Annotated in this window: 112 protein-coding genes, 1 tRNA gene, 7 pseudogenes and 1 riboswitch (1 of these 121 running past the window's edge); of the genes and pseudogenes, 70 read left to right on the plus strand and 50 right to left on the minus strand. The window is 56.3% G+C overall.

Features of this window, described 5'->3' with window-relative positions; translation table 11 throughout:
- The 27 genes from QCL65_RS07745 to QCL65_RS07875 form a co-directional block, all read left to right on the plus strand.
- Positions 1–23: the final stretch of a prephenate dehydrogenase/arogenate dehydrogenase family protein gene (locus QCL65_RS07745; protein ID WP_407315682.1), read on the plus strand. The gene continues 1576 nt to the left of window position 1, outside the view; the window shows 23 of its 1599 coding nt (coding positions 1577–1599); its start codon lies beyond the left edge, outside the window; its stop codon occupies positions 21–23.
- Positions 20–706: a (d)CMP kinase gene (gene cmk / locus QCL65_RS07750; RefSeq protein WP_407315683.1), complete on the plus strand. Its 687-nt coding sequence runs from the start codon at positions 20–22 to the stop codon at positions 704–706. Before QCL65_RS07745 ends, cmk begins: the two co-directional genes overlap by 4 nt.
- Before the next feature lie 120 nt (positions 707–826).
- Positions 827–2515, plus strand: coding sequence for a 30S ribosomal protein S1 (rpsA, locus tag QCL65_RS07755; RefSeq protein WP_407315684.1), 1689 nt, complete (start codon positions 827–829; stop codon positions 2513–2515).
- A 199-nt stretch (positions 2516–2714) separates the two neighbouring features.
- Complete coding sequence (locus QCL65_RS07760) at positions 2715–3452, plus strand: metallophosphoesterase (RefSeq protein WP_407316731.1); 738 nt, start codon at positions 2715–2717, stop codon at positions 3450–3452.
- 118 nt (positions 3453–3570) lie between these two features.
- On the plus strand, positions 3571–3864 hold the full coding sequence (gene ihfB / locus QCL65_RS07765) for an integration host factor subunit beta (protein ID WP_043187734.1): 294 nt from the start codon (positions 3571–3573) through the stop codon (positions 3862–3864).
- Between the two features lie 24 nt (positions 3865–3888).
- Positions 3889–4131, plus strand: a complete 243-nt coding sequence (locus QCL65_RS07770; RefSeq protein ID WP_407315685.1) for a LapA family protein — start codon at positions 3889–3891, stop codon at positions 4129–4131.
- 370 nt (positions 4132–4501) lie between these two features.
- Complete coding sequence (katB, locus tag QCL65_RS07775; RefSeq protein WP_407316733.1) at positions 4502–6007, plus strand: catalase KatB; 1506 nt, start codon at positions 4502–4504, stop codon at positions 6005–6007.
- A gap of 80 nt (positions 6008–6087) precedes the next feature.
- Positions 6088–6642, plus strand: coding sequence for an ankyrin repeat domain-containing protein (locus tag QCL65_RS07780; RefSeq protein ID WP_407315686.1), 555 nt, complete (start codon positions 6088–6090; stop codon positions 6640–6642).
- A gap of 247 nt (positions 6643–6889) precedes the next feature.
- Positions 6890–8242: a chain-length determining protein gene (locus QCL65_RS07785; RefSeq protein ID WP_407315687.1), complete on the plus strand. Its 1353-nt coding sequence runs from the start codon at positions 6890–6892 to the stop codon at positions 8240–8242.
- Positions 8243–8586: 344 nt separating this feature from the next.
- Entirely contained in the window at positions 8587–9483 is an 897-nt protein-coding gene (locus QCL65_RS07790; protein WP_407315688.1) for a phytanoyl-CoA dioxygenase family protein, read from the plus strand.
- On the plus strand, positions 9455–10669 hold the full coding sequence (locus QCL65_RS07795; protein WP_407315689.1) for a hypothetical protein: 1215 nt from the start codon (positions 9455–9457) through the stop codon (positions 10667–10669). Before QCL65_RS07790 ends, QCL65_RS07795 begins: the two co-directional genes overlap by 29 nt.
- Positions 10662–11297, plus strand: coding sequence for an acyltransferase (locus QCL65_RS07800; RefSeq protein WP_407315690.1), 636 nt, complete (start codon positions 10662–10664; stop codon positions 11295–11297). Before QCL65_RS07795 ends, QCL65_RS07800 begins: the two co-directional genes overlap by 8 nt.
- Positions 11287–12285 carry a UDP-N-acetylglucosamine 4,6-dehydratase (inverting) gene (gene pseB / locus QCL65_RS07805; RefSeq protein WP_407315691.1) on the plus strand — a complete coding sequence of 333 codons (999 nt, stop codon included), beginning with the start codon at positions 11287–11289 and terminating at the stop codon, positions 12283–12285. Before QCL65_RS07800 ends, pseB begins: the two co-directional genes overlap by 11 nt.
- Before the next feature lie 4 nt (positions 12286–12289).
- Entirely contained in the window at positions 12290–13450 is a 1161-nt protein-coding gene (gene pseC / locus QCL65_RS07810; protein WP_407315692.1) for a UDP-4-amino-4,6-dideoxy-N-acetyl-beta-L-altrosamine transaminase, read from the plus strand.
- Positions 13447–14148: a pseudaminic acid cytidylyltransferase gene (pseF, locus tag QCL65_RS07815; RefSeq protein WP_407315693.1), complete on the plus strand. Its 702-nt coding sequence runs from the start codon at positions 13447–13449 to the stop codon at positions 14146–14148. Before pseC ends, pseF begins: the two co-directional genes overlap by 4 nt.
- Positions 14145–15251, plus strand: coding sequence for a UDP-2,4-diacetamido-2,4,6-trideoxy-beta-L-altropyranose hydrolase (gene pseG, locus QCL65_RS07820; RefSeq protein ID WP_407315694.1), 1107 nt, complete (start codon positions 14145–14147; stop codon positions 15249–15251). The genes pseF and pseG overlap by 4 nt, the downstream gene beginning before the upstream one ends.
- A complete protein-coding gene (gene pseH, locus QCL65_RS07825; protein WP_407315695.1) occupies positions 15238–15774 on the plus strand; it encodes a UDP-4-amino-4,6-dideoxy-N-acetyl-beta-L-altrosamine N-acetyltransferase in 537 nt (178 codons plus the stop codon). The genes pseG and pseH overlap by 14 nt, the downstream gene beginning before the upstream one ends.
- Positions 15771–16823 (plus strand): pseudaminic acid synthase, encoded by a 1053-nt coding sequence (gene pseI / locus QCL65_RS07830; RefSeq protein WP_407315696.1) that lies wholly within the window; start codon positions 15771–15773, stop codon positions 16821–16823. The genes pseH and pseI overlap by 4 nt, the downstream gene beginning before the upstream one ends.
- A 77-nt stretch (positions 16824–16900) precedes the next feature.
- Complete coding sequence (locus QCL65_RS07835; protein WP_407315697.1) at positions 16901–18178, plus strand: hypothetical protein; 1278 nt, start codon at positions 16901–16903, stop codon at positions 18176–18178.
- Complete coding sequence (locus tag QCL65_RS07840) at positions 18175–19728, plus strand: capsule biosynthesis protein (RefSeq protein ID WP_407315698.1); 1554 nt, start codon at positions 18175–18177, stop codon at positions 19726–19728. Before QCL65_RS07835 ends, QCL65_RS07840 begins: the two co-directional genes overlap by 4 nt.
- Positions 19725–20519 (plus strand): glycosyltransferase family 2 protein, encoded by a 795-nt coding sequence (locus QCL65_RS07845; RefSeq protein WP_407315699.1) that lies wholly within the window; start codon positions 19725–19727, stop codon positions 20517–20519. Before QCL65_RS07840 ends, QCL65_RS07845 begins: the two co-directional genes overlap by 4 nt.
- Positions 20516–21472: a UDP-glucuronic acid decarboxylase family protein gene (locus QCL65_RS07850; RefSeq protein WP_407315700.1), complete on the plus strand. Its 957-nt coding sequence runs from the start codon at positions 20516–20518 to the stop codon at positions 21470–21472. Before QCL65_RS07845 ends, QCL65_RS07850 begins: the two co-directional genes overlap by 4 nt.
- A gap of 6 nt (positions 21473–21478) precedes the next feature.
- Entirely contained in the window at positions 21479–22819 is a 1341-nt protein-coding gene (locus tag QCL65_RS07855; protein WP_407315701.1) for a UDP-glucose dehydrogenase family protein, read from the plus strand.
- A gap of 7 nt (positions 22820–22826) precedes the next feature.
- Positions 22827–23777 (plus strand): SDR family NAD(P)-dependent oxidoreductase, encoded by a 951-nt coding sequence (locus QCL65_RS07860; protein WP_407315702.1) that lies wholly within the window; start codon positions 22827–22829, stop codon positions 23775–23777.
- Positions 23778–23810: 33 nt separating this feature from the next.
- Positions 23811–24818: an MraY family glycosyltransferase gene (locus QCL65_RS07865; protein ID WP_407315703.1), complete on the plus strand. Its 1008-nt coding sequence runs from the start codon at positions 23811–23813 to the stop codon at positions 24816–24818.
- Between the two features lie 149 nt (positions 24819–24967).
- Positions 24968–26938, plus strand: a complete 1971-nt coding sequence (locus QCL65_RS07870; protein WP_407316734.1) for a polysaccharide biosynthesis protein — start codon at positions 24968–24970, stop codon at positions 26936–26938.
- A 109-nt stretch (positions 26939–27047) separates the two neighbouring features.
- A complete protein-coding gene (locus tag QCL65_RS07875) occupies positions 27048–27365 on the plus strand; it encodes a ComEA family DNA-binding protein (RefSeq protein WP_407315704.1) in 318 nt (105 codons plus the stop codon).
- A 103-nt stretch (positions 27366–27468) separates the two neighbouring features.
- Here the strand turns inward: QCL65_RS07875 and QCL65_RS07880 are convergent, their stop codons facing one another.
- Both QCL65_RS07880 and QCL65_RS07885 read right to left on the minus strand, forming a co-directional pair.
- Positions 27469–28032: a TetR/AcrR family transcriptional regulator gene (locus tag QCL65_RS07880; protein WP_407315705.1), complete on the minus strand. Its 564-nt coding sequence runs from the start codon at positions 28030–28032 to the stop codon at positions 27469–27471.
- A gap of 106 nt (positions 28033–28138) precedes the next feature.
- Positions 28139–28306, minus strand: coding sequence for a DUF2897 family protein (locus QCL65_RS07885; protein ID WP_054076408.1), 168 nt, complete (start codon positions 28304–28306; stop codon positions 28139–28141).
- 316 nt (positions 28307–28622) lie between these two features.
- On the opposite strand from QCL65_RS07885, the gene pyrF reads away from it, so the two are divergent.
- Positions 28623–29333 (plus strand): orotidine-5'-phosphate decarboxylase, encoded by a 711-nt coding sequence (gene pyrF, locus QCL65_RS07890; RefSeq protein WP_407315706.1) that lies wholly within the window; start codon positions 28623–28625, stop codon positions 29331–29333.
- A gap of 30 nt (positions 29334–29363) precedes the next feature.
- Here the strand turns inward: pyrF and QCL65_RS07895 are convergent, their stop codons facing one another.
- Positions 29364–30554 (minus strand): benzoate/H(+) symporter BenE family transporter, encoded by a 1191-nt coding sequence (locus tag QCL65_RS07895; protein WP_407315707.1) that lies wholly within the window; start codon positions 30552–30554, stop codon positions 29364–29366.
- Between the two features lie 212 nt (positions 30555–30766).
- Here QCL65_RS07895 and QCL65_RS07900 point away from each other — a divergent pair, with 212 nt between their 5' ends.
- The gene (locus QCL65_RS07900) at positions 30767–31366 is read left to right on the plus strand and encodes a glutathione S-transferase family protein (protein ID WP_407315708.1); all 600 of its coding nucleotides are present in this window, start codon (positions 30767–30769) and stop codon (positions 31364–31366) included.
- A 47-nt stretch (positions 31367–31413) separates the two neighbouring features.
- Here QCL65_RS07900 and QCL65_RS07905 read toward each other — a convergent pair whose 3' ends face one another.
- The 5 genes from QCL65_RS07905 to QCL65_RS07925 all read right to left on the minus strand — a co-directional run bounded on the left by QCL65_RS07905 (position 31414) and on the right by QCL65_RS07925 (position 34038).
- Positions 31414–31779 (minus strand): glutaredoxin domain-containing protein, encoded by a 366-nt coding sequence (locus QCL65_RS07905; protein WP_407315709.1) that lies wholly within the window; start codon positions 31777–31779, stop codon positions 31414–31416.
- 13 nt (positions 31780–31792) lie between these two features.
- Complete coding sequence (gene folE / locus QCL65_RS07910) at positions 31793–32338, minus strand: GTP cyclohydrolase I FolE (RefSeq protein ID WP_407315710.1); 546 nt, start codon at positions 32336–32338, stop codon at positions 31793–31795.
- A gap of 72 nt (positions 32339–32410) precedes the next feature.
- Complete coding sequence (locus QCL65_RS07915; protein WP_407315711.1) at positions 32411–32968, minus strand: Smr/MutS family protein; 558 nt, start codon at positions 32966–32968, stop codon at positions 32411–32413.
- 36 nt (positions 32969–33004) lie between these two features.
- The gene (locus tag QCL65_RS07920) at positions 33005–33325 is read right to left on the minus strand and encodes a hypothetical protein (protein ID WP_407315712.1); all 321 of its coding nucleotides are present in this window, start codon (positions 33323–33325) and stop codon (positions 33005–33007) included.
- Between the two features lie 122 nt (positions 33326–33447).
- Positions 33448–34038, minus strand: a complete 591-nt coding sequence (locus tag QCL65_RS07925) for a cysteine hydrolase family protein (protein WP_407315713.1) — start codon at positions 34036–34038, stop codon at positions 33448–33450.
- Positions 34039–34187: 149 nt separating this feature from the next.
- Here QCL65_RS07925 and prmB point away from each other — a divergent pair, with 149 nt between their 5' ends.
- Entirely contained in the window at positions 34188–35096 is a 909-nt protein-coding gene (gene prmB / locus QCL65_RS07930) for a 50S ribosomal protein L3 N(5)-glutamine methyltransferase (protein WP_407315714.1), read from the plus strand.
- Between the two features lie 20 nt (positions 35097–35116).
- On the opposite strand, the gene QCL65_RS07935 is transcribed toward prmB, so the two are convergent.
- Both QCL65_RS07935 and QCL65_RS07940 read right to left on the minus strand, forming a co-directional pair.
- Entirely contained in the window at positions 35117–35911 is a 795-nt protein-coding gene (locus QCL65_RS07935) for a hypothetical protein (RefSeq protein WP_407315715.1), read from the minus strand.
- A gap of 55 nt (positions 35912–35966) precedes the next feature.
- Complete coding sequence (locus QCL65_RS07940) at positions 35967–36920, minus strand: alpha/beta hydrolase (RefSeq protein WP_407315716.1); 954 nt, start codon at positions 36918–36920, stop codon at positions 35967–35969.
- A 151-nt stretch (positions 36921–37071) separates the two neighbouring features.
- On the opposite strand from QCL65_RS07940, the gene aroC reads away from it, so the two are divergent.
- Genes aroC through mtnC form a run of 5 tightly spaced genes read left to right on the plus strand, consistent with a single transcriptional unit; the run spans position 37072 to position 41220 of the window.
- Entirely contained in the window at positions 37072–38163 is a 1092-nt protein-coding gene (aroC, locus tag QCL65_RS07945; RefSeq protein ID WP_407315717.1) for a chorismate synthase, read from the plus strand.
- A gap of 25 nt (positions 38164–38188) precedes the next feature.
- A complete protein-coding gene (locus QCL65_RS07950) occupies positions 38189–39337 on the plus strand; it encodes an MFS transporter (RefSeq protein ID WP_407316736.1) in 1149 nt (382 codons plus the stop codon).
- Positions 39334–39957 (plus strand): methylthioribulose 1-phosphate dehydratase, encoded by a 624-nt coding sequence (locus tag QCL65_RS07955; RefSeq protein WP_407315718.1) that lies wholly within the window; start codon positions 39334–39336, stop codon positions 39955–39957. Before QCL65_RS07950 ends, QCL65_RS07955 begins: the two co-directional genes overlap by 4 nt.
- Positions 39958–39972: 15 nt before the next feature.
- The gene (locus QCL65_RS07960; protein ID WP_407315719.1) at positions 39973–40518 is read left to right on the plus strand and encodes a 1,2-dihydroxy-3-keto-5-methylthiopentene dioxygenase; all 546 of its coding nucleotides are present in this window, start codon (positions 39973–39975) and stop codon (positions 40516–40518) included.
- 12 nt (positions 40519–40530) lie between these two features.
- A complete protein-coding gene (mtnC, locus tag QCL65_RS07965) occupies positions 40531–41220 on the plus strand; it encodes an acireductone synthase (protein WP_407315720.1) in 690 nt (229 codons plus the stop codon).
- Between the two features lie 103 nt (positions 41221–41323).
- On the opposite strand, the gene QCL65_RS07970 is transcribed toward mtnC, so the two are convergent.
- Complete coding sequence (locus tag QCL65_RS07970; RefSeq protein WP_407315721.1) at positions 41324–41602, minus strand: DUF3509 domain-containing protein; 279 nt, start codon at positions 41600–41602, stop codon at positions 41324–41326.
- Between the two features lie 349 nt (positions 41603–41951).
- Here QCL65_RS07970 and QCL65_RS07975 point away from each other — a divergent pair, with 349 nt between their 5' ends.
- From QCL65_RS07975 to QCL65_RS08025, 11 genes are all read left to right on the plus strand, one after another.
- Positions 41952–42476: an ankyrin repeat domain-containing protein gene (locus tag QCL65_RS07975; protein ID WP_407315722.1), complete on the plus strand. Its 525-nt coding sequence runs from the start codon at positions 41952–41954 to the stop codon at positions 42474–42476.
- Positions 42477–42540: 64 nt separating this feature from the next.
- Positions 42541–43071 (plus strand): hypothetical protein, encoded by a 531-nt coding sequence (locus QCL65_RS07980; protein ID WP_407315723.1) that lies wholly within the window; start codon positions 42541–42543, stop codon positions 43069–43071.
- Between the two features lie 67 nt (positions 43072–43138).
- On the plus strand, positions 43139–43330 hold the full coding sequence (locus tag QCL65_RS07985; RefSeq protein ID WP_407315724.1) for a PLDc N-terminal domain-containing protein: 192 nt from the start codon (positions 43139–43141) through the stop codon (positions 43328–43330).
- Positions 43331–43421: 91 nt separating this feature from the next.
- Complete coding sequence (gene speE, locus QCL65_RS07990; RefSeq protein WP_407315725.1) at positions 43422–44282, plus strand: polyamine aminopropyltransferase; 861 nt, start codon at positions 43422–43424, stop codon at positions 44280–44282.
- 186 nt (positions 44283–44468) lie between these two features.
- Positions 44469–46559, plus strand: coding sequence for an LTA synthase family protein (locus tag QCL65_RS07995; RefSeq protein ID WP_407315726.1), 2091 nt, complete (start codon positions 44469–44471; stop codon positions 46557–46559).
- Between the two features lie 137 nt (positions 46560–46696).
- A complete protein-coding gene (locus QCL65_RS08000; protein ID WP_407315727.1) occupies positions 46697–46933 on the plus strand; it encodes a hypothetical protein in 237 nt (78 codons plus the stop codon).
- A 206-nt stretch (positions 46934–47139) separates the two neighbouring features.
- Positions 47140–47481 (plus strand): ribonuclease E inhibitor RraB, encoded by a 342-nt coding sequence (locus tag QCL65_RS08005; protein WP_407315729.1) that lies wholly within the window; start codon positions 47140–47142, stop codon positions 47479–47481.
- 409 nt (positions 47482–47890) lie between these two features.
- The gene (locus QCL65_RS08010; RefSeq protein WP_407315730.1) at positions 47891–49300 is read left to right on the plus strand and encodes a circularly permuted type 2 ATP-grasp protein; all 1410 of its coding nucleotides are present in this window, start codon (positions 47891–47893) and stop codon (positions 49298–49300) included.
- A 13-nt stretch (positions 49301–49313) separates the two neighbouring features.
- Positions 49314–50264 (plus strand): alpha-E domain-containing protein, encoded by a 951-nt coding sequence (locus tag QCL65_RS08015; protein ID WP_407315731.1) that lies wholly within the window; start codon positions 49314–49316, stop codon positions 50262–50264.
- Positions 50261–51091, plus strand: a complete 831-nt coding sequence (locus QCL65_RS08020; RefSeq protein WP_407315732.1) for a transglutaminase domain-containing protein — start codon at positions 50261–50263, stop codon at positions 51089–51091. The genes QCL65_RS08015 and QCL65_RS08020 overlap by 4 nt, the downstream gene beginning before the upstream one ends.
- 556 nt (positions 51092–51647) lie before the next feature.
- Positions 51648–52376 carry an amidotransferase gene (locus QCL65_RS08025; RefSeq protein ID WP_407315733.1) on the plus strand — a complete coding sequence of 243 codons (729 nt, stop codon included), beginning with the start codon at positions 51648–51650 and terminating at the stop codon, positions 52374–52376.
- Here the strand turns inward: QCL65_RS08025 and QCL65_RS08030 are convergent.
- The 3 genes from QCL65_RS08030 to QCL65_RS08040 form a co-directional block, all read right to left on the minus strand.
- On the minus strand, positions 52354–53325 hold the full coding sequence (locus tag QCL65_RS08030) for a magnesium and cobalt transport protein CorA (protein WP_407315734.1): 972 nt from the start codon (positions 53323–53325) through the stop codon (positions 52354–52356). The genes QCL65_RS08025 and QCL65_RS08030 overlap by 23 nt on opposite strands.
- 97 nt (positions 53326–53422) lie before the next feature.
- A complete protein-coding gene (locus QCL65_RS08035; protein ID WP_407315735.1) occupies positions 53423–54145 on the minus strand; it encodes a lysophospholipid acyltransferase family protein in 723 nt (240 codons plus the stop codon).
- 55 nt (positions 54146–54200) lie between these two features.
- The gene (locus QCL65_RS08040) at positions 54201–54899 is read right to left on the minus strand and encodes a crotonase/enoyl-CoA hydratase family protein (protein ID WP_407315736.1); all 699 of its coding nucleotides are present in this window, start codon (positions 54897–54899) and stop codon (positions 54201–54203) included.
- Positions 54900–55098: 199 nt separating this feature from the next.
- Between QCL65_RS08040 and QCL65_RS08045 the strand changes: the two genes are divergently transcribed.
- Positions 55099–55188 (plus strand) — tRNA-Ser (locus QCL65_RS08045).
- Positions 55189–55595: 407 nt separating this feature from the next.
- Here QCL65_RS08045 and QCL65_RS08050 read toward each other — a convergent pair.
- Both QCL65_RS08050 and QCL65_RS08055 read right to left on the minus strand, forming a co-directional pair.
- Complete coding sequence (locus QCL65_RS08050) at positions 55596–56564, minus strand: DUF932 domain-containing protein (protein ID WP_122743646.1); 969 nt, start codon at positions 56562–56564, stop codon at positions 55596–55598.
- A gap of 2 nt (positions 56565–56566) precedes the next feature.
- Entirely contained in the window at positions 56567–56962 is a 396-nt protein-coding gene (locus QCL65_RS08055; protein ID WP_192052977.1) for a hypothetical protein, read from the minus strand.
- 363 nt (positions 56963–57325) lie between these two features.
- Between QCL65_RS08055 and QCL65_RS08060 the strand changes: the two genes are divergently transcribed.
- A complete protein-coding gene (locus QCL65_RS08060) occupies positions 57326–57565 on the plus strand; it encodes an AlpA family transcriptional regulator (RefSeq protein WP_122743645.1) in 240 nt (79 codons plus the stop codon).
- The gene (locus tag QCL65_RS08065; RefSeq protein ID WP_122743644.1) at positions 57562–59043 is read left to right on the plus strand and encodes a YfjI family protein; all 1482 of its coding nucleotides are present in this window, start codon (positions 57562–57564) and stop codon (positions 59041–59043) included. The genes QCL65_RS08060 and QCL65_RS08065 overlap by 4 nt, the downstream gene beginning before the upstream one ends.
- Positions 59044–59050: 7 nt before the next feature.
- Here QCL65_RS08065 and QCL65_RS08070 read toward each other — a convergent pair whose 3' ends face one another.
- Positions 59051–59782 carry a hypothetical protein gene (locus QCL65_RS08070; RefSeq protein WP_122743643.1) on the minus strand — a complete coding sequence of 244 codons (732 nt, stop codon included), beginning with the start codon at positions 59780–59782 and terminating at the stop codon, positions 59051–59053.
- A gap of 346 nt (positions 59783–60128) precedes the next feature.
- Here QCL65_RS08070 and QCL65_RS08075 point away from each other — a divergent pair, with 346 nt between their 5' ends.
- Both QCL65_RS08075 and QCL65_RS08080 read left to right on the plus strand, forming a co-directional pair.
- Positions 60129–61271 carry a hypothetical protein gene (locus QCL65_RS08075; protein ID WP_407315737.1) on the plus strand — a complete coding sequence of 381 codons (1143 nt, stop codon included), beginning with the start codon at positions 60129–60131 and terminating at the stop codon, positions 61269–61271.
- A gap of 186 nt (positions 61272–61457) precedes the next feature.
- Positions 61458–61583: pseudogene (locus QCL65_RS08080) on the plus strand (IS3 family transposase); the annotation flags it as partial.
- A 22-nt stretch (positions 61584–61605) separates the two neighbouring features.
- Here QCL65_RS08080 and QCL65_RS08085 read toward each other — a convergent pair.
- Positions 61606–62586 carry a toxin-antitoxin system YwqK family antitoxin gene (locus tag QCL65_RS08085; protein ID WP_407315738.1) on the minus strand — a complete coding sequence of 327 codons (981 nt, stop codon included), beginning with the start codon at positions 62584–62586 and terminating at the stop codon, positions 61606–61608.
- A 118-nt stretch (positions 62587–62704) separates the two neighbouring features.
- Here QCL65_RS08085 and QCL65_RS08090 point away from each other — a divergent pair, with 118 nt between their 5' ends.
- Positions 62705–63055, plus strand: a complete 351-nt coding sequence (locus QCL65_RS08090) for a helix-turn-helix domain-containing protein (protein ID WP_407315739.1) — start codon at positions 62705–62707, stop codon at positions 63053–63055.
- 460 nt (positions 63056–63515) lie between these two features.
- Here the strand turns inward: QCL65_RS08090 and QCL65_RS08095 are convergent, their stop codons facing one another.
- Positions 63516–63803 carry a hypothetical protein gene (locus QCL65_RS08095; protein ID WP_310792667.1) on the minus strand — a complete coding sequence of 96 codons (288 nt, stop codon included), beginning with the start codon at positions 63801–63803 and terminating at the stop codon, positions 63516–63518.
- Between the two features lie 558 nt (positions 63804–64361).
- Here QCL65_RS08095 and QCL65_RS08100 point away from each other — a divergent pair.
- Entirely contained in the window at positions 64362–64637 is a 276-nt protein-coding gene (locus tag QCL65_RS08100; RefSeq protein ID WP_407315740.1) for a hypothetical protein, read from the plus strand.
- Positions 64638–64808: 171 nt separating this feature from the next.
- Here the strand turns inward: QCL65_RS08100 and QCL65_RS08105 are convergent, their stop codons facing one another.
- From QCL65_RS08105 to QCL65_RS08120, 4 genes are read right to left on the minus strand one after another with little or no spacing between them, the layout of a single operon-like run.
- Positions 64809–65426 (minus strand): UbiX family flavin prenyltransferase, encoded by a 618-nt coding sequence (locus QCL65_RS08105; RefSeq protein ID WP_134723329.1) that lies wholly within the window; start codon positions 65424–65426, stop codon positions 64809–64811.
- Positions 65416–66363, minus strand: a complete 948-nt coding sequence (locus QCL65_RS08110) for a LysR family transcriptional regulator (protein WP_134723328.1) — start codon at positions 66361–66363, stop codon at positions 65416–65418. The genes QCL65_RS08105 and QCL65_RS08110 overlap by 11 nt, the downstream gene beginning before the upstream one ends.
- A 24-nt stretch (positions 66364–66387) precedes the next feature.
- Complete coding sequence (locus tag QCL65_RS08115; RefSeq protein WP_134723327.1) at positions 66388–67830, minus strand: aldehyde dehydrogenase family protein; 1443 nt, start codon at positions 67828–67830, stop codon at positions 66388–66390.
- A 20-nt stretch (positions 67831–67850) separates the two neighbouring features.
- Complete coding sequence (locus tag QCL65_RS08120; protein ID WP_192102432.1) at positions 67851–68609, minus strand: SDR family NAD(P)-dependent oxidoreductase; 759 nt, start codon at positions 68607–68609, stop codon at positions 67851–67853.
- Positions 68610–68945: 336 nt separating this feature from the next.
- Between QCL65_RS08120 and QCL65_RS08125 the strand changes: the two genes are divergently transcribed.
- Genes QCL65_RS08125 through QCL65_RS08140 form a run of 4 tightly spaced genes read left to right on the plus strand, consistent with a single transcriptional unit; the run spans position 68946 to position 74726 of the window.
- A complete protein-coding gene (locus tag QCL65_RS08125) occupies positions 68946–70364 on the plus strand; it encodes a sodium:solute symporter family protein (protein ID WP_134723325.1) in 1419 nt (472 codons plus the stop codon).
- Complete coding sequence (locus QCL65_RS08130) at positions 70361–72013, plus strand: thiamine pyrophosphate-dependent enzyme (protein WP_407315741.1); 1653 nt, start codon at positions 70361–70363, stop codon at positions 72011–72013. The genes QCL65_RS08125 and QCL65_RS08130 overlap by 4 nt, the downstream gene beginning before the upstream one ends.
- A 14-nt stretch (positions 72014–72027) precedes the next feature.
- Entirely contained in the window at positions 72028–73260 is a 1233-nt protein-coding gene (locus QCL65_RS08135) for an alpha-hydroxy-acid oxidizing protein (RefSeq protein WP_407315742.1), read from the plus strand.
- 56 nt (positions 73261–73316) lie between these two features.
- The gene (locus QCL65_RS08140) at positions 73317–74726 is read left to right on the plus strand and encodes a UbiD family decarboxylase (RefSeq protein ID WP_134723322.1); all 1410 of its coding nucleotides are present in this window, start codon (positions 73317–73319) and stop codon (positions 74724–74726) included.
- 92 nt (positions 74727–74818) lie between these two features.
- Here QCL65_RS08140 and QCL65_RS08145 read toward each other — a convergent pair whose 3' ends face one another.
- Positions 74819–75673 (minus strand): AraC family transcriptional regulator, encoded by an 855-nt coding sequence (locus QCL65_RS08145; RefSeq protein WP_134723321.1) that lies wholly within the window; start codon positions 75671–75673, stop codon positions 74819–74821.
- Between the two features lie 219 nt (positions 75674–75892).
- Entirely contained in the window at positions 75893–76864 is a 972-nt protein-coding gene (locus QCL65_RS08150; protein WP_134723320.1) for an XdhC family protein, read from the minus strand.
- 66 nt (positions 76865–76930) lie between these two features.
- On the opposite strand from QCL65_RS08150, the gene QCL65_RS08155 reads away from it, so the two are divergent.
- Positions 76931–77758: an alpha/beta fold hydrolase gene (locus tag QCL65_RS08155; RefSeq protein ID WP_134723319.1), complete on the plus strand. Its 828-nt coding sequence runs from the start codon at positions 76931–76933 to the stop codon at positions 77756–77758.
- Here the strand turns inward: QCL65_RS08155 and QCL65_RS08160 are convergent.
- The 6 genes from QCL65_RS08160 to QCL65_RS08185 form a co-directional block, all read right to left on the minus strand.
- Positions 77751–79136, minus strand: coding sequence for an MFS transporter (locus tag QCL65_RS08160; protein WP_240050141.1), 1386 nt, complete (start codon positions 79134–79136; stop codon positions 77751–77753). The two genes, QCL65_RS08155 and QCL65_RS08160, sit on opposite strands and share 8 nt — an antisense overlap.
- A gap of 122 nt (positions 79137–79258) precedes the next feature.
- Positions 79259–80062, minus strand: coding sequence for an enoyl-CoA hydratase/isomerase family protein (locus tag QCL65_RS08165; protein WP_134723318.1), 804 nt, complete (start codon positions 80060–80062; stop codon positions 79259–79261).
- Positions 80063–80081: 19 nt separating this feature from the next.
- A complete protein-coding gene (locus QCL65_RS08170; protein WP_407315743.1) occupies positions 80082–81620 on the minus strand; it encodes an AMP-binding protein in 1539 nt (512 codons plus the stop codon).
- A gap of 5 nt (positions 81621–81625) precedes the next feature.
- Complete coding sequence (locus QCL65_RS08175; protein ID WP_134723316.1) at positions 81626–82126, minus strand: (2Fe-2S)-binding protein; 501 nt, start codon at positions 82124–82126, stop codon at positions 81626–81628.
- Between the two features lie 2 nt (positions 82127–82128).
- Entirely contained in the window at positions 82129–82935 is an 807-nt protein-coding gene (locus QCL65_RS08180) for a xanthine dehydrogenase family protein subunit M (protein ID WP_134723315.1), read from the minus strand.
- Positions 82932–85928 carry a molybdopterin cofactor-binding domain-containing protein gene (locus QCL65_RS08185; RefSeq protein WP_134723314.1) on the minus strand — a complete coding sequence of 999 codons (2997 nt, stop codon included), beginning with the start codon at positions 85926–85928 and terminating at the stop codon, positions 82932–82934. The genes QCL65_RS08180 and QCL65_RS08185 overlap by 4 nt, the downstream gene beginning before the upstream one ends.
- 1446 nt (positions 85929–87374) lie before the next feature.
- Between QCL65_RS08185 and QCL65_RS08190 the strand changes: the two genes are divergently transcribed.
- Positions 87375–88016: a demethoxyubiquinone hydroxylase family protein gene (locus QCL65_RS08190; protein ID WP_407315744.1), complete on the plus strand. Its 642-nt coding sequence runs from the start codon at positions 87375–87377 to the stop codon at positions 88014–88016.
- Between the two features lie 244 nt (positions 88017–88260).
- Here the strand turns inward: QCL65_RS08190 and QCL65_RS08195 are convergent.
- A pseudogene (locus QCL65_RS08195) lies at positions 88261–88971 on the minus strand (aldehyde dehydrogenase family protein); the annotation flags it as partial.
- Between QCL65_RS08195 and QCL65_RS08200 the strand changes: the two are divergent.
- Positions 88910–89392 carry an inovirus-type Gp2 protein gene (locus QCL65_RS08200; protein ID WP_134723313.1) on the plus strand — a complete coding sequence of 161 codons (483 nt, stop codon included), beginning with the start codon at positions 88910–88912 and terminating at the stop codon, positions 89390–89392. The pseudogene QCL65_RS08195 and the gene QCL65_RS08200 overlap by 62 nt on opposite strands.
- 146 nt (positions 89393–89538) lie before the next feature.
- On the opposite strand, the pseudogene QCL65_RS08205 reads toward QCL65_RS08200, so the two are convergent.
- Positions 89539–89727 (minus strand): annotated as a pseudogene (locus QCL65_RS08205) (IS3 family transposase); the annotation flags it as partial.
- 101 nt (positions 89728–89828) lie between these two features.
- On the opposite strand from QCL65_RS08205, the gene tnpA reads away from it, so the two are divergent.
- From tnpA to QCL65_RS08235, 6 genes and pseudogenes are all read left to right on the plus strand, one after another.
- On the plus strand, positions 89829–90161 hold the full coding sequence (gene tnpA / locus QCL65_RS08210; protein ID WP_003317539.1) for an IS66-like element accessory protein TnpA: 333 nt from the start codon (positions 89829–89831) through the stop codon (positions 90159–90161).
- Entirely contained in the window at positions 90158–90493 is a 336-nt protein-coding gene (gene tnpB, locus QCL65_RS08215; protein WP_004409766.1) for an IS66 family insertion sequence element accessory protein TnpB, read from the plus strand. Before tnpA ends, tnpB begins: the two co-directional genes overlap by 4 nt.
- An 83-nt stretch (positions 90494–90576) precedes the next feature.
- Positions 90577–92103 (plus strand): IS66-like element ISPsy43 family transposase, encoded by a 1527-nt coding sequence (locus tag QCL65_RS08220; protein ID WP_407315745.1) that lies wholly within the window; start codon positions 90577–90579, stop codon positions 92101–92103.
- A gap of 1192 nt (positions 92104–93295) precedes the next feature.
- A pseudogene (locus QCL65_RS08225) lies at positions 93296–93550 on the plus strand (HAMP domain-containing protein); the annotation flags it as partial.
- Positions 93551–93709: 159 nt separating this feature from the next.
- Positions 93710–94426 (plus strand): methyl-accepting chemotaxis protein, encoded by a 717-nt coding sequence (locus QCL65_RS08230; protein WP_407316739.1) that lies wholly within the window; start codon positions 93710–93712, stop codon positions 94424–94426.
- A 175-nt stretch (positions 94427–94601) separates the two neighbouring features.
- Positions 94602–95396: pseudogene (locus tag QCL65_RS08235) on the plus strand (arsenic resistance protein); the annotation flags it as partial.
- Between the two features lie 86 nt (positions 95397–95482).
- Here QCL65_RS08235 and arsH read toward each other — a convergent pair.
- The 4 genes from arsH to QCL65_RS08255 are packed head-to-tail and all read right to left on the minus strand — an operon-like array spanning position 95483 to position 98357.
- On the minus strand, positions 95483–96217 hold the full coding sequence (gene arsH / locus QCL65_RS08240) for an arsenical resistance protein ArsH (RefSeq protein WP_122743641.1): 735 nt from the start codon (positions 96215–96217) through the stop codon (positions 95483–95485).
- Positions 96217–96687 carry an arsenate reductase ArsC gene (locus QCL65_RS08245; protein ID WP_122743640.1) on the minus strand — a complete coding sequence of 157 codons (471 nt, stop codon included), beginning with the start codon at positions 96685–96687 and terminating at the stop codon, positions 96217–96219. The genes arsH and QCL65_RS08245 overlap by 1 nt, the downstream gene beginning before the upstream one ends.
- Before the next feature lie 9 nt (positions 96688–96696).
- Positions 96697–97986 carry an arsenic transporter gene (locus QCL65_RS08250; RefSeq protein ID WP_122743639.1) on the minus strand — a complete coding sequence of 430 codons (1290 nt, stop codon included), beginning with the start codon at positions 97984–97986 and terminating at the stop codon, positions 96697–96699.
- A 20-nt stretch (positions 97987–98006) separates the two neighbouring features.
- Complete coding sequence (locus tag QCL65_RS08255) at positions 98007–98357, minus strand: metalloregulator ArsR/SmtB family transcription factor (protein ID WP_109514200.1); 351 nt, start codon at positions 98355–98357, stop codon at positions 98007–98009.
- 294 nt (positions 98358–98651) lie between these two features.
- Here QCL65_RS08255 and QCL65_RS08260 point away from each other — a divergent pair, with 294 nt between their 5' ends.
- Positions 98652–99614 carry a tyrosine-type recombinase/integrase gene (locus QCL65_RS08260; protein ID WP_407315746.1) on the plus strand — a complete coding sequence of 321 codons (963 nt, stop codon included), beginning with the start codon at positions 98652–98654 and terminating at the stop codon, positions 99612–99614.
- A gap of 714 nt (positions 99615–100328) precedes the next feature.
- Here QCL65_RS08260 and QCL65_RS08265 read toward each other — a convergent pair.
- The 3 genes from QCL65_RS08265 to QCL65_RS08275 form a co-directional block, all read right to left on the minus strand.
- Positions 100329–100709 carry a hypothetical protein gene (locus QCL65_RS08265; RefSeq protein ID WP_003317528.1) on the minus strand — a complete coding sequence of 127 codons (381 nt, stop codon included), beginning with the start codon at positions 100707–100709 and terminating at the stop codon, positions 100329–100331.
- 329 nt (positions 100710–101038) lie between these two features.
- Positions 101039–102031 carry a beta-propeller fold lactonase family protein gene (locus QCL65_RS08270; RefSeq protein WP_003317529.1) on the minus strand — a complete coding sequence of 331 codons (993 nt, stop codon included), beginning with the start codon at positions 102029–102031 and terminating at the stop codon, positions 101039–101041.
- Positions 102032–102188: 157 nt separating this feature from the next.
- Entirely contained in the window at positions 102189–103085 is an 897-nt protein-coding gene (locus tag QCL65_RS08275) for a LysR family transcriptional regulator (protein ID WP_003317531.1), read from the minus strand.
- A gap of 144 nt (positions 103086–103229) precedes the next feature.
- On the opposite strand from QCL65_RS08275, the gene QCL65_RS08280 reads away from it, so the two are divergent.
- On the plus strand, positions 103230–104372 hold the full coding sequence (locus tag QCL65_RS08280) for a TDT family transporter (protein WP_003425063.1): 1143 nt from the start codon (positions 103230–103232) through the stop codon (positions 104370–104372).
- An 8-nt stretch (positions 104373–104380) separates the two neighbouring features.
- On the opposite strand, the gene QCL65_RS08285 is transcribed toward QCL65_RS08280, so the two are convergent.
- From QCL65_RS08285 to QCL65_RS08330, 10 genes and pseudogenes are all read right to left on the minus strand, one after another.
- On the minus strand, positions 104381–104983 hold the full coding sequence (locus tag QCL65_RS08285) for a uracil-DNA glycosylase (protein ID WP_003317532.1): 603 nt from the start codon (positions 104981–104983) through the stop codon (positions 104381–104383).
- Positions 104983–105528, minus strand: coding sequence for an inorganic diphosphatase (gene ppa, locus QCL65_RS08290; protein ID WP_003317533.1), 546 nt, complete (start codon positions 105526–105528; stop codon positions 104983–104985). The genes QCL65_RS08285 and ppa overlap by 1 nt, the downstream gene beginning before the upstream one ends.
- 115 nt (positions 105529–105643) lie before the next feature.
- Positions 105644–106927 carry a phosphopyruvate hydratase gene (gene eno, locus QCL65_RS08295; protein WP_003317534.1) on the minus strand — a complete coding sequence of 428 codons (1284 nt, stop codon included), beginning with the start codon at positions 106925–106927 and terminating at the stop codon, positions 105644–105646.
- Positions 106928–107000: 73 nt separating this feature from the next.
- The gene (locus QCL65_RS08300) at positions 107001–107342 is read right to left on the minus strand and encodes a hypothetical protein (RefSeq protein ID WP_003317535.1); all 342 of its coding nucleotides are present in this window, start codon (positions 107340–107342) and stop codon (positions 107001–107003) included.
- Positions 107343–107436: 94 nt separating this feature from the next.
- Entirely contained in the window at positions 107437–107703 is a 267-nt protein-coding gene (locus QCL65_RS08305) for a hypothetical protein (RefSeq protein WP_003317536.1), read from the minus strand.
- Between the two features lie 42 nt (positions 107704–107745).
- Positions 107746–108069 carry a DUF190 domain-containing protein gene (locus QCL65_RS08310; protein WP_003425060.1) on the minus strand — a complete coding sequence of 108 codons (324 nt, stop codon included), beginning with the start codon at positions 108067–108069 and terminating at the stop codon, positions 107746–107748.
- A gap of 80 nt (positions 108070–108149) precedes the next feature.
- Positions 108150–108515 carry a hypothetical protein gene (locus QCL65_RS08315; RefSeq protein WP_003317538.1) on the minus strand — a complete coding sequence of 122 codons (366 nt, stop codon included), beginning with the start codon at positions 108513–108515 and terminating at the stop codon, positions 108150–108152.
- Positions 108512–109858, minus strand: a complete 1347-nt coding sequence (locus QCL65_RS08320) for a voltage-gated chloride channel family protein (RefSeq protein WP_011267047.1) — start codon at positions 109856–109858, stop codon at positions 108512–108514. The genes QCL65_RS08315 and QCL65_RS08320 overlap by 4 nt, the downstream gene beginning before the upstream one ends.
- A gap of 80 nt (positions 109859–109938) precedes the next feature.
- A riboswitch (Fluoride riboswitch) is annotated at positions 109939–110011 on the minus strand.
- 95 nt (positions 110012–110106) lie between these two features.
- Entirely contained in the window at positions 110107–110430 is a 324-nt protein-coding gene (locus QCL65_RS08325) for a DUF190 domain-containing protein (protein WP_003425054.1), read from the minus strand.
- Positions 110431–110545: 115 nt separating this feature from the next.
- A pseudogene (locus QCL65_RS08330) lies at positions 110546–111184 on the minus strand (arsenic resistance protein); the annotation flags it as partial.
- 91 nt (positions 111185–111275) lie between these two features.
- Here QCL65_RS08330 and QCL65_RS08335 point away from each other — a divergent pair.
- Positions 111276–111710: a helix-turn-helix domain-containing protein gene (locus QCL65_RS08335; RefSeq protein ID WP_003425026.1), complete on the plus strand. Its 435-nt coding sequence runs from the start codon at positions 111276–111278 to the stop codon at positions 111708–111710.
- A gap of 137 nt (positions 111711–111847) precedes the next feature.
- Positions 111848–112056 (plus strand): annotated as a pseudogene (locus QCL65_RS08340) (hybrid sensor histidine kinase/response regulator); the annotation flags it as partial.
- Positions 112057–112122 lie beyond the last annotated feature (66 nt).

The following is a 112122-nucleotide window of genomic DNA, read 5'->3' on the forward strand; positions in this document are numbered from 1 at the left end:
TGATAGAAGAGGGTAAGTCGTGAACCTTGCAGCGGTCATAACTATTGATGGGCCAAGCGGCTCAGGTAAAGGCACCATTGCCGGAATCCTGGCCAAGCGCCTTGGCTGGAACCTTCTGGATTCCGGCGCGCTGTATCGGCTGCTGGCTTTCGCCGCGGCCAACCATGGTGTGGCACTGGACAATGAAGAATTGCTGAAAGTCCTGGCGGCACATCTGGATGTGCAATTTATCGCGGCAACCGAGGGGCAGCCGCAACGCATCGTTCTGGAAGGCGACCTGGTAACCGACGCGATTCGCAACGAGAAGGTCGGCGCTGGCGCGTCGCAGGTGGCGGCACTGCCTGCAGTGCGCGATGCGCTGTTGCAGCGTCAACGCGCGTTTCTCGAGGCGCCAGGGCTGGTCGCGGATGGCCGAGACATGGGCACCGTGGTGTTTCCCGAGGCGCCGCTGAAGATTTTTCTCACCGCCAGTGCCGAGGAGCGTGCGCGTCGCCGTTACTTGCAGTTGAAGGGCAAGGGCGATGATGTTAGTCTGTCGAGTCTGCTAGATGAGATACGTGCACGCGATGAGCGTGACACCCAGCGCGCAGTGGCCCCGCTCAAGCCGGCGGCCGATGCCATACAGTTGGACTCTACCGAGTTGTCCATCGAGCAGGTGCTAGAACGCATCATGAGTGAGATCGCACTCCGCGACCTCGCCGGGTGACCAAGAAGCTTGCGGGCCCCCAGTCAATGCCCCGCAGGCTTTCTTTTACTTGAACGAAACCCACGTTGGCTGGAGCGTGGCAGATGGGCGTATGTTTCGCCCAAATCTACAGGAATTAAAATGAGCGAAAGCTTTGCAGAACTCTTTGAAGAAAGCCTGAAAACTCTCAATCTTCAGCCAGGCGCAATCATCACCGGTATCGTTGTCGATATCGACGGTGACTGGGTTACCGTTCACGCCGGTCTGAAGTCCGAGGGTGTGATCCCGCTCGAGCAGTTCTACAACGACGCTGGCGAACTGACCATCAAGGTCGGTGACGAAGTTCACGTTGCGCTGGACGCGGTAGAAGACGGCTTTGGCGAAACCAAGCTGTCCCGTGAAAAAGCCAAGCGCGCCGAGTGCTGGATCGTTCTGGAAGCAGCTTTCGCCGCAGAGGAAGTGGTCAAGGGCGTTATCAACGGTAAGGTTAAAGGCGGCTTCACTGTCGACGTTAACGGCATCCGTGCGTTCCTGCCTGGTTCCCTGGTTGACGTCCGCCCAGTGCGCGACACCACCCACCTGGAAGGTAAAGAGCTCGAATTCAAGGTCATCAAGCTGGACCAGAAGCGCAACAACGTTGTCGTTTCCCGTCGCAGCGTCCTCGAAGCCGAGAACTCCGCCGAGCGTGAAGCTCTGCTGGAATCCCTGCAGGAAGGTCAGCAAGTTACCGGTATCGTCAAAAACCTCACCGATTACGGCGCATTCGTCGATCTGGGTGGCGTCGATGGCTTGCTGCACATCACCGACATGGCCTGGAAGCGTATCAAGCATCCATCGGACACCGTCAATGTCGGCGACGAAATCCAAGTACGCGTTCTGAAGTACGATCGCGAGCGCAACCGCGTTTCCCTGGGTCTGAAGCAACTGCTGGAAGATCCATGGATCGCCATCAAGGCTCGTTACCCAGAGCACACCCGCGTGAAAGCGCGTGTGACCAACCTGACCGACTACGGCTGCTTCGCAGAGCTGGAAGAAGGCGTGGAAGGCCTGGTGCACGTTTCCGAAATGGACTGGACCAACAAAAACATCCACCCTTCGAAAGTCGTACAAGTCGGCGACGAAGTGGAAGTTATGGTTCTGGACATCGACGAAGAGCGTCGTCGTATCTCCCTGGGCATCAAGCAGTGCAAGTCGAACCCATGGGAAGACTTCTCTGGCCAGTTCAACAAGGGCGATAAGATCTCCGGTACCATCAAGTCGATCACCGATTTCGGTATCTTCATTGGTCTGGACGGCGGCATCGACGGCCTGGTTCACCTGTCCGACATCTCCTGGAACGAAGTGGGCGAAGAAGCCGTACGTCGCTTCAAGAAGGGCGACGAGCTGGACACGGTCATCCTCTCGGTTGATCCAGAGCGCGAGCGCATCTCCCTGGGTATCAAGCAACTGGAAGACGATCCGTTCTCCAACTACGTCTCTATCAACGACAAAGGCGCTATCGTTCGCGGTACCGTCAAAGAAGTTGACGCCAAGGGCGCTGTAATCACCCTGGCCGACGACGTTGAAGCGACTCTGAAAGCTTCTGAAATCAGCCGTGACCGCGTTGAAGACGCGCGCAACGTGCTGAAAGAAGGCGAAGAAGTTGAAGCTAAGATCATCAGCGTCGACCGCAAGTCGCGCGTGATCCAGCTGTCGGTCAAGTCGAAAGACGTGGAAGACGAGAAAGAAGCGATCCAGAGCCTGCGCGACAAGCCAGCCGCCTCTGACATCGCTGCAGGCCCGACCACCCTGGGCGACCTGCTGCGTGCACAAATGGAAAAACAGAACTAAGTTCTGCTGACCATTTAGAAAAAGGGCAACTTCGGTTGCCCTTTTTTTTGCCATAAAATTACTGCTGCGTAGCGACGGGGCTCGCCCCCGATCCCTTGCGGCGCAATCAATATGCCATTATCCCCTCCGATACAACGACCTCGAACTGGGTTATCCTCACACCTATCCTCATAAAGACCGCTCTAGCATGACTATCCCGATGCCACTCCAGCCTTGTCGCCGATTCGAAGCCAATATCGCAGGCCGCGATTTCGTGGTGGGCGACGTTCATGGCCACTTTGAATTGCTAGAGCGGTTTATGCTCAAGGTCAATTTCGATACGGCGGTGGACCGGCTATTTGCCGTGGGCGATCTGGTCGACCGAGGCCCTGATTCCAATCAGGTCATCGAGTGGTTACTTCACCCCTGGTTCGCCTCCGTGCGCGGTAATCACGAGCAAATGATCATTGATTGCCTGGACGGTACGGGCGACATCCCCCGCCATTGCAAAAACGGCGGTGCTTGGTTCCAGGAGCTCGATGAGGCAGAGCAAGCCCGCATAGCAGTCGCTTTGCGTTCTTTGCCTTTTGCCATCGAGATAGCACAGCCTCAGGGTGGTTCTATTGGCTTAGTCCACGCCGAGCCGCCCGTATTGGAAGGTCAGCCAGTTAGTTGGGCGCAGGTATGGGCTAACCTGCTGGGCCGTGAAGGCGACGAGGTGCAGCAGCAGGCGGCGCGCTTGGCCCTGTATTCGCGGCGCAGAATAGAGGCCCGAGATACCACGCCAGTAGCAGGCGTGGAGGCTATATACCTGGGGCACACGTCAGTCGCCGACGTTCATACTTTAGGGAACGTGGTCTATCTGGACACCGGTTGCTCCTGGTCGGATGGTCGATTGACCGGGTTGCAGATCCTAAACCATCAGCCTTTAAGCATTGAGTACCTGCGGGCTCCGTGATTTTCTGCGCGGTGTATTGTTTTTTCATTTAACTGAATTTATACCCTGTTCAAACCGCCCCCGTCATGCTAAAACCTTCCAAGCGCTGATCTAGCTGCTTGATAAAGAAGGGAAAAATATGACGAAGTCGGAGCTGATCGAACGTATTGTCACCCATCAAGGGCTGCTCTCGTCCAAAGACGTGGAGCTGGCCATCAAGACCATGCTTGAACAAATGTCCCAGTGCCTGGCCACCGGCGACCGCATCGAAATCCGCGGTTTCGGTAGTTTTTCCCTGCATTACAGGGCGCCTCGAGTAGGCCGTAACCCCAAAACCGGGCAATCGGTCAGCCTGGATGGAAAGTTCGTGCCACATTTCAAGCCGGGCAAAGAGCTGCGCGATCGCGTCAACGAAGACGAAGAGCTCGCTTGACCGGGCCAGTGAGAGGAGAGGGCAGTGCGTAATTTGAAACAACTGTTACTGGGGCTGATACTGCTGGCCGTTATCGCAGTCACCTTGCTGTTCGTGCTGGAAAACCAGCAATCGGTAGCTCTGGTTATTCTGGGCTGGGCTGGTCCCTCGCTGCCAGTCTCGGTATTGGTGCTGATCGCACTATTGATTGGCATGGCCATTGGGCCTTTGCTCGGTTGGTATGTCGCGCTCAGAAGCAAACGCAAGCTTCGCAAGGCGCTGGTCTGAAGTGAGCCGGGCTTAGCTGCTCAATCCATAAATGTCTCTGTCTGCAGGCGTTGGCTTATATCTGCCGTCACTTACAATAGGATCCGAAATATATTAGGATCCGAAACTTAGTGGCAATGCCTTAGTGCGATAGCAAAACAATCATAAACGCCACTATTCACAATCAATACCGCTTATTTTCGCCCTAAACCTTAGTTGATATCATTTTGATACTGTCTGTGTTTGGCATACCCTATTGCTTCATTGCAAATTACTATCGCAGTGAGACAGACAATCTATTTATAAAAAAATAGTTAATCTTCCAAACTCGGTATGGGCTACATCCTAACCGTGTTTCGAGGACAATATAATGAGAACAAGCAAGTTGATAATGCCCGCGGGGCTACTAGGCTTGAGCCTCTCTTGGCTGAACCCGGCGCTGGCAGACACGCTGACCCGCGACAATGGCGCCCACGTAGGCGACAACCAAAATTCGCAAACCGCCGGCTCCGTGGGGCCTGCACTTCTGCAAGATGTGCAACTGATCCAAAAACTGCAGCGCTTCGATCGTGAGCGCATTCCCGAGCGCGTCGTCCACGCCCGCGGCACTGGGGTCCATGGCGAATTCGTGGCATCGGCCGATATTTCTGAACTCAGTAAGGCTAAAGTTTTTTCCTCCGGCGAGCGCACCCCGGTATTCGTGCGTTTCTCATCGGTAGTGCATGGCAACCACTCGCCTGAAACCCTGCGTGACCCGCGCGGTTTCGCCACCAAGTTCTACACGGCCGACGGTAACTGGGATTTGGTGGGCAATAACTTCCCCACTTTCTTTATTCGTGACGCCATCAAGTTTCCCGATATGGTCCATGCCTTCAAACCGGATCCACGCACCAACTTGGATGACGATTCCCGTCGCTTTGACTTCTTCTCCCATGTTCCAGAGTCAACCCGTACCTTGACCTTGCTGTACTCCAACGAGGGGACGCCGGCCAGCTATCGCTTTATGGACGGCAACGGCGTGCACGCTTATAAACTGGTGAATGCCAAGGGTGAAGTGCACTACGTGAAGTTCCACTGGAAGAGCCTGCAAGGCTTGAAGAACCTTGACCCTGCCGAGGCCGAGAAGGTCCAGGGTAAAGACTACAGCCACTTGGGCAACGACTTGGTCAAAGCCATCAACCAAGGCGATTATCCTAAGTGGGACCTGTACATTCAGGTGCTCAAGCCTGAGGATCTGGCCAAGTTCGACTTCGACCCGCTCGACGCAACCAAGATCTGGCCCGACGTACCTGAGCGCAAGATCGGCCAGATGGTCTTGAACAAGAACGTCGATAACTACTTCCAGGAAACCGAACAGGTGGCCATGGCCCCCGCCAACGTCGTACCGGGTATCGAGCCTTCGGAAGATCGCCTGCTGCAGGGCCGCGTATTCTCCTACGCGGATACCCAACTGTATCGCGTCGGTACCAACGTTCTCAGCCTGCCGATCAACCGCCCTCGTGTGGCCGTCAACAATGGCAACCAAGACGGTACTTTGAACCACGGCAATACCACCAGTGGCACCAACTACGAGCCCAGCCGCCGCGAACCGCGTCCGGCCGACCCGCAGGCCAAGTACAGCCAGCTGAAACTGGTAGGCAATACTCAGCAAGCGCCCATTCAGCGCCAGCAGAACTTCAAGCAGGCCGGTGATCTCTACCGTTCCTACTCGAAAAAAGAGCGTGATGACTTGATCAACAGCCTGGGCGGTTCTTTGGCCGCTGCCGATCCTGAAGCGAAAGACATCATGGCTTCGTTCTTCTACAAAGCCGACCCAGAGTACGGCACCGGTGTCGCCAAAGTCGCTAATGCCGACCTCGCCAAGGTCAAAGACTTGGCAAGCAAGCTGGAAGACTAGGTTCTGTAAGTAGCGCTTACCCATTGGGGCCGCCACGCGTAGCCCCAATGGGCCCACTTGCAGCTTCGGAGGCCTGAATCATGCGCATCCTGTTATTGCTGAGCATCATGCTCAGCCCAACCCTTCTCTGGGCCGCTGAGCCCAACCCAGCGCCGGCAGACGCCGCCGCTGTCCAATCCCAACTACGCGACTACTACTTCGACGCTGCCCGCAATGGCCGCCAAGATATGCTCAAAGAGTTCATCGACGCCGGATATAGCCTCGACACCCGCGACAGCAGCGGTTTCACTGCCCTCATACTCGCGGCCTACCATGGCCACCGCGAAGCCGTGCAGCAACTCATCAGCGCCGGCGCCGACCCTTGCGCCCAGGACAAGCGCGGCAACACCGCCCTGATGGGTGCAATCTTCAAAGGCGAACTAAGCATCGCCAAAGACCTGATGAACGCCAACTGCTCGCCGGACCAGCGTAACAACGCTGGGCAGACCGCTGCTATGTATGCGGCGTTGTTTCAGCGTAAGGACGTCCTGGATGAGCTTGCCGCCAAGGGGGCAGACCTGGGGGCCAGGGATGCGGTGGGCAATGGGGTGGATAATTTGCAGCGGGGGGAGTTTGAGGGGGCTCCGGTGCGGTGAGGGTAGCAGAAGTGGCGACTTGCCGGCCCTAGTTGGTTTGACAGCTAGGCCGGATGACAACGACAGGCAATGCTGGCGCATAGGATTCGCTGCCGCCTGGGAAAATTCCTACACACCTAAGGGAATTGACTGGCTTTAATGTTCTCGCGGATAGCGAAAAATGCGACGGCTTCTGGCAGGTGGCGCCCATGTAGCGCTGATGATATTGAAGCCGCCAACCCCGCTCCTTTTTCGCTAGGTTACCGTTTTGACAGCCAACTCTCGTCCGTCTGGACAAGCTCTTCCGTTCATTCATCCTACCTCTACAGATCTCGGCGGCGTCTTTGAAATTATCTGGGGGCAGAAAGGCTTCGTCTCGCTGGTGGCTATAGGCGTCGCTTTTTGTTTTCTGGCCTACGCATTTATAGCCACCCCGCTGTTTCAGACAAAGTTGGTATTGCGCCCACCACCCTTGCACGACCTAGACGAACTCAATCGTTCTGGCCTCTATTCACTAAGCCCTGATGAAGCGTTGGCCCGGGTGGCTCTCGCATTGGACTCCTATGCGCATCGCGCGGAATTTTTCGAAAACAACCGAGAACTATTCGGTAAGCCACAAGTAGAGGATGAACAGTGGGAACAGCTTTTTCAGGCATTCGAAAGTCGTGACCTCTATTTGCGCAGGCCTAGCTCAAAAGCGATATCAGACACCCCTACGCAGGTCGTTGCCACACTCAATTACCATGGGGGGCAGCGCGGGGTCGACGTGCTCAATCGTTTCGTCGAATTCACGGTTGAGCAAGAGCGAGCCTCTATCAAAAGCGACCTGGATGTAATTATCGCGAATCGGATTGCCGAGCTCGAACGCAGGGTGTCCGGGGCTCGAGTGGTCTATGAATCGGGTAAGGCTCTTACCGTTGCGATGCTCACTGAAGAGGATGAGATGAAGCGCAAGCAACTGCTTGATGAGTTGGAGGCGTTGCGGTCTGAGCTGAAGGCTACACGAGCAGCGCGAGTTCAGCAGTTGGACGAGGCGATAACTATCGCCAGGAGTCTCAAGCTCGTACATCCAGCCACGCGCTCCACGCTAGCGACTCGCGCTGCGGAGCTTGCGAGTGGCTCCATTCGCACTGACATCAGTAATGAAACTCTACCTCTTTATTTCTTGGGATCGGATGCCTTGGAAGCGGAGCGCGCCGTGTTGCTCAAGAGACGCTCAGATGATTTCACCAGTCCGCGTATCCAAGCAATTCACAAAGAACTCCAAATGCTGCTGAATAACCGGAAGGTAGAGGCGCTGAATGCTAGGAAGGGTGAAGATATTTTTCTAGCCGGGATAGATGACATGAGGGCTGAAATCAATCGCCTACAAGGTTTGAAGATGGACTCTGCTCAACTGAGGCTGATTCAGGTGGACCGCCCTGCTACCGAGCCATCCGCTCCTTTAAGGCCGCGTAAGCTAATGCTGCTGAGCTTTGGCTTATTGCTGGGTGTCCTGGTCGGGGCGGTCGCAGCGTTGCTGCGCAACATGCTGCGTTTCAACGCGCGGAGCACTCCGTTGCTTGTTCACGAGGGCGCGCCGTTAACCACCGCAGCGACACTGGTCGAAAAGCGGGCTTAGCGCCCGGCTGTTACGAGATGGATTTTCATTCGCGCAATGCGCGGCCTGGAACAAAGGTCCGGTTTCTTAAAGCGCTTTTACGCGCAGTCTGAAGGTTTGTTGGCATGACCGCCGTAGGGCTTCGGGAACGTGACGGCCCTATTCAAGGTATGGGACATGCACGACAATTCCCGGCGTCCTATGAGAGAATGCCTCGCTCGAAAGTGGGTGGGTATTTACCTAACCTGCTGTGGGGCTGGGTGTGCATCAAGGTCTACGCTTAGTCGAATCGAGATTTTTCTGCCTTGGGTACCTCGGAATGCGTACCTTGGGCCTAACACGGATCGCTAGGGTTGAGGGCAGCCATGCTGAGCAAATATAGAGTCATGCGCGGCCTATTCAAGCGCCGCTTACCTAGAGTTATGGCGTGGAAATGCCTGGCGTTCGTGAATCGCAACCGCATGGCGGTTTTCATCGACAGGCAGATGAGCCGGGCTTCAGAGTCTTACACTGCTTTTGATCGGCAGGCTATCGAGCATGTCGTTGCCGAGCTGGAGCAGGATGGTGCCGTAACAGGGCCTTTTCTGCCGGCCCCACAGGTCAAGTACTTACGGCAATACGCTGAATCAAACCCTTGTTTCGCGGATCGAGATCAGGGTAAAGGTTTTTTCCTCAAAGACCGAGAAAAGGCTGAAGCCCTTTTAGGCAAAAATTTATTACTGGCTCAATATTTCAATGTGGATGCTGATCCGGAAATACATCGTTTGGCCAATGACCCCTTTTTACTCGCCGTAGCGGCGCGCTATTTAGGAGTCGAACCCAAGCTCATGAGCATCAATATGTGGTGGACCTTCCCTGTGTTGGCAAGTGAGGCCGATCGTGAAAAACATGCGCATGTATATCACTTTGATCTGGATGATTTGAAGTTTGTAAAATTTTTTTTCTACCTGACTGACGTGGGCGCGGAAGATGGGCCGCATGTGTATGTAAAAAGCTCCAATCGAATCATCAAATACGAAAATAATTTTTTCAAATCCAAGCGTTTTACTGATAAAGAGATTGAAGACGCTTATGGTGAGGAAAATATTATCAGCGTTATCGGGCCTGCCGGGTCTTGTTTGATTGAGGACACCATTACCGTTCACAAAGGCCTGACTCCCGTAGGTCAGCCAAGGCTGATTTTACAGTTTGAGTACGCTATCAATACCTATCCTGAAATAAGTTGCGTTGCTGATGTTGCTGATCAAAAAATTATCGTATAAGTTGTCAGCATGGTCTTATGTAGTGTATGCGGGATCCGCCTCTTTTATTGTGGCGCTCAAAGGGTTTCTCTATGCTCATTTATTGTCCAGTGCAGAATACGCGCTTTTCAACTATTATTTATTGGTGCTGGGTTTCGGTGTATTGGCTGTTGGCTCTGGAGTCATCATCAGGTGTCATATTGAGCTGCCATTAATTGTTGAGAATGATGCTAAGTTGCGTCCTTTCGTGGAGGGTGTCAAGCGAGTGGGGGCCCTTTCGTGGGGGCTATTGTCGGTGGGCGTTATTGCTTATAGTCTTGCTGTGGGTGTGACTGCCTTCATATGGCTGCCTGCTTTGATTCAAGTTATTGTCTATTTTCTGTTTACCGTCGACCTGTTGGTCACTAAAAGTCGCGCACAATTTTTAGAGTATGCGCGGCAGCTTTTTTTCAGAAATGCTCTTATTGCATTGGCCGGGTTGGTCGGTGGCTTGGTCACAGCCAAAGCCGAATGGGCGATTATGTGTGAAGCCTTCATGGGGGTCGTGCTATACAGAAAAGGGCTGTATTGTTTTATAGGCATGTTTGGACTGCCCTCTTGGTCTTTCGTCAGTGCTTGTATGAAGTACGTGCCTGTGACATTGGTCGGGGCCAGTATTCAGTACGCTGATCGACTTCTGGCAGCCTATGTTATGCCTATTGCAGATTTTTCAAGGTTTTCATATCTGTCATTGTGCGCGATGGTTGGCCTAGCGCTACAGCAGTTGATAAACACTCGAGTCATTACACTGTTGCCGGCCGTTTGTGAACGTGACCCCAGGCAAGGTTTTCTATATGTTTTGAGAGTATCAGGGGCCGTCTTTTTTGTCCTACTGCCGTGTTTGTCTTTTGGGTTATGGATACTGCAAAATCCATGGTTTTCCGCGAGTTGGATAAGCGCTGGCCCTTTGTTAAGTGCTTTTTTTTTACTGGCGGCGCTATTTCGTTCATCCGACTTCTTCAGTACCTATTTGTTGGTCATGGGTAAAAAAAATTCGGTCGTCGCTGTGCAGTCATTGACCGTGCTGCTGTTTACCTGTTATGGGCTAATCTATGCCCAGGCAGGGGGCGCGCCGGATCTCACCACCTTTATGTCATTCGTAGCGGTTGGGTTTTTTGCCTCGTGGCTGGGTTTGGTAATGTTATCTTGGAGAGCAAGTCTTGGCTAAGCGATTATGGCGGCTCCTGTTCTCACGCTGGCGTGCGTGGTCTCTGTTTTTCAAAGCGCTGACTAGGCACTCACTGTTCTATCCTTTGGCTAAGGTTTCCGTTGGGGGCACTATCACTATCGGTCGTCGAGCGACGCTCAAAAAAGTTTTGCTCGATGCCGGTACCGGGCTCATTACTGTGGGTGATGGCGTTTGGGCTAATGACGGCGTCGAGCTGTCTGCCTCACGGAAAATAGTCCTGGGTCCAGGGACTACGCTGCAGCGGAATGTCACCATCAATGGGGACGTTGTCGTCGGGGCAGGGTGTCTCTTCGGCCCGAATGTATTTGTTTCGTCCTCGTCCCATGTCCATGACCAGTACCCGGGAATCACTATCAGAGAGCAGGAGCGCCGTATTTCACGTGATGATTTTCTTGCCCTCTACGATAAGCCTATTATCATTGGGGATGATGTGTGGTTAGGCGTGAATTCTGTATTAATGCCGGGGATTTCCGTAGGTTCTCACGCCATAATTGGTGCTAACGCGGTGGTTACTCGAAGCGTTCCGCAAGGGGCCATTGTCGCAGGGAGCCCTGCAAAATTGATTAAATTTCGTTTAGGTTTTGAGGGTGTGCAACATGTTGAGTGATAAAACGATCTTGATTACAGGGGGGACCGGGTCGTTCGGTAATACGTTCGTGCCTATGACGCTGGCTAAATACAACCCCAAAAAGATCATCATTTTTTCCCGCGATGAAATGAAACAGTGGGACATGGCGAAGAAATTCGAAGGCGATCCGCGGGTGCGTTTTTTCATTGGTGATGTGCGCGACAAAGACAGGCTCTACCGTGCACTGGACGGCGTAGATTACGTGGTGCATGCCGCCGCGACCAAGATCGTCCCCACTGCTGAATACAATCCATTCGAGTGCATAAAAACCAATATCAATGGTGCCATGAATCTTATTGATGCTTGCATCGATAAAGGCGTGAAGCGAGTGGTAGCGCTTTCAACCGACAAGGCCAGTAGCCCAATCAACCTCTACGGTGCTACCAAGTTAGCCTCCGACAAGCTCTTTGTGGCCGGCAACTCCTATGCAGGCGGTCATGACACACGCATGGCCGTCGTGCGCTACGGCAATGTGATGGGGTCACGGGGTTCAGTCATTCCATTCTTCATGTCGATCAAGGATAAAGGCGAATTGCCCATTACCGATGAGCGCATGACTCGTTTCATGATCTCATTGGAAGAGGGCGTTGAGCTGGTCTGGCATGCCTTCGACGACATGGAAGGCGGTGAAATCTACGTTAAGAAGATTCCCTCGATGAAGGTCACTGACCTCGCGCGCGTTGTGGCACCCGACGCGAGCCAAAAAGTGGTCGGCATTCGTCCAGGGGAAAAGCTGCACGAGCAGATGATCAGTGCCGAGGATGCTTACTACACCTACGAATACCCAGAACACTTCAAAATATTGCCGGTGATTCATGACTGGGCCACATGCCCAACGCGTATCAAGGATGGGGTGAAGGTCCCAGAGGGTTTCGTTTACTCCAGCGACACCAACAGCCAGTGGATGAGCGATGACGATCTCTTAGACTGGATTCGAGTGAATCAGGACAAGATAGGGAGTATTTGAACGCATGATCCCCTACGGTCGCCAGGACATCACCCAAGCGGATATCGATGCTGTGGTCGCAGTCTTGCAGTCGGATTTTCTGACGCAAGGTCCCCAGGTTCCAGAATTCGAAAAGCGGGTGGCCCATCATGTCGGTGCCAATCACGCGATAGCTGTGAATAGTGCGACGTCCGCGTTGCATATTGCGTGTCTTGCATTGGGGCTCGGCCCTGGCGATTATCTTTGGACCACGCCCATTACGTTCGTTGCTTCGGCTAACTGCGGTTTGTACTGCGGGGCTCAGGTAGATTTCGTCGATATCGATCCCAAAACTTACACCCTGTGCCCTTTAGCCCTCGCGCGAAAACTGGAGTTGGCGGAGCGTGAAGGCCGCTTGCCGAAGGTACTCGTACCCGTACACATGTGCGGCCAGCCGTGTGATATGCAGGCGATTCATGAGTTAGCGTTGCGCTATGGCTTTAAAGTCATAGAAGACGCTTCTCACGCTATTGGTGGCAAATACAACAATCACCCCATCGGCAGTGGCCGGTACAGCGATATCACCGTCTTCAGCTTTCATCCTGTAAAGATAATCACTACGGCCGAAGGCGGTATGGCGCTCACCAATGACGCGGACCTGGCCGCACGTATGTCATTGTTACGCAGCCACGGTATTACGCGTGACCCTCAGGCCATGACCCACGCCGCAGACGGTCCCTGGTATTACCAGCAGGTCGACCTGGGCTTCAACTATCGGATGACTGAGTTGCAGGCCGCATTGGGTGTCAGCCAAATGAATCGGTTGGACGACTATGTCGCTCGTCGCCATGAATTGGCGGTGCGCTACGATCAGTTGCTAGCGGACCTGCCTGTTAAAACTCCCTGGCAACACGCCGACGGTTATTCAGGCTGGCACCTTTACGTCATCCGTCTGCAACTGGACAAAATCGCTCCATCCCATCGGCAAGTCTTTGACTCGCTCCGCGAACAAGGGATCGGTGTGAATCTGCATTACATTCCTGTTCACACTCAGCCCTACTACGCCCGTCTTGGCTTTCAGCCTGAGGCCTATCCAGAATCGCAACGGTTTTACGCCGAAGCGATCAGCTTGCCTTTGTTCCACACAATGACGGAGGCTCAGCAGGACCAAGTAGTGGTCGCGTTGGCTCGGGCATTGAAAGTATGAAAATCGCCGTCATCCCTGCCCGCGGGGGGAGCAAGCGTATCCCACGCAAAAACATAAAAATGTTTGGTGGGAGGCCGATGATCGCCTGGTCAATTGAGGCAGCGCTTAACAGTGGCAGCTTCGATCAAGTGCTGGTGTCTACCGATGATATGGAAATCGCGGAAGTGGCTAGAGATCACGGTGCCCAAGTGCCTTTCATGCGGCCTCTCGAGTTGGCCGATGATTACACCGGTACGATTCCAGTCGTCCGCCACGCCGTCCAATGGATTTGCGACAACGTCGGGTCAGTGGATAAAGCTTGCTGTATATACGCCACCGCCCCTTTCATTGACGGAAATGACATCAGAAAGGGCCTGGATTCACTACAGCAGGGCGCGACTGACTATGCCTTTTCCGTTACGCGTTATGCATTTCCCATTCAACGGGCCTTGAAGCTTACCGGCAATGGGCGAGTGCAGATGTTCGAGCCACAATACTTCCATACCCGCTCTCAAGATCTGGACGAGGCCTACCACGACGCCGGACAATTTTATTGGGGGACCGCAAGAGCCTGGCTCGACAGTCGGCCTATCTTCACGCCCAATGCCGCCGCCGTGATTTTGCCGTCGTATCGAGTTCAGGATATCGACACCCCAGAAGACTGGGTACGTGCAGAACTGATGCACAACATGCTCCTCGCTTCACGGCCTGACTCTTGAAAGGCACGACCGTAGTTTTTCGTTGCGACGCGTCGATCCCCATGGGAACCGGTCATGTCATGCGATGCCTCACACTGGCGGGCGGCCTCCGCGCACGGGGTGCCGAGTGTCATTTCATCTGCCGAGAGCAGCTGGGCGACCTTTGTGCAGAAATAGAAAGGCAGGACTTCCTGGTCCATCGACTTCGTCCTGCGGCTAATGCCGAGCAGGCTTCATCTGGCTATGCGGCCTGGCTAGGCGCAACCCAAGCTGAAGACGTCCGGGACTCGTTACCTATCCTGACCCGAGTAAATGCCCAGTGGCTTATCGTCGACCATTATGCGATTGACCACGGCTGGCACCGCATCGCAAAAAAAATGATGTCAGGTCTTCGTATCTTAGTGATTGATGATCTCGCGAATCGCACACACTGTTGCGACTTGCTGCTCGATCAAAACCTCGGTCGACAGCCGCTCGATTACGCCCATCTTGTTCCCGATGCTTGCGAGACATTGTTAGGCAGCAGGTTTGCTCTGATCCGTTCGGAATTTACGGAAAAAAGGGCCGAAAGCCTAAGGCGGCGTCAGCATGAGCGCCCACATAGAGTTTTGATTTCGATGGGCGGTACCGATCCTGGAAATGTGACCGGCGCTCTTCTCGAAGCCTTGAAAGAGCTGAAGTCAGACCAGCCTCTGGCGTTTGACGTGATACTTGGCGCCCACTCGCCTTGGCAGGCAGAAGTACGCGCATCAGTGGAGTCAATGCCGTGGCCGACGACTCTATCCATAGGTGTCAGTGACATGGCAAATTGGATGATGAGGGCTGATCTCGCTATCGGCGCGGCCGGTGGGACGTCCTGGGAGCGCTGCTGCATGGGTCTACCTGTGGTACTGCTGATCCTGGCTGACAACCAATCCAGAGGTGCGCTTGCCTTGGAAGCCGCAGGCTGTGCAGCGCTGTTGGAAAATAATGACGATTTGTTTCGAACCCTGCCCTTGTTGATCAAGCAACTGTTGTCGGGTTCGAAGTTGGCATCGATGAGTCTGAGTGCCAGTTCTGTTTGCGATGGCCAAGGTGTTAAGACCGTGATCGCCAGAATGGAGGCGCTTAATGGCGCACGATAAGACCTCCGGCCCTAGGCTGAGACCAATGGTTCAAGCCGATCTCGAGACCGTGTGGGCCTGGCGCAATCATTGGGAGGTTCGTCGCTTTATGTACAACCAGCAGATCATAGAGTGGGAGCAGCACTGCCGCTGGTTTGAATCGGCTTCTCAGGATCCGCGACGACACCTAATGGTATTTGAGGTGGATGATAAACGTCAGGGGTTCGCCAGCCTTACTGAGCATATGACCGGAAAGGTCGCCGACTGGGGGTTTTATATGGCTCCTGGTACAGAAAAAGGTCGGGGACAGCAGCTCGGAAAGCTAGCCTTGGCCTACGCGTTTGAGGATTTAAAATTACATAAAGTGTGCGGTCAGGTGCTCGGCTTTAATGAGCCCTCCTTGCGTTTCCACACTCGTCTGGGTTTCCGGCAAGAAGGTGTATTACGTGACCAGCACTTCGACGGCGAATGTTTTCACTCGGTAAGCTGTTTTGGAATTTTGGCTAACGAGTGGGATAACGCGAAATCAGGAATTCAGGTATGAGCATAGCGAGCATCAATATCAATGGGCGGCGCATCGCGGCCGATGCCCCACCTTATGTGATTGCTGAACTGTCGGCAAACCACAACGGCAAGCTGGAAACTGCTTTGGCTATCATTGAGGCCGCCAAACGCGCAGGTGCGGATGCAGTCAAACTACAGACGTACACAGCGGACACCATTACCTTGAACAGTACCGCTGAAGAGTTTCAAATACGCGGCGGTTTATGGGATGGTCGTAGTTTGTATGAGCTGTACCAAGAGGCCCATATGCCCTGGTCTTGGCACGAGCCGCTGTTCGCCCGCGCTCGTGAATTGGGTATCACACTGTTCAGCTCTCCTTTTGACACCACGGCGGTCGACCTGCTGGAGTCTCTCAATACGCCCGCGTACAAAATCGCTTCCTTCGAAGCTGTCGACCTTGCGTTGATAAAGTATGTAGCAAGCACCGGCAAGCCCATGATCATCTCCACCGGCATGGCCGACAGTGATGAAATTCTTGAAGCGGTCGAGGCTGCCCGGGAGGGCGGTTGCAAAGAGCTGGCGATACTTCATTGCGTCAGTGGCTACCCAGCGCCAGCGGCTGATTACAATCTGCGCACCATTACGGACATGATTGGCCGTCATGGTTTGGTTACCGGGCTCTCTGACCATACGCTGGATAACACCACGGCCATTACCAGCGTCGCTTTGGGGGCGTCTATCATTGAAAAGCATTTCACGCTTGATCGCGCCGGAGGAGGGCCTGACGATAGTTTCTCGCTGGAGCCCGCAGAGCTTTCGGCGTTGTGTCGTGACAGCAAAACTGCTTGGGCCGCCTTGGGCGAAGTAAACTACGGACGTAAATCCAGTGAACAGGGCAATGTGCAGTTCCGCCGGTCGCTCTACGCGGTTGAACATATCGCGAAGGGTGAGCTTTTTACCCGGCACAATGTGAGAAGCGTGCGACCCGGCCACGGGTTGCCGCCAAAGCACCTTGAAAGCCTTCTAGGTAAATACGCGGCGGTTGATATACCCATTAACACCGCCCTTGCGCCGGGAATGATTGCTTGAGTCAGCAAGCTTTGGTTGACCCTGCAGAGCATCTGCGGCCTAGGCGAGATACGCGGCGCAGGTTGCTGGCGATGCCCATGGCCGTCGTATTTCTCGCGGCATCTATTTTGCTATTGGACTGGGCATCGCCAGTCATTCCGCGCAGCGGTTCGGTGACGGCGGCCTACGGTATCTACAGTGTCTTTTACTTATTATTCGTTGTGACGCATGGCGTGATAGTCGCATCAATTATACCGTTCAGGGCATCAATGACTTCTGTCACGCCGACGGCATTGCCAGCAGGTATCTATTCGGTGATGGTCATCGCCTGTTGGGCGTCCACAGCAGGTTTGCTGTTTTTGATTGGCGACCGAGTCATCTACCAGAATGTTGACTTTATCAACGACAGTTTTGTCGTTACGCGCGCTCGATTAAACGCATCCCGCTCCGAAGCAGGCGGGGTGTCATCCCTCTTCAGCGTGGCTGGTAACCTACTGCAGTTTTGCTACTTTTTCACCTTGACGATGGGCGTTTACTACTACGAGCTTTTGAGCCAAGCGCAGCGCTTCAGACTGGCGGCATGGATTGCCTTGATCGCCATCGCCGGCTCATACGTGTTAGGTGGTCGTTCGATTTTGAGTTTAGCCGCGTTGGCAGTGTGCGCAACCTGGACGGCGCGTATCGTCGCGGGGAGGGCGAGTTATAGCAGCATGTTGTCACGCCGGGCGGTAATACGATGCGGCATTGGGGTCGGCCTCACGTTAATGGCAATGCTTTACGTGTTTTACGCTCGTGCCAACGCCAGTGCGCTCAGCTCTCAGAAGTACTTGGAGACCTTCATTGCGCACTTAGGAGGCGAGGTAACGCAGACGTACCGCGCGTGCGAAGCCGGTATTCTTTGCGATATTTATAACTATGCACAGCTGACCGTTTTATATATCACGCACGGGCTTTGGGTGCTGGCGGAAAGCTATTATCACCCAGACGCGCTGCCCAGTATGGCGCCGCTATTAGGGGGAGTTCTATCCATTTATAGCAAAATCGACGCGGTGGGTGGGCAGGTGGCGATTTATCAGTTCTCCGGGCTGTTCAATTCTCTACCGGGTTCTATATTTTATATATTCGGCGGCGGCGGGGTGCTGTTTTTCTCGGTGCTGTTGGGCGTGGTCACAGGGTTGTCAGCGCTCTACCTGCATCGAAGTGCTTCGGTTGTAGCGGTGCTTGCGTATGTCCTGGTGTGTGTGACGATGCTGATCTCGCCCGTGCTGTCCGCGTTTAATGCAGTCATGTTCGTTTTCATCGTTCTTTCAATGTTGACGATGGTCGCATTACTTTTCATTGTTCAATATCTCAGGGGCGAGCGGCGAATATCATGAAGATAGGTTTCGCTAATATTTTTTCATTTAGACCGCATGTGGAGCATTTGTTTTATTTGTCCTCGTTGGTAGAGGCTGCTGGACACGAGGTGTATTACCTCACGTGCGACGCTGCGGTCAGTAATTGTTACCCGCGTGCGATAAAGGGAACTGGCAAGTTGAAGGAGTGCGCCAAGTGCATGCTCGGCGGCATCCGGAGTTTTCCTGTACAGGGTATCACCGCCTTGCGGGACCAGCCTGGAAGTCTGGATCAAGCGACGTTGAACAAACTAGCACTTTCCAGTTCGTGCACCGCCAACCGTACGGAGTCCGAAGCCGAATGGAACGAGCCGGAAGTGGTGGCGGTAAGAGAGAGCCTACATCGGCCTATCCAATCAGTATTTGCCAGTACTTTAGAGTGGATAAACGACAATCAGCTGGATTGCGTGGTTTGTTTCAATGGCCGTATGGACCTGACGCGGGCTGTCACTTATGCGTGCGAACAGGCCGGTATCCCATTTGTTACACATGAGCGAACCTGGTTTGGCGACGGCCTACAGCTGATACCCAACGCTAACTGCCTTTCGCTATTGTCGCTTAATAAGATGGTCGAGGAGTATGATGACCGGCCGTTGACAACGGTACAGGCGAACATTGCTGGTAAATTAGCCGGCGAACGCTTCCTCCAGCGCAACTCTATGGAATGGCGGCTGTACAACCAGAATCCCGAACCCGCGCCTTGGCCGTTAAGCGGCCCTGGGCCTCGGGTTCTCGTAGTCCCGAGCAGTAAAAATGAGTTTGCCGGACACGAAGAATGGCTTACCGAGTGGGTGGATAATACCAAAGCGCTAGATGATCTGTTTGAGGCCTTCGATATTGGCGCGGGTCAAGTAGTTGTTCGATGTCATCCTAACTGGTCAGAAAACATAGGCAAAGCCGTCGGTGATCGCTCACTGGCTCTCTACCGTGAGTGGGCTGCTAAAAGAGGTATTCATTGTATTTCAAGTGAGCAACGGGCCAGTACTTACGATTTGATCCAGCAGGCAGATATCGTCGTATTGAATGGCGGATCCTCGTCGGTAGAGGCCGGTGTGTGTGGCAAACAGGTGATTTGCATGGGACCCTCAACGTATCAAAAAGCCGGGTTTGTGCGGACCTTTCTAGATAAAGCTTCGCTGTACCAGGCCGATGCACGGACTCCCCTGGACCCTGATCGGGTACGGCGTAAAACGCTTCGTTATCTCTATTTGCGTTCTCATCGATTTGCCCAGTATGTGAGTTTCGTTAAAGCCGTGGAGACCACCCGCTATGAATACTTTGCGGGCGCAGATCCTGAACGGTTGCTCTCGATGTTGCGGTCCGGCCAGATGACCGCGGACGATGACACCTTCGCTTCTGATTCAGCCGGAGAGGATCCTATCGTTGAGGCCTTGCTGCACAAGCGATGGGGGCAACTGGCCGACTACGAACGAAGTGAGCCAAAGCGTACGCCAATTGAAATCAAACGACGCCTCGGCATGCGCTGGGTCGACGGCTTGCGGGCGAAAATGCCCAGAGGAGACAGGGGTTGAATGTAACAAGCGCAGAACGGGTATCTATCATTACACCCTCCTACAATGCCGAGAAATTGATTGGCCGTACAATTCAGTCCGTACTTGACCAAACGTTCAGCGCTTGGGAAATGATTGTGGTCGACGATTGCTCCACTGACGGGACCCGCGAGGTGGTGCAGGGCTACGCGTCTAAAGACCCGCGCATAAAACTAGTGGCTTTACCGCAAAACAAAGGAGCACCGGCAGCCCCGCGCAATGTGGGTGTCAGCCAGGCCACCGGCGATTGGATAGCATTTCTGGACGCCGACGACATTTGGCACCCGCAAAAACTAGAACTGCAAATGCTTGCATTAAAGCGCGAGGGCGCAGCGTTTAGTTGCTCTCAGATGAAAGACTTTACAGATGATCGTTTGCTTGAGTTTCCGCCGGTGGAAGAAGTGGGGTACGAACGAGTGAGTTTCTGTAAGCAACAGTGGAAAGGACGTATCCCAACGTCCAGTGTCGTGTTAAACCGAGCGCTTATGCTGAAGTTTCCATTCAATGAGGACATTCGCTACAAGGCTGTAGAGGATTACCATTGCTGGCTCAGAATTCTTCAAAGCACGGGCGACAGTATCAAGCTGCGCTACCCGCTGTTGAGTTATCGTCGCATCGTCGGTCAAATATCGGGCTCAAAGAAATATATGCTTGAGCGTATGTATATGGTCCACAGGGAATACCCGGGGACATCACCATTAAAAGCGGTGATTTTTACGCTGACCCATGCGTTGGGCGGATTTTATTATCGTATTCTGAGGAAAGGCTTATGAAGCGCATTATGGTAACGGGCGGTGCCGGATTTTTAGGGTCCCACCTGTGCGAGCGCTTATTGCAAGATGGCAACGAGGTGCTGTGTGTCGATAATTTTTATACCGGCTCGAAACGAAATATTGCACACCTTATGGCCAATCCATATTTTGAACTGATTCGTCACGACGTGACCTTTCCGCTCTACGTCGAGGTGGACGAGATCTTCAATCTGGCGTGCCCAGCTTCACCTGTGCATTACCAATTCGACCCGGTACAAACGCTCAAGACCAACGTACACGGAGCTATTAATATGCTTGGTCTGGCGAAACGTACCAAGGCCAAGATCTTCCAAGCCTCCACCAGCGAAGTCTACGGTGATCCAGAGGTCCATCCGCAACCCGAAGAATACTGGGGCAAGGTGAATCCCATCGGCATCAGATCTTGCTATGACGAAGGCAAACGCTGTGCCGAGACCCTATTTTCCGATTACCACCGCCAGCATGGGTTACGCATCAAGATAGCCCGTATTTTCAATACCTATGGGCCACGCATGCATCCCAACGATGGTCGGGTCGTGAGTAATTTTATCGTGCAGGCCTTGCAAGGCGAGGACATCACTATCTACGGTGACGGTGCCCAGACTCGCAGTTTCTGTTATGTCGATGATTTGGTGGAGGGCTTCACCCGATTGATGAATACGGCGGATGAAATTACCGGCCCTGTCAATTTGGGTAACCCTGGCGAATTCACCATCCGACAATTGGCCGAGCGAGTCATCGCTCATGTTAATTCTTCGTCCAAATTGATATTCAAGCCACTACCGCAGGATGATCCGCGCCAGCGGCAGCCTGACATCGAGATGGCACGCAAACTTTTGGGCTGGGAGCCGCAGGTAATGCTTGATGAAGGCTTGAAGAAAACCATTAGATATTTTGATGATCTGCTGTCGGTGAGCAATGTCAATGTCGGGTAGCGCAAAATGAAAATAACCGTCTTTGGCAGTGGTTATGTTGGGCTGGTGACGAGTGCCTGTCTTGCTGATGTTGGTCACTCGGTCATATGCATTGATATCGACCAAAAAAAGATCGATGGTTTGCTGAATGGGGTGGTGCCCATCTATGAGCCTGGCCTTGAGGAACTGATACTCAACAATATGGCAGCAGGGCGCCTTCAGTTTTCTACCAATGCAGAGCTGGGTGTTACCCATGGTTACCTTCAATTTATCGCGGTCGGTACCCCGCCTGATGAAGATGGCAAGGCTGATCTTCAGTATGTCTTGGCTGTGGCCCGTACGATAGGCCAGTACATGACGACAGATAAATTGATTATCGATAAGTCCACCGTACCTGTCGGGACTGCTGATCGGGTGAGGGAGACTGTGTTACAGGCTCTTAACCAGCGCGGACTTGAGTTACCTTTCGACGTTTGCTCGAATCCTGAGTTTCTCAAGGAAGGTGCGGCCATTGACGATTTCACCAAGGGTGCTCGAATCATTGTGGGTACCGACTCTGACAAAGTCGAAGATGCCATGCGCCATTGTTACGGACCTTATAATCGTAACCATGACAAGCTAATGTTTATGGACGTCCGCTCCGCTGAACTTACGAAGTACGCGGCCAATGCCATGTTGGCCACTAAAATAAGCTTCATGAACGAGATGGCTAACCTCGCGGAGCACCTCAACGCCGATATTGAGAGTGTCAGACTAGGCATCGGTTCAGACCCCCGCATTGGGTATCATTTCATTTACCCCGGCTGCGGCTATGGTGGCTCGTGTTTTCCCAAAGATGTTCAAGCGTTAGCGCGAACAGCCCAGGAGGTGGGCTATCAGGCTGATTTGTTGATCGCGGTGGAAGCGGTCAATAATCGCCAAAAGCAGGTGCTTTTCGAAAAGTTACACCGAGCTTTCGATGGGCAGCTAAATGGAAAAACGGTCGCGGTATGGGGGCTCGCATTCAAGCCCAACACCGATGACATGCGAGATGCGCCGAGCCGGTCATTGATGGAGGCCCTCTGGGAGGCTGGAGCTCAAATTAAGGCGCATGACCCCGAAGCGATGGCCGAGTGTCGCCGTATCTATGGCGATCGGCCGGGCCTGCAATTGTGCGCCTCGCGCGAAGAGGCAGTCACTGGTGCCGATGCCCTAGTGATCTGCACAGAATGGAAGGCATACCGCGCACTGGAGCCGGAATGGCTTAAAGGCGTTCTCAATTTCCCTATCGTGGTAGATGGTCGCAACGTTTTTAACCCATCCGAGATGGCCGCCGCCGGGATCCTTTACTTCACAGTAGGTCGTCCAAAACCGGCGGCAATTAATTGAGAGTCTTATGGCCAAGGTTCTGATTACTGGTGCGGGTGGTTTCATAGGCCAAGCTTTGTGCCAGCGGCTTGCTCAGCAGGGGAATGAAGTCGTAGCGCTGGTCCGTAGGGCGGCTCTTTCTGACAGTGGTATTACCTACAAAGTGGCCGACCTCGAGGACCCAGACAGCATAGCTCTCTCCGATCTGCAGGGCGTCGACTGTATTGTTCATTTGGCTGGGCGTGCCCACGTCATGAAGGACAGTTCGGCCCAGCCTCTGGAGGAATACCGCAAGGTCAACCGCGATGCCACCCTCCGTTTTGCCCAGCAGGCACTGGAGGCGGGAGTCAAACGCTTTGTGTTTGTCAGTTCAATCGGCGTCAATGGTGCTCAAACATTCGGCACTCCGTTTGATGAAACATCACTTGCTCGGCCACACGCGGACTATGCGGTGTCTAAGTGGGAGGCAGAGGAGGGCGTTCGCGCCTTGCTCGGCGCCTCAACCATGGAGTGGGTGATCGTTCGTCCTCCGATGGTCTACGATGCTGCTGCGCCAGGAAATTTTGCCCGTCTTATGCGACTGGCCGCCAGCGGCCTGCCCTTACCTTTGGCAAAGGTCGATAACAAACGTAGCATTATTTCTCTGCGCAATTTAACGGCGTTTCTGTCCCTCTGTACTGCTCACACGAACGCGGCAAACCAGCTTTTTTTAATTGCGGATGACCAGGCTGTATCGACTCCGCGGATGGTAGAACTGCTATGCGAAGGTATGGGCAAGGGCGCGAAGCTGTTTTATTGCCCTTCCAGTTTACTTCTCCTTATTGCCGGTTGGGTAGGTCGGAGCAATATCCATACTCAGTTGTATGGATCGTTGCAGATCGACACGGGCAAAGCCAAGCAATTGCTAGGCTGGAAGGCTGAGGAATCGGTTGATATCGCTATTCGTAATGCCGGGGCCGGCTTCAAAAAAGATGCATGATGTTGTGATATTGACTTAAGGAAAAATTTTCTAATGCTCTTTCTGATAATCCCTTTGCTAGCATTCATGTGCTGGCTACTTACCGGGAGGTTACGCCAGTACGCGATCGCCAAAAGCATCATTGATATCCCCAATTCTCGCAGTTCTCATACCGTACCTACTCCGCGCGGCGGGGGGGGTGCTATTGTAGTTGTTTATTTAGGCAGCTTGCCGCTGTTGACATTGCTCGGCGTGCTCCCTTGGAGTGTCACCTGGGGGATGGTTGGTGCCGGCGGGATGGTCGCAGTATTGGGTTTCCTGGATGACCGAGGGCACATTGCGGCCCGCTGGCGTTTGCTCGGGCATTTCAGCGCCTCCCTGTGGCTTCTGGTTTGGTTAGGAGGGCTGCCGATCTTAGACATAGCAGGGTTCAGTTTAGACTTGGGTTGGTTCGGCCATGCCTTGGCCCTTCTTTACCTCGTATGGCTACTCAACTTATACAACTTCATGGACGGCATCGACGGTATTGCTAGTGTCGAAGCCATTTGCGTGGGTCTTGGTGCTACTGTGCTTTATATCGCGGGCGGGCTTCCATCAATGCTGTTCGCGCCCTTAGCTCTGGCAGTGACTGTAATGGGGTTTCTCTATTGGAATTTTCCTCCCGCACGGATTTTCATGGGCGATGCCGGCAGCGGTTTCCTAGGTATTACCTTGGGCGGGCTGTCGCTTCACGCCGCCTGGGCCGCTCCGCAATTGTTATGGGGCTGGCTAATTCTATTGGGGGTCTTTGTGGTTGATGCGACATTGACCTTGTTGCGGCGGCTGGCGCGGGGCGAGAAAGTCTACGAGGCACATCGCAGCCATGCTTATCAATTCGCAGCCAGGCACTATGGCCGTCATTTACCCGTTACTCTGGCGGTCATGCTAATCAACACCTGCTGGCTGCTGCCGATCGCAATCATTGCAGTCGTCTGGCGAGTTGATGGTCTGACGAGCCTTGCGCTTGCCTATCTGCCTTTGGTAGTGCTGGCCATCAGATTCCGCGCAGGCGGTGCGGAATAACCCTTTGCCTAAGGTCGGATTCGTCGCACCGCACGGGTACGGGGGTTGGAATGGGCAAATGCGTACAATGCCCGACAGGGCAATAGAGTTAGGGGCTGTGTGTGAAGGATAAAAGTTTTAGAAGTTGGATCAAGTCACGCTTACTGGGCATGCCACGTCGATATAAACGGGCGCTCCAAGTTGCCACCGACGTACTCTTGATCTGGGTCGCACTCTGGCTAGCCTTTGTCGTGCGTCTTGGTTTGGACGATACCAACCACCCCTACTGGGCACACTTCTGGCTGTTCGGGTCTGCACCTGTCATCGCCATCCCGATTTTTATACGTTTTGGCATGTACCGCGCGGTGATGCGCTATTTCGGCAACGACGCGTTGATCACTATCTTCAAGGCTGTGACCTTGTCGGCCCTTTTGCTGGCGCTGGTCGTGTACTGGTACAGCAACCACAAAACCGTAGTGCCTCGGTCGATCATTTTTAATTATTGGTGGCTGAGTCTGGTGATGATTGGCGGGTTACGCCTGATCATGCGCCAGTATTTTCTGGGCGACTGGTTCGCTACGACTCAGCATGTTCCCTTCGCGAATCGGGATGATGGCTTACCTCGGGTAGCGATCTACGGTGCTGGCTCTGCGGGTAATCAGCTCGTAGCGGCGCTGCGAATGGGCAAGGCCATGCGGCCGGTGGCTTTTATCGATGACGACCCCGGCATCGCCGATAGAGTTATTTCCGGGCTGCATGTTTTCAAGCCTAGGCATATCGATAAACTGATCGAAGCGACGGGGGCTCAGGAAATTTTGCTCGCCGTACCTTCGGCCACCCGCGCCAGACGTCGCGAGATCCTCAATTACCTCGAGGCCTTCCCTATCCATGTTCGTAGTGTGCCTGGGTTTATGGATTTGGCCAGCGGGCGAGTCAAAGTGGATGACATTCAGGAGGTCGACATTGCCGACCTGTTGGGCCGTGATGCGGTGCCAGCGCAAGACAACCTGTTACAACGCTGTATCACTGGAAAAGTCGTGCTGATTACCGGCGCTGGCGGCTCCATTGGGGCGGAGCTATGTCGGCAGATTCTCGACCAGCGGCCGGCCACGATGATTTTGTTTGAGCACAGCGAGTTCAACCTTTACAACATATCGAGTGAATTGGAGGCGCGGGTAAAACGTCGATCACTTCCTATTAGGCTATTGCCAATCCTGGGTTCCGTGCGGCATGCCGACAAGTTGCTCGAGGTGATGACGACCTGGGCCGTCGAAACGGTTTACCATGCGGCCGCTTACAAACATGTTCCCATTGTCGAGCACAATATCGCCGAAGGCCTATTTAATAACGTGTTAGGCACATTGAACACCGCTCAAGCGGCGCTCCAGGCCGGTGTCGCCAACTTCGTATTGATTTCGACGGATAAAGCCGTCCGCCCCACCAATGTGATGGGCAGTACCAAACGGTTGGCAGAGATGACCTTGCAGGCGTTGAGTAGGGAAACGGCGCCGGTGCTATTTGGTGACCTTAGTAACGTGTCTCAGGTCAACCGGACGCGATTCGTCATGGTCCGATTTGGTAACGTACTTGGCTCGTCCGGGTCCGTCATCCCACTGTTTCACCGTCAAATCAAAAGCGGTGGTCCGCTCACCGTGACCCACCCCAAAATTACCCGTTATTTCATGACTATCCCCGAGGCGGCGCAGCTGGTTATCCAGGCCGGCTCAATGGGGCAGGGCGGGGATGTCTTCGTGCTGGACATGGGAGAGCCAGTAAAGATTGTTGAGTTGGCCGAAAAAATGATTCATCTGTCCGGCTTCAGTGTCAGGTCAGATCGCAATCCTAACGGCGACATCGCAATCGAATTCACCGGGCTTCGGCCGGGAGAAAAGCTGTTCGAGGAGCTGCTGATCGGCGATAACGTCGAAGCGACGTTACACCCGATGATCATGAGTGCTGACGAAGACTATCTGCCCTGGGACCTGCTCAAGCCGCGCTTGAATGGGTTATTGGATGGCCTGCGTCATAACGACTATCCCCTCGTGCGGCAATTACTCCGAGAGACCGTCAGTGGCTACAGCCCTGATGGTGATATCGTCGACTGGGTGCACCTGCAGCAGCGGCTTGACCCGCGTATTTAGGACTATTCCTAGGCTTTTCGCCTGGACAGGCTCCCCTGGTGATCTAAGTTCAAGAGGCGGCTCAAGGAAAGCCGCCATTGAACTTAAATTGCCATGGAGCACGTCCCCAATGCGTACCACCTTTTTCTCCTCGTTACTTGTTGCCCTGCTAAGCCTTACCTCCCATAGCGCGCTCGCGGCCCCTACAGCCAATCCCCAGGCAGAGTCTTCCTCGATGCAATCGGTTGAAGGGAAGGTGTCCTTGAACTCTGCCGATGCGCAGACCCTACAGCGCGTACTGGCGGGAGTGGGGAAAGCTAAAGCTGAGGCGATAGTGGCTCACCGGGACGCCCACGGCGCTTTTGCCTCAATTGATGAGCTGCTCGAAGTCAAAGGGATCGGGAAGGCGCTACTGGATAAGAATCGCGACAAACTGGCGTTGAACTGACTCCCACGAGGCACGGAAGGAGAGGCGAGATTGGCCTCTCACTTCCCGGCCACCAGGCACTCTGCGTCGTCCAGGAAGTCCGGTTTGCAGCAATGATTGATTCTTAAGCCCGTGCCTGTTCTTTCAGCGCACTACGACTCGTCTCCAAAATCAACGCCGACAACCCCGCATCCTCAACACTGCGCGCCAACATCAGTGCGCCGACCAGTGTCGACAATGTCACGATACCTTTCTGTTCGGCCTGTTCACCGCCGCCCATGGCCTCGGCCATCAGTTTACTGATCGTATTGACCACATAGTCGGTCGTTGCGCTGGCCTGCCGGCGCTGGCCGAGTTCGGCTGCGATGGTAGGTAAGGGGCAGCCTGAATCGGCGTTGTCTCGATGGTGTTCGCTAAGGTAAAAATCGATGAATGCTGCTATGGGTTGTTCGCTTGAAAACGCCTTATCAACCGCTATGGAAACCTGTTCCACTGCATCTTGCAACGCAGTTTGCACCAGCTCGTCTTTGGATTTGAAGTGTGCATAGAAACCGCCATGGGTCAGGCCGAGGCCTTTCATCAGAGGTTGAAGGCCTGTCGCACTAACACCATCACGGCGAAAGCGGGCAGAGGCTTCCTTGACGATTCGTTGGTAGGTTTGGGCTTTGCGATCTTGGGGGTAGCGCACGGCGCCTCCAGGGCTCAAGTGCTAAGTGGCGTTTTTAGGTCGTCACAAAGTCAGGCGTTATTGGGGAGTCTCTGGCTATTGAGGGGCTCAATAGCCGAAACCGGACTCATCGATCACGCGCTTCCTTAGCATCCATTTCGGCGTTGCGTTCATGCACGCGTTTAAGTTGCTCCTCGGTGAGGGGTAGTTTCTTCGCCGTATCACGCAACATCATCAGGCCACCGACGATGGAACCGATAGCCACCAGCAGTATTAACCAGGCGTACCAGGGCATGTTTAATCTCCTTAGGCGTGCGCCGACCAGAGGGTTCCGGTAACCGCGGCAGCACCTTTTTTTGATAGTAAACACACCCAGTGGTTCAATTATAAACACGTTAGGCGGGCGTTATCATAGTGCTACTACTGTTGCGCCTATAGATTGACTTGTGTGCAGACAGACGGTCGGAGCGCCCTGGGCCGCGGCCGCTTTCGCCTTTGCAGAGCCGGGCATTGACGGCCATGGTTATGGGCCAAGCCGAAAGGAGCGGCCTTTCCATGATTAAAATCCGCTACAATGCGCGGCGATTTCGACCTGCTTTGAGAGCCTCGCCATGCCCGTTTGCCAGACCCCTATCATCGTCGCTTTGGATTTCCCCAACCGGGAGGCCGCTTTGCAGTTGGCCGATCAGTTAGATCCCAAGCTATGCCGGGTCAAGGTGGGTAAGGAGCTGTTTACCAGCAGCGCTGCAGGCATCGTGGAGACCCTCAACAGTAAAGGCTTCGAGGTATTTCTCGATTTGAAATTCCACGATATCCCCAATACCACGGCGATGGCGGTCAAAGCCGCCGCGGAAATGGGCGTGTGGATGGTTAACGTTCACTGTTCTGGGGGCCAGCGCATGATGGCTGCATGCCGCGAAGTGCTCGACCAGCGCAATGGCGTGCAGCCGCTGCTGATTGGGGTGACCGTGCTGACCAGTATGGAGCGCGAGGACCTGGCCGCGATCGGTCTGGACATCGAACCTCAGGAGCAGGTGCTGCGCTTGGCTGCCTTGGCGCAGAAGTCCGGTATGGACGGCTTGGTCTGTTCGGCTCTGGAAGCGACCGCGCTGAAGGCCGCGCACCCTGGTCTGCAGTTGGTCACGCCGGGCATTCGCCCTGCCGGCAGCGCCCAGGATGACCAGCGCCGCATTCTCACCCCACGCCAGGCGCTCGACGCCGGCTCTGATTACTTGGTGATTGGGCGGCCGATCAGCCAGGCCGCAGACCCTCGCCAAGCATTGGAAGATGTAGTAGCGCAGATCTGCGCACAGGCGCTGTAGAGCTAAGCAGCGTCAAGGGGCCTGCCCAATTCAGCGCCCCTTGCTATTGAGTACCAGCAACGCCAGAACCCCTGCAACGATCCCCCAAAATGCCGACCCTATGGAAAACAGGGTCATGCCCGAAGCCGTCACCATAAAGGTAATCAGGGCCGCCTCGCGTTCTTTGGGTTCGCTCATGGCCTGGGTCAGGCCGTTGATCAACGAGCCGAACAGCGCCAGTGCCGCAATCGACAGCACCAGCTCTTTAGGCAGCGCGGTGAATAGGGCCGCCAGGGTGGCGCCGAAAATGCCGGCGATGGCAAAGAACACCCCACACCATACCGCTGCGGTATAACGCTTGGTTTTATCTTCGTGGGCCTGCGGGCCGGTACAGATGGCGGCGCTGATCGCGGCCAGGTTGAGCCCGTGGGCGCCAAAAGGGGCGAGCAGTAGCGAGGCGAGGCCGGTGGTTGCGATCAAAGGCGAGGCCTGGACCGGGTAGCCGTCTGCCCGCAGCACCGCCATACCCGGCATGTTTTGCGAGGCCATGGCGACTACGAACAGGGGCAGGCCGATGCTGATGGTGGCTGCCAGGGAGAATTGCGGCGTAGTCCAGACCGGCACCGCCAGCTCGAGTTGGAACTGGCTGAAATCCAGTAGCCCCTGCGTGCCTGCCAGCAGGCTACCCACCACCAGTGCCGCGAGGACGGCGTAGCGCGGGAAGGCGCGCTTTGCCAGCAGGTAGGTGAAAAACATGCCGGCGACCAGCCCGGTACGATGCTGCGCGGCGATGAAGATCTCGCTGCCGATTTTGAACAGAATACCGGCCAGCAGCGCTGCCGCCAGAGAGGTGGGCAAGCGCTTGGCGATGCGCTCGAAAGCGCCTGTGAGGCCGCAGAGCATGACCAGCAGTGCGCAGGTTATATAGGCACCTATCGCTTGCCCGTAGCTCACCTGGCCAATACTGGTGATCAACAAGGCGGCGCCCGGGGTTGACCAAGCGACAGTGATCGGCGTGCGGTAGCGCAGGGACAGGCCGATGCTGCATACCGCCATGCCCATGGAAAGCGCCCAGATCCATGACGACACTTGCCCGTTGCTCAAACCGGCCGCTTGGCCGGCCTGGAAGATCAGCACCAGCGAACTGGTGTAGGCCGTCAACATGGCAATAAAGCCTGCGATGATGGCGGTGGGCGAGGTGTCTGCCAAAGGCCGTAAGGTGGCCGTGGGCGCAGGGTGCATAGTCGACTCCGGGGAAACGGGGGGCGCCAGGGTAAACGCTGGCGGTGGTTTAAGGGCGATACAGCCGCCAACACAATTGACCGTACAGTCTTGGCTGGCAGGCGCCTCCAGGTGGGTTATCCTGCGGGCTTAGGTTCAAGCCTTCGGTTACGTTCACCCAGAACGCTTGGATACTGGGTCAGCCCGCTTGGTTGGCCCATTAGGAGGAAACGATGCTCAAGGTTTACGGTGATTACCTTTCCGGCAACTGCTACAAAATCAAGTTGATGCTGCATTTATTGGGGTGGGAGTACCAATGGCACCCTATTGATATCCTCAAGGGCGACACGCAAACAGCCGAGTTTCTGGCGCTCAACCCCAATGGCAAAATCCCGGTGGTGGAGCTTGAAGACGGCACTCATCTATGGGAATCCAACGCCATTCTTAACTACCTGGCCGATGGCAGTGTTTACCTCCCTACCGAGCCGCGTCTGCGCACCCAGGTGCTGCAGTGGCAATTCTTCGAGCAGTACAGCCACGAGCCGTACGTCGCCGTGGCGCGCTTTATCCAGCGCTATCAGGGCATGCCCACTGAGCGCGCGGACGAATACGAAGTCTGTCAGGTCCGTGGGCACAAAGCGCTCAGGGTGATGGAGAAGCAACTGCAGGCCACGTCTTACCTTGTGGGCGAGCAGTTTTCCATTGCCGACATTGCGTTGTATGCCTACACCCACGTGGCCGATGAAGGCGGCTTCGATCTGAGCGCCTACCCGGGGATCCAGGCGTGGCTGCAGCGGGTATCGCAACAAAAGGGTTATGTGGGAATGCTTTGAGGCGTCAAGCGCGGCGCTTTTACCAGCGGCGCGCTAACGAGAGGGGGTCAGGCGAAGCGCTTGTTCAAATAGTCGATGATCACCTTGGACTCGTACATCCAGGTGGTCTGGCCGTTTTCGTCGATACGCAGGCAGGGCACTTTTACCTTGCCGCCGCCTTCGAGTAGCGCCTGGCGCTGTTGGGGGTCGTTTTTGGCGTCGCGAAGGGCTACGGGCACGTTGAGTTTGTGCAAGGTGCGACGGGTCTTGACGCAAAACGGGCACGCGTGAAACTGATACAGGCTCAGGCCCTGAGCCGCGCGTTCCACTTCTGCCTGTTTGGCGCCATCGCGCTTGAGTTTGGCCGGGCGGGTGAGCAAGTCACCTGCGACGATCAGTTGGCCTAGGCCATTGCGCAATACTTTCATCAACATGCCGTTTGCCCCCTTACTTGATCAAGCTGAGGAATTCGCTGCGCGTCGCGGCGTTGTCCCGAAACTCGCCGAGCATTACCGAGGTGATCATCGACGAATTCTGCTTCTCGACGCCGCGCATCATCATGCACATATGTTTGGCTTCGATCACTACCGCCACGCCCAAAGCGCCGGTGACTTGCTGAACGGCCTCGGCAATCTGGCGGCCGAGGTTTTCTTGGATCTGCAGGCGCCGCGCGTACATATCGACGATGCGCGCGACTTTCGACAGGCCCAGCACTTTGCCGTGGGGAATGTACGCCACGTGGGCGCGGCCGATGAAGGGCAGCATGTGGTGTTCGCACAGCGAATACAGCTCGATGTCCTTGACCATCACCATTTCGCTCGCATCTGAGCTGAACAGTGCGCCATTGGTGACCTCTTCCAGCGTTTGCTCGTAACCTTGGCAAAGGTAGCGCATGGCTTTGGCGGCACGCTTGGGCGTGTCTAGCAGACCTTCGCGGGTTACGTCCTCGCCGATTTGGCCGAGAATCGCTGAGTAATTCTGTTCCAGGGACATGGATCTACCTGTGGGTGTTTTTCGCAGAAGCGAAGGTTACGGCGCAGACAGCCGCTGCGCAAGTGAAAGGCTTTATTCGTCGCGGCCTTCGAGCATGGTGCGCTTGAGCATAACGTACACCGCGCCGGCACCGCCGTGGCGTGGTTGGCAGGAGGTGAAACCGAGCACTTGGGTGTGCTGCCGCAACCAGGTATTGACGTGGCTTTTGATCATCGGGCGTTTACCGTCGAGGCGTACCGCCTTGCCATGGGTAACGCGCACGCAGCGGATCTCGAAGCGAGTGGCCTCGGCCAGGAAGGCCCAGAGGTTCTCCCGGGCCTTTTCCACCGTCATGCCGTGCAGGTCGAGGCTGCCTTCGAAAGGGATCTGGCCCACTTTCAATTTGCGCATCTGGCTTTCCTGAACCCCATCGCGGGCCCAGTGCAGTTCATCTTCAGGGCCGACATCGATCACAAACTGATCGGACAAGCCGTCTACGTTGATGGTGTTCTGCCGTACGGTCGCGGCTTGGCGCAAGGTGGCCAGGCGCGCACGATCGGCCTTCGGTTTACCCGTGTCGGCGCGATCATGCTGGATCGGTTTGACCCCACGCATCAGCTCTTTGAACTGGGAAAAATCGTCGTCTTGCATCTCGGCCTCCAACAGGGGAGGGCTAGTCTACGCGAGTCAATCGTGCTTTTTCATCAGGTGTGGCGCCATGTTCAGCTCGCGATTGCGCCGCGCACGCCGGCGGCAACGGCGCCACAAGGCGACACCGATGTACAGCAAGACTAACCCGCTGACCGCCACAACGGCCGCGCCGGTGGTGGTCGTATTCAATTCGCCCAGCCCTGGTGCCTGCCCTAGCAAGCTGGCCACACCGGCCATTACCAGTAATACGCCCAGCGTTGCCAGCACAATCGAAACCGCTGCGCCCAGGCGCAAACGCCAGTTACTCGGCTCCTTGGAACGCAGGCGCCGAGCGTCAAAACCATCGGATAACTTCATTCCGATTTCCTCAGTGGATATCGGGCCTTCGACCCGAAAGGGGGCATCGGGTTCCGAAGCGCGGGTGATTTAGTCAGACCAGAGGCCTGGCGAAGGTGGCGGCCATGACACCGCCAATAGGCTCATATCAGCTTGGCAGTGCGGACCACGGCGGCGAAGTTGTCGGCCATTATGGCCATCTCGGCTTCCTGCACCTTGGCGGCCGCCAGCACACCAGTGCCCTGGGGTAGGTCGCGGGTGGCGCAGGCATCGCTGACCAGCGTGCAGCGGTAGCCGTAGTCTTTGGCGGCGCGCACCGTGGTGCTCACGCTGGAATGGCTCATGAACCCGCAAACGATGATGTCCAGCGGGCCTTTGTTTTGTAACAATTCATGCAGGCCTGTGCCATTGAAAGCGTTAGGCAGGCGCTTTTCCACCACGGCCTCGCCATTCAGCGGGCCGAGGCCGGTGATGAACTCACCGCGCTCGCCCTGCGGATCGAACAAACCGCCCACGGTTCCAAGATGACGAACATGCACGACCGGGCGGCCTGCTGCCCGCGCCGCTGCTACCAGTTTGAGGATGTTGGCGACGGCTTCGTCCATCCCTGCAAGCGCCAGCGGGCCGCTCAGGTACTCTTTTTGGGCATCGATAATGATCAGGCTGGCATGGGCGAGAATGGCCGGTTGATATTCACGGCCACTGAGTTGAAACATCGTCTTTGGAACGGACATCTGGGGCTCCTCTGGCTAGGGCTTTTAGCCATTGTCCTCTGCTTGCGGCGTTCTGTGAATCGCCGTGAACGAAACCGGCGAAAAAGTCTCGCGGCGGAGTGGCTGCCAAAGGCTGATAGACTCAGGGCCTGATTTTGAAGGAGTGCACCGTGATCACTACCCGCTTGCGCACGCTACGCGACCATATCCGTTGGGCGGTCAGCCGTTTCCACGAGGAAGATTTATATTTTGGTCATGGTACCGACAACGCCTGGGATGAAGCCCGGCAGTTGGTTTTGGGAGGGCTGCATCTGCCCTACGAAATGGCCGACGCCTACCTTGACTGCCGGTTGGAAGACGAGGAGCTGGTGCGCGTCCAGCACTTGCTCAAGCGCCGTATCAAGGACCGGGTGCCGGCCGCGTATCTGCTGGGCGAAGCTTGGTTTTGCGGTATGGCGTTCATCGTCGACGAACGTGTGTTGGTGCCTCGCTCGCCCATCGCCGAGCTGATCGAGGAACGCTTCGCGCCCTGGTTGGCCGGCGAGCCGCAACGAATTCTCGACCTGTGCACCGGTTCCGGGTGCATCGGTATCGCCTGTGCCGAGGTTTTCCCTGAGGCTGAGGTGGTGCTGGCCGACCTTTCATTCGAAGCATTGGAAGTGGCCAACCAGAATATCGAGCGGCACCTGCACGATGATCGCGTGTATACCGTGCAAGGCGATGGCTTCGCCGGTTTGCCCGGGCAGCGCTTTGACTTGATCGTATCCAACCCGCCGTATGTCGACGCCCAGGATTTCGCTGACATGCCCCCTGAGTACCAGCATGAACCGGCGCTGGGCCTTGCCTGCGGCGATGACGGCTTGAACCTGGTGCGCCGCCTCTTGGCGGAGTCGGCCGATCATTTGAGCGAAAAAGGGCTACTGATTGTTGAGGTCGGCAACAGCCAGGTGCACGTGGAGGCGCTGTATCCAGAGGTCGACTTTGCTTGGTTGACCTTCCAGAACGGTGGCCACGGCGTATTTATGCTCAGCGCCGAGCAATGCCGGGCGCATCAGGCGCTGTTCGCTTCACGGGTGTGAGGGGCGCGAGCCCCGACGCTTCAACGGTGGGTCGCAATCCAGATCAGCAGGCCCGCCTGAAACACCGCGAAGGCCACTAGGCACGCAATGGTGAAGCGCAGCCCGCTGTCATCCCGGCGGTATTTGTTGACCCGTTCCTCGTGCTGGCGCAGTTTGGCTTCCTGTTCCTGCAGGTTCTGTTCGGCGACCTGAAGCATGTTGGCGCTGTCCAAAATACTGACGATCTGCACTTTTTCGGTGTTCCAGGTTGGCTGCATCGCGCTGATGGCGAGTTCTTTATAGCGCCCCTTGAGGTGCTGGGCATCGGCATACTCGATATCCAACCCCTGGGTGCGTAAGGTATGGTCGCGGCGCAGGCGGGTCTCTTCGTTTAGCCCATCCTTACTCGCCAAAAGGCCGCCTTCAAGACGGTACTGGCCATGTTTACGCTGCGCCCAGAGCGCGGCTTGGGCCAGCATAAAGCGGCCCAGCCCGCGGTTAGCAGGTTCCATCTGCAAGCCACTGGCAGGTTCGAAACTGACCATGCGGGTTTCGTGGTCAAGCCACACATCCAGATGATTCTGCTCTTTGCGCGTACGTTGCCCTGGTAGCTCAATGCCCATGCGTAGCAAACTGCGCGCCTGGTCGTGGCGCTCGGCGTAACCGAACTGGACGAAACGCAACGGCCGCGCACCCGTCGCCCGGTCGGTGGGCAGCGGCAGCAAGCGGAGCATTTTATGATGCTCGGTGGCAACGTCGGCCCACGGCAGGGCCACGGCGGGTTCGGCAGGCGCTTCAGGGGCCTGCGAAGGGTCTTGGGTTGCGGCTTCAGTCATCGGGTGATCCTCGTTCACACCCTGCTATCGGCTGGCCCGCAAACTTCTATAGCGTCTAAACCGACTTGATGAAACCCACCAAGCGCCGAGCTAGCGCGTCGGCCAGCGGCAGTTTGGGGTTTTTGTAAGAGTCCAGCTGCGCCTCGCGGTTGTCGGCGACGATTCGCAATACGTGGTTCATGCCGTCGATCAACGCCAGTTGTGCGTCGGGTTTGGCCTGGTGCAGGGCCTGCGCGTCGGCGATGCCGACCTGCATATCGTTACGGCCCTGCACGATCAGTGCGGGCATCGTCAATTGCCCCATGGCGGCAGCTGGGTCCTGGCGAAATAGCGAGACCAGATAGGGCTGTACGCTGGGGCGGAAGATAACCTGCAAGGGGGGCGGTACCTGCGGGTCGAATTGGCCTGCTTTGAGGCGGTCCAGCAGTTGCTCGGCGCGTGGTAGCAGCGCAGCGGGTAAGTGTTCGCGTAGCTGTTCACGCAACACTTGATCCATCGGCCGACCACTGCCGGACAGCGAAATGACCCCTGCTGCGCCTGCTCGGGGGGCGGCGAGGGTGGCGATCAGCGCGCCCTCGCTGTGGCCGAGAATGACCAACGGGCCAAACCGCGGGTCGCTCTTGAGTTGCTGCGCCCACGCCACCGCATCATCCACGTAGCCTTCGACACTCAGGTCGCGTTCATCAGGGGTGGCCACGCGGCCGCTGGCAACCCCGCGTTTGTCGTAACGCACGCTGGCGATTTGATTACGTGCCAGCAGCAGGGCGAGTTTCTTCAGGCTGTCGTTGCGCCCACCCTCGGGATTATTGCCGTCGCGGTCGGTGGGGCCGGAGCCGGAAATGATCAGCACCACCGGCACTGGCTGCTCGGAACGGGGCAATAACAGGCTGCCGTGCAGTATGCCGTGGCCGGTGTCAAGCTCCACGGGCCGTTGCAAAACACTGGGGGCGGCGGCGTGGGCGAGCCCACAGAACAGGATCAGGGAAGCAACGATTAGCCGTAACATCATCAAGCCATTAGTGGTGGGGTGGGTGTTCGACTCGGCCGCCTGGCGAAGGTTCGCCCCGCCGGTAGTGGGTAAACGGGGGTGAAGTGCCTGGCCTGCGTGAGTATACTGCTCGGCCTTGATTGTTTTTGGTTGATTTCGCGGAGCGTCCTGCATGTCCGGCAATACCTACGGCAAGCTGTTCACTGTTACCACGGCTGGCGAAAGCCATGGCCCAGCCCTGGTGGCGATTGTCGATGGCTGCCCGCCAGGCCTCGCGCTGGACGCCCACGACCTGCAACGCGACCTCGATCGGCGCAAGCCCGGCACTAGCCGGCACACCACCCAGCGCCAAGAGCCCGACGAGGTGGAAATCCTCTCTGGGGTGTTCGAAGGGCGTACCACGGGCACCTCCATTGGTTTGCTGATCCGTAACACCGATCAGAAGTCCAAAGACTATTCGGCCATCAAAGACCTGTTCCGCCCAGCCCATGCCGATTACACCTATCACCACAAATACGGTGAGCGCGACTACCGTGGCGGCGGCCGCAGTTCGGCCCGCGAAACCGCCATGCGGGTGGCGGCCGGGGCCATTGCGAAGAAGTATCTGGCCACCCAAGGCATCGTTATTCGCGGCTACATGAGCCAGCTGGGCCCCATCGAAATCCCCTTCAAAAGTTGGGACTCGGTTGAGCAAAACGCGTTTTTCAGTGCTGACCCCAGCAAAGTGGGGGAGCTGGAAGACTATATGGACCAGTTGCGCCGCGACCAAGACTCGGTCGGGGCAAAAATCACGGTTGTCGCTGAGGGCGTTTTGCCAGGTCTCGGCGAGCCGATCTTCGACCGCCTGGACGCCGACCTGGCTCACGCACTAATGAGCATCAACGCCGTGAAAGGCGTGGAGATCGGCGTAGGTTTCGCCTGTGTCGCCCAACGTGGTACCGAGCACCGCGACGAAATGACCCCCGAGGGTTTTCTCAGCAACAATGCGGGCGGGATTCTGGGTGGCATCTCCTCAGGCCAACCCATCGTGGCACACCTGGCGCTCAAGCCAACGTCGAGCATCACCACACCCGGCCGCTCCATCGATGTCCATGGCCAGGCGATGGATGTCATCACCAAGGGCCGCCATGACCCCTGCGTGGGGATCCGTGCCACGCCGATCGCCGAGGCGATGATGGCCATCGTGTTGCTGGATCACTTGCTGCGCCACCGCGGGCAAAACGCCGATGTGCGGGTGACCACCCCAGTGCTGGGCCAGCTCTGATGCGCTTTGCCTGGGCATGACAGCCGTGGCGGCCATCCCGTACTGGCGCCTGTCCGGGTTCTACCTGTTCTACTTCGCTTTTTTGGGCTCTACCGCACCGTTTTTTGGCCTCTACTTCCACCACCTCGGGTTCGATGCCGCGCGCATCGGCGAGCTGGTGGCCATCCCTCTGCTGATGCGCTGCATTGCCCCTAATCTGTGGGGCTGGTTGGGCGATTACACTGGTCGCCGCCTGGCCATCATCCGCTTCGGGGCGGTGTGTACGTTGCTCAGTTTCGCGTTGATCTTTTACAGCAAGAGTTACGCCTGGCTGGCCTTGGTCATGGCCCTGTACGCGTTTTTTTGGCACGCGGTGTTGCCGCAGTTCGAAACCATTACCCTGGGGCATCTGCAAGGCCAGACGGCGCGCTACAGCCAGATCCGCCTATGGGGCTCGATTGGTTTCATCGCGGCGGTGATGACCCTGGGCTGGCTATTGGAGTGGGTGAGCCTGGACCTTTATCCGTATGGGCTGGTGCTGATCATGGCGGGCATCGCGGTGGCCACGTTCTGGATCCCAGACGCCCCCGTTTCGGCCCACACCGGCGTGCGTCTGGCCGGCGGTTTTATGCAGCAGCTCTTACGTCGGCCGGTATTGGCGTTTTACGCCAGCGTCGGCCTTATGCAATTGAGCCACGGGCCTTACGCCACGTTTTTAACCCTGCACCTTGAGCAGTTGGGCTACAGCCGCGCGGCCATTGGTTCGCTGTGGGCAGTCGGGGTGGTGGCCGAGGTTTTGATGTTCATGGCCATGAGCCGGGTGCTGGCGCGGTTCTCGCTCAAGCGGGTGTTGCTGGCCAGTTTTCTGTTGGCGGCCTTGCGTTGGTCGCTGCTGGGGGCGTTCGCCGAGCACTTGGCCGTATTGGTGTTCGCCCAGGTGCTGCATGCGGCGACCTTCGGTAGCTTTCATGCAGCGGCAGTGCACTTCGTTCAGCGCAGCTTCGACGCGCGTCAGCAGGGCCAAGGGCAGGCTTTGTATGCTGCCTTGGCCGGCATTGGCGGCGCACTGGGGGCACTCTACTCTGGCTATGGCTGGAATGCCCTGGGCCCAGGGGCAACGTTTGCCATCGCCAGCCTGGCGGCTTTGACCGCCGCTTTTATCATTGCCATTGGCGCACAGGAGCAACAAGCATGAGCCTGAACCGTGAACGACTGGCCCAGGAAATCGTCGACGCCGGGCGCTTTCTCTACGGCCGTGGCTGGTCGCCAGCCACCAGCAGCAATTATTCGGCACGTCTTTCGCCCACCGAGGCTCTGCTGACAGTCTCGGGCAAGCATAAAGGGCAACTCGGCACGGACGACGTGCTGGCCACGGACCTTCACGGCAATAGCCTGGAGCCTGGCAAGAAACCGTCGGCCGAAACACTTCTGCACACCCAGTTATACGCGTGGGAACCACGTATCGGCGCGGTGTTGCACACCCATTCGGTCAATGCCACGGTACTGTCCAGGTTAACAGCCGAAACCTGCCTGACGTTCCAGGACTACGAACTGCAAAAGGCGTTTAGTGGCATCAGTACCCATGAGTCGCTGCTTACCGTGCCGATTTTCGACAACGACCAGGACATCGCTCGCTTGGCTGCTAAAGTCCAGCCCTGGCTCGACCGCCACCCCGATTGCGTCGGTTATTTAATCCGCGGTCACGGCCTGTACTCCTGGGGGGCGCGCATGAGTGATGCGCTGCGCCAGGTCGAGGCGTTCGAGTTTCTGTTCGAGTGCGAATTGAAAATGCGATCGTTGAGCGGTCGCTCATAACAAAGGAGGTGCCTGATGAGTAGCCTGAGCGTTTACCACGAGTCTTCGCCGCAAGTCCCCAATAAGGTCTTGACCCACGTTGACGACATCGCCGCCACGCTCGCCGAGCAGGGTGTGCGCTTTGAGCGGTGGCAGGCCAGCACCCCGGTCACGCCAGGCGCGAGCCAGGATGAAGTGATCGATGCCTACCGAGGCCAGATCGACCAACTGATGACCGAATGCGGTTACGTCACCGTCGATGTTATTAGCCTGAACAGTGATCACCCACAAAAAGCTGAACTGCGCGCCAAGTTCCTAGAGGAGCACCGGCATGCCGAGGACGAAGTACGTTTTTTCGTGGCAGGCCGCGGGCTGTTCACCTTGCACATTGATGATTATGTCTACGCCGTTTTGTGCGAAAAGAATGACCTGATCTCAGTACCGGCCGGCACCGCCCATTGGTTCGACATGGGCGAGTTTCCCCATTTTGTCGCCATTCGGTTGTTCAATAACCCCGATGGCTGGGTCGCCAATTTCACCGGCCAAGACATTGCTGGCCGCTTTCCACGCCTAGAAGACTGACCCGGAGCCTGCATGCCCATCAAAGCTATCCTCACCGACATCGAAGGCACCACCAGTGCGGTCAGTTTCGTCTTCGACGTATTGTTCCCTTTCGCCCAGCAGAACCTGCCCCACTATGTTCGCGCACATGCCAGTGAACCGGCGGTGGCAGCGCAGCTGGAGGCAGTGCGGGCAGACGCTGAGGAGCCGCAGGCCGATACCGAACGGGTTATCGCCATTCTATTGGAATGGATCGCCCAGGACCGTAAAGCGACGCCATTGAAGGCTTTGCAGGGTATGGTTTGGGCTGAGGGCTATAAAACCGGCGAGTTGAAAGGCCACGTCTACCCCGACGCCGTGATGGCCTTACAGCAGTGGCACGAGGCAGGTTTTGCCTTGTATGTTTATTCGTCAGGGTCGATTCAGGCGCAGCAGCTCATTTTCGGCTACTCCCAAGCCGGCGACTTGACGCCTCTGTTCAGCGGCTATTTCGATACGACGTCGGGCGGCAAGCGCGAAGCGCAGTCCTATCGCAACATCGCTGAAGCCATAGGCTTGCCGGCCAATGAGGTGGTGTTCTTGTCCGATATCGTCCAGGAATTGGACGCCGCTCAAGAGGCTGGCATGCGCACCTGCGGCGTAGCGCGGGAGGGCGGGAAATTAGCGAACCACTTCACAATTCGCAGTTTTGCGGAAATCAGTGCTGAAACTTTTTATTTATAGCCTGTATCTACCTAGCAACGGGCCAAAAAAAATCGGGGCCAAGCTCCCTCGCACGTTGGCGAGGGGCCTTGGCCCCGATCTCGTAAAAGCTCGCTAAGCGAAATCAGGCCGAATGGTAGGTCGGCAACGCGAAACGGTTTTGGCTCTGCAGCATGTTGATCGCCGGCAATTCGCTGGCGGCGCCCGCCAAGTCACGGCGGATGGCACTGATCACCCAAGACAACTGTTCAGGTGTATTCAGCTGCGCATAAGAGATGGAACGTTTGATCTGTTTGCCTTCTGCGTCACGCAGGGTCAGCAATACGGCGCCGTCTGGACGAGGCAAGGTAGTGACGTCGTACTCAGAAAATACTGAGGCAAATTTCTCGTGAAGAAAGCTCATGTCAGCTCCTTAGCTCAATGGTTGGCACTTGTGAGATAAGGAGTGCAGCGATTGTGCCAGTTTGCTTACTTTTAAAAGTTCTTATAAATCAATAGTTTAAAAATCACTGATTTTTTCCGCCTCGTGCAAATTGCATGAAGGGTGGCCTGGGGCCCTGCATTTTGCGCGGAAGTAAAAGGCGAAGCGGGGAAGGGTACAAACCCAGGGGAATTAATTCGTGGGATCGTCACTCACTATGACCACGTATCTTCAATTGATTTCCCTATGCCCTTCATAGCGACTCGCTGGTTGACCCTGGCGCTGGCGTTGAAGACCATGGGCCACACTATATGAGCTTCAGGAGCTTTCCATGTCGGACCCGCAGACCGCACGTAATATGAACGAACAGGAAGCCGCAGAATTTGCCGAGCAGGTCTTCGACGTTGCACGCAAAGGTGATGCTGTCATGCTCGGGCGCTTGCTGGAAAAAGATCTCCCGCCGAACCTGCGCAACCATAAAGGCGACACCCTGCTTATGCTCGCCAGCTACCACGGCCATCACGACGCAGTCAAAGTGCTCTTATCCCACCGGGCAGATCCGCAGATCGCTAATGATCGCAATCAATTGCCAATCGCTGGCGCGGTGTTCAAGGGCGACCTGGAAATGGTTCGCCTATTGGTCGAAGGCGGCGCCCAAGTAGACGGCGCTGCGGGCGACGGCCGCACAGCGCTGATGATGGCGGCGATGTTCAACCGTATCGAGCTGATCGATTACCTATTGGCTCAGGGGGCTAATGCACACGCAGTCGACGCCGCTGGTATCGATGCCCTGGGTGCCGCGCGAGCAATGGGGGCGAAAGACGCCATCGCCCACTTGGAAAAACTTCGAGCCTGATTCAAAGAGGGCGCAATAGCGGCTATGCTTTGCGCCCTTTTGATCGTTGCCGCAGGCCCCCGTCATGCAAACCGTCCTTACCGAACTTATTACCAAGATCAGCTCCGGCTGCCTTGCTGATGAGGACATCCAGCGCATTGCAGGCGAAGCAGCGCAAGCGTATGCCGACCCCCAGGCGTTTTTGGCGGCTAACCCCGATATCAATTACGACGACACCTTTCCCATTGCGTTGGGTGAGTGGGTGGTGGTCGGGAGCCTGCCGGATACAGTGCTGTTCCAGGCCGATACCTACCCCGACCTACTCGCGGCGATCATGGCGTCGTTCGGGCCTGAGGTTACTTTCAATATCAAACCCAAACAGCTGAACAAGGTCGACGGCCTGACCGCGCTAAACCGAATTCAGGTGCAACTTTCGGCTTTGAGCAAGGATCTGGGCGGCTATGTATTGGTCAATTTCAGCGAACCGCTCGATGACGAATTGCAGATGGTCCTGGTGTACGGGCAAGACCTGGCACGGGTGCTGGAGTTGAGCGAGCAAGCCGGAATCACCGCTGCGCCAGCGCTGCCTGCGCTGCAAGCGCCAGCCCAGGTATGATTCGCTGCGGAACCCTGGAAGGCGCGCGCTATCCTAGTGGTACATAGTCATCATCTAGGAGCAGCACATGGGTTCTACATTCAACGGTCTGGTTGGCCTGATCATTCTCGCCCTGGACATCTGGGCCATCATCAACGTGCTTAAAAGCGGCACTGAAGTCGGCAAGAAGATCCTCTGGGTGCTGTTGATTGTCCTGTTGCCAGTGCTGGGCCTGATCATCTGGGCCATCGCCGGGCCACGCGGCAACGTTCGCGTCTGACCCAACGGCGCCGGTCGAGCCGCAAACAAGGTTCGACCTGTCATCTTCCCCGCCGTAGAATGCGCGCCTTGCAACCCGGGGAAGGTTACCCATGAGCGATTACATCGAAACACTTTACGAAGGCTACGGGCAGCGTTTCCGCATGGAAAAACTGCTGCACGAAGTGCGTACCGAACACCAGCACTTGGTGATCTTTGAGAACCCGCGAATGGGCCGGGTCATGGCGCTGGACGGGGTGATTCAGACCACCGAAGCCGACGAATTCATCTACCACGAAATGCTCACCCATGTTCCGATCCTGGCCCACGGGCGCGTCAAGCGCGTGCTGATCATTGGCGGCGGTGATGGCGGCATGTTGCGTGAAGTCAGCAAGCACCTGGGCATCGAACACATCACCATGGTCGAGATCGACGGAACCGTGGTGGACATGTGCAAAGAGTTTTTGCCTAACCATTCCAAGGGTGCCTACGACGATCCGCGGCTGAACCTGGTGATCGACGACGGCATGCGCTTCGTGGCCACCACCGAAGAAAAGTTCGACGTCATCATCTCTGACTCCACCGACCCGATTGGCCCGGGTGAAGTCTTGTTCTCGGAAAATTTTTACCAGGCCTGCCATCGTTGCCTGAACGAAGGCGGTATTCTGGTGACCCAGAACGGTACTCCCTTCATGCAGTTGGGTGAGGTACAAACCACTGCCGGGCGCATGCGCAACCTCTTCGCTGACTGGCACTTCTACCAGGCTGCCGTGCCGACCTACATCGGTGGCGCCATGACCTTCGCCTGGGGGTCCACCGATACCGACTACCGTAAGCTGCCGCTGGACACACTGCGCCAGCGCTACGTCGGCAGCGGGATTGTTACTCGCTATTACAACCCCGAAGTACACATCGGCGCGTTTGCCCTACCGCAATACGTCCTGCAAGCGGTAAACAAGCCCAGCAACGCTTGACGCTTGCTCGCTCGGAGCTTCGGCTCCGAGCCTGTGCGCCAGTCACGGCCGTAGCAGCCAACGCCTCACGCCCCAGCGCGCATTACGTAATTTTCACAATGGGTCACCGATAATCCGGCGCGCTTTTTTGGCGCTGCTTCGCCTGGCTGCACCTCCTTCAACTGCTTTCTACGGATCTACCATCACATGGCTAAATCGGACGCCTTGGGTCAACAGCGGGCAGCATTGCGCCCGCTGCAGCCGACCGTCAAATCGCACCTTGCCTACACGTTGCTCAGCGGCCTGGCGATCATGCTCATGCTCAGCCTGGTGCGCCTCGCGCTGCTGGTCTACAACCGCGAAATGATCGGCGACACGCCAATCTCGACCCTCGCCGAAGCATTTTTCAACGGCTTGCGCTTTGACCTGCGTCTGGTGGTGTACCTCTGCATTCCGTTGCTGCTGGCAGTGTTGAGCGCGCGTGCGATGACCGCCCGCGGTTTCTTCCGGGTTTGGTTGACGGTGTTCTCCAGCATCACACTGTTTCTCGGCCTGCTGGAGATGGACTTCTACCGGGAATTCCACCAACGTTTGAACGGGCTGGTGTTCCAGTACCTCAAGGAAGACCCGAAGACTGTCCTGAGCATGTTGTGGTACGGCTTCCCCGTGGTGCGTTACCTGTTGGCCTGGGCGTTGGTGACCTGGTTACTGAGCCTGGTGTTCAAAGGCATCGACCGCCTGACCCGGCCTTCGGTTGCCAGCGCCGGGGGCGGTGTGCGCCGTTCGGTAGCGCCGTGGTACATGCGTGTTGGGGTTTTTGTGGTCATTCTGCTGCTCGCCGTGGTGGCTATCCGCGGCACTTTGCGCCAGGGCCCACCGATGCGTTGGGGCGACGCTTACACCACTGACTCCAACTTCGCCAACCAGTTGGGCCTCAACGGCACGCTGACGCTGATCACCGCCGCCAAAAGCAAGCTGTCAGAAGACCGCGACAACATCTGGAAAGCCACCCTGCCAGACGACGTCGCTCTGCAAACCGTGCGGGACATGCTGTTGACGCCCAATGACACGCTGGTAGATGCCGACACTGCTGCGATTCGCCGGCAGTTCGCAGCCCCTGTGGAAAACACCCTGCCAATCAAGAACGTGGTGGTGATTTTGCTGGAAAGTTTTGCCGGGCATTCGGTCGGCGCCTTAGGTGACGAGCACAACATCACCCCGTATTTCGACAAGCTGGCCAAGGAAGGGCTGCTGTTCGACCACTTTTTCTCCAATGGCACCCACACCCATCAGGGCATGTTCGCGACCATGGGGTGCTTCCCCAATTTGCCGGGCTTCGAATACCTGATGCAAACCCCCGAAGGCAGCCACAAGCTTTCCGGTTTGCCAGAGATGCTCAGCACCGCACGCCGCTACGATGACGTCTACGTTTATAACGGTGACTTCGCCTGGGACAACCAGTCCGGTTTCTTTAGCAACCAAGGTATGACCACCTTTATCGGGCGCAATGATTTCGTCAATCCAGTGTTTTCCGACCCGACCTGGGGCGTGTCCGACCAAGACATGTTCAACCGCGGCAATGAAGAGCTAGCCAAGCGTGGTGCCGCCGGTAAGCCGTTCTATGCGTTGCTGCAGAGTTTGTCCAACCATACGCCTTATGCCCTGCCCAAGGATCTGCCGGTCGAGCGGGTCACCGGGCGTGGCTCACTGGATGAGCATTTGACGGCCATGCGTTACTCAGATTGGGCTTTGGGCCAGTTCTTCGAGAAGGCCCGTAAGGAGCCGTACTTCAAGGAAACCTTGTTCGTGGTAGTCGGTGACCACGGTTTTGGCAACAACCAGCAGATCACTGAAATGGACCTGGGCCGGTTCAATGTCCCATTGTTGCTGATCGCCCCTGGCATCCAAGACAAGTTCGGCGAGCGCAACCACACCGTAGGCACTCAGATCGACATCGTGCCGACCGTCATGGGCCGTTTGGGCGGGGAGATCACCCACCAATGCTGGGGCCGTGACCTGCTCAACTTGCCTGAAGGCGATAAAGGCTTCGGCATGATTAAGCCATCCGGTAGCGAACAGATTGTCGGTTTGCTCAGCGGGGACAAATTGCTGGTGGAGTCGGCGGAAATGGAGCCCCGGCTCTATCGTTTCCAGATGGGCCGTGACGCCAAGGGCGAGGTCATTCCCGACACCGGTGAAGTAGCCGGCATGCGGCAGAAACTCGACTCCTTCATCCAGACCGCCACCAAGAGTCTGCTGGACAACACGTCCGGGGCGACGGTCAGCAAGCAGGAGTAAGCCAGAGCTGATCACATAGGGGCCCTTCCGGGCCTCTTCTCGTTTTACCAAGATGAACGATGGCGCAGGGCATGGGTCAAGTTATAAGAGTTGTTTCGCGCAGTCACCGGCCTGTTTTGCTGAGGAGATGCACCGTAATGAAAGAGTGGGAAATCCAGTACCTGGACAAGGACGGCGACATTGAGCGGATGACGTTCGAGTGGCCTAACCAACCCAGCATTGAAGAGGCAGCCGATAAAGTGCGCAAGCTGCTTTTTCCGGTGGCCGCTGAGCTGGACGTGGCCGACTATCAGGGCAAATCCGACGCACCAACGGCCAAGTCGCTGCAAGAACAAAATGCTGTGCATATCATCAAGATCAATGAAGTCCCTTAAACATTTTCCATGATCTAAGCCTTGGCACCTGCCAAAGCTTCGCGTTACTCTGCGGTCGAGGCCTTCGGGCCTTACCTGTTGCAACACCGCTCGATTCCTCGTCTATGGGCGCGCTCAGCGTCTATCAGTTGCTCTTTCCATTGGCATAGGGAGGTCCTGGAAGTACTGAAAGTCTATCCATCATTGTTGATTGAGGAGGACGATTCATGAGCACAGCCTACCAAGAAGACATCAGCAGCAACGTGTTGCGCCGTATGAAAGAAGGCGGCTTCGATTTTGCCCGCATCCACCCCATTGAGTTTTATGCCGTGTTCCCAGACGAGGACCGCGCGCGTACGGCTGCCGGTAAGTTCAAGGGGGAATCGCTGAATGCGCAAGTCAGCGAGCGCGATGACGGCGCATGGCACCTGGAACTGAGCAAGGTGATGTATGCAACTTATGGGGGCATTGGCGATTTCGAACAAGACTTCGAGGCCGTGATTGAACCTTTAGGGGGCGAAATCGAAGGCTGGGGCGTCAAGCATGAGGTCAGAAGGCCTCAGGCTTGAGAGTAGGCCATGGGCGGGCTAACCCGCCCTTGGTTGTTGTATGGTCAGCGGCCGTCTACTCACGAGGTACTGGCAAAAAAAAGCCACCTTGAGCACAGGTGGCGGAAAGGGAAGTCTTGATAAATTTGGCCTGACGTAACCTTGTCTGACAGGCTTTTAGTCCAGCGATGAGCTAATTGTGAATAAAGTCTTGCAGCCAGTGAAATCAAGTCTGTCTATGCTGGTCATAGCCATAAGCCGCTCTTTGACCGCTTCGCAATGAAGCGTGGGTAATTAAGCGTAGGCCCTGGTCGCACACTATTGGTGCGCTGCGTGTATTTAGCATCTGCAACCTATTGAATTACAACAATTTATGCCGATGGCACGGGCCTTGCGAAGGTTCCAGGGTTCGGGTGACAAGGAGTACGGCATGGTCCGCAATTTTTATGATGAGATGTACGATGCCGGCGGCGTGGTTCGCCCGCATTACCGAGAGTTCGCCCGATGGTTGGCCGACACCCCTGACGAGCTGTTGGCCCAGCGCCGGCGTGAGGCGGATCTCCTATTTCACCGCGCCGGCATCACGTTCACCCTTTATGGTGACGAGCAGGGCACCGAGCGGCTGATTCCGTTCGACACCATTCCGCGCAGTATTCCTGCCAGCGAATGGCGTGTCGTCGAGCGTGGGTGCATACAGCGGGTTAAAGCGCTGAACATGTTTCTCGCCGACCTTTACCACGATCAGCGAATCATCAAAGCGGGCATCATTCCTGCCGAGCAAGTCCTGGCCAACGAGCAGTATCAGCTGGCGATGCAGGGCCTTGACCTGCACCGTGAGATCTACTCGCACATTTCCGGTGTCGACCTGGTGCGTGATGGCGACGGCACCTACTACGTGCTCGAAGACAACCTGCGCACCCCGAGCGGCGTGAGCTATATGCTCGAAGACCGCAAGATGATGATGCGCCTGTTTCCCGAGCTGTTCGCCGCGCAACGCATCGCGCCCATCGACCACTACCCGAATCTACTCCTCGATACCCTCAAGAGCTCCAGCCCACTGGACAACCCCAGCGTGGTGGTCCTTACCCCCGGTCGCTTCAATAGTGCGTTCTTCGAGCACGCGTTCCTGGCGCGGGAAATGGGCGTCGAGCTAGTAGAGGGGGCCGACCTGTTCATCCGCGATGACCGGGTGTTCATGCGCACCACCGACGGCCCCAAGGCGGTGGATGTGATCTATCGCCGGCTGGACGATGCCTTCCTTGACCCTCTGGCGTTCAACCCGGAGTCGATGCTGGGGGTGCCGGGGCTGCTCTCGGCCTATCGTTCCGGGAACGTAGTTCTGGCTAACGCTATCGGCACCGGCGTGGCGGATGACAAGTCCGTCTACCCCTTTGTCACGGACATGATCCGCTTTTACCTGGACGAAGAGCCCATTCTGAAAAACGTGCCCACCTGGCAGTGTCGAAACCCGAGTGAGCTGTCCCATGTACTGGCCAACCTGCCTGACTTGGTGGTCAAAGAAACTCAAGGCTCGGGCGGCTACGGCATGCTGGTGGGCCCGGCGGCCAGCGCGGCCGAGATCGAAAACTTTCGCGCGCGCATCAAGGCGCGTCCCCATGCTTATATCGCGCAGCCGACCCTGTCGCTATCGACCTGCCCGACATTCGTTGAAAACGGTATTGCCCCTCGGCACATCGACTTGCGGCCGTTCGTCCTGTCTGGGCGCGAAACTCGCGTGGTCCCTGGAGGCCTAACCCGCGTCGCCTTGCGTGAGGGCTCCCTGGTGGTCAACTCCTCCCAGGGCGGTGGTACCAAAGACACCTGGGTCGTCGAGGATTGAAGGATGCCTGCCAATGTTAAGTAGAACTGCCTCGGATCTTTACTGGATGTCGCGTTACCTGGAGCGAGCGGAGAACCTCGCCCGTATGCTGGACGTGAGCTACTCGTTGTCCTTGATGCCCCAAGACGGTCGAGGTGACGGGCTGGATGAAATTTCCATGCCGTTGCTGATCACCGGCACTCTGGAAGACTACGTCGAACGCCACGGCGAGCTGCACGCAGAGCGGCTGTTGCACTTTTTTGCCCTCGATGCGGCCAACCCGGCCAGTATCTACAGCTGCCTGGGGGCGGCACGCGCCAGCGCCCACGCAGTGCGCGGGCGGATTACCGCCGACATGTGGGAAAACATCAACGCCACCTGGCTGGAGATCCGTGGGATCGCCGCCCAGGGGGTGACACGCTACGGCATGAGCCGGTTCTGCGAATGGGTCAAGGAGCGCTCCCACCTGTTCCGTGGCGCAACCTATGGCACCATTATGCGCAGCGACGCTTTCCGTTTCATTCGCCTGGGTACCTTCATCGAGCGCGCCGACAACACCTTGCGCCTACTCGATGCCCGCTACGAAATGCTCGGCGACGAGGCCGAGCTGGTCGATGACAGCTCGGCCCGTGGTTACTACCAGTGGAGCGCGCTGCTCAGGGCCTTGTCGTCGTTCGAGGCCTACACTGAAATCTACCGTGATGCGCCGGCCGCGCGGCCGGTAGCCGAGTTGCTGCTGCTGCGCGCCGATGTACCCCGTTCATTGCGTGCCTGTACTTACGAACTCAACCGCATCCTCGCGGTTCTCCCCGGCACCAACGGCCGCCCGGCCCAGCGCCTGGCGGCTGAACTGGATGCGCGCTTGCGCTATACCGGTATTGGCGAGATCCTCGATGAAGGCCTGCATGAATGGTTGAATGAGTTCATTCCGCTGGTGCGCCAGCTGGGTAACGCGATTCACAGCTCTTATTTGGAGGCTGTATGAGACTTTCCCTGAGTCACGAAACCGCCTATCACTACGATGATGAAGTGCGTGCGAGCATTCAGTATCTGCGCCTTACGCCCCATGACAGCGAACGTCAGCGGGTATTGAGTTGGCACCTCGACTTACCGCGCCCGGTGCGCGCGCAAATCGACCCCTATGGCAATATTCTCCACGTGCTCACCCTGGACGATCCCCACGACGCCATCATCATTGGCGCCCGCGGGCAGGTGGATATCGATGAGAGCCGCGAAGCCGAGCACGAGTCGCAGTCACCCTTGCCGTTTCTGCGGGCCACCCGGCTTACCGAAGCCGACCTGGCCTTACGCGAGTTTGCCAGCAAGACCTGTGGCGTGCGCAACGACCGTACGGCCTTGATCGATCTGATGCAGGCCTTGCATCAACATATGGTGTTCACCCCCGGTGCTACCGCTGTCGACACTTGTGCGGCGAAGGCATTCGAGGGTAAGGCTGGGGTCTGCCAAGACCATACCCATGCCTTCCTGGCCTGCGCGCGCAGCCTGGGCGTACCGGCTCGCTATGTGTCGGGTTATTTGTACCAAGAGAACAGCGAGCATCTGGCTAGCCATGCCTGGGCGGAAGCTTGGTTGGATGACGCTTGGTACAGTTTCGATGTAACCAACGAGCTGGCCAAGCCTGAGCGCCATTTGAAGCTGGCGGTAGGGCTGGATTACCTGGATGCGTGCCCAGTGCGCGGAATTCGGCGTGGCGGCGGGTTTGAGCAGATGCACGCCAAGGTGCTGGCCGAACCCTTCGCGCCGCTGATGCCCCCGCTCAAACCACTGATCATGGTGCAGCAGCAAGGCTGACGGCTTAGCCCGCAGCTCGCACATTTACTAAGGGCCGGCGCTGTATTGCCGGCCCTTAGCATTCCTGGGTAATGTGATCGAGCTTGTTTAGCCGAACAGCCGGCCCAGATTGGGCACTATCAATAACAGCGCTGTCGCGAACAGAATCAAGCCTGCCTGCCGAATTTTCGAACTCTCGAACATAATCCACCGCCTTCATTGTTTTTATTCCCAAGCGCCCATTGGCTGCCGATCCCCGACGAAGACATGTGGAGCAAGTCCCCCGGTGCCACGAACCTGGCTTTCCAAAGGCTTTTCCTAACCTTAGAGCCCATGTGCAGCGTGCCTTAGAATCAATTACGAGGTGAGACTGGTTAAATCTTCCGAAAAGTGATGAAACTTAAGTGAATGGATTCCGCACAGCCTGTGCTAGACACCTTAGTCATTTCAGCCACGGTTTCAGCAAAAGCTGACCGTTCATCGGCTGTGAAACCGATTTCCCACGCTTGCCAGACTTCTCTATTAAAGGCAGGCTTTGTGACAGGCAGTGTCGCCTGCAATACCACGGGTATCTTGTATGTCGTTACACATCTGCATCCTGGAAACGGACGTCCTGCGCCCCGAGCTGGTCGAGGCATATCAAGGCTACGGCAGGATGTTCGAGCAGCTGTTCGCCAACCAACCCATCGCGGCGAAATTCAGCGTGTATAACGTGATGCAAGGGGAGTACCCGGCTGACGACCTGACGTTCGATGCCTACCTGGTGACCGGGAGCAAAGCTGATTCATTCGGCAGCGACCCCTGGATCGCGACACTCAAAACCTACCTGCTCAAGCGCTACGAACGTGGCGACAAACTGCTGGGTATTTGCTTTGGCCATCAACTGTTGGCACTGTTGCTCGGGGGCCGTGCTGAACGGGCCAGCCAAGGCTGGGGGGTGGGCATCCATGATTACGCGGTGGCTCGCCATGAGCCATGGATGACGCCTGAAGTCGATAGCCTGACGCTGCTAATTAGCCACCAGGACCAGGTCACGGCGCTGCCCAGCGACGCCCAAGTGGTCGCCAGCAGCGAATTCTGCCCGTTCGCCGCCTACCAGATCGGCAACCAAGTGCTGTGTTTCCAGGGGCATCCGGAATTCGTCAGCGAATACTCGCGAGCGCTTCTGGATTTGCGTCAGCAGCAGTTGGGCGAGCCTATCTACCGCAATGCCGTAGCCAGCCTTGAGCGTGAGCACCACGGCCGCGCCGTGGGAGAGTGGATGCTGCGTTTTGTCGCCCAGCCTACAACCAGCCCGAACGCTTGAAACTGGCGAACAGACCACCGCAGCCCAGCGCGATAAACGCCAGCACGCCATAGTAGCCGTAATGCCAGGTCAGCTCGGGCATGTTCTCGAAGTTCATCCCGTAAATGCCTGCTACGGCCGTGGGGAAGGCCAGGATGGCCGCCCAGGCGGCAAACTTGCGCTGCACCAGGCTTTGCCGTGAAGACTCCAGCAACAGGCCGATCTCGATCGTTTGGCTGGCGATGTCGCGCATGGTCGCCAGGTCCTCCATTTGCCGGTTCACGTGGATCTGCACATCGCGAAAGTATGGCCGCATGTTTTTGTCGATGAAGGGGAATTCCAGGCGCTGCAATTCCTCACTGATTTCTACCATCGGTGCCACGTACCGGCGCAGCCGGAGCAGGTCGCGGCGTAAGCTGTGCAGGCGTTGAATGTCGGCTTCTTGGAGGGCTGAGGTCAGCACGTTACGTTCCAGGGCTTCGATTTCGCTGTGGATCGCCTCGCTGACTGGCTGGTAGTTTTCTGTGACGAAATCCAGCAGGGCATACAACACGAAGTCTTCGCCATGCTCCAGCAGGATCGGCCGCGCCTCGCAGCGCAAGCGCACTGACGCGTAAGACTTGGAGTGGCCATTGCGGCAGGTGATCACATAGCCGCGCCCGGCGAAGATATGCGTTTCGATAAACGTCAGCCGCCCGCCATCGCGCACCGGCGAGTAGGTGACGATAAACAGCGCGTCGCCAAAGGTTTCCAGTTTAGGCCGGCTGTGTTTTTCCAGGGCGTCTTCAATGGCCAGTTCGTGCAGGCCGAACTGCTGTTGCAGCGCGCCCAGTTGCCCCTCAGTGGGCTCTTCCAGGCCAATCCAGACAAAGTGCCCCGGCTCTTTTGCCCAGCGCGCACCTTCTTCCAGGCGGATATCGGTGACTTTTTTTCCGGCGCTGTAGACAGCGGCAGCAACAACTCGGCCCATGGTGTGGTTCTTCGCTCGGTAGAGGGTGCCAGGCACGATCGATCTGCAACCCGCAGTGGGCTGGCCTGCAGATCAGAGTCGCTTCAGGCGATCTGGTTCAACCCTGGGCCGCGCGTTGGTCGAGGTGCTCGATGCAGGCTTGCATCTGTGCCTGGCAGGCCTGGCGCAAAGCAGGGATGTCCTCTGGGCCCAAGCCTTCGGTGGGCAAGGGCGGCAACGCCTGGATTTCCACCCGGCCACTGCGCCAGCGGTTAAGGTTCAAGCCCTTTGCGTAGTGGCTGACGCACACAGGCACGATGGGTACACCGGCATCGATGGCCATCTGAAACGCGCCTTTCTTGAAGGGCAGCAGCTCCGGCGCCGGGTTGCGCGTACCTTCAGGGAACACCCAAATCGAGGTGTGCTGCTCGCGTAACGTGCGGGTTGTGGCCTTAAGCGCTTTACGGGCTTGGAACGCATTGCTGCGGTCGACCAGCACATTGCCACTTAGCCAATACAGCTGACCAAACAGCGGCACCCATTTCAGGCTCTTCTTGCCCATGGACACCGTGCGTTCAGGCACGATGCCGCCCAACACGAACAGGTCATGGTTAGACTGATGGTTGGCGACGATCACGTAGCCAGGGGGCAGGGCATGCAGGGTGTCGATGCTGGCCCGAACGTCCAGCCCTAAAATACGCAGCGCAGGTTTTGCATACAGCCGGGCGAATAGCGGACTGTTCGCGGGGTTGAATGGCCGACACACGCCGATCAGCAACCCCAGTAACCCCACGCCCACAAAGTGCAGGGCCAACAACAGCATTCGAATCCCGTAGAGCATCGATATTCACCTGAACAATTGAGCTCGGTTAGAGTACAACTGTTCACTCAGCGACTCAAATCACCGGTTGAAACTGCGCGCGATCCTCTAGGATCGCGGCGTCCAGGCGTTCCAGCAAAGCTTTGCGGACCTTCAGCTTGGTCTGCCGATGGGCGTTCATATTGAGCTTCTTCAGCCGTTGGGCGGCGGCCAGGGTGTGGGCGGCGAGGCTATCGGCGCTGACCACCTGATCGAAGAAACCGGCGTCTACCGCGGCAATGGGGTCGAACATTTCGGCACTGATGACCGCCCGATGGAAAGCCGAGCGCCGTAAGCGATCGCGGGCCAGCTCGATGCCCGCATGGTGCATGGTCATGCCGATCTGCACTTCGTTCAAGCCGATCTGGAAAGGGCCTTCGACGCCGATGCGGTAGTCCACCGCCAGCAACAGAAACGCACCCTTGGCCACCGCATGCCCAGGGCAGGCGACGATCACCGGAAACGGGTGGGCCAGCAGACGCCTGGCCAGGGTTGACCCGGCAGTGACCAATTGGAGCGCGGCTTGGGGGCTGGAAGTCATCACCTTGAGGTCATAGCCCCCGGACAAAATCCCCGGCTGCCCGGTGATGCACACCACGGCGCGGTCTTGCTCGGCGCGGTCTAGCGCGCCATTGAAGGCTTCGATCACAGCGGGTGAAATGGCGTTGACCTTGCCATTGCACAGCGTCAGGGTGGCGATGCCTTCTGCCAGTTGGTACTCGATCAGCTCGCTCATGGGGGGTTCCTTGTTATGAATGAAGCAGACGTTACCCAGCGGCACCGGCCAGGTAAAGCGCCGTGACCGACCGGCCAGTCACGCTTTGCCCAGCGCCAGCGCTTAAGCGCATGAAAAACTTGCAAAAACCCTTTGCCATTCGGCACGCTTTCAACTACATTAGCGCGCCTCGACTGACCGAACAGGTCGGCTGAGATACGGTGAAGTGTCCGAGTGGCTGAAGGAGCACGCCTGGAAAGTGTGTATACAGGAAACTGTATCAAGGGTTCGAATCCCTTCTTCACCGCCATATTGTACCTAGAGAGCCCCGCTATGCGGGGCTTTCTGCATTCTGAGGTTCGTTGTTCCCCCATCCGGTCCCCCACTTCAATGTCGCGTCTCCCCGAACCTCTATCCGCCTACAGCGCTGCAGACGAGCGAAGGTCCTCACAGGTTTCAGGTGGCGTGGACAGAGCGTTGATAAAGCTGCAGAGCAACGCGATCAGCATTGCGCAGCACATCACTGCGAGTGCTAGGTTGATCTTCACCGCTACGACTAGGGTCGCCGAGTACAGTGCGACTGCAAGCGTGAGCAGTGCGCATACGATTTTGAGTTTGTGCATTCTGGTTCTCACGTAATTGAGCTGATGTTCAGTTGCAGCAGCCACATAAAGCCCGCCACATGGCGAGCAGGTATCGGTTGGTGGTCTGCTCTTGCTACGCCGCTAAGCTTAATGCGCTGTGAAGGGCTCTTTGCTTGAGGGCAGCGCCCTGGCCGAACCAGGCGGAGTCCATCCGGTAGTCGGCGGATCGAGCTCGTTTTTCGTGATCAACGAACTCGGTCACCGCATTCAGCAGCCCCCATGCGGTGCCTTTGGCTGATGTCAGGTCTGAGCCTTTGCCTTTACCCTCGAATAAACTGTTTGCTTTCGCAATGGCGTGGCGGTTGTTGTGTTGGCCCTGTGGAGAAGCGCTGGTGCCGGCGACGCTGAGTACCTGATTGAAGAACGCGTCGGCTTCCTTGCGCGAGACTTTTCGCTCACTGAGGATCCGCATCTCGTACATGAATTGCTCCCAGCGTGATACTGCAATACCTAACTGCTTCTTGACGAGGTCAGGGTTGAAACTTGTGCTGTGGGGGACTTTGATAGCGGTCGTACTGCCATTGAGCGATAATGCCAAAGTATTATTGCACACCACGCGGACAGTCGTAGGCGTTGCCGTAGTGGCAAGGGTGCCGTCACAGGAGGTAGCAAGCAACAGATAACCTCCGACATGGTCACCTCCCTTGAGCGCTACCGACTGGCCCGTTCGTGCTAGCGCCCAGAACTTCCGGCCGCCTTTCAATACGCCTGCTGTCTCCAGCTCATACCCCGAGACCTCTGTGAGGTCTCGGTAGAACTCGAGCACTTCGTTTGGCTGAACGACCTGGTAGCGTTGCGACACTACCGAGAGCGGCTCTTGTGTGTCGGAGCGGTACAGAACCTTCTGATCAGGGAAGGTATGGATCGGAGCCAGTAGCCCTGATCCAGTGGATTTGAAATGAACGGCGCTGGATTCAATCCGCCAGTCCATGCCTGCCTCACGCTGCCAGATCTCAAGCGATTGATTCGGCGAGAGACGATTCCCTAAGCCATGCCAAGGTGTTTCGCCGATATACGCCATTTGGTGTACTTCATGAGCCATGATTAATTTCCTTGGGCAGGGTTTGATTGGTTGTGGTTATCGGGACGCTGGGCGGACTGGCTGACTGGATCGAACATGCATCCGCAGCCTAGGCAAACATGCGTATGGAGATCACCGTCTGGTATGTTTCGCAGCTTGAGTTGCACTGATCTAGCGAGTGCTTCAACCAAGTTCTGAGAAAGTTTCTCCAGTGTGTGATAGGCAGCGGACTGTGGTATGGCGGGATAGCACGCTTTCAAACGGCTGAGGATGAGTACATTCACCGCTTCAGCACACAGTGCGAGACGTTGTGTGGCTTTGATTGAAGCAGTCTTTCTTGATTGGCATTGCGGGCATATAGCGGGCATGGCGATTCCAGGGTGGTTGGTCGCCTTGGTGATATAGGTTTCAAAAATCATGCAATCGCCAGTTCTTAGTTAAATGGTAGGCGACGGGCGTCTCTATGGTAAGAGAACTGATCTTCTCACGCTGTGAGAAAAGGGAGGTGATCCAGTGGGTTCAATTCGAGAGGAGCGCTAGTTCTCGTCGGGAACATATTGAAAACCTGCTAATCGGACACGAATTAGCAGGTTTACAGCTAAGCGCCGACATCGCGACGAGCGTGAAATATTCGATCTCATACTTGGGCTATTTTCGGCAAAAAAATGCTGCAGGCCAGACGTGGCATGGCTTAGGGAGTTTCTACTGGAAGCAGAAGCGAGCCTGGGTTCGCGGGTACAGGTAGCTTAAGACTCGTTCTGACCCAGCCCTTGAGGTGATTTATGAATGATAGTCGAGTGAAGTCAGTGCTGTCGCTTCAGCAACTGGTGAAAATTTTGCAGATTAGCCGATCCACGGTATACGGTAGGCTTGATAAAAAATCTTGTCAGTATGACTCCACATTTCCAAGACCGATAAAGCTATATTCTTCCGTTACGAGTAACGGTCGTATTGGGTTTATAGAGGAGGAGGTGATGCACTGGGTGTTCCAGAAAGCGCAGCAGAGGGATGAAGCTGTATGAGTATTCAGGGTGCCCTTGGGGGTAATTATCCTAAGTTAGATTTTCCTTACTTGCAATCTCTAGAACTCTTAGAGTTTAGAGATCTAATAAGCGAACTGCATATATCAACTCAAGCTCCTGTTGGAATTGTAGCCGCGTCGCTCATTTCCGCGCTTTCAACAGTTTTTCAAGGGTTGGTGGATGTAAGAAAGCCACCAGGGCAGGTAAGTCCTGTTTCAATATTAACGCTGACTATTGCCAATGCAGGGGAGAGAAAAGGGACTGTGGAAAAACTTTGCTTTGAACCAGTTATAAAATTTCAGGAAAAACTGCGGAAAGAATATCGAGAAAAAATCTCTGACTGGGAAATCTCTCTCGAATTATGGAAACGAAAAATAAAAAAAGCCCAACAGAGTAATTTTAAATCAAAATTGAAAATGGAGGATGAATTCGATGAACAGATTGCACACTTAATGAGCGTGAAGCCTATCCAGCCCCGAGAGCCCCAGATAGTCTACAACGAGTCGACTCCTATTGCGCTATTTGAGGGAATGAGCAAAAAGACGGAAAATGCCGTACTTCTGTCTAGCGAAGGTAGCAGTATGTTGAATGGACGGGCATTTTCGGATATGACGAAATTCAACAGCGCATGGGATGGTGATGAGATTCCTATAAACAGGATCAGGGGGAGCTTTATTTGGAAAGGAAGGTTATCCGTCGCAATCCAAGTCCAACCAGGACCTTTTATTCGGTTTCTTGAAAAGCGGGGCGTTGAAGCGAGAGACTCGGGTCTGCTAGCTCGATTTCTGGTGTCATATCCGAGAACTACCCAAGGATCGCGTTTTACCACAAATACTGGTTCATTAGGGGATAACTATCAACGGTATCTGTTAGCTATGGCATCGCACTTGGAGTTAGTTAAAGAAAAAGCTGAAGTTTTTAGCGGGCGTGACATAATTGGGTTCGATGCCAAAGCTGTTGAGCTGTGGAATCAGACCTTCAATAACGTTGAGTCTTTAATGCAGGTTGGGGGGTTATTATACGAATCTAAGGATATCGCTAATAGATTGATGGATAATACCAGTAGGTTGGCCGCACTATTCCACTGCTACAGCAGCGGCATTGACGGAAGCATTTCGGTAGAGGTGTTGCGCGATGCAATTAGTGTTGTTAATTGGTATTTGGCCGAAACTATGGATATATTACATCAGCCATCGCAGCAGCAGATTGATGCAGTTGCGTTAGATGGCAAGCTGAATGAGTATCGTCACGCTAATCACCGTTATGTTCGTAAATCAGTTGTAATGCGAGTGGCTCCAGGGGCTGAACTGAGGCGGAAAGACAGATTCAATCGAGCATTGGACGCGCTCATTGACGACAATCGAATTAGAGTTGTTCCTTATCTAGACCATCTGGTGATAGACCTAATTCCATGGTATCCCGATGATCAGGCTGCTTTGAACAATGTAATACTACAATTTAGAAATAGAAATAATTAGTAGAAAATCACTGCTTTAGTGTTTTTCCCGGATTGACAATATTTCTCAACTTTTCATTTGAATTGATCATTTCTGAAAGCTGGTCATAGCATTTCATGGCGCTAGATGAAAGATTTAAACTTTTACTTATTTTACGAGATACGACTACCTCAGCAATCATTGAGGCTGCTTGTGCTTCGCTCGACCATCCGGCAGGAGGTGATTCTTCTTCTAAAAGGCTTGCGATGGCTTCAATTCGTGCTGTGTATTTATCCGATTTGGTTTTGCCTCCTTTGCTGGCGCGAGAAAGCTTAACCGTTGTCATAGGGCCTGAAGTAGAATACTCCATCCCCTCAACTAAGCCAGCGTGATACCAGAAATGTTGCAGTGCCTGGTGGGCTTTGTCAGAATCGAGTTCATTAAAATATATGGCATACGAAAGATGCCATATACCCCTTAGGATTTCGTCCCTAATTGCATTTTGCTTGGTGTTTTTTTTGGGTGTCTCAGCTTTGAGGTATCCTAATTCGTTGAGGAGTTGATCGATTTCAGGTAGCTCTGCCGGGTTGGTTTCGATAAATTTTTCCAATTGTTTTATCGCGGAATCTTTCAACTGGACATGAACTAGGGTACCAAGTTGTTCTATAGCAACCAGTAAAGACCAAGTGACCGATTTTGAGGCGCGATATTTGATGTATAATTCCAGATGAGTCAGGTCTTCATCGCCGGAATAAAATTCTCTTCCTTGTTTGTCTTTCATACGGAAACTCCTTGGTTGTGCGCACCTTGTCAAGGTTAGGGTATGATTTTCGCCCCGTATGTGCAAGCAGTATGCATTCCAGCACGCCGCTAGCGTCAAAGTTTTAATCGCTGCATGCCTGGAAGTCGTTATAGCGCAAAGTACTTTGCAGGGTTCTAGAACCGTGATTATGAAGGCGTTAACTACTGTTGGCGCCTGCTGCTGCGTGGGTTTCAGTAGTTTATAAATATGGATCTTTTCATATACCGTCTTAATGCCGCCTAGATTTATTTGTTGAGGTGTAAAAGTTTAGTGTGTGGGGCGTGGATGTGTTCAATTCTTTTTCATGTATTCCGGGGTATTGTTTATGTCTACTGTCAATGTTAGCTGCGTGCGTCCTGATCCGCTCGCATCTTCAATTAAAGTGCTAAGTGATGCTGCATTATTGTTCGTGAAGCAAAGCATGCCTGAGGTAAAACCTGGAGTAGTGGAGCTCGATGAGGAATATGATGCGAGAAGCTGGTTGGCTTTTAGGTTGTTGCCTTTGTTGCAAGATCTAGTTGCGACCAAGCATCAGTTGTATTCAGTCGGCCATGCTAAAAATGGTGAAGCTAGAATCACCTTTCATTCGTTGGGGCGTAGGTTTATTAACTGCATCAAAAGAGATATTCGAATCTCATTTGAGATGTTTCCAAGTGCTCAATTCAATCCTTACTTTGAAGTATTCTACAACGCGGTATTAAAGCATCACTTGGTGCCATCGGAAACTTCGTTCTCTGGAACCAAAGGGGAACACGTGAATGAAGTAGTCCATAGGTTGAATGCCTGCATCTCTGAATTTCGTGCTGAGGTCAGTACCGTAGAGTTTCGAAGTAGGCTTAAAGCTTTTAGGAGGCCCATTAAAAGGCAATACGATACGCTCATGAGGTACACGGCTGAGCTCTTTGCAAGACATTCGAGAATGTTGATCTTGAGGGTTGATTTATCCTACTTACAAAAATACCGATTGGCCAAACATATCACTGGCACAGATGCGTGTAGACATCGAGATATGCTACTGAAAGATCTGCAAAATGGCGCATTTGGGCCAATGCTAGGTTACGCATGCAAGCTAGAGTTGGGGCGATACAAAGGCTATCACATTCATGGCTTGTTCTTCTTTGATAGCTCAGCAATGTGTAAGGATGTAATTTTGGGGAAGCGTATTGGCCAGCATTGGGATAAAGTTATTACTGGAGGGATGGGCAGTCATTATAATTGCAACGCGCGCAAGGAGCGCTATAAAAAATGCTTTCTGGGCTTGGCACATTGCACAGACCCAATAGCGCGAGAGGGCTTTGAACTATATGCAGCCTATGCGACAAAGCCTGATGAACTATTGCGGCTTGCGTTACCAGGTATACAGGCGTTCATCAGAGGTCGGCTGGCTCCTCGGAAGGAAGGCCCGAGGAGGGGGAGGCCTCGGGCAGCCGAGAAGGGTAGGGATCAATGGTCTGAGTCACTTAGATAACTGCTGTCCAGGTAGCTAATAGGCTTCGTCGAACACGTTGGGCCGGGCCGGGTTTGGTAAGCAAATTCTCAGTACTGGCAGCTCGACCGGTAAGCTCGGGGCAAATAGCGCCAAGGTTGGTCCATTGAGATCAGATCTCTTTTGCTCCGGGAGCGACTGTCTGCGCTCTTCAGGGGAGGTCCTTTAGCGCAACGGGACATCGGTCGGTATCTGATGCAGCAGTACAACTGTCGGCGACCGCATCAGTTCAATGGCGGGTTCGCGCCTGCGGTCGCTGAGGAAAAACTTAATTCAGTGTCCGGAATCAGTTGACCACTACACTTTTGTCAGACGATCAATTCGAATGCTGTCCCTGCGTGCACCATTTTTCCCATTCTCCAAGCTGCTCATTATTGATCGGGACATTCTCGCCGTTGGTAGAATGGAACTTGTCGATGTAGTCACTCACGCAGCTATCAAGCTGCGTGCTGTCCGACGGTCCAGCGGCGGAGGCAGTATAGAACACGTTATCTCTGTACTGCCCAACCTTCATCACTTCGCCATTTTTAGACCATTCCTTGCTAGGGCCGTCCGGAGAGCCATCTCTGAAAGTAGTTTCCTCGATCAATTGTCCGGTGTCAGCATCCCATGCCCTCACAACCCCGTTGACACGACCGGCCTGATACGGCACCTCACCGGTTTTTCTACCATTAGGCCCCCAGCTTTCTGCAACTCCGACATAGAACCCTTTTTCTGCTTTGGCTTGGTACGTGAGCTGACCGGTCTTATCGTCCCATCGCTGGTCAAGCCCATCGATTACGCCAGCGCGAAGCTGGATCTGCTGAATAAGCGTTCCGGTATTCGGGCTGTAGATTTGGACGTCTCCATTAGTTCGGTCTTGTTTGAAGGACGCTTTGCTCAGGACGTTGTTGTGCTTTCCCCACGTAGTGAAGTCGCCGTCCATCGCGCCTTGCTTGTAGTGGGCTTGGTAGCGAAGGGTAGTTGTGCCTGGCTCGTAGCAACTCACTTCGCCGTCCAAGTGGCCCTCACTTGTCCGGCCATTACAGATCAACTTCAAGAAACGCAGAGATTCGTCAGGGCGCTTCATGCGATCCAGTGTTGCGGCCAATCCCGCTAGGATCCCGGTTAGGTCACCAGTCTGTCTGATCAGTGTGTGCGGAAAATTCGTCAGGCTTCCCGTAAAAGGCTCATTGCCACCCTTCTGGTACACCTTGCCGTTCGATAACTCCGCATTGCGAAAATCTAGGGTTGCGTCACCGCAGCCTGAGAGAATAAGAGCAGCAACTGCCGCGAGTGAGATTCTGCTGTACGCCATGAAAAACCGTCCTAATACGTCACCAATCAACCTTTAGGGTTGAGTCTCAACGTTAGAGGTCCTTCATGTCAATGAGTGGCTCCTCAACCATTCAGGTTGACTAAAGGGAGCATGCCTAGTGGCTGTAGATGATCACCGAGACCTTGCCGAGTCGATTGGTAGAGCGATCGCCAACCAACGTACTCAGACGGGTTTGACACAGGATGAGGTAGCGGAGAAGCTGGGGATTGGCAGCGAAGCAGTGTCCCGGATCGAGCGGGGGCTGGTCGTCCCCAACGTCGCACGTCTTTTCGATTTCGCTGATGTATTCGGTTGCGAGGCTGCGGAGCTGTTGATGAAAACAAGTTCGCGAAGCAGTGACCAGACCCGATACATTAGCCAAATGCTTCAAGAGCTAGCTCCGTCGGATAGGCAGTTGATCCTAGCATTAGTTGAGTCGTTGGCAGAACGGCTCAAGCGGCCGGGTTGAATATGGGCCATAGCTGCGTATAGACATCGAGGCTTGCATCGCGCGCCAGTCCTAGATTAATTGTCGTAGCTGACCGTGCGAGGGCTGTGTGGCCGATCTCAGGCCTCGAAGTCGGCAATTGCCCTCATGAATTCCTTGGCGCACGGCCAACCTCCGTTTTCCAGTCTTTGAGAATGCGCACCAGCTCTTGCCAGGGAAACTGCGGGAGATCGCTGCTTCGGGCGCAGCCCGGTGTGTGGTGAGGGTAGAAGGACAGGTAGGACTCATCGATCGGCTGCCTGCCGCTGCAGTAGCGGCAGTGAACATCCGGATCATAGATGTCCCACCACGCTTTCCAGTGCATCAGACGATTGTCGGCCGACGGTCGGTTTCTCATCCTAATCTCCGTATCGATAGCCGTGTTAATTCTCAACTCTGGGAATGACGGAAGCGTCTGTAGCAGGCGGTGAAAGACGCGTGCTCATCCTGGGGATTTCGCCAGCTTCTTCGCCCGCAGCCAAAAGGCATCGGCCTGTGGCTGAGCGAGCGAGCCCTCTTTGACAAACCGCCGAAGCCATACCTTCAGCTTCCCGGCCTGTGCTGGCTTCTTGGCTAAAGGTATACAGAGGGAGAACACCATGCCACGCGCCACGGCTCGATCGCGTATCACCATCTTTTTAAAGTCCAAGGCGACAAAAAGGTCCTCCGCAAACTGTCCGGCGATCACGCAGCTCGGCCAACCGTTGCTGTAAAACGCCGCCATGCTCATGTCACGATTCCTTATGGTTAATGCCGTTAACACTTGAACCAGACGGTAGCACGGCGGCGTTGCAGTGCCCGGGGCTCTGGCGTCCAGAAGGCGCCAAAACGCCCGCCAAGGCGGGCTTTTGATAGGGGGGGAGTTTGAAAAAAGCACCTGATATGGAAACCTTCGTAGCCAGCAAGCGTTGACTTGTTGAGGGCCTATTAAGGACCTAATCAGTCACTGAAATGGTCGCTATAGAAGGTCAGTTCGGGATTATTAGACAGACGTGTCTATGCGTCTTGAATACGTCTATTTCCAAGCGCTGGTAAGAGCCCAACTTGATCTGGATACCAACCCGGCATTCGAGGAAAACGAGGAAATACCCATGATCCTTCGTGGAGAGACTCGCACGGAATACCTCACACTGAAGGAAATTGCGCTACTAGGGCAGATGTCTGAGGGTGCGGTGCGGAATGCGGCCCAGCCTACGGCGACGGATCGTCTTCAGACTCGCATGGAACAGAGCCAGACGATGGTCGACGCCCGGGAGGCGTTGCGCTGGTTGAAAGGGCGCCGGGGGATTTGTTGCCACCCGCGCAGATTGGTACCGAAACTCAAACCTATCGCCATCGCAAAAAGGACATCGTCATAAGCCTAGAACGCTTCAGCCGCATGATTTCTGCCTCGACCCACAATTTCGCTCATCCCCTGCCAGCGGAACTCCTGCTGGCATCAGAAGGCGATCTGCAGACCTTCTATGCGCCCTTCGACCACGTCAATTCGGCGGCTCGAATCGTGCTGTGCGGCATCACGCCGGGGTTGCAGCAGGCCATGCTTGGCCATATCCGGAGAAGTTGATAGTAACCGAGTAATTACGCTACACATGGTAGCAGCGTAGACGGAAGGGCGGCTTCTGGCCGAGAGCAGCCGGTTGCGAGTACACCAGGGCGCGGCATGTCACCAGTCATCCGCACTCCCCTGTGAGGCTTCCGGGTATCGGCCCGCACTGTGCAAAGTGAGGCGTTATGATCAAGAGCAGCTTTTGACTTCGTCCAAGGTCAAGACGTGTTCAGCCTCTTGTCTCCAGCGACGCACGACACCCAAATCTATATCGAACATATCCAAGACTCGTCCGACACTGTGGTCAATCATTTCTTCCAGGTTCTGCGGGCGGGCATAGAACGCTGGCAATGGCGGCGCGATGATGGCACCCAGTTCGGCCAGTTCGGTCATGCTGCGAAGGTGATTGCGGTGCAGCGGTGTTTCACGAACCATCAGTACCAGACGCCTGCGTTCCTTGAGCACCACATCGGCGGCGCGGGTCAGGAGGGTGGAGGTGACGCCGCTGGCGATCTCGGACAGGCTGCGGATGGAGCAGGGCGCGACAATCATGCCCATGGTCTTGAATGACCCGCTGGCGATGGCAGCACCAATGTCCTGGCTGGAGTGGGTAACATCGGCCATGTCCTTGAGTTGCGACCAACTGACATCGGTTTCGTGGGCCAGGGTGATCATCGCCGATTTGCTGACCACCAAGTGCGTTTCGATGGGCGTGTCGCAAAGCAGTTGCAGCAGGCGTACGCCATAGATGGCCCCCGATGCACCGGAAATACCGATGATCAGTCGCTGCGGGCGGTTATCGTTCATGTGTTTCTCCCGGGGCTGAACCCTCTTTGTAGTAAGGAATGGTGCTCAAGGTGGAGTTCAGGGTCTTGCCGATGACTTCGATGAATAGCAATGCCGCCGGGGTTAGCGGACGGCGTACGTCATGGACGCACATCATCCGCCGGGTTATTCCGGGAGCGGTCAGGGGGTAAGCGCGCAACGCACCTTGATGCAGACCACGTTGCAGCACCGTGGCAGGCAGAATGCTGACCCAGTCGCTACGGCGCAGAAACTCCTCGATGACCGCCAGGTCATCCACTTCCAGTCGTGGCGTCAGCTCAAGCCCTTCGGCGGCCATTCGTTGATCGATGACAATTCTCAGCCCGTGTCGCCTTGACGGCAGCACCAGCTTGAGATCCTGCAGCGCCGTCAACGGAATCGGCACCGGGCAATTCAGACGATGGGCCGCGCCACCCGCTACCAGCAGTTCTTCGTTGAGGATGTCGTGACAGTGCAGGTGATCCTGCTGAAAGCTTTGGTTGATGACAGCAAAATCCAGCGTCCCGGCCAATACCTTATCGATCAACTCCTGACTGTAATCTGAGGTGACGCACAGTTGCACATCAGGATGGTATTCAACAAAGTGCGCCAGGGTTGCCGCCAGGGCGTGATTGGTCGCTGAAGCAATCAACCCGGCATGCACCCGTCCGCCGATCTGCCCGCTACGGTCGATGAGGGATTGTCGCGCTTCAAGAAACTGTCCCAGGATCGGCATGAACAGGCGGTAAGCCTGATCACCGGCTTCGGTCGGGTGCATGCCTTTTGAGCTCCGTTCGAACAAGGTCTGGCCCAGTTCTTCTTCGAGCTTGGCAATCTGCATCGACAACGCGGGCTGGACGATATTCAGGCGTTGCGCCGCCCGAGTGACCGAACCCTCCTCGTAGAGGCAGGTAAAGTATTTCAGTTGGCGCAGCTCCATGGCTGTGTTTCCTCGGTATGGGGTTCAGCCCAGGGTGCCGACGCTCTGATAAATATGCTTGAGCTCGCTGAAGTCCAGCAGGGCATCGACGCCGTGCAGGCGGCCAAGGCCACTTTTGCGATAGCCGCCGGTTTCGGCTTCGGCAAACAGTTTGTTGTGGTCGTTGATCCAGACGGTGCCGTTGCGCAATGCCCGCGCCACCCGCCAGGCACGTGCGCCGTGCTCGGTCCAGACGCTGGCCGAAAGACCAAACTCGGTGTGATTGGCCCGCGCAACCGCTTCGGCCTCATCCTCGAAAGGCTCGATAACCAGCAGCGGGCCGAAGATTTCTTCCTGGCAGAAGAATGCACCGCTGTCGCGATGGGTGATCAGGGACGGCGCAAGGTAAGCCCCCTTGCTCGACACCCCTTGCGGGCGACCACCAGACAGCAGCACTTGATCACAGCTGTCCAGTGCCTGGGCGATACGCTGTTCGACCTTATCCCTGGAATGCCAGTCAATCAGCGGGCCCATTTGTGTGGCAGGGTCGGTTCCAGGGCCAATCCTGATCTCTGCCAGCGCGGCCTTGAGGGCCTTTTGCATCTCGTCGAAACGGCTCGCATGCACCAGAATTCGTCGCGCAGCGGTGCATTGCTGTCCGGAAATAATCGTCGCTGCAGCGGCAAGTTTCGGGGCGATGGCCGCGATATCGGCATCTTCGAACACCAGGCAGCAGGATTTTCCCCCCAGCTCCAGTGAGAGTTTTTTCATCGTCGCGGCAGCGTCCTGCATGATGCGCTGGCCGGTTGCCGTTGAGCCGGTGAAACTCAGCACGTCGACATCGGGCGAGGCGACCATGAAGCCAGCTCCTGCATGACCAGTCTCGGCGAACAGATTCACCGCACCGGCCGGCAACCCAGGCAGATTGAGCAGCGGTTCAAGAATCGCCGCATTGAATAGCGCGGTTTGCGGCGCAGGTTTGATCACCGAGGTGCAACCCGCAGCGATGGCTGGAGCCAGGGCTCTGATCAGCAGTACAGCCGGTGCATTCCAGGGAATAATCAGCCCGGCGACCCCCGCCGGTTCGCGCAACAGGCTGGAAAACTCCCCCGGCGCGACTTCCAGAACATGCCCAGGGTTATGGCGCGCCAGACCCGCGTAATAAATGATTTCCGAAATCGCCCCGGCGATCTCACCCCGGGATTGGGTCAGGGCTTTGCCGTTTTCGCGGCTCAGGAGTTGCGCCAGTGATTCGTGACGAGCCTTGAGTTCAACCGCCCAGTCCAGCAGCAATTGCTGGCGCAGGCGTGGATTCTGCGCCCACTGTGGCTTGGCAAATGCCGCTGTGGCGGCCGCAACCGCGGCTCGGGCCTGAGCCTCGCCGCCATCGGCAAAACGACCAATGGCCTCACCATTGGCGGGGTCGAGGCTATCAGCCCATTGACCATCAGACACCCAGTGACCGTCGATAAAATGTTGGCTTTGCATGAATACTCCTCGATTCGCGATCAATGGGTGACCGAGCCGCCGTCGACCACGATGGTCTGGCCGCTCATGAAGTCACTGTCGGCGCTGCTGAGGAACAGCAACGCGCCGATCAAATCCTCAGGTACCGCCTCACGCTTGATGCAACGGCTGGCGATGTTGGTTTTGACCATGACGTCAGCCCAGTCGGCGTTGGCCTGCACGTTGGCGCTCATGGTCAGTCCGGGAGCCAGGCAGTTGCAGCGGATGCCGGCATCGCCAACCTCCCGGGCGATGGAGCGGGTCATGGCAATGATCGCGCCCTTGGAGGCGACATAGGCCAGCATCATCGGCGCGCCCTTGAACGCGGTCGCCGAAGCAATGTTGACGATCTTGCCGTAGCCCTGCTGACGCATGACGGGCAATACCGCCTTGGCGCATTCGAAGGAGCCGCGCACGTTGACCGTCATGATCCGGTCCCATTCGGCGGACTCGGTCTGTTCGAAGGGTTTGAGTTGCAGGGTCGCGAAAAGGGCAGCGTTGTTGATCAGGATATGCACGCCGCCGAAGGCTTCGACTGCCGCGTAGACCATGGCCTGGACGGCATTTGCGTCTGTGACATCGCAAGCAACTGCCAGCGCCGTGCCGCCCTGAGCGTGTATTGCATTGGCGGTTTCTTGTGGCGCGTGAAGGTCGCATATCACGACGCTGGCACCCTCTGCGGCCAGCGCCAGGGCATAGGTGGCACCGATTCCCTGAGCTGCACCGGTGACGATAGCCACCTTGTCGTTGAGCCGATTCATGGCATGTCTCTCTTGTTTTTATTGGAATGAACTGCCGCACCGCTGGCTGCGGGTTGATCCACGGCAGAGGGTTGTCTGCGCCGAGTCTGGTAGATCATCACGCCCTGCGCCTTGCCCTGAGGGCTGGAATTTCGCGCCACAGTCGGTGAATTTGCCTTGCAGTCTGATTTGCGCTCGAACCGCGCAAACCCGCCGGATGGGTAAGCAATTACTGATGGCTCGAATCAACATTTGTTAATAGGCAGCGGCCGCAAATGCCTGTTTAGCTTGATCCCAATCGAAGCCGCCGACGCAGTGGCTTAGTCCGACACAACAACAAAAAATCGGAGAAATATCATGGGTTCCAGCTGGCTGGTGCTATCCATCACCGTTCTGTACATGTTCGCGCTTGCCCTGATCAGTTACGCGGTGCGCCGTCACTCGCGTAGCGCCGCCAACTACACCACCGGTGGTAGTCACTTTCCGGCGATATTGATCGGCTTTCTGATGATGTCCGAGTTCATCGGCACCACGGCCAGCGTCGGTACCGCTCAGGCGGCTTATACATCAGGCATCTCCGCCGCCTGGAACCTGGCGTCGCTGGGGGTCGGGTTCGTGTTGTTCTCGCTGTTGCTGGCGCACAAGTATCGCAACCTGGGGGAGAACACGATTTCCGGGGCATTGGCTCTCACTTATGGTGAGCCTGTGCGCTTCGCGACTTCGGTGATCATGATCTTCGCCCTCATGATTGTTGCCGTGTCGGTCTATGCCAGCGGCGGCGCGGTATTGGCCGGGTTGCTGGGCATTGGGAAGGCGCCGGCAATTGTCATCACCGGTGTCGTAGCGGTGATTTTCGTCAGCGTTGGCGGCATGCGCTCGGTGGTGTACACCAACTTTCTCCACGCACTGATCAAATACCTGGGGATCATTCTGACCCTGGGTTTCGCCCTCAGCCGCGTCGGCGGTATGGAGGCGCTGCTGGAAAAACTGCCCGCGCCGATGCTCACGGTCGACAACGTCGGCTGGAGCCAGATCATGGCGTGGATGGTGGCCGGTATTGGTGCGACCTTCGCCACGCAGTACGTGATTCAGGCGGTCAACACCGTGAGCAGTGGCGACAAGGCCCGGCATGCGGCTTTCTACTGCGCGGTGATGCTGGTGCCCTTTGGCATCTGTGCAGCACTGATCGGCATGTGCAGTCGCGTGTTGTTTCCGGCCATCGCGCCGTTGCTGGCGTTCCCGGCATTGATCGGCGAGATGGACAGCATCATGGCCGGCGTGGTGGTGGCGGGGCTGGCCGGGTCGCTGTTTGGCACTATCTCGGCGCTGACCATGGGCATCGCCACCCTGGCGCTCAAAGACTTTTATCAGCCGTTCTTCAACAAGACCAAGCAGGTGAAACGTGACTTGGTGTTCGTCAAAGCCGCCACGGTGGTGGCGGGTCTGCTGCCCATCAGCCTGGCGATTTTTGCCTCTGGAGTACTGGAAGTGACGTTCCTCGCCAAAGCCTTGCGCGCCTCCCTCGCGGTGCTGGTGATCATGGTCTTCTACGCGCCGACCTTCGGCACCCGGCGGGGTGCGTTCCTGAGCATCATCGCCTCGCTGATCGTGACCGTCAGCTGGTTTCTGATGGGCAACCCTTATGGCATCGACAATGCCTATGTGGCGCTGGCGACGCCTCTGGTGATCATGACCTTGAGCCACATCATGCGCCGCGGTGAAGACGTGCCCCTGCAAACCGAGCCGTCGCTGAAAACCGAAGGAGTACATCCATGAAGATGTCTGGAGCTCAGGCCATTCTTGAAGTGCTCAAGCGCGAAGGGGTGCGGCATTTGTTTGGCGTGCCAGGTGAAAACTTCACACCGCTGATGGACGCTTTATACGACGAGCCTTCCATCGAATTCATCGTCGGTCGTCAGGAAGGTGGTGCGGCCTTCATGGCTGAAGCCTATGCAGGGTCCGGTGGCGGGGTGGGTGTGGTGCTGGGCGCCCGGGCGGTGGGTGCGACCAACCTGAGTATTGGCGTGCATACGGCGATGGAAAACTCTACGCCCATGGTGGTGTTGCTCGGCCAGCTGGATTCGAAATTTCGTGGTCGGGAAGGTTTCCAGGAAATCGATCTGGACCGCATGTTCGCGCCGCTGTGCAAATGGGCGATGGAACTCAGCGATGCCCGGCGGCTGCCAGAAATCCTGCAACGGGCGTTTCGTCTGGCGCGCAGTGGCAGGCCGGGGCCGGTGGTGGTGTCGTTGACCGAAGATGCGTTGCACGACGAACTGGAGGCGAACTTCAGTACGCCGCTGGCCGTCAGCCGCCCGCGCCCGTCACCGGACGAAGTCAGCGCTTTGGTGCGGTTACTGGCCCAGGCCCGGCGGCCGGTGATTGTCGCCGGCGCAGGGGTCAAACGTGCCGGCGCAGAGTCACTGCTTGTGCAGTTCGCCGAACGCTGCGCCATTCCGGTCATGGCTGCATGGCGGCGCCACGATGTGTTTCCCAACGGCCATCCGCTGTATTGCGGGCATTTGCAGATGGGGACTCATCCGGCCTTGGTCGATACCCTGCGCCAGGCTGACATGCTGATTGTCATCGGCGCGCGGCTCAATGAGATCACCACCCAGAACTACACGGCAGTCAATGCCGGGCAGCGCATCCTGCAAATCGACATTGACGACCGAATATTGGGCAAGGCGTATCCCATCGAACACGGCGTAGTCGCCGATGCACGCCAAGCCCTTGAAGCGCTGCTGGAGCAAAGATTCGCCGCGCCCTCGCCAGACTGGGCGAAATCCCGGCGGGCAATTTATGAAGACGTCACCGGCCTGATCGTCGAACCCCATGACGACTACGTAGACAATCGGCAGATCATTCGCGAGTTGCGCGCCCAACTGCCAGACGATGCGATCCTCACCAATGACGCGGGTAACTTCGCCGGCTGGATGCACACATTTTTCAGCTTCCGCCAGTCCAACACCTATGTCGGCGCCGCATCAGGCGCCATGGGCTACGGCATGCCGGCGGCCATCGGTGTGCAGCTCGCACAGCCCAGTAGAACCGTGGTGTCCCTGTCCGGTGACGGCGGGTTGATGATGACCATTCAGGAGCTGGAAACCGCAGTGCGCCTCAAACTGCCGGTCATTGCCCTGGTGTTCAACAACAACATGTACGGCTCGATCCGCATGCACCAGGAAAAGGCCCACCCCGGACGGGTCATCGGCTCGGATCTGGGTAATCCTGATTTTGTCCTACTGGCCCAAGCCTTCGGGGCACAGGGTTTACGGGTCAGCAACGATGCCGCTTTTGCCCAAGCCTTGCAAATCGCGCTCCAAAGCACTGGCCCGGTGCTGATCGAAATTGTCTGTGATCCGCAACGTATATCCGTGCGCCAGACCATCGAGCAGATCCGGCAGTCCGGCACTGGGCAATGAGCGAGGTGGTCGAGATGGAAGTCAAACTTGAACAACCAGTCGCGCCTGTACAGGCCTGGGGTGCGGGCAGCGGCACCGGCAGATCGGCGAAGCTCAAGCAACGCCTGCCCACCTTCAGTTATCTGGAGAAAGCAGCGCGGAGCCGGATTCCGGGTTTTGCATTTGATTTCGTTGACGGCGGAACCGGCGAGCACCTGGCCGCCGAACGCAATCGCAGAGCGTTGGACGCCGTGCAGATCATCCCGCGCTATGGTGCCAGTGCCGTGTTGAACACCGAAGTGCAGCTGTTCGGGCGCCGCTACGCCAGCCCCATCGGTATAGCGCCGGTCGGGGTGGACGGCCTGGTCTGGCCGGGCGCGACCCAGTTGTTGGCCAAGGCGGCCCATCGGGCGCGGATCCCTTACATCACCGGCACCTTGGCCAGTGGCTCGCTGGAGGAGGTGGCGGAGCTCTGTCCTGACAGTGTCTGGCTCCAACTGTACGGCCTGCCGAGGGATCGGCACCGCGTAACCCTCGACCTGATCCAGCGAGCCGAGGCGTGTGGGGTGCATGCCTTGGTTGCCACCCTGGACGCGCCGGTTCGTGCCAAGCGGCCAAAGGATTTGCACAACGGTCTGATTGTCCCGTTCCGCATGACCCCGCGCACGGTCTGGCAAGTCGCCACTTCCTTGCCCTGGGCTCAAGCCTTGCTCAAGAACGGAGCACCTGGCTTCGCCAATATCGAACGCTATGTCAGCGGCGGTAGCAGCATGGCCGCCACCGCGGGTTTCGTGCAGAGCGAGATCAAAGGCACGTTCGACTGGGAGACCCTGGCCCGCATGCGCGACGCCTGGCCCAGAGCGCTGGTGGTCAAAGGGGTGTTGCATCCCGAAGATGCTGAGCGAGCCATCAGCCTGGGTATCGACGGCATCCTGGTTTCCAATCATGGCGGGCGACAGTCAGAGGCTGCGCCGCCTTCCATCGACATGTTGCCGAGCATTGTGCGGGTCGTAGGCGAGCGCGCCACCGTGCTGTTCGACAGCGGCATCCGTAGCGGCCTGGATGTGGCCCGCGCTATCGCGCTCGGTGCTCATGGCACCTTTTGCGGGCGAGCGTTCCTTTATGGTCTTGCCGCATTGGGCGCCGAGGGTCCCGACCACGTGGCGCAATTGCTCGACGATGAACTGCGTACTGCGCTGGCACAACACGGCGCCTACACCTGCGCGCAATTGCGCAACGCTGCGGTGCGCCATCCGGCGGCCTGGTAGGCTTGATCGCGGGTGATCAAGGCCAATCGATAACAATCCCAATAGCGAGATCAGCGATGTCAAACGACCACATTTCTGCCTACGATCAACCCCTGCCGCCTGGCGCTACTTTGCGTGGCTGGCTGGATCATTTGCAAAGCAGCCAGCGCCTGACGCTGGTCGAGCCCGGCACATCTTTACGCTTTGGTGTTGCTGCGGTCGCCAACCGTCTGGATGGCCAGAGCGCTTCGCTGTTTCTTGCCCCGGACCAGCACGAAATCCCGGTGATTTCCGGGTTGCTCTCGGATCGCCTGTGGATGGCCGAAGCGATGGGCGTCAAGCCTGCTGAAGTGCTCAACCGCTTTCAGGACGCGAGCCTCAACCCCATTGCCAGTCAGGAAGTGGCGGATGCACCGTGCCAGACGGTGGTGCACCATCAGGTGGATCTGTTGAAGCAGCTGCCGATTCCGACTCATAACGAACATGACAGCGGCGCGTACATCACTGCCGGTTTACTGATTACCCGCAACCCGCGCACCGGTATCCAGAACGTCTCCATCCACCGATTGCAGGTCAGCTCCGCCAATCGTCTGGGCGCATTGTTGTTGCCTCGCCATGCCTTGGCGTTCTTTCAGGAAGTTGAAGGCACGGGAGAAGATCTGGAAGTCGCGGTGGTGATTGGTGCTGACCCGCTGACCCTTCTGGCGTCGCAGGCAATCGTGCCCATTGATCACGATGAGCTGGAAATTGCCGGGGCTCTGCATGGCCGTCCGCTGCCCGTGGTGCGGTGCGTGACTAACCGGATTCGGGTCCCGGCCGAGGCGGAGATCGTTCTGGAAGGACGTCTGTTGGCTAACGTTCGTGAGCTGGAAGGGCCTTTCGGCGAGTTTCCGCAGTACTACGGCGAGCGTGCCGAGCGCCATGTGATTGAGGTCGATGCCATCACTCACAGGCTCGCGCCGCTCTTCCACACCATCGTTGGCGGCGGGTTGGAGCATCTGCTGCTGGGCGGCATTCCTCGGGAAGCGACGCTACTGGCCCATCTGCGCCGCAGCTTTCCGGGCGTCCGCGATGTGCACCTGGCCAAGGGCGGGGTCTGCCGTTATCACCTGTACGTGCAGCTGGACAAGCGCTCCGAAGGTGAAGCGAAAAACGTCATCCTCGGCGCATTTGGCGGCCACTACGATCTCAAACATGTGGTGGTGGTAGACCTCGACGTGGACATTCATAACCCCACCGAAGTGGAGTGGGCAATTGCCACACGCTTCCAGGCCGACCGCGATCTGGTGCTGGTGCATGAGGCCCAGGGTTCGAAGCTCGATCCCTCAACCCGGGATGGCGTCGGCTCGAAAATGGGCTACGACGCCACGGTGCCGTTGTCCGCGCCGCCGATGCGCTTTACCCGCATCCGCGTGCCCGGCGAGGCAGAGGTGGATCTGGACGCCGCGACGCGCCCGGCACCTGCAGACTGGCAACGTCTGTTCTGATTCAGGACGCTTGATGCAACGATGCCGAATCTCCTCGCGGGGATTCGGCATCGTTGTTTGTGCGGTAAACAAAAGCTTCTGCTGCCAGTGGTCTATGTAACGGTGTAGCTGTCCACCACACGACGATACTGGCTTGGAGACGCCCCGATGTGCTGGCGGAAAAATCTCGTGAAGTGGCCTTGTTCAGAGAACCCGAGGCTCTCCGAGAGCAGCCCCAGGGTACCGCTGCGTTCATGTTCGAGCCAGGTGAAGGCGCGGCGCATCCGCGCATCGTTGACCATCAAGGTCGGCGTCATGCCGGTGTCTTTCTTGAACAGGGCGAAAAAGTGCGCACGGGACAAGCCGCTGGCGCGAGCGGCATTTTCGATCAGGTCAGGATCTTCAAGGTGTTCGAGCATATACGCTGTGCCACGGCGGATGCGCGCGTCGCGGAACTCGCCATGGGTCGGTGCACCCTGGCGCCAGAGCTGTCGCCACTGGGAGAAGTCTTCGATCAGTTGAATCAGAAAGTCGAACAGCAGGAATTCGATCCGCTCTTTGGGGACCAGGCCATAACCGTGCATTTCAGCGATCAGGATGTCGGCCAGGGTACGGTTCTGCATCGATAGGTCAATGCAGGGGTGGGCGAAAAAATCCGGCCGGGCGCTGAGCGCCAGGGACTGCTGCGCGGTGGCCAGCCAGGCCGGCTCGATGTAGAGCGCCAGGATCAGCGTGTTGCCTGCCTCGGGTTGCGGCGCGTAGAAGTGCGGTTCCCAGGCATTGACCAGCACCGCAGTGCGATCCGCCAGCGGCACCACACGACCATTGACGTTGAAATAGGTGTCCTGGCCAGACACCTTGACCAACACATGGCATTCGGAGTGGGTGTGAGTCACTAGCGGCCAATCCATGTTCAGCAGCGCGACACGGCCGAATTTACCGTGAAACACCCGTTGGGCAATCGACATTGTGTAGCTCCCTCGCTCGCTTCTAGCGGCTATTGTTGTTCGACTGCACCGAAGGAGCAGGGCAGTCGTTTGTCGTTTGCGCTCCTGTCTGAACGGTGCAGGATATGCAGCGGCGCAGCACGGCGAGACATCTGGTTCGTGAAGGCTAAATATCCCGCAAAACGGGGGCGGGCGTCCAGTCAGACCTTGGTCTGCAGGGCATTTTTATGACCATTGACCTCATAGTGCGTTGCGTGGTTTACCGTGGTACACGCGAAGCACATCGGCCATCACCGCCAGGGCTATCTCGGCAGGAGATTTACTGCCCAGATTCAGGCCGATGGGCATGTGCAATCGGGCAATCTGCGCATCGTCAAGCCCGCCGATACGCTTGAGACGTTCGGCACGCTTGGCCGAGGTTGCCTTTGAGCCCATGGCTCCAATGTAAAAGGCTGACGTGTGGACGGCCTCCATCAACGCCAGGTCGTCGATTTTTGGATCGTGGGTCAATGCTACCACCGCCGTTGCCGAGTGGCAGCCGCCTGCTGCTATGAACATTGACGGCAACACCCGTTGCATTTCGACCCCCTCAAGCTGCACATGCAGCATTTCTTCCCGGGGATCGCAGGCAATCACTTCACAGCCGATCGCCCGGCCGAAACTGGCGCAGAACTCGGCCACCGGCGACAGCCCGGCCAGAATCAACCGCAGCGCAGGCCCTACGCGAATACGCACCTGTTCGTCACTGAGCGATACCCTTTCACCCGACTGATGGGTGCCCGGTTCCAGCTGCGTTAACCCCGTGGTCAGGTCGATGTGGCGAACTTGTTGATGCTGCCCGAGCAAGGTGGCCTGCAATTGCCGCAAGTGATCGATCCAGGCCGTCGTGGCGGGGCGATGCTCCACCAGAACGATCAGCATGCCGCCGCAGGGCAGTTGCAGGCGTCGGCTTTGCTCGGCGTTTTCGCCGTAACGGACGATTTGCGCCGCTTCAAGCAGTTCGCCTCGGGCCAGGCTATCGCGGAACTCGTCCTCGACGCAGCCACCGGACAGTGAACCGACGAATTGTCCCTGCGCATTGGCGACCAGCATGGCGCCTGGCGCACGGGGTGCTGATCCGTAGGTGGAAAGCACAGTGCATAGCCATAGCGCCTGGCCAGACTGCGCCCATTGCAGGGCCTGCTCGATGACCTGTATGTCGAGATGTCGCATGTCGGTTCACCTCATGGCAGACGATTGCGTTAATCTTCGGGCCTTGTTTTGAAAGCCAGCCCCTTTATGTCCTGTGAAATCGTTGTGCAGCCTGATCTTCTCGACCTGGGCGAAACCCGGATCGAATACCGCCATCTGCCGGCTACGATCCCGGCACGGCCGACCCTTGTGCTGTTGCATGAAGGCTTGGGTTGTGCGGCTCAGTGGCGGGACTTTCCCGAACAATTGCTCGCCGCTACCGGCTGTGGCGTGCTGGTCTACAGCCGTCAGGGCTATGGTCGATCCAACCCGGTGAACTTGCCGCGACCGCTGGATTACCTCACGCAGGACGGCCCCGCAGAACTGGCCCGGGTGCTTGATGTTCTGTCGCTCGATGATGTGGTGCTGCTGGGCCACAGCGACGGGGCGTCGATTGTTCTGGCCTATGCCGCGCTCAATGATCCCCGGGTACGGGGCAGCATCGCCCTCGCTCCCCATGTGCTGGTCGAAGCCAGGACGCTCGCGGGCATTCGTCAGACCACTGCCCAATGGGAAGCTGGCCGGTTGCGCGAACAACTGATGCGTCATCATGGCGCTAACGTGAACGGCGCCTTCCATGGCTGGAGCGACAGCTGGCTGCACCCTGATTTCAGCCTGGAGCCGCTGGTGGCAAGGCTTGGCGAGATCGCCCGGCCTTTGCTGGTCATTCAGGGTCGTGACGATCAGTACGCCACGCCTGAACAACTGGCGGCGATAGACGCTCATGTGACCGCGCCTTGTCGCTGCGTGCTGCTCAACGATTGCCAGCATTTTCCCCAGCGTGAAGCTACGCAGGAAACGCTGCGGCTGATCGTCGATTTCGTCGCGGCCTTGACGGAGGACCGCGACGCCCAGGCAGCATCGGTCATCAGCTGAAGTTACCTTTGGTTTCCGGCACCACGAGGCTGCCCACCAGATAGATCAGTGACAGCGCCACGGCGAACATCGCCAACATATGGGGTATTTGCGCCGGGCTGCTGCTGACCAGTGAAACGAACGTCGGCATGGTACCCCCAAGCGCGAAGCCGATATTCCAGGACAGGCCGGTGCCGCTGGCCCGCAGCTCTGTGGAAAAGCGTTCATTGAGGAAGATCAGGATCGGCGCAATCATCGCCCCACCCATGAACGCAATGCCGGAGCAGTACAGCGCGGTGCGCAGCAGCGAACCGGGCTCGGCGACATGCAGGAACATCAGTGGCAGGCAGATCAGGTTGATCAGGCTCAACAGCACGAAGGTCTTTTTCCGGCCGATCAGGTCGCTGGCGTAACCGAACATCAACGAGCCTACGATGGTTGCCACCGAGCCGTACATCAACAGCTGCGAGGTTTGGGTATGCGGGACTTTGGCCACCACGTTGAGCAGTGTCGGCAGATAACCGCACGCCAGGTAGTAGGTCGCACCGCCGCCAAAGGTAATCAGCAGATTGACCAGCATGACCTTGCGATACTCCGCGCCGAACAGGCGCTTGAGGGGCGACACGGCAGGCTTCGCGGCATTGTTTTTGCGGCTTTCCTGCAACTGGCGCCAGACCGGGGTTTCCTCAAGAAAGCGAAACATGATCAGGCCGAAGAAGGTGCTGATCAGGCCGCAGAAAAACATGCAGCGCCAGCCCCAGACATCGAACTCGGCGCCGGGGAATACTTCCGAAAGCACCAGGTAGGCAAATGATGCCAGCAACGAACCCATGCCAGCGCCCGCGCCACCGATCAGGCCTGACATCAGGCCGCGATAACGGGGCGAGATGGACTCGGTGCCGATGGTATGGGTCGAGGCAACGATGCCGCCGACGAAGATGCCCTGAATGATCCGCAGGATCAGAAACAGGATGGGCGCGATGATCCCGACCTGCGCCAGAGTCGGCAGCACGCCGAACAGCGCGGTGGAAATCCCAACGCCCACCATTGAAACCATCAGCGCACGTTTGCGCCCGTGTTTGTCGGCATACGCGCCAAAGATCGCTGAACCCAGTGGGCGTACCAGCAGGGCCACTGCGAAGGAGGCGTAGACCGCAGCCAGCGATAGCGTGGGCGTATCAGACGGAAAAAACAGCCGACCAATGATCGGCGCCACGTACAGCAGGATAAACAGGTCGAACAGATCCAGCGCCCAGCCAAAGGTGGAAGCGAAGCCTGCCAGCAAAGCCTTGCGCGCCGGCAGATAGCCTGCGGCAGGCTCCTGGGCCGCAGTCTGGGCCCCTGCACCGGGCACGGCATCAGGTGAATGAGTCGTGGTGCTGGTGTTGATTGTTGCCATGACAGTGACTCCGGTTTTTATAGTTGTTTTTATAGATCAGGGAGAAACAGATCGTCGCAGCAGAACCCTGAGGTTCAGCCGCTCACACCGCCAAGGGGTGGCAAGAGCGGCATCTGCCGGGGTTACTCGCCCTTGAATACTGCCGTGCGCTTGCCATGGAAGGCTTCGACGCCTTCCTTGAAATCCTGAGAGCTGCGCAGGCGGCTGTAGCAGTGGCCTTCCATTTCTATCGCCACCGTCAGGGGCGAGTTTTCGTTGTCGTTGATCAGGCGCTTGGCGGTGCGTTGCGCCAGCGGTGAGAAACGACGCAGTTCGTCAACCAGGGCATCGACGGTGTTTTCCAGTTCGCTGTCCGGTACGTACTCGGTGGCGATGCCCCAGTCGTATGCCTGCTGGCCGCTGATACGTTTGGCGCGCATGACCATGTGTTTGGTGCGGGTGATGCCGATCATTTTCTGCAAGCGGGCAGAACCGCCGGAGCCGGGGATCTGGCCCAGATTCTGCTCCGGCAACGCATACCGGGTGGTTTCCGAGGCGATCCGGAAATCACAGGCCAGGGACAGCTCGAATCCCACGCCAAAGGTGTAGCCACGATTGGCGGCAATCACCGGTTTTTCACAGCGTACTGGCGCGGCAACGTTCCAGGCCAGCTTCGAGACATGCTCCGGGGACGCCTCAAGAAATCCCTTGATATCGCCGCCACTGGAAAAGTGCTCGCCGGTCGAGCGAAGGACAATAACTCGGACTCCCGGATGCTCGTCCAATGCCTCGAATACTTTGCGCAGCATGTCGCGCTGAGGCATGGCAATCACGTTCAGTGGCGGCCGGTTGAGGATGATGTCGGCGCGTTCGCGTGCCGTGTCGACCACGACCTGGAAACCATCGAATTCGGTGTCAAGAAATTGCTGGATCGATTGCAGTTGCATGTGAACGTCCTCTTTGGAATTAGCAGGCGGTTTTCAACGTTTTTTCCTGATGCTCTTCGAGCAACACGCGGCGCAGTACCTTGCCAACCGGCGACTTCGGAATTTGATCGATGAATTGATAAAGACGCGGGCGCTTGAATTTCGCCAGCCCGGAGGCCATGCAATGGGCGTCCAGCTCGGCGTCGCTGACCTCACTGCGCAGCTTGATGAACGCAGCGATAATCTTGCCCCATTGCTCATCCGGCAGACCGACCACCACCACCTCCTCGATAGCGGGGTGCAGTGACAGCAGGCTTTCGATTTCCACAGGGCTGACGTTCTCACCACCGGTGATGATCAGGTCATCGACCCGGCCAGTCACAAACAGGTCGCCGTCGGCATCGAAATAGCCGGTATCACCGGTGAAGTACCAGCCATCATGCAGTGCCTTGGCGGTGGCTTCGGGACGGTTCAGATACCCTTCGAACGCCTCGTCACTGGCCAGGTCGGCAATTATCTGGCCTTCCTCGCCCTGGCGGTTCGCCACGCTCGGGTCGCGGGCATCCAGGGGCACCACGCGGATGCGCTGATTGAGCGCGCAGCGCCCCGACGACCCGGGTTTGTGATGGGCATGCTGGTCGATGGTGAAGGTGTAGATTTCCGAGCAGCCGTAGTGGTTGACGAACAGCTCAGGCTCGAACGCCTGTTCCACGCGCCTCATCAGGCCGTCGCTCATGGGGGCTCCGGCAAAGCCGATCTTCTTGACGCTGGCGACCCGTTCCTTGCGAAAGGCCGGGTGCTCGATGAGCATGTGATACAGCGTCGGCACCAGATACAGATTGCTGACTTGCTGTTGTTCAATAGCTTGCAGGGTGGCCTCGGCATCGAAGCGCGGCACGCAGACGAATTGGCCGTCGATCAAGGCCATGGACAGCAATGAACGCACTCCCATGGTGTGATAAAGCGGCATGACCCCCAAAGTGCATTCGTCATGGCGATACAGATTCTGTGCCACATGAGCCACGGCTGCGGCGCGTTCGGCACGGTGGCGGCGGGGGACGCCTTTGGGTTTGCTGGTGGTGCCAGAGGTGTACAACAGTAGCGAGAAATCTTCCGCCGTGGCGCGCAATATGGTCGAGACCGGCGCTTCGGCGGTCAGCTCCTCAAAGCTCATATCCTGCGCGGCCGCTCGTTGTCCGGTAGCGATGCGCGGCAAGCCTGTGGCGTTAGTGCACGCCGCCACGGCCGCAACCGTCGAGTCGTCGTAGGCGATCGCTTTGATGTTGGCGTCGCTGATGCAATACGCCAGTTCCTCGGACGTGGAGCGCCAGTTCAGCGGGGTGACGACAATGCCTGTGAACTGACAGGCCCAGTGAAGCGTTGCCATTTGCCAGCGATTCTGCATGGCGACCAGCAACCGGTCACCGCGTTTGAGCCCCAGCCGTTCCAGGCCATGCGCAGCGCGCTGGATGTCCTCGAACCATTGCCGGTAGGTTTTTTTCAGAGCTGCATCGCTGATCGCCACCGCATCGGGACGACGCTCGACAGCCGCAAGGAAGCTGCGTCCGAGATCGAACATTATTGTTATACCTCCAGGTTCTTCTGACGTTGTGTAGCCACTTCGAGCACGGCACGGACCATGCCGGTGTAACCGGTACAGCGGCATAAATGGCCGGACAGCATGTCGCGTACCTGGGGCTCGTCGGGGTTGGGGACCCGCTCAAGAAAGTCCACGCAGGACATGAGAATTCCTGCCGTGCAAAACCCGCATTGCAGCGCATGATGACGGCGGAAAGCCTGTTGCAGATCGCTGAGGACGTCGTCTTCGGCCAGGGACTCGACCGTATCGATGCGCCGCTCATGGCTTTGTACAGCGAGCATCAGGCACGAACGCATGGCGACGCCGTCGACCAGCACCGTGCAGGCACCGCAGACTCCATGCTCACAGCCCACATGCACGCCAGTGGCACCCAGGTCGTGGCGCAGAAAGTCGCACAGCTGAGTACGTGATTCGGTGCTGGCCGCGCGGTCGCGGCCGTTGAGTTTGAGATTCACCAGAAATGCTTGGTCGGCATTGGCGCGCATGATCAGGCTCCTTCTATGAGGCGCAGCCCCAGTTCGCGAACCAGTTGCCGACGATAGGCGGCACTGGCGTGTACATCGTCCTGGGCGTCCAGCGACCAGGCCACTTCATTGAGGGCGTCTTTGAGGCTGGCGCCGCGTGTCAGGTGCCGATGTTGCGGCCGATCGCTGACGCCGCCGATGCCGAACTCGACTTGTTCATCGCCGATCGCTGCGGCCAGGGCGACCATGGCAAAGTCGCCGTGGCGCATGGCGATTTCCTGGAAGCGATAGGTGATGCCTTCGCGCATGAGGGGGAAACGAACCTCAACCACCAACTCATCGGGCTGTTTGTCGGTGGTGAGAATCCCCTGGAAGAAATCCGCCGCCTTGACCGTGCGCTGGCGTTTTTTCGATTGCAGGATGACTTCGCCGCCCAGAGTGACCAGGCACAACGGCAATTCGGCGCTGGGGTCGGCGTGCGCCACCGAGCCACAGACTGTGCCGCGATTGCGGGTCTGGAAATGCCCGATCCAAGGCATCGCTTTCGCCAGCAGCGGCACTTCATCCATCAGGCTCGGGCGCTCCAGCAACTGCACCTGACGCACGGCGGCACCCACCGCGAGGCAATCCTGGCGCCGCTCGATGAAATTCAGGTCAGCCACATGGTTGATGTCGATCAACAGTTTCGGCTGCGCCAGGCGCATGTTCAGCACGGCCATCAGTGACTGACCGCCGGCGATGATTCGGGCTTCCTGGCCATACTCGGCCAGCAGGTCGAGTACTTCGCCGCGGCTGCTGGCACGCACATAATCAAAGGCAGCGGCTTTCATTGCGCACCTCCTTTACCGAGGAGGGCGGCGAGGCTGGCTTTCACGCGGGTCCACCAGCCTTCGCTGATGGCCTGGCCGGTGACGCGCTGGGAGAGGCGAGTGAATATCTGGCCGATGATCACTTTTGAGGCACCTTGCAGCATGCGTCCGCCGACCGCTGCGACCTTGCCACTGACCGATACCTGATAGTGGTATTCCAGGCGTGTGTGGCCGTTATCCAGCTCGACGAAACGCACCTTGGCGTGGCCGATGGCCGAGCCCATGGAGCTATTGCCCGAGCCTGACAGACGGAGCGAATGCGGCGGGTCCAGATCACTGAGCGCAACTTTGGCTTCGAAGCGGGCCCGGATCATGCCCACGCCCACTGTTACGTCGGCCCTGTAGCGGTTCTCACCTTCGAGCTCGAGGTCATGGCAGCCAGGAATGATCGCCTTGAGGGTTTGTGGATCCAGCAGGGTGTCGAACACCTGCTGCGGCGTGGCCGGTATCACCACCGAATCGTTGGCGCGCAGGGCCGAACCGCCGGCTGGCTCGGCCGGGAAGCTGTCGTCCTGCTCCATGCCAGCGGGCCGTGGCGGCTCGTCAATGCCGATCAGGGTCCGTACCCGCGATGGTGTCAGCGGCAGACGGATATCGGAACGGCCCAGCGCGTCAGCCACGGCATTGGCGATACACACCGGGGTGCTCATGTTGTTGCCTTCACCCACACCTTTGGCTCCCAGCGGAGTAAAGGGCGAGGGGGTTTCCATGTGCAGAATCATCGGTTCGATCACTTCTGGCGCGGTGGGTACCAAGTAGTCGGCAAAGGTGCCGGAGAGAAAGCTGCCGTCCGCGCCATAGGCGAATTCTTCCATCAATGCTGCGCCCAGCCCCTGGGTAAAGCCGCCACGAATCTGCCCGTCGACCAGGTCTGGGTTGAGCATGCGGCCTGCGTCATGGCTGGTGACGTAGCGGTCGATGTGAACGGCACCGGTGATCGGATCGATTTCCAAGGCGCAGATATCGAATACAAAGCCGTAGCACAAGGAGCTGTTGACCAGGTCGGCATCGTCCGGGGCGGTGAGTTGCTGCGGCGACCAGAAGGCGGTCTCCCGCATGCCACCGGATTCACCTTCAGGCAATAGTCCCGGTGCCCAGTGGGCGGCGCCGGCGATTCGGTGAAAGGGTGCCGACGGCCCATCGATGACAAAAACCTTACCGCCAGCGAAACGCACGTCTCGAGCCTCGACCTTGAGTTGTACGGCGGCCAGATTGGCCAATCGGTCGCGGATCTTGATGGCGGCCTGATACACCACCCCGGCGACCGCACCGGCAAAGCGGCTGGAATAGTTGCCGGAGGCAATCGACCAGGCGTCTTTCTGGGTATCGAGCTCAACGTTGACGATGATCGATTCCAGCGCCACGCCCAGCACCTCAGCCACAACCTGAGCGACAGCGGTCTGGTGACCCTGACCCTGAGGCGTCGACGAGACATGCACGGTGACATCACCCAAAGGGCCGACCGTGACCGTGGCGGTGCTCACCGCGCCGTTTTTCGGCCCGGCCTTGGCACGTTCCTCCACGCTCATGGCCGTGGTGATGTAACCCATGTTGGAGATCGACGGTTCGATCACGGCGGTATAGCCGATCCCATAAATCCGTCCTTCGGCTCGCGCCTTGTCACGGCGCTGGAGCAGATCTGCCAGCCCGCCATCATTGACGGCCAGGGCAATACTCGCCTGATAGTTGCCGGAGTCGAGCAGGGCACCAGCTGCGGCCCGGTAAGGGAAGGCATCGGCGGGGACCAGATTGCGGCGAATCACTTGCAGCGGATCAAGCTTGAGCTGCACTGCGATATGCTGCATCAGCCGTTCGAGGGCGAAATACACCTGCGGCCCGCCAAAGCCACGGTTGAGGCCGGTTGGGGTCTTGTTGGTCAACACCACGCGGTTGCGCACCAGCAGATTGCGGATGGCATAGGCCCCGGTCAGATTGCCGTGCATGCGATAAAACGTGGCGGGCTCCGGGGCGCGCAAGTAGGCGCCGCAGTCGTCGATCTGGTCATAACGCAACGCCGTGACCAGCCCGTCGGCATCCACCGCCGCTTCGATTTCGGTGACGCGATTGGTTGCCGATGACGCGCCTTGCAAATGTTCCAGCCGGTCCTCGACCCACTTCACCGGAGCGCCGACCTTGCGTGCCGCCAGGCCCATCATGACCACGTAAGGGAATACCCCTTGTTTGATCCCGAAACTGCCGCCGGAATCTTTCGGGGTCCGCAGCCGCAGCCGGTTACCGGGAACGTTCAGGGCACGGGCCATCACGGTATGCAGTGCATAGGGGCCTTGAAAGTTGGCCATGACGTCGTACACGCCAGTGGTTCGTTCGAACTGCGCGAGCACCACATAGCATTCGATCGGCGTGCAGGAGTTGCGCGGGTACTGGACCTTGATCGAGACCCGGTGGGGTGCGGACTCAAAGGCCTGCTCGGGTTCGCCGTAACGGAAATGACGCTCGTTGACTACGTTGCTGCCGACCGCTTCATGGAGCACGGGCGCTTGTTCTTCAGTCGCGGCCTCGGGATCGATGATCGGCGGCAATGGCTCGTAGTCGATGCGTACGGCTTCGATGGCGTCTTCGGCCAGATAGCGGTTTTCGGCAATCACCACCGCGACCGGTTCGCCAACGTAACGCACCTTGTCGACTGCGATACACCAGTGCTCCATGGGTTGCCGCACGCCTACAGGAAACGGTAGCGCCCAGCGTTTGACGTCTTCGCCGACCAGCACGCCGTGAACGCCTTTCATTGTCAGGGCTTTGGCGAAATCAATGGACGTAATACGCGCATGGGCATGGGGGGAGCGAACGATGGCGGCATGCAGCGTGCCGGGCGCAATGGCGGCATCGTCGGCGAAACGGCCCAAACCACGCAGCAGCGCGGCGTCTTCGACGCGGGCCTGCCGGGCACCGATATGGCCTGTGCTGGTCTGGCTATCATGCGGATGACTGTTCATGTTTTCGGCTCTTGTTTTTATGCTTCGCGCTATTCACGCGATTGCTCTGGGGCCGAGTGTGAGAGAAGGGCACAGGTTTTTCCTTGCCTTGGCTGATGGAGTTCTGCGCCGGAGTCGGAAAAATTGCCCTGGAGTCTGATTTAAGGACAGCTGACCAACTAATAAGGGCCGCGAACCTCCCATCTGCAGATGTAGTCGGTTTGTGTAGCTTGAAAATGCCAGGGAACAGGTCTCAGTCAGGCGCAATCTTCACGGCGTTGCGCACCGCCTGGGCATTCAGCGCTGAAACGGTCAAAACGGAACGACATTAGATCGATGCAGGGCGGGTTGGCCACTGGACCAGTTGCGACATGAGCAGGCTCGCTGCCAGACCAATCCCGAAACCATGTTCGTCAAAGGCGGATCCCAGGAAAAAACAGGGATTGCATCTGCTGTGGCAATCACCGGTGTGGCGTAGGGCGTGACGTCGTTTACGGCCAATGCATCCATCGGATGACTTCAGAGTCACCCTATTTGTTTGATGAATAAACTCTATGGGCGCTGGCTGGAAAGCTAGAAGCGTGATCCTGAGCAGCGAAGATGGTCTTCCAAAGGACCGCTATCGACCCATAGCGGACGGGGTTGCATGCACAACGTACCGAAAAATTTCCGAACTGTCGGGCGTGCCTCTCGGTTCACTTACACACTATTTTCCGAGCATGCAGGAGCTGCTGCTAGAGGCATTTCAGCTGTTGGCTCAATGCGTATCTACTCGATTTGCAGCAGCAATTCGAAAAGCAAAGACTAAAGACGACGCTTGCCATGCGATAGTGGATGTAATCTTTGAAAGATCCACATTCGGCACTAGAACGATCCAACTGACTTGCGAACTCTATATTTTTGCGGGCCGTAACCCTGTCATGAAGAATGTTATGAGAGACTGGATGCTCGAAATCAGAGTTTCACTCGAACTCTATTTCTCCCCTTTGTCAGCAGTCGCGCTAGACGCTTTGATTGAAGGAATCATCCTTCATCGATCAGTAATCCCCATTGCTCGTGAAGACGCTTATAAAATGATAGTTAGGCTATCCGAGTTGTAACATTTAGTGGTGGTGGACGGAAAAAGAAGGCGTTATCTAGCCCGGATATCTATGCCTATACGGAATAGGGTAGCTGTAGTCACATCGGTCTTCAATGATGAGACGAACATGATGGCCTCCGGGTGCCATGCCTATACATGGGCACCTGCTGAGACCGATGGTATTTCAATCAGAACGGAAACCAAGTCGAATGGCCGCTTTTGGCCGGCAGCTGACTTTCGCGAAGGGCATCTCAGGGTCGAATTATGCCTGCCGTTATAGAGCGCGATCGACTCCAGCTGCCATTCGTGGCAGGCAGCTTTCGACCCAAAGCGGTCACTCAGCCGCTTAAAGATCGGCCAAATCGACGAGGGTGAGGGGCCGCCCTGTGAACTCACTTGCTTATCTGCTTGGTGTTACAGCACGATGCCGGCTCAAGAGCAAGGACCGGCCCGATGACCAAGCCCCTCGAACAAGAAATCTCAATGTGAATTCACCAGACTACACGGCTAAGGGCGAAGACCTCGGCAACCGCATGATGAAAGTCGACCATGCGGGCGAGCATGGCGCGATCTGTATCTACAGCGGACAGCTGTTTATGGCCCGGCTTTTCGTCCCGGGCATGGTGGATGAACTCAAGGAGTTCCTCTCCCACGAGCGCCGCCATCGGACGGTTTTTCAGGAAGAGCTGCAACGTCGCAGTTATCCCCGCTGCCGTAGTTATTGGTTGTGTGGCATCGGCGGTCTGGCGTTGGGTCTGGTTACTGGCATCTGTGGCCGCAAAGCTGTTGTTGCTACTACCGTCGCAGTTGAGAGTGTGGTGCTCAAGCACCTGGCTCATCAACTTCAAGTGCTGGCCGATATCAATCTCCCCGCGGTGGCGGCCATTACTTCGATTGTGGAGGAGGAGCAGCATCATCATGACCACTCCGCAGCGCAGATTGATGTGCGCGATCCCTGGTTCAGGGTACTGACACCGATGGTGACTGCATGGACTGAGGCGGTAATCTGGATGGGTATGCGTTCTTAGGACGCATGTGTAATTATCCCGTTTCACTGCCGCAGTCTTTTAGACAAATAAACGACTGCTTCTGGCCGGAAGCAAACGTTGAAAGGGTGATTGCTAGACTTCCAAGGTTAGATAGACCAGCGAGTACATCTCTCTCAACGAAATAAATAAGGATATCCAAACAGAGAGGGTCTTATGAAACTTATGCAGTCACCCTAGAGGAGTTATCAATGCAAATGCCCAGCATTGAGCCGGGCATCATATGTCACTTCAACGTTATCGTAGTATTAACCCCTTCGCTTACGCTTTTGTCATCAAACCATCTGCTTGTAATGGTTTTGGTCTGCGTATAGAACTGAATGACCTGCTTGCCATAGGGACCAAGGTCACCGAGTTTCGAACCGCGTGAACCTGTGAAGCTGAACGACGGTACGGGTACCGGAATCGGAATGTTGATACCCACTTGGCCGACATCGATCTCGCTCTGGAATTTGCGGGCTGCGGCGCCGCTTTGGGTAAACAACCCCACACCGTTGCCAAACGGATTTGCATTCACCAGGGCGATGGCCTCGTCCAAGCTGTCAACTTCCAGGACGACGAGAACCGGTCCGAAAATCTCCTGGGTGTAAATATCCATGTCGGTAGTGACACCCGAAAACAAAGTGGGTCCGATGAAATTACCTTCTTCGAAACCTGGAACGCTGATCTCACGGCCATCGAGTTCCAGCTTCGCACCTTGGCGGACCCCGCTTTCGATCAAACCGAGGATTCGCTGTTTGGCACGCTTTGAAATCACCGGGCCGACATCGGTAACGGGTTCAGAGCCGGCGTTCACTGTCAGTTTCAGAGCCAATTCTTTGATATCAGGCAACCAGGTGCGCGCTTCGCCGACCAGGACAATTACCGAGGTGGCCATGCAGCGCTGCCCGGCTGCACCGAAACCGGCACCTACCAGTGCGTTCAACGTATGTTCGCGTGCAAGAGCCAGTAAGGGGGGCAAGAGAGCGCATCCTACAGATGTGCGACTGGTATGGGTAAGGGAATTCGGTCCTGTGAGTAAACGACCTCACTATCATCTCATGGTCGTTGTTAATCGCGATGCTTATCGCGGTGTAGGCGACTTGAATTCCAATGACGATAACCTAGCACGCTGCATCCAAGGTGCTTGGGCAAGTGCCTTGAGACTGAATCCTGATGCGTACAGGGGACTGGTCAGCTTCTCTCGGGGAGGGCAGTACGACATCATCAACGACAATGGGTATAAGCAGGTGCTGGGGGCGATGCAATACCTCTCTAAAGAGTATTCTAAAGTGCAGGATGGAGCTCGTAACATTGGTTATAGCCTCGCTCGTAAGGACTTGATGACCCACGGATGTAGCATCCAGTGCCTTCATTAGTTGGTAAGAGTCACTACGCCAGCAATACTTGTCGCGGCGGATCTGGTAATAGAGTATTCAATTAAGGAATAAGCATCTATCATGAAAAACTTTAGCAATCCACTGTTTACAGATAAATAGATGAGGTCTGAATAGTCCCGGATTTTCTAGACACTCTCCAAGCTCAGAAAATAGCGTTTTTCATACTCTACTGGAGACAGCAGCATAGCACTGCTGTGCCAGCGTTTAGGGTTATATAAAATTTCGATGTAATCGAAAATATCACTTCGGGCGTCTTCGCGCGTTGTGTAGATCTTTCGTCGGATTCGCTCCCGCTTCAAAAGCTGGAAAAAGGTAACCGTCCGGGCAACACACCTTCCTGACACCGTCGCTTGAGGCGATGGTGTCCACCCAAATATAGGTGGACACCATTTTTAGCCTTTTTAAGCGGACGCCCATGCCACAAGAACGCCGTTCCTATTCCAAGTCCTTCAAGGCCCAGGTCATTGCTGAGTGCGCCCAACCTGACACTTCAATTGCCAATGTCGCCTTGACCCACAACCTCAATGCAAACCTCGTCCATAAATGGATTCGGGTGCATGCACAGAAAAACCTGACACTTCAAACCGCCTTCATCCCGGTCAAGACATCGCCGCCGGTGCCGATGCATCAGGCCCTTCCTGCAACGATCCGAATCGAAGTGCCGCATTCAAAAGGCGTAGTCGTGGTGAGTTGGCCGGCAGAAAATGCAGCGGCGTGTTCTGCTTTCCTGCGAGACCTGCTGCGATGATCCGCATCGACTCCATCTGGCTTGCCACCGAGCCCATGGACATGCGCGCAGGCACTGAAACTGCGCTGGCGCGGGTCGTGGCGGTGTTCGGTGCGGCGAAGCCGCACTGTGCTTATCTGTTTGCCAACCGTCGTGCCAATCGCATGAAAGTGCTGGTGCATGATGGCTTGGGGATTTGGCTTGCTGCCCGGCGCTTGAATCAAGGACGTTTTTTTTGGCCGGGCGTGCGGCACGGCTCTGAAGTCGAGTTGGATGCAGAGCAACTTCAAGCCTTGGTGCTCGGCTTGCCTTGGCAACGCGTCGGTTCCGGAGCAGCCATCACGGTGCTCTAATTCGCCTGCCATGGCCTGCTTGCCAGCGCAATTGGCCCATCAGTCTATCGCCGCCACTAGCCCTCTCTGGCAAAATCGGCGGCATGACTTCGCATCCGAATCTCGATCAATTAAACCCTGAAGAACTGCGTGCCTTGGCGGCGCAGTTGATCCAGCGCGTCGAGACGATGGACAAGCAAATCACTCATCACAAATCGGTCAACGAGAAGCTGGCCCACGAGATCGCGCTGCTCAAACGCTTCAAGTTTGCCAAGCGCAGCGAGCAGTTGAGCCCGGATCAAGCCAGCCTGCTCGACGACTTGATCGATACGGATATCGCCGCTATCGAAGCCGAGTTTGAGGCGCTGCAACCGGCACCTGTCGAAGCCAAAGTGCGCCAGCAACCCAAGCGCGCACCGCTGCCACCGCAGTTTCCTCGCACACTGATCCATCACGAACCGGACAACAGCCACTGCCAGTGCGGCTGCGCACTCAAGCGCATCGGCGAAGACGCCAGCGAAAAGCTCGACTACACGCCCGGCGTGTTCACAGTCGAACGCCACATCCGTGGAAAGTGGGCCTGCGAACAGTGCGAAACACTGATCCAGGCGCCGGTACCGGCGCACGTCATCGACAAAGGCGTCCCGACCGCAGGCCTGCTGGCCCACATCATGGTGGCCAAGTTTGCCGACCATCTGCCGCTGTATCGCCAAGAGAAAATCTTCGGCCGCGCCGGGCTGCCCATCGCCCGTTCGACCTTGGCGCAGTGGGTGGGCAACTGCGGCGTGCAATTACAGCCGCTGGTTGATGCGCTGCGCGAAGCCGTGCTGACGCACGACGTCGTTCACGCCGACGAGACGCCGGTACAAATGCTGACGCCTGGTGCGAAAAAAACTCATCGCGCTTACGTCTGGGCCTATGCCACCAGTCAGTTCTCCAACCTGGCGGCGGTCGTTTACGACTTCAGCCCGAGCCGCGCTGGCGAACATGCCCGAGCCTTCTTGGGCAGTTGGAACGGCAAGCTGGTCTGCGATGACTTTGCCGGCTACAAGGCAGGCTTTGAACTGGGCGTTACGGAGATCGGCTGCATGGCCCATGCCCGCCGGAAGTTCTTCGACTTGCACGTGACCAACAAGAGCGAGGTCGCCGAAAAAGCGCTGAACTACATCGCGGCCTTGTACGAAGCTGAACGAGAAGTCCGAGAGCTGGAGCCGGGTGATCGGCAGCGAATACGGCAGGAAAAAGCAGCGCCAATCGCCGACGCACTTCATACCTGGATGATCGCCCAAAGACAGCTTGTGCCTGAGGGTTCGGCCATCGCCAAGGCGCTGGATTACAGTCTCAAACGCTGGATAGCGCTGACGCGCTATCTCGATGACGGTGCCGTGCCCATCGATAATAACTGGTGCGAGAATCAAATCCGGCCGTGGGCTCTTGGGCGTTCGAACTGGCTGTTCGCGGGATCGTTACGCAGCGGTAAACGTGCAGCGGCGATCATGAGTTTGATCCAATCGGCGCGACTCAACGGCCATGATCCGTATGCTTATTTGAAGGACGTCCTCACGCGCCTGCCGACGCAGCGGGCAAGTGAGATTGCGGAGCTACTACCGCATAGGTGGCGACCGGTTTAGTTGCGCAAGACGGGATGCCCGGACGCACCTCCAACTGGTGCCATTACCGGTCTACTTAGCCTTTATGCTGGTTATCCATGCATTCCTCCCTACAGCTTCGCCCGGTTCAGCCGATAGTTTTCGTACCAAGAGAAGCGCGGCAATTCGATCCTGTAACAAAGGAGAGTAAGCGGCTTTTGAGGAAGATCTCTTGGAATGCTTTCATTACCTCATAACCATAAATGAGAGATGGGCACTTTTTAACGCCTAAGAAAGCACTCACAGACCTTGAGTGATCGAGAACCCGATGAATTTATTAGCGCCTGCCCTGTTCGTTACCAACCGTGTTCGATTCCCCATGAAATTCGCAATTTTGGGATTTATTGTCCTGATTCCTCTGCTCCTGCTAGGCACCCGGGCGATGCTTTCACTGAACACGAGCATCACGGGCATCAAGCATGAACAGGTGGGTCAACAATACTTGTTGGACGTCACCCCTATCCTGCGTCTAACCATGATTCAGAGGGCGCTGACACACGGCATGCTCAGCGGTGACACCAACGCAGTAGCCAATGCAGCACGCAATGCTGAAAAGCTTAACGATGCCTATGCGACTCTTGCTGCGCAGGACGCAAAATTTAGCACCCAACTGGCAACGACAGACCGAGTTCAGACGTTGCGTACCGCTAGTGTGCAGCTGGTTGAACGCGCCAAAGCAGGCGAAGCACCTTTGGTGATCTTTTCCGCGTGGAACGACCAGTTAACCGACCTAATGAATTTCGTTTACTACATTACGGCCACTTCCGGCATGATTTTGGACGAAGATGCAGGTTCGTTGTACCTCATCGATCTAAGCTCTATACGTCTGCCTCGGCAAATAAATCTGGTCGGACAGATTCGCGGTCTGGCCAGCGGTTTTAGCGCTGACCGTCCTCTGGACGACACCACTCGTATTTTTGCCCAGACTTTGTTGAAACAGGAGCTGCTAATGCGTCAAGAGTTGCAGCAGAGCCTTTCCCTGCTTCGCCGAGAAGAGCCGAAATTATCTGGTGTAGTTCAGCCGTCTGTAACAACAGCCATTACCGACCTGGAAAATCTGCGTAAAGACCTGGTGGACTACCTTGATCCGAGCAAGCGCTCAAACGTGAATGCCAACACCTTGGGCGAGCGTGGAAACGCCGTCGTTGCTCAGTTTTACAAAGCTCAGGATCAGATGCAGGAATCGCTGCGAATTCGAATTGATGAGCGTCTGAATACACTGAGTAATGAGCGTACTTTCGGCACTGAGCTATTTATCGCCATTGCGATACTGCTGCTCTATGCGTTCGTCGGCATCTACAAGGCTCTGCGGATTGGGGTTGATGAGCTCCTAGCTGTGACGGCACGTATTGCTCAAGGCGATCTGAGCGCGCGCGTCCGAATCAACAGCCACGATGAAATCGGTGATGTAGGCGAGGGACTTAACCGCATGGTAACGGCCTTCTCTGGCTCACTGAGCCAGGTGGAGCGTAGCTCGCATTCAGTCTCAGATGCGGCAAAGCGACTAGAGATCTCCATAGGCCAAGCCAAAGCCTCAATGAACTCACAACAGGCTGAAACCGAGCAGGTTGCTACTGCCATCAACGAAATGACCGCGAGCGTTGCCGACGTGGCCCAGAATACCGAGGGCGCAGCACGTGCCGCTGAATCTGCAAGCAGTGCGTCTAACGACGGCTTGAAAGTTATGATTGAAACAAGTGCCGCTATTGAGGCGTTGGCCAACGAAGTGGAGCTCAGTGCAAGCAAAGTCGAAGCGTTAGCGACACACAGCAAAGAAATCGGTGGTGTCATCGAGGTCATCAGTACCATCGCGGATCAGACTAACCTGCTGGCCCTTAACGCGGCCATCGAGGCGGCGCGAGCTGGCGAGCAAGGCCGTGGTTTCGCGGTCGTGGCTGACGAAGTGCGGACTCTGGCCTCGCGCACACAAAACTCCACAGAAGAAATTCGACGGATCATCCAACAGTTGCAAGGCGCTACTGATGCCGCTGTTCAACAGATGAAAGCTGGGCAAACCCGAGCTAGGGAATGCATTCAGGCAGCGAGCCAAGCGTCTGGCAGCCTGAACCAGATCAATGAAGCGGTAGACGGAATTGTGGGCATGAACACTCAGATTGCAAGTGCGGCGGTGCAGCAACATTCGGTCTCAGAGGATATCAATCGCAACGTCATCGGCATTCGAAACAGCAGCTTAATCGTCATGGAAGGCGTAGAGGACAATGCCGTAACGGCTGACGAGCTTTCATTGCTCGCTAAGGAACTTCGCAGCGTAGTCGGCAAGTTTAAGTTATCCAGCAACGCTTGAAAGGAATCTCAAGCGTTTCAATTGTTGATAGCACGAGAAAGTGCTTTGATCGGGTCTGACTGGGGTGATGATGCCCGGCAGTCCCTGATCGACATTGAGGGCTGAGCTTCATCGTTGCGCAATCTCGTAAAACAATAGAGCCAGCTACGCTAGATGACTTGCCCGGACGGTTACCTTGGATCTCCGGGATGGGCTGGCCAATAAGCGCTTCATGGCGGCGCTGCTGACCGCGAATTTCCTAGCCATTCCCTTGTTGGTCTGGGCGTTGACTACGGGACTAAGCAATCATCCCGCGATTTTGGTAGGTGCTTTGCTGGTTCTGCTGACGCCTTGTATCGATTATGTGGTGGTGTTTACCCATATCGGGAAGGGCGATTCCAAACTGATCCTTGCAGCCACTCCATTGCTACTTTTGCTCCAGCTTGTGCTACTGCCGCTGTACCTTGCCTTCATGCTGGGCGACGACTCTGCAGTAGTCATATCCATCGGACCATTCATTGAGGCCTTTGTGGTGCTGATCGCCCTGCCTTTGGTTTTGGCGATAGCAACGGCTGCCGGGGCGAAGCGGTCGCGCTTTGTTGACGGCTGGAATAGCGCATGGGCTTGGATGCCTGTGCCGGCTATGGCTGCTGTGCTAGTGGTAGTGATTGGCTCGCAGATTTCGGCAGTGGTCAGAGATATAGATAAGCTGCTACCTGTGATTCCTGTCTACATCGGCTTCATGCTCCTGGCTCCACTGGTGGGTGCGCTGGTTGCGCGAGCATTCAAATTGCCAGCTATCACTGCCAGATCAGTTGCATTCAGTAGCTCGACACGCAATTCATTAGTCGTTTTACCTCTAGCGTTGGCTTTACCCGAAGAAATCAGAGGGCTAGCTGCAGCTGCGGTCATTACTCAAACGTTGATTGAGTTGATAAGCGAGCTGATCTATATCCGAGCCATTCCTGCGTTGGTGTGGCGCAAAATTTAGGAGCCGATGACTCATCCTCCCACGCCGTAGCTGCTCGTTGGCCCTGTTAGCGCAATGCGCTAACAGGCTTGTAAGCTCAAGGTTAACTAAATAGACCGCTGGTTCACCCGTTTGGAAAGGGCCTCGGCGTCCTCCTTGCGCTCCGAATAGCGGTCTACCAGGTAACTCTCTCGACCTCGTACCAACAACGTGAATTTCACCAGTTCCTCCATCACGTCCACTACCCGATCGTAGTAGGCAGACGGCTTCATGCGCCCGGCTTCGTCAAATTCAAGGAAGGCTTTGGGTACCGAGGATTGATTCGGGATCGTGACCATGCGCATCCAGCGGCCCAGGATACGAAGCTGATTGACCGTATTGAATGACTGGGATCCGCCGCATACCTGCATCACGGCCAACGTCTTGCCTTGCGAGGGCCGTACCGCGCCCATGGCCAAGGGTATCCAATCGATCTGCGCCTTGAACACGGCCGACATCGACCCATGCCGTTCCGGCGCACACCACACCTGACCCTCAGACCACAGCACCAGGTCGCGCAGTTCCTGGACTTTTGGATGTTCCACGGGTGCATCATCAGGTAACGGCAGACCTGAAGGGTCGAAGATGGCCGTCTCTGCGCCCATGAGATTCAGGAGTTGCGCTGCCTCTTGAGTCAGCAACCGACTGAACGAGCGCTCACGGGTGGATCCATAGAGCAACAGGATGCGAGGCTTGTGATCGGGCTGCATACCCTGGCCAAGCTTCTCAGGCGTAGGCACATCGAGCAGGGTTAGGTCCAGGCTGGGGAAGTCTTCCGGATATTCGGATGTAGGCTCGATCATTACAGCGCTCCAATCCTGTCCAACGCATGCTTAAGCTCTGTTGAACTGAGCGCATCCAAATCCAAAGCAAAGAAGGCCGTAAATCGGTTCTGGATAGTTGCCACGGTACCCTCAAAGGCTGCCTGCTTTTCCTCATCGCTACCAACGACATCCGAGGGATCAGACAACCCCCAATGACTCTTGATAGCAGGGCCAAAATAGACGGGGCAGGGCTCGCCTCCAGCCTTGTCACAGACGGTGATCACAACGTCAGGCGGATTGCCCTGGAAGCTCTCCGAGCCCTTGCTATGTAGCCCTGACGTATCGATGCCGAGCGCTTGGAGGGTACTGACCGCCTGTGCATTGAGTCGTCCGCTCGGAAAGCTGCCGGAGCTCACTGCTGTGACGCCTTCAGGGGCCAAGTGGTTGAACAGCGCTTCAGAAAGCACACTCCGACAGCTATTGGCGGTACACATGAAAAGGATTTTCATCGGTGGCTCCTAGGCTTGGATGCTGAGCCGCAGGGCGAGTGCGGCCAGGGTAATAAGCAGCACAGGGATGGTCAGCAGGCTGCCGACCTTGAAGTAGTACCCCCACGTGATGCGGATGTTTTTTTGAGCCAGTACATGGAGCCACAGCAACGTGGCCAGGCTACCGATCGGGGTGATCTTGGGCCCCAAGTCGCAGCCGATGATATTGGCGTACACCATGGCCTGATGGACCACGCCTGTGGCCTGACTGGCCTGTATCGAAAGCGCACCGATAAGCACGCTGGGCATGTTGTTCATCACTGAGGACAGCAATGCAGCCACCACGCCGGTACCCATAGTTGCGGTCCACAGGCCCTGTTCAGCGAAGACATTAAGCAGAGACGTGAGAGCGTCCGTGAGCCCTGCGTTGCGCAGCCCATAGACCACCAGGTACATCCCTAGCGAAAACACCACAACCTGCCACGGTGCATTTTTGATAACCGTACGGGTAGAAATAACGCAGCCTTTGCCGGCGATCACCAGAAGGATGAGTGCGCAGCTGGCTGCTACTGCACTGATAGGAACCCCCAACGGCTCTAGTGCAAACAGACCGACAAGCAGCAGCGCCAAGACCCACCAGCCTGCGACAAAGGTAGCCTTGTCACGGATGACAGTCCCAGGCGCATGAAGCTGCTGTGGATCATAGGTAGTGGGTATGTCGCGCCGATAGCACAGCCATAGCATGAACAAGGTCGCCACTACGCTGATCACGTTCACAGGCCACATGACCGCGGCATATTCAGCAAAGCCAATCTGGAAGAAATCAGCCGACACGATATTGACCAGGTTGGACACCACCATGGGCAGGCTTGCGGTATCGGCGATGAAGCCTGCAGCCATGACAAAGGCCAGAGTAGACGCCGGGCTAAAGCGCAAGGCTGTGAGCATGGCAATGACGATGGGGGTCAGGATCAACGCAGCGCCATCGTTTGCAAACAGGGCCGAAACAGCGGCGCCCAGCAGGATCATCAGGATGAACAACCGGATGCCTTTGCCTTGGCCCAACCGGGCCATGTGCAAGGCAGCCCACTCAAAGAATCCGGCCTCATCCAGTAACAAGCTAATGATGATGACGGCGATAAAGGTGGCCGTTGCATTCCACACGATGGCCCATACCGTGGGTACGTCGCCTAAACCAACCACACCCGTAAGCAAAGCCAGTACTGCGCCGCCGGCGGCGCTCCAGCCTACGCCTAAGCCCTTCGGCTGCCAGATGACCAACATAAGTGTCAAAGCGAATATTGTGATTGCAGCAACCATATGGAGACGCTCCAGCGAAATCAGCAGCACGCGGCCTGACGGACCGGACGACCTTCCATTGATGCAAGACGGCTTACGTCTTGATCAATCCAGGACTGATTAGCACTGCGTGTTATCTGGAGCACTTGCATAACCCATTCGGGCAACTGTGGATGCAAGCGGTAATAAATCCACTGTCCCTGACGGCGGTCCGCTAATAACCCGCAATTACGAAGTTGGGCTAAATGCCGAGAGATTTTCGGCTGGCTATCATCCAGCGCCCAAATCAGCTCGCAAACACAGAGCTCGTCTTGGTCAGCGAGCATGAGCATGATGCGTGTGCGCGTTTCGTCGCCAAGACATTTGAAGACGGTCGCCGGTAGCAGATCCATGAGCACTCCTAGTGGATATGTATATTCACATATACAAATATACACATTCTTTAAGGATTCTGCATGATTCAGGAACGACTCTTTTTTTGCCTGCTTGTCAATACTGAAACAGCAAATCAGGTTGACTTATGACTTTTGAGGCATGCGAAGGCTTTCGGTCAATTACTGGTGATAAAATAGGTTATCACCACTTATTGCCGTTTATCGGTTTTAGCAACGGCGGACTGATATAGCGATGATTTTGTGACCGAAAGCTTTGAGAGCGATTGCAGGATAGCCAATGATGAGAACGATATGCAGGAACTGACGAAAAACCATACGAATGATCAGCGTCGGCTCACGGCGGTCGAATTTCAGACGCTGGCCAAGGTTCCAGCCGCGGTCGAGTGGTTTGCCAACCTGGACAACCCTCGAACACGACGTGCTTACCAAAACGACCTGGAAGACTTCTGTAGTTTTATCGGCTTGGCTTCGGCCGATGAATTTCGGGTCGTGACCCGATCGCATGTTTTAGCCTGGCGAGCCCACCTCGAGCATCGCGGTTTGGCCGGAGCCACGATCCGGCGCAAATTGGCCGCGCTGGCCAGCCTCTTTGATCACCTCCTGGAGAACAATGCGATCGCCGGCGGCAATCCAGTGCATGGGGTAAAACGTCCCAGGATAGAAAGCAATGAAGGCAAGACGCCGGCGTTGGGTGACCACCAGGCGAAGGCGCTGCTCGAGGCGCCGGATGAAACAACACTTAAAGGGCAGCGCGACCGGGCGCTATTGGCTGTTCTTCTCTATCACGGACTGCGCCGTGAAGAAGCGGCGCTGCTGCAGGTGAGCGACATTCAGGAGCGCCGCGGTATTCAGCATCTGAAGGTTCACGGCAAGGGCGGCAAGGTGCGATACCTCCCGTTGCACCCGATCGCAGCCGGGCGTATTCATCAGTACCTGGAAAACTCAGAGCATCATCTGGCCGAACGGAAGGTGCCACTGTTCATGCCGCTGCGAGGTAAATTGACCGGCGCCGGTATCACGGCAAACGGCATCTATGCCGTCGTCACGGCCTACGCGAAAAAGGCCGGGATTGAGGTCAACGGCCTTGGGGTTCATGGACTCCGAGCAACGGCAGCCACCAACGCCTTGGAGCATGAAGCCGATATCGCCAAGGTCCAGGCCTGGCTGGGTCATGCCAACATCAGCACGACCAAGATCTACGATCGGCGGGAGAACCGGCCGGAGGATTCACCCACCTATAAAGTGAAGTATTAATTGAAGTGATCGAGGCCTAAGCGGCAGCTCACCCACGCGCACTGCCAAGGATGTGGTGCAACGCTGCCCATGGATGATGACCTTCCACATCGCTGGCTGGACAGGTGTCGGCATGTAGAAAGGGGCTTTCGCAGTCTTCCAGCGCTTGGCTTTCCATGCAGCCAGTGCATACAGCACGTCCGGCAACGATCGACCATCGACCGTTCCGTTCCTCAACACCTCGTTCAGTCTCCACTGTTTCGACTCCTCAGCGTACGTTTGTTAGATGCTGAAGGTAGCGCTGTGCGGGCCGATTTGATACGCCCAAAACCATACCCTTGTTTGAGTTGTAAGCCATGCGCACCAACCAACAAAGCGACGCCTGTTGGTCGGCTTATTAACGGCAGCTTTCGGCCATAAGCAGACCTTCGCCCGCATATTTACGATGCCCTACCGTTCTAATTGGCGTTGCCTCAGAATATCGGTCCACTAGCGGCTGGATGGAACCACCATGCGCATCGTCACAGACTCCCGGCCAAACGAAATCCTCAGGCTGGCGTTACGGGAATACGTCCAAGGTGTACCGTACCTCGGCCCCATTTTTCGTTGAAATGATCCATCAAAGATTTATGAGGCGCGGCGGCTGTATGTTGGCGAAAATATCAGGTGTGTATTCTTCTGGTTTGCGCCACTGACAAAGCCAGTGGCGTAAGCCAGCCTATTAATTATTTGACGTTACGGCTTGGCAACGTGCCAGACTTGGTTGACGCCGTCACCGGTTGTATCCCCTGGCTTGGTATCTTTGACCCAGCTGTAAAGTGGCATGCCTTTGTATGCCCATTGTTTTGTGCCATCGTCTCGAGTGATGACAGAGTAATCATGACCCGCTTTCGCGTCTGCGGATACCGGTAGAGGTGGCCAGTTTGAAGCGCATGGCCCATTGCAGACCGACTTGCCCGAGGTGTCCTTACCGAAGGTATAAAGAGTCATACCTTTTGCGTCTACGAGTACTTTTCCCTTGTCCGTTTCAGCAAGCTTGACTGGCGCATCGGCGAGCGCCAAACCCGACATGCAGCTGGCGGCAACAGCGACGGTGAGAATCATCTTTTTGAACATATGTATTTCCTTTGGTCATTTTTAATTTTTAGAAGACCCACCTGCCTCTGAAACGGCAAGCGATCAGACAATAGACGAGCCACAAACAGGTTAATTCGACTCCATAGAAAAAACGTCCCGATATCATTTTTTGCTGGAATGCTGGGCTCTCCCCCCCCCCGGACCCTGTGCCTTCCTCAATTGAGCAAAGCGACGCTCACGGTCAAGCATCATTGGCTCATCTCAATGAGCGACGGCGATCCATCATCCAGGACTCATCATTTTCACTCATTATTATTCACTTGGTCGTGGAGTATCAGCAGGCCCCCATGAAGGCCTGCGCTGTTCAATCAGTCGGCCTTGAGCGTCGACACCACCTTGTTGCTGGCGAGATCGACTGTGGAGATACTCAAGTCCTCATTGAGGACATACGCCTTCGACTTGTCTTTGGTGAAGACAATGGCCTGGCGGGGTGCCTTCAAACCGGTCACAGTGGTGGTCACTTTCAGCGTTTTGGTGTCGATCACTGAAAGGCTGTTGTCACCGAGGTTACCCGAGTAGACGTGCAGCCCGTCTGGAGTGAGGGCTGCGCCGTAGGGGTCTTTGCCAACAATGACGGTGGTTGTGATGGCGCGTTTTTGAGTGTCGACAACTGCGATGCTGTTACTGCCGCTGTTAGCCGCGTACAGCGTATTGCCGTCCGCCGATATGGAGATGGCGCGCAACTTGTTGAAGCCAGTGATCTCACCTTCAATCGTATTGGTCTTGCTGTCGACCAAGGTAATTTTGTCCCCAAGAAAGTTGGTGACATAGACGGTTTTGCCGTCAGGACTTACTCGGATGCCCTGGCGCGGTTGGGAGAAGCCAGGTACCACAGCTACTGGCCGCTGGTGATCAAGGTCAATGACCGACAGCGTGCTGGCCGCTTCATTGTTGACGTAGAGCAGGCTTCCGTCCTTGCTGAGTGTGGTACCAAAAGCACCTGCGCCCAACGGAATATCTGCGATCACTTTTAAAGTCTTGGTGTCAATCTTGCGCACGACCCCCAAACTGCTGTCGGAGAGGTAGAACACATCGCCAGTTGGCGAAAACACAATATTTCGCGGCGTGACGTAGCCGGTGAGAACCTGGCGAACCTTACCGGTTTTCAAATCATAAACCACTACATCTGGACGCTGACTGTAAGAGACCACCGCCGTCGTTTCATCAGGGCTGACGGCCAGCGAGTTGTTGTGAATATCGCCGTCAAACGTCCAGCGATCTTGCGCGGCCCACGCGCTCATCGATGCGGCCAACGCAACACCCAACGTCAGGGCTGTGACGGTTTTCTTTATCACATTCATCAGAATTTCCTCATAGGGTAAGCAAGGCACCCAGTCGCGCCTTGGCATATACAACTCGTTCATCGCTGCAGGGCAATGAGTTGACTTTATGCGTCGTTGATAAATTCCGGAAACAACTTGTTTTGGTAGCTCTTACCTGTTTTATAAATAGGTCTAGCTACTCCTGGCTCACGAATTGACTGCATTTTTCCCAGAATCGCTCAAGCCCAGGCGAGATGTATTTGTCCCGGTGACGGATCAGAAAAAAACGTCGGGTCAGTGCAGGCAACGCGTGCGGCAGTTCAACCAAGACTTCAGAGGCCAGTAGATCCCGAACGACCCAGCGGGACAGGCAACTGATGCCGATGCCTTGTGCGAGGGTATGCTTGATGGCCTCTGAACTGCCGATCTGGCGCGTTTCGGCGAGATCGTGCAAATGACGCAGCAGCAATTGTTCGACTTCTTCACGGGTACCAGAACCTGGCTCGCGCAGTAGCCATTCAGCGGTACGAAGATCATCAAGTGTGACCTGCTGCTTTAGTGCCAAGGGGTGCCGTTGGCCTGCGGCAATAAGCAACTCATCAATTAGCCAAGGCTCGGCACTGAGTTCGGGCAGGTGGCAAGGCCCCTCGATCAGGCCCATATCAATCTCGAAATCAGCGACTCTTCTTGCGATAGCCATGCTGTTGGCCATGTCGACATCGACCCTCAAATGTGGTGTTGATTGACGTAGCTCACCGAGAATCAATGGCAGAACATAATTGCCTATCGTGGTACTGCATCCTACCCGCAAGCGTGTCTTCAGCCCGGCATGGCCGGGTAAGAAACTGGCCTCTATCTGTTGTGCATTCTCAAGCATCCTTCTGGCTTGAGGCAGTAAGGCATGGCCGTTATCGTTCAGCACTAAACGCTTGCCTACACGGTCGAACAGCCTGGTATCCAAGGCGCTTTCCAACTCGTTCAGTGCGGCGCTGGTTGCAGATTGGGACAGTGACACCGAAATGGCGGCGCTGGTGGTGCTACCGTGCTGCGCGACGGCGCAGAAAATTTGTAGCTGGCGTAGGCTTAGCTTCATGTAATCTACCTTCTTTATAGGTCATATAAACCTATACTATCCGTTTTTACCGCTATTCCCATCAAGCTATACTTCAACCATGTCATATCGAAGGCACACTGAAGCGGGAGCGCGAAAATGAGTGAGACACGACTCGCAGCTATAATGGGCGGCAGCCATCCACTGGCGGCTTTGTCCAATCCACGAGAAGCGATCCGGCAGTTCACACCCAACTGGTTCGCCGCCACGATGGGCACCGGGATTCTGGCGCTGGCTCTGGGCCAACTGCCCTTTGTTGCGCAGTGGCCCAAAGCGTTAGGGGAAGCCTTGTGGTTTTTTAATATCGTGCTGTTTTGCCTGTTTACGCTGATGTACGCGAGCCGTTGGGTATTGTTCTTCGATGAGGCCAAACAGATCTTCGGCCACTCCACTGTATCGATGTTTTTTGGAACTATCCCCATGGGATTGGCGACCATCATCAACGGTTTTCTCCTTTATGGTTTGCCACGCTGGGGGGGTGGGGTAGTCGCTTTAGCCGAAGTGTTGTGGTGGATCGATGTCACCATGGCATTGGCCTGCGGGGTGCTGATCCCGTATATGATGTTTACTCGCCAGCAGCACAGCATTGATCAGATGACAGCGGTATGGCTGCTGCCAGTAGTTGCGGCTGAGGTGGCTGCCGCCAGTGGCGGTCTATTGGCTCCGCACCTCGCTGATGCGAGCGCACAGTTCACCATGCTCATCACCAGCTACGTGCTGTGGGCCTACTCGGTGCCCGTCGCCTTGAGCATACTGGTGATCCTGTTACTGCGCATGGCTCTGCACAAACTACCTCATGAAAGCATGGCAGCATCGAGCTGGCTGTCTTTAGGGCCGATCGGTACCGGGGCTTTGGGGATGTTGCTACTGGGCAACGATGCTCCAGCAATCTTTGCTGCCCATGGAATGGCAAGCATCGGCGGCGTAGCCGAGGGCATTGGCTTGATCGGTGGTGTGCTGTTCTGGGGGCTGGGATTGTGGTGGATGGTATTGGCGCTGCTAATTACCGGGCGCTACTTCAGGGAGGGCATTCCCTTCAACCTCGGCTGGTGGGGCTTCACCTTTCCGCTGGGAGTGTACGCCGTAACAACCCTCAAATTGGGCTCTATGCTGCACCTCACGTTCTTTAGCTTCTTTGGCGTGGTGCTGGTGTTGATGCTGACTGTCATGTGGATGATCGTCGCGGCTAAAACCCTGGCTGGTGCCTATCGCGGCAACTTGTTCGTCTCGCCGTGTATCCACTCGCTGAGCAAGGCGAGCAAAACCTGAGCCTTTGGCTACTTGATCGACTGTTTGGCGTGACGCAGTGTGGACAAAATGCGCTGCCTAACATTCGGGTGAGTGCAAACGGAAAGGGGGCTTGGGTGTGGCATTTCCAGCAATGAAAAATTAGGGAAGGCGAGCCGAACACGCGGTATGGCTTTCTGGGCAACACGTCCGGCAAACACGATAGTGACGAGATCAGGGAAAAGCGTCAGTAGCGTGATCAGCATCTCGATACCTTCCTCAATTTGCGCTCTGCGGAGCGGACCCTTGGGCTTATCGAGATCTGGTAACCAAGGGTACAAATTCCAAAGGACGGTTTTGTGACGTGCCAGTCCAACCTGCTCAATGAAACCTTTCAGGTTGCGTTGTGCAGGCCCCGGATTGTCTCTTGAGACATACCGTGGAAGACTGACCGTTCGAGCGGGCGATTCCAACAAGATCAATACCCTTGCGAAGACGCCGCCATCCAGTGGATCGAAATACGGTAATGTTCTTTCGCCCGTGGACTGGGCCATTACCCAGCGCGTCAATTCAGCAGTTTTCGGCAGCAGCAAAAAGTCTTCTCTTACCTTAAGAGAAATTTCCTGCTCTGCGCTTTTCTGATTGAGTAACACTACTTGGAAGCCTCCTTCTTCAGGTTATAGGCCGCTACCGATTTACGAATATCTTCCCGCGCTTCGTCTGCGCTCCCCCAGCGGCCCATTTTCACCCACTTACCCGGCTCTAACGCTTTGTAGTTTTCGAAGAAGTGCTGAATCTGTGCGAGGAGTAACGCAGGGAGGTCAGAGCATTCCTTTACATTGCTGTACATAGAGCTGAGTTTTTCATGAGGCACTGCGATTACCTTGGCATCCGCACCAGCTTCGTCCGTCATGTACATCACACCTACTGGGCGACTGCGGATGACAACGCCAGGTGATACCGGGTAAGGGCAAATCACGAGGACGTCCAAAGGATCGCCGTCATCGCTCAAGGTATTTGGAATGAACCCGTAGTTAGCCGGGTAGAACATCGGCGTGCTGAGGAAGCGATCAACGAAGATCTGTCCACTTGGCTTGTCCACCTCGTACTTGATCGGCGAGTGGTTTGCAGGAATCTCGATAACGGTGAAGAAGTCATCGGGGATCGCGTTACCAGCTGGAATATCCGTGTAGCTCATGCTCATATCTCCAAGCGTCTAGGAAAGGCCAATGCCACTGACGTTTTTGCCAACAGCTATACGTGGTTCGTTTTTTTACGGTAACCAGTCCAACAGGTTTACCGGCGATAGGCCGTCAGCGCACGAATGCATCATGTCCTGCATAAAACGCACGGCTGCCAAGATCCTCTTCTATTCGCAGAAACTGATTGTATTTCTCGACCCGCTCCCCCCGGCATGGAGCTCCTGTCTTGAGATGGCCAGTCCCCATCGCGACAGTCAGATCAGCGATGGAGCTGTCCACCGTCTCCCCGCTACGATGAGAAACCATCGCCCCCCAATTTGCCCCATAGGCCATTTCGATGGCGGCTTTGGTCTCAGTCAGCGTTCCGATTTGATTAGGTTTGATCAATACGGCATTGGCGACGTTTTCTGTGATGCCTCGCTGAATCCGTTCGACATTGGTGACAAATAGGTCATCTCCAACCAACTCGATCCGGTCACCCAGAGCTGCATTCAATAGCTTCCAGCCTGACCAATCGTCTTCCGCGAGTCCATCTTCCAGTACCGCAATCGGATACTTGTCGACCCAGGAGGAATAGAGATTAATCAGCTCTTGAGCATCGACCTTACGACCCTCAGAGCGCAGATGGTAAAGGCCGTTTTCATAGAAGCCGCTGGATGCTGGATCGATAGCGATCTCGATCTGAGATCCAGGGGTGTAACCAGCCCTCTCGATTGCCTTGATGATCAGCTCAATGGCGTCTGAGTTTTTCTTGAGTGCCGGCGCAAAGCCGCCCTCATCTCCGACCGCTGTTGAATAGCCGGCGTCCTTAAGCACCGCTTTCAGCTCGTGGTACACCTCGGAGCCCCATCGCAAGGCTTCCTTGAAACTGCCAGCCCCTGTAGGTGCAATCATGAATTCCTGAAAGTCAGGGCCTTGCCAGTTGGCGTGAACACCGCCATTGAGAATATTGAACATCGGGACGGGCATTCTTGCTGCTTGCTCGCCGCCCAGATATTGGAACAAGGGCAAGTTCAGCGCAGAAGCCGCCGCTCTGGCAACGGCGAGGCTCACGCCCAAGATCGCGTTTCCTCCAAGCCTGGATTTATCAGAGGTTCCATCCAGCTTAATCATCAAATGATCAATTTGTTCCTGGTCAATCGCATTCATGCCCCTCAGAGACTCAAGTATTTCGGTATTCACATTGCTAACGGCCTTTAACACTCCCTTGCCGGAGTACCGCTGTGTATCTTTGTCACGCAACTCAACTGCTTCGTGAGCGCCTGTAGAGGCACCGGACGGTACTGAAGCCCGGCCCATGGCGCCGCACTCCAAGGTGACGTCGACTTCAACGGTAGGGTTACCGCGTGAATCGAGAATTTCACGTGCATGAATGGCCTGGATTTGCGTTTTCATTGATCTTCTCCAAGTAACGATTCGGGAGCGTCATTAACCATTTGAATCCGTTGAGAGGCCTCTATGTCGGACGTCAGCTCTCCATGAGTATCCTGAACAGCTGCACTGCCGACACCGCAATTGCGGGAACCAAGAAGCCTCCAATAATTAGTTCAGGAATCTCTCCCACCAAGGGCATGAACTGCCCTCTTTTTGCCATCTGGAAAAGCTCCATCATTTGGTTTGAAGCAACCATTACAGAGCAGCAATACGCCGTCTGGGCTTGTAGCCTGACGCGCCTTTGATTTAGCAGATGAAAGGTCAGCAAGGACACTCCAACGCTTACGATGAAAAGCGCGGCGAACTCATAGACGGATCCTGTGAAAAACCTGCCCATCACAAGCCCGAATACGATGCTCAGCGTCACTGCGCTCATGTGGTCTCCCAATTCTCTAAAATGATTTTGATGAGCCGACGTCGGTGAGCTCCATTTCGCGATCTCATCTTTGGATTGCCAACCGCCATCGCGCTCAATGTTGCTGTGCTCTCAGCTCGTAGCCCGGTACGCAGGTCTGGGCTACGTCGGCCTTGCAGGACTTTTCACTGGGCATACGCATCGTGACTAATGCGCCTTCGAGCGGGGTGACGACGTACCACCCCTCGCTCGAAATCTTTTGATTGTCTGCGATGCCCGCCAGAAAAAGCGACCAAAAAACCAGTCCTACGAGGAGCTGCCTGTTGTCATGAGCCCAGTTAGCGGGGGCTGGCTGTGGACGTAGGTTATAAACTCGGTACATGGCGTTTATCCTTTTTATCGGTTGTCCAACAAGGTGCGTTTTTTAGTTTTTCGCCTGGCCCACTCGACCGTATTCGATGGGCAATTTGATATAGCTCAGTGAAAACGACTCCTTGGCCAATGCCTCCAGCAACCTGTCGCACCCAATTTCATCAGTGGATATAGTCACCGTGACGGGATGGTCGGCACCGCCGAGGAAATGCGCCGTATGCAAATGCCCCAAATGATCTAGCCCCTCTGTACCGCTCACCAACGTCGCACCCAACGCGCCCTCTCGCTTGGCGAACTCGACCAACCACTCTCCCAGTGGAAGGTGCTGGTAGTTGGTACTCTGTTCGGTGAAAAACGTCAGTTGAAAGCCGTTCATAGCTACATCCTCTAATGTCGCGAGTGACCGACGCTTCGGTCGGCCTTACCTCTTCATTTCCGAGCTGTTTTCAAACTGAATTACGACGCGTCAGTGAGCGGTAACTCACATAAGAGAAGAACTGCTCGCACCTTGCGTAACTCGTCAGCGTGGTCGCGCAGGTATGCGCGCAGCTTGTCCTCTGTATCTAGCAATTCCAGACACTGGGGATGACGCATATCGCCAAGCTCCGGGTGATGATGGGAGATGCGATGGCCTGGCAAATAACCTGCAGAAATCGTCTTGAGCATGACCTGCTCAATTCTTGCTTTTTGAGCAACTTTAAGGAGGTGCTGGGCTAGTGCAGGTGCGCTTAGGTGGTGCCAGAAGCTGGTCACGCGAGCCCGGCTAGCGCCAGGAAAATAGAGTTGCAAAGCTGTCAGGCGATCTTGGTGATGTTCAATCATTTCTCTTCCCCCGCAAGAGTCACTTTCCGCTCGCTGGCGGATTCACTTTGAGCATGAAATTGCTTGATATCAGAGAGCCGGATTTCCTCCGGAAGAGGACGGTGATGCTTGCTGTGGCCGACGCGCTGGGCGTGATAGATCCCGGTGTGTCCGGATACGAGGTAACTTGCGATACAGGCAATGGCTGCAAGCGGAGCAATTTCGGGCCCGAAGAGCTCCATGGCCATAACGATGGTTGCCAGTGGCGTATTAGCTGCACCGGCAAAGACGGCGACAAAGCCGATACCAGCCAGCATGCCGAAGGGAAGGTGCAAGAGGGGAGCCAGCGCATTCCCCAAGGTGGCACCGATGTAAAACAGCGGTGTGACTTCGCCGCCCTTGAATCCAGTCCCCAGGGAGACAACGGTGAACACCATCTTTCCAAGCCAGTCCCAAGGGGCCATTGGCATTTGAAAGGATTGGACGATGCTCGGAATGCCTAGCCCGATGTACTTATCAACGTCGATGTAATGGTTACTACCGAGCGCCCACACTGCGACTGCGATCAGCAGGCCGCCGGCGAAGGGTCTTAATGGTGAATAGGTGATAAGCCGCTTAACGAAGGCTCCGAGCTTGTGGGTCGCAGTCGCGAATAGCAGGCCGGTAAGGCCAAAGACAATCCCAGCTGCCACCACAGCCATGACGCTCCACAGCTGCACCGGAACCACTTCGCCAATGACGTAATGCGTGTGAACCACGCCCCAGGCTTGCCCCACCTGGTCAGCAACGATTGCCGCAACCACGCAAGGGAAAAGCGCGTCGTAACGCATACGTCCAATGGCCAATACTTCAAGTCCGAATAAAGCCCCGGCAAGAGGGGTGCCGAAGACGGACGCAAAGCCAGCACTGATACCGGCCATGAGAATCACCCGACGGTCTTCGCGGCGCAGACGGAAGACATGCGTCAGTTGATCGGCAAGGGCACCGCCCATTTGCACCGCCGTCCCCTCACGTCCCACAGATGCACCAAAAAGGTGGGAAACCACGGTTCCGATCAGCACCATCGGCACCATGCGCAAAGGCACGATCTTCTTAGGATCATGGATCTCATCGATGATCAGGTTGTTTCCGGCATCAACGGGTTTGCCTATCAAGTGATATGCAAGTCCCACAGCAAAGCCGGCCACTGGCAGGAGCCAGATTACCCAGGGATGGGTTTCTCGCCACTGGGTGGCATGATCCAAAGAAAGCAGGAATAACGCAGAAGCAGAGCCTGCCAAAAGAGCTACAAGACCAGCAAGCGCAAGCCATTTCGCTATATAGGGCAGTAAGTCGAGTTGTTCAGGTCGTCGAAATTTAGACATTTGGCCAGCCACAAAAAATAAGTGGGCCTGACCAAAGAAGGGATTCTAAGCGCGAACGCCTACAGACCTGGTTTGATCAGGTTTCTGTAGGCATCATCAGCTGCTACGGGCGCAGCGGTTTGTTAATGGAGGAATGCCATCTCCAATGCGCCGATCTTAGCTAGGTCTGTCCAAAATGTAAAATCGTGTTTCGGAGTACGAGGCAAGCGAAGGCGTCTTCGAGTCACCGCTTACGAAAGAGGGCCAAACTAGGTGACCTCTGTTCCGACGAAGCCCAGCTCAACTGGGGTTTTTATGTAAAACAACGAGATATCTTCAAGCTCCAATCGCTTGAATAACTGTTCAGATTCGTCCTCGGTAATGGCCATACGAATTTCGGTAGGCTGATCCGCTAGTTCAAAAAAATGCGAGGAATGCAGCCGGCCGGTATGCCCAAAGCCTTCGATACCTGTGGACAGAGTCGCACCCCGCAGTCCCATTTCTTTCGCCAAATCAACGACCCAGTCGCCGAGCATCTTTCCCTGATAGCGACGATTCTGTTGAGTAAAGAAGGTCACCAGAAAAGCTTTCATGTTCCTCTCCTCAGCGCGTGTTGATTATTTGATAGGACAGAAGCCCGGCAGCCGTCATTACCAGCGAGCCCACGACGTGTAGTGAAACTGAGCCTAGCGCCCAGGGCAGCCTACCCATCACGACCAATACAGCCGCCATAGCCGGTACAGGCATCCAGGCCCATGCGTTGTTCCAGCTTTCAACGATGCGTGATCTCTTTGCCCCGGCAGCTGTTGCTACCGCTAAGACCAAAGGCAAAGCGATCAGCATCACAAAGGCCTCAACAAATGGGCCTATAGAAATGACCACTGTTGAGTCGTTACCCAGCATGAAGGTCAGGTACACCGGCAGCAGTACAAGCTGCATCAAAAGAAGCAATGGGGTGGCCGCCAGAGTGAGTTTGGAGTCGCCTTTACCGATATGGGTAAAAACCACCACATAGTCGATACAAGGCGTCAGCAAGACCAACAGGGCACCCACCAAAATCGCCGGGTGATTGGTTATCCCCATCGTCAATGCCCAAACCAGCAAGGGGATGGCCACGAAGTTGGCTGTGAGCAGCGCCGCCATGAAACGCTTATTTGCGAGGCCATTACGGAGATCCAAGAACGGGATCTGTAGAAACATGGCGTACATCAGCACTGCGATGGTGGGTGTCACCGTCGACCCTAATGCTTCAGACGCATTGGGGGCGAGCAGGCCTCCGAGGGCCGCGACAATGACCGCGACGAAGTAAATGGGAATCTGGTTAGTCTCTAGCTGTTCTCTGTCCACAAAATGCCCTTCAAGCGCGTGAAATTATTTTCTGAAGACAGGTTAATATCTGTAGCTGCTACAGGTTCAAGAAAATGCTTGGGGAGTTTGCATGTCAGGAATCGGGGCGCTGTCGAAATCAACGGGTTGCCACATTGAAACGATTCGCTACTACGAGAAAATAGGCCTTTTACCTCCCGCCCTGCGGTCGACTGGGCGTCATCGAATCTATACTGAAAAGCATCGATCAAGACTCGTCTTCATCCGGCAGAATCGTGAATTGGGTTTCCCGCTCGAAGATATCCGAGAACTCATCGCGCTCGCAGCAGATGCTGATCGTCCGTGCGCTGACGCGCTTTCGGTGGTCAAGAAGCACCTAGCGGAAGTAGAGTCGAAGGTAGCAAAGCTTCAGCAAATCCGGGTAGAGCTGCTCTCAATGGCAGGTATGTGTGAGTCAACATGCTTAGGTTCGAACACTCCAGACTGCACGATTGTTGAGTCACTTTTTGAACCTGCTGCTGGGGTTCGCTCTGGTTGCTGCTCCTAGACGAGTCAAGAGCATAGGGGGAGCAAGCTGCCATCGAAACCGAATAGCGCGATAGCCTCGACAGGGTGTTTCGAGCGTCCGTCTACACCAAACGGGCTGGTACAAGATGTGTTCGGCAGACGCTTACGACCTGATCAATTCCTGGTGGAATGAAAGGCGTGACGCTGGCCCGGGAAGCCAAGCGCTTTTACCCCACTCCAAAGGTGTCGCTGAAAACTGGTTATTCCGAAAACTCGCTAGAGCCTACGGATGCGGGGGGATTTTGATGTTATCCAAATCTTACGTGCCCATCGATCTGGCTAAGAAGGTGAGGCAAGTGCTGGAGGGGCCCAACGGGGTCAGATGACTATTCGTTCTTGTTCAGTGCAGCCGTCAAAGCCCGCCAGCTTGCTCTAATGGTGCATTGATACAC

It is taken from the genome of Pseudomonas sp. nanlin1 (genome assembly GCF_045571515.1).
GTDB lineage: Bacteria > Pseudomonadota > Gammaproteobacteria > Pseudomonadales > Pseudomonadaceae > Aquipseudomonas.

Excerpts from the sequence above, each read along its gene's own strand:
- rpsA (WP_407315684.1), top strand. The coding sequence starts at position 827 with ATGAGCGAAAGCTTTGCAGAACTCTTTGAAGAAAGCCTGAAAACTCTC.
- QCL65_RS07760 (WP_407316731.1), top strand. The coding sequence starts at position 2,715 with ATGCCACTCCAGCCTTGTCGCCGATTCGAAGCCAATATCGCAGGCCGC.
- ihfB (WP_043187734.1), top strand. The coding sequence starts at position 3,571 with ATGACGAAGTCGGAGCTGATCGAACGTATTGTCACCCATCAAGGGCTG.
- katB (WP_407316733.1), top strand. The coding sequence starts at position 4,502 with ATGCCCGCGGGGCTACTAGGCTTGAGCCTCTCTTGGCTGAACCCGGCG.
- QCL65_RS07780 (WP_407315686.1), top strand. The coding sequence starts at position 6,088 with ATGCGCATCCTGTTATTGCTGAGCATCATGCTCAGCCCAACCCTTCTC.
- QCL65_RS07790 (WP_407315688.1), top strand. The coding sequence starts at position 8,587 with ATGCTGAGCAAATATAGAGTCATGCGCGGCCTATTCAAGCGCCGCTTA.
- QCL65_RS07795 (WP_407315689.1), top strand. The coding sequence starts at position 9,455 with ATGTTGCTGATCAAAAAATTATCGTATAAGTTGTCAGCATGGTCTTAT.
- pseB (WP_407315691.1), top strand. The coding sequence starts at position 11,287 with ATGTTGAGTGATAAAACGATCTTGATTACAGGGGGGACCGGGTCGTTC.
- pseC (WP_407315692.1), top strand. The coding sequence starts at position 12,290 with ATGATCCCCTACGGTCGCCAGGACATCACCCAAGCGGATATCGATGCT.
- pseF (WP_407315693.1), top strand. The coding sequence starts at position 13,447 with ATGAAAATCGCCGTCATCCCTGCCCGCGGGGGGAGCAAGCGTATCCCA.
- pseH (WP_407315695.1), top strand. The coding sequence starts at position 15,238 with ATGGCGCACGATAAGACCTCCGGCCCTAGGCTGAGACCAATGGTTCAA.
- pseI (WP_407315696.1), top strand. The coding sequence starts at position 15,771 with ATGAGCATAGCGAGCATCAATATCAATGGGCGGCGCATCGCGGCCGAT.
- QCL65_RS07835 (WP_407315697.1), top strand. The coding sequence starts at position 16,901 with ATGGCCGTCGTATTTCTCGCGGCATCTATTTTGCTATTGGACTGGGCA.
- QCL65_RS07840 (WP_407315698.1), top strand. The coding sequence starts at position 18,175 with ATGAAGATAGGTTTCGCTAATATTTTTTCATTTAGACCGCATGTGGAG.
- QCL65_RS07850 (WP_407315700.1), top strand. The coding sequence starts at position 20,516 with ATGAAGCGCATTATGGTAACGGGCGGTGCCGGATTTTTAGGGTCCCAC.
- QCL65_RS07855 (WP_407315701.1), top strand. The coding sequence starts at position 21,479 with ATGAAAATAACCGTCTTTGGCAGTGGTTATGTTGGGCTGGTGACGAGT.
- QCL65_RS07860 (WP_407315702.1), top strand. The coding sequence starts at position 22,827 with ATGGCCAAGGTTCTGATTACTGGTGCGGGTGGTTTCATAGGCCAAGCT.
- QCL65_RS07865 (WP_407315703.1), top strand. The coding sequence starts at position 23,811 with ATGCTCTTTCTGATAATCCCTTTGCTAGCATTCATGTGCTGGCTACTT.
- QCL65_RS07870 (WP_407316734.1), top strand. The coding sequence starts at position 24,968 with ATGCCACGTCGATATAAACGGGCGCTCCAAGTTGCCACCGACGTACTC.
- QCL65_RS07875 (WP_407315704.1), top strand. The coding sequence starts at position 27,048 with ATGCGTACCACCTTTTTCTCCTCGTTACTTGTTGCCCTGCTAAGCCTT.
- QCL65_RS07885 (WP_054076408.1), bottom strand. The coding sequence starts at position 28,306 with ATGCCCTGGTACGCCTGGTTAATACTGCTGGTGGCTATCGGTTCCATC.
- pyrF (WP_407315706.1), top strand. The coding sequence starts at position 28,623 with ATGCCCGTTTGCCAGACCCCTATCATCGTCGCTTTGGATTTCCCCAAC.
- QCL65_RS07895 (WP_407315707.1), bottom strand. The coding sequence starts at position 30,554 with ATGCACCCTGCGCCCACGGCCACCTTACGGCCTTTGGCAGACACCTCG.
- QCL65_RS07900 (WP_407315708.1), top strand. The coding sequence starts at position 30,767 with ATGCTCAAGGTTTACGGTGATTACCTTTCCGGCAACTGCTACAAAATC.
- QCL65_RS07905 (WP_407315709.1), bottom strand. The coding sequence starts at position 31,779 with ATGTTGATGAAAGTATTGCGCAATGGCCTAGGCCAACTGATCGTCGCA.
- folE (WP_407315710.1), bottom strand. The coding sequence starts at position 32,338 with ATGTCCCTGGAACAGAATTACTCAGCGATTCTCGGCCAAATCGGCGAG.
- QCL65_RS07915 (WP_407315711.1), bottom strand. The coding sequence starts at position 32,968 with ATGCAAGACGACGATTTTTCCCAGTTCAAAGAGCTGATGCGTGGGGTC.
- QCL65_RS07920 (WP_407315712.1), bottom strand. The coding sequence starts at position 33,325 with ATGAAGTTATCCGATGGTTTTGACGCTCGGCGCCTGCGTTCCAAGGAG.
- QCL65_RS07925 (WP_407315713.1), bottom strand. The coding sequence starts at position 34,038 with ATGTCCGTTCCAAAGACGATGTTTCAACTCAGTGGCCGTGAATATCAA.
- QCL65_RS07935 (WP_407315715.1), bottom strand. The coding sequence starts at position 35,911 with ATGACTGAAGCCGCAACCCAAGACCCTTCGCAGGCCCCTGAAGCGCCT.
- QCL65_RS07940 (WP_407315716.1), bottom strand. The coding sequence starts at position 36,920 with ATGATGTTACGGCTAATCGTTGCTTCCCTGATCCTGTTCTGTGGGCTC.
- aroC (WP_407315717.1), top strand. The coding sequence starts at position 37,072 with ATGTCCGGCAATACCTACGGCAAGCTGTTCACTGTTACCACGGCTGGC.
- QCL65_RS07955 (WP_407315718.1), top strand. The coding sequence starts at position 39,334 with ATGAGCCTGAACCGTGAACGACTGGCCCAGGAAATCGTCGACGCCGGG.
- QCL65_RS07960 (WP_407315719.1), top strand. The coding sequence starts at position 39,973 with ATGAGTAGCCTGAGCGTTTACCACGAGTCTTCGCCGCAAGTCCCCAAT.
- mtnC (WP_407315720.1), top strand. The coding sequence starts at position 40,531 with ATGCCCATCAAAGCTATCCTCACCGACATCGAAGGCACCACCAGTGCG.
- QCL65_RS07970 (WP_407315721.1), bottom strand. The coding sequence starts at position 41,602 with ATGAGCTTTCTTCACGAGAAATTTGCCTCAGTATTTTCTGAGTACGAC.
- QCL65_RS07975 (WP_407315722.1), top strand. The coding sequence starts at position 41,952 with ATGTCGGACCCGCAGACCGCACGTAATATGAACGAACAGGAAGCCGCA.
- QCL65_RS07980 (WP_407315723.1), top strand. The coding sequence starts at position 42,541 with ATGCAAACCGTCCTTACCGAACTTATTACCAAGATCAGCTCCGGCTGC.
- QCL65_RS07985 (WP_407315724.1), top strand. The coding sequence starts at position 43,139 with ATGGGTTCTACATTCAACGGTCTGGTTGGCCTGATCATTCTCGCCCTG.
- speE (WP_407315725.1), top strand. The coding sequence starts at position 43,422 with ATGAGCGATTACATCGAAACACTTTACGAAGGCTACGGGCAGCGTTTC.
- QCL65_RS07995 (WP_407315726.1), top strand. The coding sequence starts at position 44,469 with ATGGCTAAATCGGACGCCTTGGGTCAACAGCGGGCAGCATTGCGCCCG.
- QCL65_RS08000 (WP_407315727.1), top strand. The coding sequence starts at position 46,697 with ATGAAAGAGTGGGAAATCCAGTACCTGGACAAGGACGGCGACATTGAG.
- QCL65_RS08005 (WP_407315729.1), top strand. The coding sequence starts at position 47,140 with ATGAGCACAGCCTACCAAGAAGACATCAGCAGCAACGTGTTGCGCCGT.
- QCL65_RS08010 (WP_407315730.1), top strand. The coding sequence starts at position 47,891 with ATGGTCCGCAATTTTTATGATGAGATGTACGATGCCGGCGGCGTGGTT.
- QCL65_RS08015 (WP_407315731.1), top strand. The coding sequence starts at position 49,314 with ATGTTAAGTAGAACTGCCTCGGATCTTTACTGGATGTCGCGTTACCTG.
- QCL65_RS08020 (WP_407315732.1), top strand. The coding sequence starts at position 50,261 with ATGAGACTTTCCCTGAGTCACGAAACCGCCTATCACTACGATGATGAA.
- QCL65_RS08025 (WP_407315733.1), top strand. The coding sequence starts at position 51,648 with ATGTCGTTACACATCTGCATCCTGGAAACGGACGTCCTGCGCCCCGAG.
- QCL65_RS08030 (WP_407315734.1), bottom strand. The coding sequence starts at position 53,325 with ATGGGCCGAGTTGTTGCTGCCGCTGTCTACAGCGCCGGAAAAAAAGTC.
- QCL65_RS08035 (WP_407315735.1), bottom strand. The coding sequence starts at position 54,145 with ATGCTCTACGGGATTCGAATGCTGTTGTTGGCCCTGCACTTTGTGGGC.
- QCL65_RS08040 (WP_407315736.1), bottom strand. The coding sequence starts at position 54,899 with ATGAGCGAGCTGATCGAGTACCAACTGGCAGAAGGCATCGCCACCCTG.
- QCL65_RS08050 (WP_122743646.1), bottom strand. The coding sequence starts at position 56,564 with ATGGCTCATGAAGTACACCAAATGGCGTATATCGGCGAAACACCTTGG.
- QCL65_RS08055 (WP_192052977.1), bottom strand. The coding sequence starts at position 56,962 with ATGATTTTTGAAACCTATATCACCAAGGCGACCAACCACCCTGGAATC.
- QCL65_RS08060 (WP_122743645.1), top strand. The coding sequence starts at position 57,326 with ATGAATGATAGTCGAGTGAAGTCAGTGCTGTCGCTTCAGCAACTGGTG.
- QCL65_RS08065 (WP_122743644.1), top strand. The coding sequence starts at position 57,562 with ATGAGTATTCAGGGTGCCCTTGGGGGTAATTATCCTAAGTTAGATTTT.
- QCL65_RS08070 (WP_122743643.1), bottom strand. The coding sequence starts at position 59,782 with ATGAAAGACAAACAAGGAAGAGAATTTTATTCCGGCGATGAAGACCTG.
- QCL65_RS08075 (WP_407315737.1), top strand. The coding sequence starts at position 60,129 with ATGTCTACTGTCAATGTTAGCTGCGTGCGTCCTGATCCGCTCGCATCT.
- QCL65_RS08085 (WP_407315738.1), bottom strand. The coding sequence starts at position 62,586 with ATGGCGTACAGCAGAATCTCACTCGCGGCAGTTGCTGCTCTTATTCTC.
- QCL65_RS08095 (WP_310792667.1), bottom strand. The coding sequence starts at position 63,803 with ATGAGCATGGCGGCGTTTTACAGCAACGGTTGGCCGAGCTGCGTGATC.
- QCL65_RS08105 (WP_134723329.1), bottom strand. The coding sequence starts at position 65,426 with ATGAACGATAACCGCCCGCAGCGACTGATCATCGGTATTTCCGGTGCA.
- QCL65_RS08110 (WP_134723328.1), bottom strand. The coding sequence starts at position 66,363 with ATGGAGCTGCGCCAACTGAAATACTTTACCTGCCTCTACGAGGAGGGT.
- QCL65_RS08115 (WP_134723327.1), bottom strand. The coding sequence starts at position 67,830 with ATGCAAAGCCAACATTTTATCGACGGTCACTGGGTGTCTGATGGTCAA.
- QCL65_RS08120 (WP_192102432.1), bottom strand. The coding sequence starts at position 68,609 with ATGAATCGGCTCAACGACAAGGTGGCTATCGTCACCGGTGCAGCTCAG.
- QCL65_RS08125 (WP_134723325.1), top strand. The coding sequence starts at position 68,946 with ATGGGTTCCAGCTGGCTGGTGCTATCCATCACCGTTCTGTACATGTTC.
- QCL65_RS08130 (WP_407315741.1), top strand. The coding sequence starts at position 70,361 with ATGAAGATGTCTGGAGCTCAGGCCATTCTTGAAGTGCTCAAGCGCGAA.
- QCL65_RS08135 (WP_407315742.1), top strand. The coding sequence starts at position 72,028 with ATGGAAGTCAAACTTGAACAACCAGTCGCGCCTGTACAGGCCTGGGGT.
- QCL65_RS08140 (WP_134723322.1), top strand. The coding sequence starts at position 73,317 with ATGTCAAACGACCACATTTCTGCCTACGATCAACCCCTGCCGCCTGGC.
- QCL65_RS08145 (WP_134723321.1), bottom strand. The coding sequence starts at position 75,673 with ATGTCGATTGCCCAACGGGTGTTTCACGGTAAATTCGGCCGTGTCGCG.
- QCL65_RS08150 (WP_134723320.1), bottom strand. The coding sequence starts at position 76,864 with ATGCGACATCTCGACATACAGGTCATCGAGCAGGCCCTGCAATGGGCG.
- QCL65_RS08155 (WP_134723319.1), top strand. The coding sequence starts at position 76,931 with ATGTCCTGTGAAATCGTTGTGCAGCCTGATCTTCTCGACCTGGGCGAA.
- QCL65_RS08160 (WP_240050141.1), bottom strand. The coding sequence starts at position 79,136 with ATGGCAACAATCAACACCAGCACCACGACTCATTCACCTGATGCCGTG.
- QCL65_RS08165 (WP_134723318.1), bottom strand. The coding sequence starts at position 80,062 with ATGCAACTGCAATCGATCCAGCAATTTCTTGACACCGAATTCGATGGT.
- QCL65_RS08170 (WP_407315743.1), bottom strand. The coding sequence starts at position 81,620 with ATGTTCGATCTCGGACGCAGCTTCCTTGCGGCTGTCGAGCGTCGTCCC.
- QCL65_RS08175 (WP_134723316.1), bottom strand. The coding sequence starts at position 82,126 with ATGCGCGCCAATGCCGACCAAGCATTTCTGGTGAATCTCAAACTCAAC.
- QCL65_RS08180 (WP_134723315.1), bottom strand. The coding sequence starts at position 82,935 with ATGAAAGCCGCTGCCTTTGATTATGTGCGTGCCAGCAGCCGCGGCGAA.
- QCL65_RS08185 (WP_134723314.1), bottom strand. The coding sequence starts at position 85,928 with ATGAACAGTCATCCGCATGATAGCCAGACCAGCACAGGCCATATCGGT.
- QCL65_RS08200 (WP_134723313.1), top strand. The coding sequence starts at position 88,910 with ATGCAGCGCTGCCCGGCTGCACCGAAACCGGCACCTACCAGTGCGTTC.
- tnpA (WP_003317539.1), top strand. The coding sequence starts at position 89,829 with ATGCCACAAGAACGCCGTTCCTATTCCAAGTCCTTCAAGGCCCAGGTC.
- tnpB (WP_004409766.1), top strand. The coding sequence starts at position 90,158 with ATGATCCGCATCGACTCCATCTGGCTTGCCACCGAGCCCATGGACATG.
- QCL65_RS08220 (WP_407315745.1), top strand. The coding sequence starts at position 90,577 with ATGACTTCGCATCCGAATCTCGATCAATTAAACCCTGAAGAACTGCGT.
- QCL65_RS08230 (WP_407316739.1), top strand. The coding sequence starts at position 93,710 with ATGACCGCGAGCGTTGCCGACGTGGCCCAGAATACCGAGGGCGCAGCA.
- arsH (WP_122743641.1), bottom strand. The coding sequence starts at position 96,217 with ATGATCGAGCCTACATCCGAATATCCGGAAGACTTCCCCAGCCTGGAC.
- QCL65_RS08245 (WP_122743640.1), bottom strand. The coding sequence starts at position 96,687 with ATGAAAATCCTTTTCATGTGTACCGCCAATAGCTGTCGGAGTGTGCTT.
- QCL65_RS08250 (WP_122743639.1), bottom strand. The coding sequence starts at position 97,986 with ATGGTTGCTGCAATCACAATATTCGCTTTGACACTTATGTTGGTCATC.
- QCL65_RS08255 (WP_109514200.1), bottom strand. The coding sequence starts at position 98,357 with ATGGATCTGCTACCGGCGACCGTCTTCAAATGTCTTGGCGACGAAACG.
- QCL65_RS08260 (WP_407315746.1), top strand. The coding sequence starts at position 98,652 with ATGCAGGAACTGACGAAAAACCATACGAATGATCAGCGTCGGCTCACG.
- QCL65_RS08265 (WP_003317528.1), bottom strand. The coding sequence starts at position 100,709 with ATGTTCAAAAAGATGATTCTCACCGTCGCTGTTGCCGCCAGCTGCATG.
- QCL65_RS08270 (WP_003317529.1), bottom strand. The coding sequence starts at position 102,031 with ATGAATGTGATAAAGAAAACCGTCACAGCCCTGACGTTGGGTGTTGCG.
- QCL65_RS08275 (WP_003317531.1), bottom strand. The coding sequence starts at position 103,085 with ATGAAGCTAAGCCTACGCCAGCTACAAATTTTCTGCGCCGTCGCGCAG.
- QCL65_RS08280 (WP_003425063.1), top strand. The coding sequence starts at position 103,230 with ATGGGCGGCAGCCATCCACTGGCGGCTTTGTCCAATCCACGAGAAGCG.
- ppa (WP_003317533.1), bottom strand. The coding sequence starts at position 105,528 with ATGAGCTACACGGATATTCCAGCTGGTAACGCGATCCCCGATGACTTC.
- eno (WP_003317534.1), bottom strand. The coding sequence starts at position 106,927 with ATGAAAACGCAAATCCAGGCCATTCATGCACGTGAAATTCTCGATTCA.
- QCL65_RS08300 (WP_003317535.1), bottom strand. The coding sequence starts at position 107,342 with ATGAGCGCAGTGACGCTGAGCATCGTATTCGGGCTTGTGATGGGCAGG.
- QCL65_RS08305 (WP_003317536.1), bottom strand. The coding sequence starts at position 107,703 with ATGTACCGAGTTTATAACCTACGTCCACAGCCAGCCCCCGCTAACTGG.
- QCL65_RS08310 (WP_003425060.1), bottom strand. The coding sequence starts at position 108,069 with ATGAACGGCTTTCAACTGACGTTTTTCACCGAACAGAGTACCAACTAC.
- QCL65_RS08315 (WP_003317538.1), bottom strand. The coding sequence starts at position 108,515 with ATGATTGAACATCACCAAGATCGCCTGACAGCTTTGCAACTCTATTTT.
- QCL65_RS08320 (WP_011267047.1), bottom strand. The coding sequence starts at position 109,858 with ATGTCTAAATTTCGACGACCTGAACAACTCGACTTACTGCCCTATATA.
- QCL65_RS08325 (WP_003425054.1), bottom strand. The coding sequence starts at position 110,430 with ATGAAAGCTTTTCTGGTGACCTTCTTTACTCAACAGAATCGTCGCTAT.
- QCL65_RS08335 (WP_003425026.1), top strand. The coding sequence starts at position 111,276 with ATGTCAGGAATCGGGGCGCTGTCGAAATCAACGGGTTGCCACATTGAA.